This is a genomic window from Lachnoanaerobaculum sp. Marseille-Q4761 (genome assembly GCF_017565785.1).
Lineage (GTDB): Bacteria > Bacillota > Clostridia > Lachnospirales > Lachnospiraceae > Lachnoanaerobaculum.
Genome location: NZ_JAGEKB010000003.1, coordinates 634,385 through 749,727, shown reverse-complemented (window position 1 = coordinate 749,727; position 115,343 = coordinate 634,385). Strand labels below are relative to the sequence as shown.

The 115,343-nt window shown below is 34.0% G+C and carries 96 protein-coding genes and 3 pseudogenes (2 of these 99 running past the window's edge); 87 read left to right on the top strand and 12 right to left on the bottom strand.

Going from position 1 to position 115,343, the window contains the following annotated elements:
- From J4O15_RS16570 to J4O15_RS14585, 6 genes and pseudogenes are all read left to right on the top strand, one after another.
- Positions 1-24: pseudogene (locus J4O15_RS16570) on the top strand (transposase) (its annotated part extends 129 nt beyond the left edge of the window); the annotation flags it as partial.
- A 9-nt stretch (positions 25-33) separates the two neighbouring features.
- Positions 34-222, top strand: a complete 189-nt coding sequence (locus J4O15_RS16565) for a hypothetical protein (RefSeq protein WP_330638851.1) — start codon at positions 34-36, stop codon at positions 220-222.
- A gap of 120 nt (positions 223-342) precedes the next feature.
- Positions 343-1,611, top strand: coding sequence for an IS630 family transposase (locus tag J4O15_RS14600; protein ID WP_208101279.1), 1,269 nt, complete (start codon positions 343-345; stop codon positions 1,609-1,611).
- A 223-nt stretch (positions 1,612-1,834) separates the two neighbouring features.
- Entirely contained in the window at positions 1,835-3,526 is a 1,692-nt protein-coding gene (locus tag J4O15_RS14595; protein ID WP_208101278.1) for an ABC transporter ATP-binding protein, read from the top strand.
- 183 nt (positions 3,527-3,709) lie between these two features.
- On the top strand, positions 3,710-5,110 hold the full coding sequence (ccpM, locus tag J4O15_RS14590; protein ID WP_208101277.1) for a Cys-rich peptide radical SAM maturase CcpM: 1,401 nt from the start codon (positions 3,710-3,712) through the stop codon (positions 5,108-5,110).
- A complete protein-coding gene (locus J4O15_RS14585) occupies positions 5,111-6,187 on the top strand; it encodes a hypothetical protein (RefSeq protein WP_208101276.1) in 1,077 nt (358 codons plus the stop codon). It begins immediately after the preceding gene.
- Between the two features lie 613 nt (positions 6,188-6,800).
- Here J4O15_RS14585 and J4O15_RS16480 read toward each other — a convergent pair.
- A pseudogene (locus J4O15_RS16480) lies at positions 6,801-7,976 on the bottom strand (IS110 family transposase).
- Between the two features lie 267 nt (positions 7,977-8,243).
- Between J4O15_RS16480 and J4O15_RS14575 the strand changes: the two are divergent.
- The 19 genes and pseudogenes from J4O15_RS14575 (at position 8,244) to J4O15_RS14485 (ending at position 32,206) form a co-directional block, all read left to right on the top strand.
- Complete coding sequence (locus tag J4O15_RS14575; protein WP_208101275.1) at positions 8,244-8,525, top strand: hypothetical protein; 282 nt, start codon at positions 8,244-8,246, stop codon at positions 8,523-8,525.
- Between the two features lie 72 nt (positions 8,526-8,597).
- Positions 8,598-8,957, top strand: coding sequence for a BlaI/MecI/CopY family transcriptional regulator (locus J4O15_RS14570; RefSeq protein WP_208101274.1), 360 nt, complete (start codon positions 8,598-8,600; stop codon positions 8,955-8,957).
- 10 nt (positions 8,958-8,967) lie between these two features.
- The gene (locus J4O15_RS14565) at positions 8,968-10,371 is read left to right on the top strand and encodes a M56 family metallopeptidase (RefSeq protein ID WP_208101273.1); all 1,404 of its coding nucleotides are present in this window, start codon (positions 8,968-8,970) and stop codon (positions 10,369-10,371) included.
- Positions 10,372-10,561: 190 nt separating this feature from the next.
- The gene (locus J4O15_RS14560; protein WP_208101272.1) at positions 10,562-10,747 is read left to right on the top strand and encodes a CLI_3235 family bacteriocin precursor; all 186 of its coding nucleotides are present in this window, start codon (positions 10,562-10,564) and stop codon (positions 10,745-10,747) included.
- Positions 10,748-10,930: 183 nt separating this feature from the next.
- Positions 10,931-12,469: a S8 family serine peptidase gene (locus J4O15_RS14555; RefSeq protein ID WP_243762084.1), complete on the top strand. Its 1,539-nt coding sequence runs from the start codon at positions 10,931-10,933 to the stop codon at positions 12,467-12,469.
- Between the two features lie 388 nt (positions 12,470-12,857).
- Entirely contained in the window at positions 12,858-13,247 is a 390-nt protein-coding gene (locus J4O15_RS14550; RefSeq protein ID WP_208101271.1) for a sigma-70 family RNA polymerase sigma factor, read from the top strand.
- Positions 13,248-13,909: 662 nt separating this feature from the next.
- The gene (locus J4O15_RS14545) at positions 13,910-15,202 is read left to right on the top strand and encodes an IS110 family transposase (protein WP_208101270.1); all 1,293 of its coding nucleotides are present in this window, start codon (positions 13,910-13,912) and stop codon (positions 15,200-15,202) included.
- Between the two features lie 469 nt (positions 15,203-15,671).
- Positions 15,672-15,902 carry a DUF6870 family protein gene (locus tag J4O15_RS14540; RefSeq protein ID WP_208101269.1) on the top strand — a complete coding sequence of 77 codons (231 nt, stop codon included), beginning with the start codon at positions 15,672-15,674 and terminating at the stop codon, positions 15,900-15,902.
- Between the two features lie 141 nt (positions 15,903-16,043).
- Positions 16,044-17,714: a recombinase family protein gene (locus J4O15_RS14535; RefSeq protein WP_208101268.1), complete on the top strand. Its 1,671-nt coding sequence runs from the start codon at positions 16,044-16,046 to the stop codon at positions 17,712-17,714.
- Positions 17,715-19,397 (top strand): recombinase family protein, encoded by a 1,683-nt coding sequence (locus J4O15_RS14530; protein WP_208101267.1) that lies wholly within the window; start codon positions 17,715-17,717, stop codon positions 19,395-19,397.
- A 1-nt stretch (position 19,398) separates the two neighbouring features.
- Positions 19,399-20,928: a recombinase family protein gene (locus J4O15_RS14525; protein ID WP_208101266.1), complete on the top strand. Its 1,530-nt coding sequence runs from the start codon at positions 19,399-19,401 to the stop codon at positions 20,926-20,928.
- A gap of 305 nt (positions 20,929-21,233) precedes the next feature.
- Positions 21,234-21,707, top strand: coding sequence for a type III toxin-antitoxin system CptIN family toxin (gene cptIN / locus J4O15_RS14520; protein WP_208101265.1), 474 nt, complete (start codon positions 21,234-21,236; stop codon positions 21,705-21,707).
- A gap of 128 nt (positions 21,708-21,835) precedes the next feature.
- Positions 21,836-22,305, top strand: a pseudogene (gene tnpA / locus J4O15_RS14515) (IS200/IS605 family transposase).
- 149 nt (positions 22,306-22,454) lie between these two features.
- Positions 22,455-24,653 (top strand): sodium/glutamate symporter, encoded by a 2,199-nt coding sequence (gltS, locus tag J4O15_RS14510; protein WP_243762083.1) that lies wholly within the window; start codon positions 22,455-22,457, stop codon positions 24,651-24,653.
- 156 nt (positions 24,654-24,809) lie between these two features.
- A complete protein-coding gene (gnpA, locus tag J4O15_RS14505) occupies positions 24,810-26,963 on the top strand; it encodes a 1,3-beta-galactosyl-N-acetylhexosamine phosphorylase (RefSeq protein WP_208101264.1) in 2,154 nt (717 codons plus the stop codon).
- 2 nt (positions 26,964-26,965) lie between these two features.
- A complete protein-coding gene (locus J4O15_RS14500; protein ID WP_009219951.1) occupies positions 26,966-28,054 on the top strand; it encodes a phosphotransferase enzyme family protein in 1,089 nt (362 codons plus the stop codon).
- 63 nt (positions 28,055-28,117) lie between these two features.
- Positions 28,118-28,627 carry a shikimate kinase gene (locus J4O15_RS14495; RefSeq protein ID WP_009219952.1) on the top strand — a complete coding sequence of 170 codons (510 nt, stop codon included), beginning with the start codon at positions 28,118-28,120 and terminating at the stop codon, positions 28,625-28,627.
- A 63-nt stretch (positions 28,628-28,690) separates the two neighbouring features.
- Positions 28,691-31,510, top strand: coding sequence for an excinuclease ABC subunit UvrA (gene uvrA / locus J4O15_RS14490; RefSeq protein WP_208101263.1), 2,820 nt, complete (start codon positions 28,691-28,693; stop codon positions 31,508-31,510).
- A gap of 252 nt (positions 31,511-31,762) precedes the next feature.
- Complete coding sequence (locus J4O15_RS14485; RefSeq protein ID WP_208101262.1) at positions 31,763-32,206, top strand: Dps family protein; 444 nt, start codon at positions 31,763-31,765, stop codon at positions 32,204-32,206.
- An 81-nt stretch (positions 32,207-32,287) separates the two neighbouring features.
- Here J4O15_RS14485 and J4O15_RS14480 read toward each other — a convergent pair whose 3' ends face one another.
- Positions 32,288-33,154, bottom strand: a complete 867-nt coding sequence (locus J4O15_RS14480; RefSeq protein ID WP_208101261.1) for a nitroreductase family protein — start codon at positions 33,152-33,154, stop codon at positions 32,288-32,290.
- A 296-nt stretch (positions 33,155-33,450) separates the two neighbouring features.
- Here J4O15_RS14480 and J4O15_RS14475 point away from each other — a divergent pair, with 296 nt between their 5' ends.
- From J4O15_RS14475 to brnQ, 6 genes are all read left to right on the top strand, one after another.
- Positions 33,451-33,891, top strand: coding sequence for an RbsD/FucU family protein (locus J4O15_RS14475; protein ID WP_208101260.1), 441 nt, complete (start codon positions 33,451-33,453; stop codon positions 33,889-33,891).
- A gap of 213 nt (positions 33,892-34,104) precedes the next feature.
- Complete coding sequence (locus J4O15_RS14470) at positions 34,105-35,496, top strand: GntP family permease (protein ID WP_208101259.1); 1,392 nt, start codon at positions 34,105-34,107, stop codon at positions 35,494-35,496.
- Positions 35,497-35,817: 321 nt separating this feature from the next.
- Positions 35,818-37,329, top strand: a complete 1,512-nt coding sequence (locus J4O15_RS14465; protein ID WP_208101258.1) for a tetratricopeptide repeat protein — start codon at positions 35,818-35,820, stop codon at positions 37,327-37,329.
- On the top strand, positions 37,329-38,624 hold the full coding sequence (locus tag J4O15_RS14460; RefSeq protein WP_208101257.1) for a DUF4026 domain-containing protein: 1,296 nt from the start codon (positions 37,329-37,331) through the stop codon (positions 38,622-38,624). The genes J4O15_RS14465 and J4O15_RS14460 overlap by 1 nt, the downstream gene beginning before the upstream one ends.
- Before the next feature lie 12 nt (positions 38,625-38,636).
- Positions 38,637-39,089, top strand: a complete 453-nt coding sequence (locus J4O15_RS14455; RefSeq protein ID WP_208101256.1) for a YhcH/YjgK/YiaL family protein — start codon at positions 38,637-38,639, stop codon at positions 39,087-39,089.
- Positions 39,086-40,417: a branched-chain amino acid transport system II carrier protein gene (gene brnQ, locus J4O15_RS14450; protein WP_208101255.1), complete on the top strand. Its 1,332-nt coding sequence runs from the start codon at positions 39,086-39,088 to the stop codon at positions 40,415-40,417. Before J4O15_RS14455 ends, brnQ begins: the two co-directional genes overlap by 4 nt.
- 25 nt (positions 40,418-40,442) lie before the next feature.
- Here brnQ and J4O15_RS14445 read toward each other — a convergent pair whose 3' ends face one another.
- Entirely contained in the window at positions 40,443-41,273 is an 831-nt protein-coding gene (locus J4O15_RS14445) for an N-acyl homoserine lactonase family protein (protein WP_208101254.1), read from the bottom strand.
- A gap of 150 nt (positions 41,274-41,423) precedes the next feature.
- Here J4O15_RS14445 and J4O15_RS14440 point away from each other — a divergent pair, with 150 nt between their 5' ends.
- The 30 genes from J4O15_RS14440 (at position 41,424) to J4O15_RS14300 (ending at position 70,201) form a co-directional block, all read left to right on the top strand.
- Positions 41,424-42,104, top strand: a complete 681-nt coding sequence (locus J4O15_RS14440; protein WP_208101253.1) for a ribonuclease domain-containing protein — start codon at positions 41,424-41,426, stop codon at positions 42,102-42,104.
- 10 nt (positions 42,105-42,114) lie between these two features.
- Positions 42,115-42,387, top strand: coding sequence for a barstar family protein (locus tag J4O15_RS14435; protein WP_208101252.1), 273 nt, complete (start codon positions 42,115-42,117; stop codon positions 42,385-42,387).
- Between the two features lie 26 nt (positions 42,388-42,413).
- Positions 42,414-44,132: a single-stranded-DNA-specific exonuclease RecJ gene (gene recJ, locus J4O15_RS14430; protein ID WP_208101251.1), complete on the top strand. Its 1,719-nt coding sequence runs from the start codon at positions 42,414-42,416 to the stop codon at positions 44,130-44,132.
- Between the two features lie 75 nt (positions 44,133-44,207).
- Positions 44,208-45,455: a serine hydroxymethyltransferase gene (gene glyA, locus J4O15_RS14425; RefSeq protein WP_009219966.1), complete on the top strand. Its 1,248-nt coding sequence runs from the start codon at positions 44,208-44,210 to the stop codon at positions 45,453-45,455.
- Positions 45,456-45,510: 55 nt separating this feature from the next.
- Positions 45,511-46,035, top strand: a complete 525-nt coding sequence (locus tag J4O15_RS14420; protein WP_009219967.1) for an adenine phosphoribosyltransferase — start codon at positions 45,511-45,513, stop codon at positions 46,033-46,035.
- Between the two features lie 146 nt (positions 46,036-46,181).
- Positions 46,182-46,595, top strand: coding sequence for a BlaI/MecI/CopY family transcriptional regulator (locus J4O15_RS14415; protein WP_009219968.1), 414 nt, complete (start codon positions 46,182-46,184; stop codon positions 46,593-46,595).
- Positions 46,573-48,012, top strand: coding sequence for a M56 family metallopeptidase (locus J4O15_RS14410; RefSeq protein WP_208101250.1), 1,440 nt, complete (start codon positions 46,573-46,575; stop codon positions 48,010-48,012). The genes J4O15_RS14415 and J4O15_RS14410 overlap by 23 nt, the downstream gene beginning before the upstream one ends.
- Before the next feature lie 360 nt (positions 48,013-48,372).
- A complete protein-coding gene (locus J4O15_RS14405) occupies positions 48,373-48,744 on the top strand; it encodes a hypothetical protein (RefSeq protein WP_208101249.1) in 372 nt (123 codons plus the stop codon).
- 16 nt (positions 48,745-48,760) lie between these two features.
- On the top strand, positions 48,761-49,150 hold the full coding sequence (locus J4O15_RS14400; RefSeq protein WP_208101248.1) for a hypothetical protein: 390 nt from the start codon (positions 48,761-48,763) through the stop codon (positions 49,148-49,150).
- Positions 49,151-49,656: 506 nt separating this feature from the next.
- On the top strand, positions 49,657-50,676 hold the full coding sequence (locus tag J4O15_RS14395) for an ABC transporter ATP-binding protein (RefSeq protein ID WP_330638862.1): 1,020 nt from the start codon (positions 49,657-49,659) through the stop codon (positions 50,674-50,676).
- Between the two features lie 165 nt (positions 50,677-50,841).
- Positions 50,842-51,276 (top strand): 50S ribosomal protein L13, encoded by a 435-nt coding sequence (gene rplM / locus J4O15_RS14390; RefSeq protein WP_009219972.1) that lies wholly within the window; start codon positions 50,842-50,844, stop codon positions 51,274-51,276.
- A gap of 23 nt (positions 51,277-51,299) precedes the next feature.
- Positions 51,300-51,692, top strand: coding sequence for a 30S ribosomal protein S9 (gene rpsI, locus J4O15_RS14385; RefSeq protein WP_009219973.1), 393 nt, complete (start codon positions 51,300-51,302; stop codon positions 51,690-51,692).
- Between the two features lie 414 nt (positions 51,693-52,106).
- Positions 52,107-53,492: an extracellular solute-binding protein gene (locus tag J4O15_RS14380; protein WP_208101246.1), complete on the top strand. Its 1,386-nt coding sequence runs from the start codon at positions 52,107-52,109 to the stop codon at positions 53,490-53,492.
- 14 nt (positions 53,493-53,506) lie between these two features.
- Positions 53,507-55,126: a helix-turn-helix transcriptional regulator gene (locus J4O15_RS14375; protein WP_208101245.1), complete on the top strand. Its 1,620-nt coding sequence runs from the start codon at positions 53,507-53,509 to the stop codon at positions 55,124-55,126.
- Positions 55,127-55,452: 326 nt separating this feature from the next.
- Entirely contained in the window at positions 55,453-57,171 is a 1,719-nt protein-coding gene (locus J4O15_RS14370) for a hypothetical protein (RefSeq protein WP_208101244.1), read from the top strand.
- Positions 57,172-57,210: 39 nt separating this feature from the next.
- Complete coding sequence (locus J4O15_RS14365; protein ID WP_208101243.1) at positions 57,211-58,950, top strand: hypothetical protein; 1,740 nt, start codon at positions 57,211-57,213, stop codon at positions 58,948-58,950.
- A gap of 49 nt (positions 58,951-58,999) precedes the next feature.
- A complete protein-coding gene (locus J4O15_RS14360; RefSeq protein WP_208101242.1) occupies positions 59,000-59,680 on the top strand; it encodes a TIGR00266 family protein in 681 nt (226 codons plus the stop codon).
- A 23-nt stretch (positions 59,681-59,703) separates the two neighbouring features.
- Complete coding sequence (locus J4O15_RS14355; RefSeq protein ID WP_208101241.1) at positions 59,704-60,096, top strand: lipocalin family protein; 393 nt, start codon at positions 59,704-59,706, stop codon at positions 60,094-60,096.
- Between the two features lie 194 nt (positions 60,097-60,290).
- A complete protein-coding gene (locus J4O15_RS14350) occupies positions 60,291-60,860 on the top strand; it encodes a hypothetical protein (protein ID WP_208101240.1) in 570 nt (189 codons plus the stop codon).
- A gap of 104 nt (positions 60,861-60,964) precedes the next feature.
- Positions 60,965-62,518: a glutamine-hydrolyzing GMP synthase gene (gene guaA, locus J4O15_RS14345; RefSeq protein WP_208101239.1), complete on the top strand. Its 1,554-nt coding sequence runs from the start codon at positions 60,965-60,967 to the stop codon at positions 62,516-62,518.
- A 324-nt stretch (positions 62,519-62,842) separates the two neighbouring features.
- Positions 62,843-63,247 (top strand): hypothetical protein, encoded by a 405-nt coding sequence (locus tag J4O15_RS14340; RefSeq protein ID WP_208101238.1) that lies wholly within the window; start codon positions 62,843-62,845, stop codon positions 63,245-63,247.
- A gap of 25 nt (positions 63,248-63,272) precedes the next feature.
- The gene (locus J4O15_RS14335; protein WP_243762082.1) at positions 63,273-63,800 is read left to right on the top strand and encodes an ORF6N domain-containing protein; all 528 of its coding nucleotides are present in this window, start codon (positions 63,273-63,275) and stop codon (positions 63,798-63,800) included.
- Positions 63,797-63,946 carry a hypothetical protein gene (locus J4O15_RS16025; RefSeq protein ID WP_243762081.1) on the top strand — a complete coding sequence of 50 codons (150 nt, stop codon included), beginning with the start codon at positions 63,797-63,799 and terminating at the stop codon, positions 63,944-63,946. The genes J4O15_RS14335 and J4O15_RS16025 overlap by 4 nt, the downstream gene beginning before the upstream one ends.
- A gap of 86 nt (positions 63,947-64,032) precedes the next feature.
- Positions 64,033-64,323: a hypothetical protein gene (locus J4O15_RS14330; RefSeq protein WP_208101237.1), complete on the top strand. Its 291-nt coding sequence runs from the start codon at positions 64,033-64,035 to the stop codon at positions 64,321-64,323.
- Between the two features lie 95 nt (positions 64,324-64,418).
- Positions 64,419-64,835 (top strand): DUF523 domain-containing protein, encoded by a 417-nt coding sequence (locus J4O15_RS14325; protein ID WP_009219987.1) that lies wholly within the window; start codon positions 64,419-64,421, stop codon positions 64,833-64,835.
- Between the two features lie 238 nt (positions 64,836-65,073).
- Positions 65,074-65,592, top strand: coding sequence for an AAA family ATPase (locus J4O15_RS14320; RefSeq protein ID WP_208101236.1), 519 nt, complete (start codon positions 65,074-65,076; stop codon positions 65,590-65,592).
- A 304-nt stretch (positions 65,593-65,896) separates the two neighbouring features.
- Positions 65,897-66,649 (top strand): DNA alkylation repair protein, encoded by a 753-nt coding sequence (locus tag J4O15_RS14315; protein ID WP_208101235.1) that lies wholly within the window; start codon positions 65,897-65,899, stop codon positions 66,647-66,649.
- A gap of 81 nt (positions 66,650-66,730) precedes the next feature.
- Positions 66,731-67,234 carry a DNA-binding protein gene (locus J4O15_RS14310; protein WP_208101234.1) on the top strand — a complete coding sequence of 168 codons (504 nt, stop codon included), beginning with the start codon at positions 66,731-66,733 and terminating at the stop codon, positions 67,232-67,234.
- A gap of 416 nt (positions 67,235-67,650) precedes the next feature.
- The gene (locus tag J4O15_RS14305; protein ID WP_208101233.1) at positions 67,651-69,768 is read left to right on the top strand and encodes a hypothetical protein; all 2,118 of its coding nucleotides are present in this window, start codon (positions 67,651-67,653) and stop codon (positions 69,766-69,768) included.
- 73 nt (positions 69,769-69,841) lie between these two features.
- Entirely contained in the window at positions 69,842-70,201 is a 360-nt protein-coding gene (locus tag J4O15_RS14300) for a hypothetical protein (protein WP_208101232.1), read from the top strand.
- 59 nt (positions 70,202-70,260) lie between these two features.
- Here J4O15_RS14300 and J4O15_RS14295 read toward each other — a convergent pair whose 3' ends face one another.
- Positions 70,261-71,964 (bottom strand): amino acid ABC transporter ATP-binding/permease protein, encoded by a 1,704-nt coding sequence (locus tag J4O15_RS14295; protein WP_208101231.1) that lies wholly within the window; start codon positions 71,962-71,964, stop codon positions 70,261-70,263.
- The gene (locus J4O15_RS14290) at positions 71,964-73,706 is read right to left on the bottom strand and encodes an ABC transporter ATP-binding protein/permease (protein ID WP_208101230.1); all 1,743 of its coding nucleotides are present in this window, start codon (positions 73,704-73,706) and stop codon (positions 71,964-71,966) included. Before J4O15_RS14290 ends, J4O15_RS14295 begins: the two co-directional genes overlap by 1 nt.
- 310 nt (positions 73,707-74,016) lie before the next feature.
- Between J4O15_RS14290 and J4O15_RS14285 the strand changes: the two genes are divergently transcribed.
- Positions 74,017-74,793: a suppressor of fused domain protein gene (locus J4O15_RS14285; RefSeq protein WP_208101229.1), complete on the top strand. Its 777-nt coding sequence runs from the start codon at positions 74,017-74,019 to the stop codon at positions 74,791-74,793.
- Positions 74,794-74,803: 10 nt separating this feature from the next.
- Positions 74,804-75,178 (top strand): DUF2500 domain-containing protein, encoded by a 375-nt coding sequence (locus tag J4O15_RS14280; RefSeq protein WP_208101228.1) that lies wholly within the window; start codon positions 74,804-74,806, stop codon positions 75,176-75,178.
- An 11-nt stretch (positions 75,179-75,189) separates the two neighbouring features.
- Here the strand turns inward: J4O15_RS14280 and J4O15_RS14275 are convergent, their stop codons facing one another.
- The 5 genes from J4O15_RS14275 to J4O15_RS14255 form a co-directional block, all read right to left on the bottom strand.
- Positions 75,190-75,528, bottom strand: coding sequence for a nitrous oxide-stimulated promoter family protein (locus J4O15_RS14275; protein ID WP_208101227.1), 339 nt, complete (start codon positions 75,526-75,528; stop codon positions 75,190-75,192).
- A 143-nt stretch (positions 75,529-75,671) separates the two neighbouring features.
- Positions 75,672-77,552, bottom strand: a complete 1,881-nt coding sequence (locus J4O15_RS14270) for an FtsX-like permease family protein (RefSeq protein ID WP_243762080.1) — start codon at positions 77,550-77,552, stop codon at positions 75,672-75,674.
- Positions 77,533-78,288, bottom strand: coding sequence for an ABC transporter ATP-binding protein (locus J4O15_RS14265; RefSeq protein ID WP_208101226.1), 756 nt, complete (start codon positions 78,286-78,288; stop codon positions 77,533-77,535). Before J4O15_RS14265 ends, J4O15_RS14270 begins: the two co-directional genes overlap by 20 nt.
- Before the next feature lie 167 nt (positions 78,289-78,455).
- The gene (locus J4O15_RS14260) at positions 78,456-79,445 is read right to left on the bottom strand and encodes a sensor histidine kinase (RefSeq protein ID WP_208101225.1); all 990 of its coding nucleotides are present in this window, start codon (positions 79,443-79,445) and stop codon (positions 78,456-78,458) included.
- Positions 79,435-80,121 (bottom strand): response regulator transcription factor, encoded by a 687-nt coding sequence (locus tag J4O15_RS14255; RefSeq protein WP_208101224.1) that lies wholly within the window; start codon positions 80,119-80,121, stop codon positions 79,435-79,437. The genes J4O15_RS14260 and J4O15_RS14255 overlap by 11 nt, the downstream gene beginning before the upstream one ends.
- Positions 80,122-80,315: 194 nt before the next feature.
- Between J4O15_RS14255 and pfkB the strand changes: the two genes are divergently transcribed.
- The 7 genes from pfkB to J4O15_RS14220 all read left to right on the top strand — a co-directional run bounded on the left by pfkB (position 80,316) and on the right by J4O15_RS14220 (position 88,400).
- Positions 80,316-81,230: a 1-phosphofructokinase gene (pfkB, locus tag J4O15_RS14250; RefSeq protein WP_208101223.1), complete on the top strand. Its 915-nt coding sequence runs from the start codon at positions 80,316-80,318 to the stop codon at positions 81,228-81,230.
- A 104-nt stretch (positions 81,231-81,334) separates the two neighbouring features.
- A complete protein-coding gene (locus J4O15_RS14245) occupies positions 81,335-82,435 on the top strand; it encodes a macro domain-containing protein (protein WP_208101222.1) in 1,101 nt (366 codons plus the stop codon).
- Positions 82,436-82,561: 126 nt separating this feature from the next.
- Complete coding sequence (locus tag J4O15_RS14240) at positions 82,562-83,239, top strand: vWA domain-containing protein (RefSeq protein WP_208101221.1); 678 nt, start codon at positions 82,562-82,564, stop codon at positions 83,237-83,239.
- 193 nt (positions 83,240-83,432) lie between these two features.
- Positions 83,433-83,912, top strand: coding sequence for a rhodanese-like domain-containing protein (locus J4O15_RS14235; protein WP_208101220.1), 480 nt, complete (start codon positions 83,433-83,435; stop codon positions 83,910-83,912).
- Between the two features lie 128 nt (positions 83,913-84,040).
- On the top strand, positions 84,041-84,646 hold the full coding sequence (locus J4O15_RS14230) for a ClpP family protease (RefSeq protein ID WP_208101219.1): 606 nt from the start codon (positions 84,041-84,043) through the stop codon (positions 84,644-84,646).
- Positions 84,646-86,121 (top strand): type IV secretory system conjugative DNA transfer family protein, encoded by a 1,476-nt coding sequence (locus J4O15_RS14225; RefSeq protein ID WP_208101218.1) that lies wholly within the window; start codon positions 84,646-84,648, stop codon positions 86,119-86,121. The genes J4O15_RS14230 and J4O15_RS14225 overlap by 1 nt, the downstream gene beginning before the upstream one ends.
- A 65-nt stretch (positions 86,122-86,186) precedes the next feature.
- On the top strand, positions 86,187-88,400 hold the full coding sequence (locus tag J4O15_RS14220; protein ID WP_208101217.1) for a beta-carotene 15,15'-monooxygenase: 2,214 nt from the start codon (positions 86,187-86,189) through the stop codon (positions 88,398-88,400).
- Between the two features lie 126 nt (positions 88,401-88,526).
- Here the strand turns inward: J4O15_RS14220 and J4O15_RS14215 are convergent, their stop codons facing one another.
- Entirely contained in the window at positions 88,527-89,567 is a 1,041-nt protein-coding gene (locus J4O15_RS14215) for a YeiH family protein (protein WP_208101216.1), read from the bottom strand.
- Positions 89,568-89,734: 167 nt separating this feature from the next.
- On the opposite strand from J4O15_RS14215, the gene J4O15_RS14210 reads away from it, so the two are divergent.
- The gene (locus J4O15_RS14210) at positions 89,735-90,697 is read left to right on the top strand and encodes an ORF6N domain-containing protein (RefSeq protein WP_330638845.1); all 963 of its coding nucleotides are present in this window, start codon (positions 89,735-89,737) and stop codon (positions 90,695-90,697) included.
- 377 nt (positions 90,698-91,074) lie between these two features.
- Entirely contained in the window at positions 91,075-91,242 is a 168-nt protein-coding gene (locus J4O15_RS16020) for a hypothetical protein (RefSeq protein ID WP_243762079.1), read from the top strand.
- Positions 91,243-91,865: 623 nt separating this feature from the next.
- On the opposite strand, the gene J4O15_RS16015 is transcribed toward J4O15_RS16020, so the two are convergent.
- Positions 91,866-92,222 (bottom strand): hypothetical protein, encoded by a 357-nt coding sequence (locus J4O15_RS16015; protein WP_243762078.1) that lies wholly within the window; start codon positions 92,220-92,222, stop codon positions 91,866-91,868.
- Between the two features lie 319 nt (positions 92,223-92,541).
- Between J4O15_RS16015 and J4O15_RS14195 the strand changes: the two genes are divergently transcribed.
- From J4O15_RS14195 to J4O15_RS14125, 15 genes are all read left to right on the top strand, one after another.
- Positions 92,542-94,266, top strand: coding sequence for an N-6 DNA methylase (locus J4O15_RS14195; RefSeq protein ID WP_208101215.1), 1,725 nt, complete (start codon positions 92,542-92,544; stop codon positions 94,264-94,266).
- Positions 94,267-94,303: 37 nt separating this feature from the next.
- On the top strand, positions 94,304-95,812 hold the full coding sequence (locus J4O15_RS14190) for a class I SAM-dependent DNA methyltransferase (RefSeq protein WP_243762077.1): 1,509 nt from the start codon (positions 94,304-94,306) through the stop codon (positions 95,810-95,812).
- A 19-nt stretch (positions 95,813-95,831) separates the two neighbouring features.
- Entirely contained in the window at positions 95,832-96,917 is a 1,086-nt protein-coding gene (locus J4O15_RS14185; RefSeq protein WP_208101214.1) for a restriction endonuclease subunit S, read from the top strand.
- A gap of 125 nt (positions 96,918-97,042) precedes the next feature.
- Complete coding sequence (xerA, locus tag J4O15_RS14180; RefSeq protein ID WP_208101213.1) at positions 97,043-98,011, top strand: site-specific tyrosine recombinase/integron integrase; 969 nt, start codon at positions 97,043-97,045, stop codon at positions 98,009-98,011.
- A 34-nt stretch (positions 98,012-98,045) separates the two neighbouring features.
- Positions 98,046-99,122, top strand: coding sequence for a restriction endonuclease subunit S (locus tag J4O15_RS14175; protein ID WP_208101212.1), 1,077 nt, complete (start codon positions 98,046-98,048; stop codon positions 99,120-99,122).
- Positions 99,123-99,237: 115 nt separating this feature from the next.
- Positions 99,238-102,525 carry a DEAD/DEAH box helicase family protein gene (locus J4O15_RS14170; protein ID WP_208101211.1) on the top strand — a complete coding sequence of 1,096 codons (3,288 nt, stop codon included), beginning with the start codon at positions 99,238-99,240 and terminating at the stop codon, positions 102,523-102,525.
- 105 nt (positions 102,526-102,630) lie between these two features.
- Positions 102,631-106,344, top strand: coding sequence for a hypothetical protein (locus tag J4O15_RS14165; RefSeq protein ID WP_208101210.1), 3,714 nt, complete (start codon positions 102,631-102,633; stop codon positions 106,342-106,344).
- Entirely contained in the window at positions 106,344-107,357 is a 1,014-nt protein-coding gene (locus tag J4O15_RS14160; RefSeq protein ID WP_208101209.1) for a hypothetical protein, read from the top strand. The genes J4O15_RS14165 and J4O15_RS14160 overlap by 1 nt, the downstream gene beginning before the upstream one ends.
- A 34-nt stretch (positions 107,358-107,391) precedes the next feature.
- Positions 107,392-107,781, top strand: coding sequence for an immunity 22 family protein (locus J4O15_RS14155; protein ID WP_208101208.1), 390 nt, complete (start codon positions 107,392-107,394; stop codon positions 107,779-107,781).
- Positions 107,782-107,810: 29 nt separating this feature from the next.
- Positions 107,811-109,208, top strand: coding sequence for a macrolide family glycosyltransferase (locus J4O15_RS14150; RefSeq protein WP_208101207.1), 1,398 nt, complete (start codon positions 107,811-107,813; stop codon positions 109,206-109,208).
- A 309-nt stretch (positions 109,209-109,517) separates the two neighbouring features.
- Entirely contained in the window at positions 109,518-110,540 is a 1,023-nt protein-coding gene (locus J4O15_RS14145; protein ID WP_208101206.1) for a gamma-glutamylcyclotransferase family protein, read from the top strand.
- A 33-nt stretch (positions 110,541-110,573) separates the two neighbouring features.
- Positions 110,574-110,963: a thioesterase family protein gene (locus J4O15_RS14140; RefSeq protein ID WP_208101205.1), complete on the top strand. Its 390-nt coding sequence runs from the start codon at positions 110,574-110,576 to the stop codon at positions 110,961-110,963.
- Positions 110,964-111,061: 98 nt separating this feature from the next.
- On the top strand, positions 111,062-112,522 hold the full coding sequence (locus J4O15_RS14135; protein ID WP_208101204.1) for a hypothetical protein: 1,461 nt from the start codon (positions 111,062-111,064) through the stop codon (positions 112,520-112,522).
- 5 nt (positions 112,523-112,527) lie between these two features.
- Positions 112,528-113,772 carry a DNA polymerase IV gene (dinB, locus tag J4O15_RS14130; RefSeq protein WP_208101203.1) on the top strand — a complete coding sequence of 415 codons (1,245 nt, stop codon included), beginning with the start codon at positions 112,528-112,530 and terminating at the stop codon, positions 113,770-113,772.
- 58 nt (positions 113,773-113,830) lie between these two features.
- A protein-coding gene (locus J4O15_RS14125) for an SWIM zinc finger family protein (protein ID WP_208101202.1) crosses the window boundary here: on the top strand, positions 113,831-115,343 show its 5' portion. 11 nt of this gene lie beyond the right edge of the window; only the first 1,513 of its 1,524 coding nucleotides appear in the window; its start codon is at positions 113,831-113,833; its stop codon lies beyond the right edge, outside the window.

The window sequence follows — 115,343 nt, the reverse complement described above, 5'->3', positions numbered from 1 at the left end:
TGGCTTAACATGATAGAAAGCTTCTTTAGCAAGATGACGAAACAGATGCTCAAAGGTATCAGGGTAGAATCAAAGGAAGAGTTGGAGCGTCGCATCTACCTTTACTTCGATGAAGTCAATCGAGAACCGGTCGTTTATCGTTGGTTATACAAAATAGATGAAATCAGCGTTGTCGAAGCAACTGAAGCAGGAGCTAAAGGCAATGAGGTTTGTAACAGTTAATAATTATTCAATATACTAGAGCAGTAGATATTGCAATACTACTATAATTCACTTTAAATAACAAAGTATTTGAGTGTATTTCGTCACCATGGTATAATTAACCTATCGGAGGTGCTAATAATGCCTAATACAATCAAAACTATTTTCTTAACAGACGACGATAAGACTTATTTAAATAAATTACTGGCTCAAAGTACATTGGAAATTCGCATTTATCAACGTGCCAAGATACTATTACTCAAATCAGCGGGTATATCTAACATGGATATTGCAGGAAAATTGGATATTGGAATTGGTGTAGTTCAACGCTGCCTTAACAAATTTAAAGACCATGGTGTTGAATCCGCCTTGCATGATAGCAAAGGTCGTGGAAGAAAAGCGGAAATCACGGATGACGATATCACTTGGGTTATAAATAAAGCTTGTCAGAAACCAAAGGAATATGGCTACTCTGCTGAATTCTGGTATCCTATGAGTTTCAGGAAATTCATTAACTCAATAGCAGAAGAACAAGGACATCCACGTATGGCAACGGTAGCAGAGACCACACTTCGAAAAATTTTAAGTAATGCAAGAATTAAACAGTTTCGTGTGTCGTATTATTGCGAAAAGCGAGATCCGGAGTTTGACACTAAGATGCATGATGTTCTTGTTGTCTATAAACAGGTTCAAATGCAGTTTGATGAGGAAGGGAAACTTATTCCTTTTGAGAATGATACAATGCATACTCTGTCTTATGATGAAAAACCCGGAATACAGGCAATAGCCGGAACAAGTGAAGACCGTTCTCCAATCCCCAATTCAGATAAAAACAACAGTTATCAACGGGATTATGAATATGTAAGGTTAGGCACACTTTCTCTACTTGCAGCAATTGATTTAGTTTCAGGTGAAGCGATTCCACTGATAAGTGATACACATAAAAGTTCAGACTTTATACTTTTTTTACAGAAGCTTGATGAAAAGTATCCAAAAGGTGACACTATTCGTATTATATTAGATAATCACTCTGCTCACACTTCAAAAGAGACACAAGAATATTTGAATACAATACCTAAACGATTTGAGTTTGTATTTACGCCTAAACATGGTTCGTGGTTGAATATGATTGAAGGATTCTTTAGCAAAATGACAAAACAGATGTTATGTGGAATTCGTGTTGAAACGAAGAAAGAACTCAAAGAGAGAATATATAGATACTTTGATGAAATTAACAAAGAACCGGTGCCTTACAAATGGACATACAAAATGGATAGCATTGATCTTGCCAAAGAAGATATTGATAGCATAGTTTATGAAGTAGTAAATGCGAAAGCTGCTTCAGCAGAAAACAAAAACAAAAAAGCATCAAAACCATTTTCACGAAAGAGAAGAACTATTTCCAATTAGGCTTCTTATGCAGATTTGAAATAGGCTTCTAATTTGCGTGAGTTATACTACATAAAAAGTCTGAAAAATTTATAAAATAACATTGTTGCTATTGTTAGAGTATGCTATAATACACTACAAGAGTAGTTTGTTATATATAATTAAGAGAGAATATAGGGTTGTCCTATGTTTATGTAGGAATATATAACGATAATATGTTATATTTTTGAATTAGGTGTGATTTATGAAAAATAGATATGTAAGTAAGTGTAATGAAGATTTTTACATGTTGATGCTAAAAATTATCAGGAAATCAAAGAAACGAATATCCTTGTTTTTTATACTATCATTTTGTGTATTACTTTTATGTATAGCTATCCCACAGATTATTAGCAAAATTATTGATTTTGGAATACTGAAGGCAAATACATTTAGTATTATCAAGTATTCCAGTTATTTAATTGTAATAGAAATATCTGTTGGTATTTTGCAATTTGTGGTAGAGCTGATAGAATTTAATATGATTGCAGAGTTTAGAAATGATTCGGAAATTGAAGTTTTCGAGAGACTTTTATGTTTAAAAATGGACTATATAAATACGAATGGTACAAATAAAATTGTAGGGGATATGTTATTATACATTGAGGAATTGGCTGAATTATTAACGGGAGGAATAATAGAATTTTTACTAGAGATGGCAAAGATTATAGGATATTTTATAGGAATTTATAATATTAATCCCCAATTAGCCATATATGTTTTTTGCTTCGTTCCATTTAAATTATTATTAGTGCTTATTTTGCGTAAAAGGATAAGTAAGATGTCAGAGAAAATGATTAAATCACAATCTGAGTTCTCAAAATGGAAGCAAGATAATTTTGAGATAAATAGTATATTTGAAATAAAAATGTGGGATTTAAATGAAATTAAAATTCAAGAATACAAAGAGAGCCTGGCTGATGTAAAAGGGGCTTCAAGAAATTTATTTATAAATAAGTCATTACTGTATGATGGTGTGAGATTGTGCCAAACTATATTTATTGATTTATTTTATTTTGTTGGAGGAGTAATGATAATTAACAAAAATCTTGAAGTTGGTCAATTAATAGCTTTTATTACATATATGAGCCTATTTTTATCTCCGATCGATTCTTTCATGGCACTGATTATTCAAGTAAATGAAGCAATCCCTGCTATTAGGAAATATTTAGATTTTTTTGACTTGGATTTTGAAAATGATATATATGCTGATGATATAAGTATTAAAAGTATAGACACTATTGAGTTTAAAAATATTTCATATGATGTAGAAAATAATAGAATAATTGATGATGTAAGTTTTCTGCTGAAAAAAGGAGATAGAGTTGCCATTTGGGGGTTAAATGGAAGTGGAAAGACTTCCATATTGAAGTTGATGACTAAAATAATAGAACCAACAAAAGGAGAAATTCTTATTAATGGTGTGTCATACAGGAAAATATCATATAAGGAAATTCGAAGGGTAATAGCTTATATGAGCCAAAATCCTTTTTTGTACAATGATACTATAAAAAACAATATATATATGCATGGTAAATCTAATATAAACGAAAAATATAAAGACTTGGTTTTATTTGTTGATAAATTTAAAAATGGTATAAATCATAAAGTAGGTGCTATAGGGAATAAAGTTTCTGGAGGAGAAAGACAAAAAATTTCACTTTTGCGAACTCTTGGCAAAAAAAGCAGGATGCTTATACTAGATGAGCCGGATTCTGAACTGGATTTGGATTCAAAAAAGAACTTAGAGTTAATTATTAAAGATGAGTCTTATGATATTATTATAAGTATAGTTCATGATTATGAAAGATTATCTCTTTTCAATAAAATTATACATTTGGAAGGAGGGAAAATTCAAGGGGATGCATTAAGGATACAAAATAAAAAGCTAGAATAATGATATTTCTAAAAAACATACAAAGAACAAGGGACTTTCAGCTCAGCTAGTTCTAAAAAATTACAAAAATGTGAAAAAATAATTTCAAAAGTTTCATTATTTGTATCAGATAGTGTTTGTTTTATTTTGTTGAATCATGCAACATTGATATTAGGTATGTCTAATGATTTAAGAGGAGGAAGTATGATAGTATTTAAAACTTTTAGTTTAGGGAATAAGAAATATTTGTATGATAGAAGCACAAATAAGATTATTTGTATTGATGATAAATCATATAAAGAATTTGAAAAAATAGAGAAAGAAGGAGGCTGTATAGAAAATTTTGTGGATATAGAGCCTTATAAAGATAAGGGTTTATTATTAGATAATACAATTAGAGAAATAAACCATCCAGCAATAAATTTACTTGATAATTATTTAGATAGTAAAATGGAGCAACTTATACTTCAAGTTACTCAGCAATGTAACTTAAGATGCAGTTATTGTGTGTATTCTGGCAATTATTTTAATAGAGAGCATACAAATCAGATTATGAGTGAGGAAGTTGCTTTCAAGGCTATAGACTATTTTATTCAACATTCTCAAGATTCTGATGAAATTGTTATAGGTTTTTATGGTGGCGAGCCATTATTAAATTTTTCATTGATAAAGAAGTCGGTAGGATATGTAAAAAATAAAGTTGGAGATAGAAGGATTAGATTTTCTATGACAACAAATGGTACGTTATTTAACGATGAGGTAAATAAATTTTTAGAGAAAAATAACTTTAGTATTTTAGTTAGCTTAGATGGAACACGAGATGAACATAATAAAAACAGGTGTTTTTCTGATGGAAAGGGTTCTTTTGATATTTTAATTAAAAATTTAACGTATATTTTTGACAAATACCCTGATTTATATAAGAAGATTAGTTTCAATACTGTTTTAAACACTAACCATAATTATACGAAAGTTAAAAGTTTCTTTGAAAAAACAGATATTTTAAAAAATTCAATTATGCACACCAATATAGTAGAAAGTAAAAATTCTAAAATAGATGTATTATTTAGTGAAGATTTTCATATAGCAAGAAGGTATGATTATTTGTTGTTTATTTTGTTTTTAATGGGGAAAGTGCATTCAGATGTTGTTTCAAAGTTAATAAGGGAAAATAAAGCAGAAATTGACAGCACTTATAAATCAATGTGTTTATTTAGAGGGTTTTCGGAAACATATCATCATGGTGGTCCATGCATACCTGGGGTAAGAAGGTTGTTTGTCTCAGTGGATGGAAAATTTTATCCATGCGAGAGAGTTTCTGAAACATCAGAAATTATGAATATAGGAGATTTGAAAAATGGAATTAACATTCAAAAGTGTAAAACAATTATGAATATTGGGAAAATTACAGAAGAAGAATGTAAAGTATGTTGGGCATTATTCTTTTGCAAGATGTGTATTGCTGAAATAGAAAAAAATGGAGAGACGTCAAAGAAAACAAAGTGTCAAAATTGTACTATCAATAAGCGAGTTGCTTTGGAAACGCTGAAAGAGATAACTCTTTTAAAAGAATATGGGTATACTTTTGGAATGGAGGAAAATTAAATGAAAAAGATTGCGATATATCCACTAGATATAGAAAATATATTTTGTCTTGTTAACTCCAGTGTAGTGATGGGGGCTGAGAAGATTATTTCACTAATCCATTTGAAAGGTTTTGTGTTGAACAAAAGGTATGAAGAATACAAGAGAAACTTTGCAGGATATTTTGGAGATGATATTAATGAAGGATTAAAAGATATAGATGCATTGTACCTGAGAGAGTCTCCACTTGTAACACAGGGAGTTTATAGTGAAATATTTAGTATGGCTGCTCAAAGAAGAATTGAAGTTATTATTGACAAAATTTTTTATACAAGATTGAAAAATAGTGATTGTATTAAAAATGAGAAAGAAATAAAAGTGGTATTTTTAAATGATGACATCAATGAAAATATTGTTTTTCCTAAGAAAACTCAAGTATCTAGCATTCCAGTCATAACAATAACTTCGGCCTCTGAGTTAACTGAAAATATGGAAGCAGGCTTTTCTATAAGTAAGTACTTTTGTGCTAACGGATATAAGGTATTGCATTTATGTACACATATGGAAGGCAATATTTGGGGATGCAAATTGCTTCCAGATTTTTTATTTAAAAATAATATATGTCTTCGAGATAAAATTTTAATGTTTAACTCATATGTAATGAAAAAACTTAAAAATGATAATTATGACTTAATTTTAATCAATCTTGAAGAGCCCATTTTGGGATTAAATAAATTTAAGATGTATAATTATGCCGAAGGCATGCAGGTTGTTTCTGCTGCTTTAGATATAGATGAAAACATTCTTTGCTTAAACTTTATGGATGATATAAATGAAGAATTTATAGAAGAATTGTCAAAAAACTGTAAATATAGATTTAATGCAGAAACAAACTATTTTTGGATGTCTGGTAATATGGTATATTATGATGAAGAAAAAGAAAATGAAATAGATAAGATATATCTGTCCAAGCAATTTATTGAGGATAACTTTCCAAAACACTTTGATAAAATATTTAATATGGTATATGGGATGGGGAATGTGAAAATTCCAGAAGAGATTATGCAGAGTATGCAAGCTAATTTTTCAATTTTGTAATGGAAAAACAAAAAGTCAAATAAAGGATAAGTTTAATAAAAATGTTTCTTTAATATCTAAGAGAGGCTATTAACTGGTGTTTACTAAATAAACTAAGTTTGTTTTAAATATGAAATGTTGTTTTAGTGGATTTTTCACCATTTAAACTTTAAAAAATTGCAATCAAAAAAGAGCAAAAACGAGTTGGTATCAAATGGGTTAAATTAATTATAAAGATAGAAAAATACAATAGAACTATTATTATATTCGATGCCTCTTTTTTGATAGTAGACAGTAGGAACAGAAGAACAATAGTAAATTAATATACAAAAATTATTCTGGATATTGCTTGGCTTGTGATAATTTTTGATGATTTACGATGGTTATATTTTCAAATTATAGATATTCTTTTGTGAGTATTTATCATACTTATTTGATAGTACTACTTCTAAAAAGATTATTTGAGATATATTGAGAAAAAAAGAGAAAGACTAACTATTAAAAGTCAAGTCTAAAATGAAAGTTTTTTAAATGAATTGGAGAAATGCGCTTCAGAGATAGTTGTACCTTGAAAACTGCATGACAATAAGAGCATCTTTGCAGGTGCTCTAAAAGGAGATATTTGTAGAAAAAGTTAAATAGCCGGCAAGTACGCCTGACCGGATTTTTTCATTGCATAAATGATTCTTACAAGCTTCTTTGTAGCATGCGATAAAGCAACGTTATAATGCTTGCCCTCCGCTCGCTTCTTAGCAAGATATGTTCTAAAGGATTTATCCCAATGGCAGACATATTTAGTCGCATTATAAAGAGCATATCGAAGATAACGAGAACCACGTTTTTCCATATGGGAGTAACAGTTATCTAATTGTCCTGACTGATAAGTTGATGGAGACATTCCCGCATAAGCAAGTATCTTGTCAGGAGAATCAAAGCGTCTGAAGTTCCCGATTTCTGCAAGAATCATTGCCCCCATACGATAGCTGATACCGGGAATTGTAAGGAGCAGAGAATTGATTGTGTCCATAATGGCTTTGATTTCAGTTTCGATTTCATCAATATCAGAAGTCAATTACTGAATGAGCTTAATTGTGTGTTTCAGCTCCAAGGATTTTACAGGCATATTTGAACCAATTGAGTTTTTTGCAGCTTCACGAAGCATGACAGCAGTGTCTTTTCGATATCTGTTCCTTGAACTTTCAGAGAGCAGGTTGGTAAGTCTGGTAAGATGTGCAGATGCAATAGAGTGAGCGGATGGGAATTCCGACAACAAAGCATAAACAGATACCATATGAAGTGTTGGAACAAGCTTTTCTAATTCTGGAAAAAGGATACAAATAAGTCGGGAGACGGACGTTTTGAGTCTTGCACGTTCCTTTACTTTATCAAAACGATAGCGAGTGAGTGACTTTAATTCATTATTGTGATAAGATGTGTCTGAGTAGGACTTTAAGTTCACATCAGACATGATCATAGACGCAATTGTGCGGGCATCTACTTTATCTGTTTTTGTCCTTCTAAGGCTAAGACTTTTTCTGTAAAGATTGGTATGTAACGGGTTGATAACATAGGTTGGAAGACCTTTATCTAAGAGATATCCCAGAAGATTGTAGCTATAGTGTCCAGTGGCTTCAAGCCCTACTTTTACTTTGTTTAAATCATCTGATAGGGACTGTACCTTCTGAAATAAGGTTTCAAAACCTTTACGATTATTAGAGATGGTGAAAGATTTGAATAACACTTCACCATCTGAGTTAGTAATAAAACAATCGTGTTTGTCTTTGGCAACATCAATTCCGACGTATATCATAAAAAATCTCCTTTGAGTAAAATTTTGATACTGTTTATAGAACCACCGGTACTCCTTGCGATTGTAACCTCGTTCTAAATAAACCGTCATGCGTTATCTAACTGATTAACAAATATACAAAGAGACTGTGGCTGTAGCCTTTCTGAAACCATCAAGTGGTAGGAGAGAAAAAACAATCCACAGTATCTTCAACAGTATAGCATACAGACCTTGGAGAGGGTCTATAAACACTACTACTTTATAATACGAGGGAAAATATTATACAAGATGGATAAATTACATGTTGAAATAAACGAAAAAAATAAAGGATATTTATTAGAGCTTATATATGATTTATTCAATATTAAGATTAATGAAGTTGATTTCAAACAAAACTTATTGGAAGATAAATGTCCTATTAACATAACAGAAATAGTAATACTATTAGATAGGATAGAACAAGATAAAGAGTGTGCTATGTATGAATTTTTACAAGAAAATGACTATTCTGTTTTGACATTAGAAAATATATTAACAAGATTAAATGAAAAAACATTTAAAACAGATTGACAATTTCATAAGACTGCGGTAGTATATAAATACAAACTACTTCCGTCTTAAGTTTTAAAAGAAAGGTGAACGATGGATATCAAATTATTTGATTCTGAGCTTAAAGTAATGAATGTGCTTTGGAGAGAGGGGAATGTTACGGCAAAATATGTTTCTGAAGTTTTAAAGGATGAATTTGGTTGGAATATGAATACAACGTATACTTTGATTAAAAGATGCATCAAGAAAGGGGTTATTGAGCGTTCAGAACCCAATTTTATGTGCCGTGCTATTATCCCAAAAGAAGAAGTACAGATTGCGGAGACCGATGAATTGATTAATAAAATTTTTGATGGTTCAGTTGATAAGTTGTTTGCAACACTTATTGATAACAGACATATTTCTAAAGAACAGATAAAAAAATTAAAAAAAATGGTGGAAAACTTAGAATAGGAGAGAAGATATGAGTTTCTTGTACTTTAATCTTTCTGCAGCTTTTTTGATTATGATTATAGTTATGTTACGAGCAATATTGATGTACAGAGTTCCTAAAAAAGTGTTTAAATTTATGTGGGGAGTAGCTTTGTTTCGTTTGTTGTTTCCTATTTCTATTATAGGATATTTAAAAAAGATAACATGGATACAAAGTGAAAATATAGCACCTGCTGTTACACAGATGCAAGAATTCTATATGTCGAATATTCGTGGAGTTTTTGAGAACATAAGTTTTGTTGCTATAGATAATCAGGATGTTTCTTTTGTATCGTTTTTTGAATATTATGAATATTTGTTCTTAGGGATTTGGATATTGGGCCTTTTGTTATGTTTGTTTTTTTTTATATTTATATATTTGAGAGGTATAAGGTGTTTCAAGGATTCTATTTCAATTGATACTGATTTCATTAGAAATTGGAAAGACCAGCATTCTTTGAAAAGAACAATTGCGGTAAGAATTTCAGATAAGGTGCATACGCCTATAAGTTATGGAATATTAACTCCAGTAATTTTATTGCCAAGTAGTTTTGATATAACGGATATAAAATCCTTAGAATATGTTTTGACACATGAATATATGCATATTAAAGGATTTGATATTTTATTTAAAGAATTGATGGTGTTGGTAGCTGGCATTTATTGGTTTAACCCTATTGTTTGGTTAATGTTTTTACTTCTAAACAGAGATCTTGAACTGGCATGTGATGAAGCTGTTTTAATGAAATTAGGGCAAGAGAATAGAAAGTTTTATGCTTGTTTGCTGATTGATATGGAAGAACAAAAGGCTAATAGAATACAGTTCTGCAATGGATTTGGAAAAAATGCAATAGAAGAAAGGATAAGAGCGATTATGAAGATGAAAAAAATTACAAAGTTGTCAGTCATAGCGTTAATGTTCATCATAGGGACTACTATGGTAGCTTTTGCCGCTAATGATTTTAGTATGTCTAAAATAACTAATAGTAAAGTTTTGACTGATATTACAGAAACTAGCTTTCTAAGCAATATGTTTGGGGAGGGATCATATTCAAATGATGGTCATATCTGGTTTAGTGAAGATGAGTTTAAAAAAAGTTTATCAACGGTGGAGTATTGGACCTATGATGAATACAAAGATTATATAGTTGAAGAAAAAGCAAAATTAATGTTGTTAGTAAATTCGAAAGATATGTATTTAAAGGATGGGAGATGGGTAAAATGGACAGTTGAGGATGTTGAAAAAATAATCAAGGTGTATGAGGACAACTTGGAAGAAATAAAAAATGGAGCAAAGCTTTCAAAAAGTATTAATGGTGATGATTCTGAACAAAGTTATCAAACCTCTATTAATCAGGATGATGTGAGTGTAGATGACTCTTATTCTACTGAGTAGTAAAAGTAAAATGTGTAAGTGCTTTATATATTTTAGAAAAAATATAAAAAAACTAAAAACTATTGACAAGTTTTGAGGAAACTAGTATAGTAGTATGTAAGACGGAAGTAGTTTACAATGCATAAGGAAGACTTATGCTATATATTATTACACATATTATATGAATTTATTGATTAAAGGAGGTAAAACAATGAAAAAATTGTTAAAGAAAGCAGGTAGATTCGAAAATACAATTGAGGCTTATGAGCTTCTTGCTGTGTGTAGGTGTAGATGTATTTGTAAGTGCGCTTGTCAGCAGGGAAGCAACGCATCAACTAGGAGTGCGGGAAGAGACGAAGATAAGTCATCCTATTTGTCTAATGCAAAATATGCATAGTAGGCTGTTTTTGAAAGGTGCAAAACCTTGGTTTTTGTGGGAGCCACATGGCTCCCCTTTTTTTATAAATTAAAGAAAAATACTTTTGTTTTATAATAAATATCAGTTTGATAGTTGAGAAATAGAAAAATAGTGACGTATTATTTTTTTCAGATTGAATGTATTTCAAAATCTGACGATTATATGAATGGAGAAATTTTAATGATAAATCAAAGAGTTCATATTGCAATTATAGATGATGGAGTAAATGTCGATGATTCAGACATGCATTTGTATAAAAATTTTGAAATTTTGGATGATTTGACAATATCAAATTCTCCATCAAGTGGTTCAGGACATGCACTGAAAGCTTTTTTGATTATGCAAAAAAAAATAGATAACGAATGTTATATTTCATCAATTAAAATATTGAATGAAAAATGTATTTCGTCTATTGATAAGTTATGCAAAGGACTGGAAATATGTAAGAAAATGAAAGTTGATATAATAAACTTGAGCTTAGGATCAACAATGTTTTATGATAGGGATATTATTTTAAGAATAGTCAATGAACTGTATAATCTAGGAATAATAATTATTGCAGCTGTTAACAATAACTTGAAATTAACCTATCCAGCTTCATTTTCTAATGTTATTTGTGTTAAGGCGAATAAATTATTAGAAAAAAATCAGATAGAAAAAGTATCAAGTAATTTTCTTGGAGTAGACTTTGAAGTATTTTCTAACTATAGAATGGAGTCTAGCCACCTAGGAAAATTTTGGATTGGAAATCATAATAGCTATTCTGCTCCGATCGTGACAGCACTAGTTGCCAATATATATAGAGCAGTAGGTGGTATTAAAGGTGATAAGATTGAGATTATAAAAAAGAAAATTTATGACGAAATTAAAATAAGTAAAGAAGAAATAAATATCTATTATGAGTTGGATTGGTTGATGGAAGGTTGCTTAATAATTGTAAAAAATAAAGATTTATATAATGAACTTTTAGAAGTGAATAGATTTGGTGTTTATAATAGAATTGCAGATATACTTTATGTAGAGAGTGTTGAAGAGTTAAAACAAGTAAGTTCAAAAATGTGCAAAAAATATAGAACAATTGTTATAAGTGAAATAGAAGGTGAATGTGAAGAACTGCTGAAACGGGATATTAATGATTATTTTAGTTTTCAATATGTATTTTTAGGAAAAGGTGCATATTTGAACTATTATAACACCTATCATAATAATAAGGTATTTAATTATTATGATATTTTTGCAAAAGAGTCTCTAAGAAAAAAATGTGTTTTTGAAGGAAAGTTACCAATAATTTTTATTTCTAAAATTTCAAGATTATTTTTTTTAAAGCTATTATATAAGTTCATGGATGAAGGCTTCAATACACTTATAATCTCAGATGATCCCTATATGATACTTTTTTTGTCAAACTGTATATATGTTGGCAATATTAGTGATGGAAGAAGTATTCTTGATAATATAGAAATTGAAAAAATAATTTTAAATAGAAATATTGATGCAATATGTTTTTTTAGTATAAAAAAACATATTGCAGAGAATGCGTTACAATTTGTAGATTTATTTATTGAATCAAATACTAAAAAGGTTTTTTTAAGGAGTGAAAAAAATAAAAAACTTTTTTTAGATGAACTTGATATTAGAGTAGAAACATTATATGATAATATTTTAACCTATTTTGGATATAAAGATACCACTCCTAGATAAGGAGAAGGTATTTGTACTTTTCTTATGGGAATATAAGTCTTTCAGAGTAAATTTTCGCTTGATGAAGTAAAATAGATGAGTTGCAAAAGATTCCCCGTTAATATTAATTCCAAAATATCACAATACTATTAGGATATTTTATAGAAATAAAATGATAATTATCCATAATTAATTATAAAATGTAAATAGAAAATTATTACAATAGAACATTAGGGCGTTTCATAGAAATGAATTAGGTGTAGGGCTCATGTTAAGAAAAATTATATACTAGAAAAAAAAGAATATATATACTACTCATTGGAGAACTTTGCATGTCAAAATGCAGAAGTCCTCCTTTTTTGTTTTCAAAACTTTTAACAGTTAGAAAATATTAAAGGAGGACTGCACTATGGCAGAGAAATATATTTATGTAGAGGGAAAGAAAATCTATGTATCTGATGAAGTATATAGAGAATATAAAAAGCACAAGAACCATGAATCATATCTACAAAGACTGGATAGAAAGAATAGGGTATACAGTCTTGAGGAATATGCCGATTCAGGAGATATTGCTGACGAAAGTATAGATATTGAAAAGATTGTTGAGATGAAGATGCGAATGGAAGATTTATACAAAGCATTGGATAAACTCAATGACAAAGAAAAAGAGGTAATATACTCTATATACTTTGAAGAAAAAACATTAAAAGATGTTGCAAAAGAGCAGGATACCAACTTAATGAAGATAAGTAGGATTAGGGATAGGATCCTGAAGAAACTAAGAGAGATGCTCTCATAATTTCTTAGCAAGTAATAATGGAAGGCGGGAAGTAAATTTTTCTCGCCTTCTTTGTTGTTTAAAAGAGAGAAAAAATAAAAAAATAAAAATTTTTTCAAAAAAAGTGTTAAAAGTAGTCCGAAAAGTAAGGTTTATATATAGAGGGAGAATTTTACCTTGGAAAAATTAAATATATTTTTTGAAATATAAGAGTATTGTTCTTTGACAACTTCATAGACCAAAACAGGACGTTAACCATTTATGGAGCAGCCTATCTTAAAACGCCAAGACCTTTCTGCTGAGAAAAAATATTAAGAGGGAAATTTTTATCTTAAAAAATCTCGGTTTAAATGAATACTTGTAAAGCAAAGGATAGAAGAAAGTGAGCGACAAATTGCAAGGTAGAACATAGGCGTGGCAGCCTATGTGCGAAGATATAAATGGGGATAATGATACATCTACAGTTGACGCCGGCTCATCTTGAAAAGGGGCGGAGGTGAAATTCCTATGTTGTCAGCCAAGACACCTGTTAATGTCAAAAAACTTACTTAAAGAAAACAACAATGAAAGGAGCTTCCTGTATAATTTAAATGGTGGACGTTGAAAATTGAAAATACCTCAGAGTAAAATAAGACTACTGACTGGCAGGTTGGTAAATCTTATCAAACAGAGAGGTATCTACAATGAAGTCTAACACACAAAATGCAAAAATTAAAGCAATTACAGAAACTACTTTGGTGCTCGGAATCGATGTCGGAAGTGAAACGCATTATGCCAGAGCTTTTGATTACCGAGGAATCGAGTATTCTAAGAAACCATTCAAGTTTAGTAATGATAAGGCCGGATTCGTGACGTTTAAGGCATGGGTTCTGGACATCAAAGAAAAGCATGGTAAGGACAAGGTGGTTCCCGGAATGGAGCCTACCGGCCACTACTGGTTTAATCTTGGTAAGTTCCTTCAGGACAATGAGATGAAGCCGGTTCTTGTGAATCCTCATCATGTAAAGAAATCAAAAGAACTCGACGATAACAATCCGACAAAGAATGATCGTAAGGATCCGAAAGTCATAGCAGGACTAGTTAGAGAGGGACGTTACATGATCCCATACCTACCAGACGGTGTTTATGCAGATCTTAGAACTGCATCTAACATGAGATTTCAGTTACAAGCGGAGCTTACAAGAATTCAGAACAGGATCAGTCGTTGGTTCAATATATATTTTCCTGAATACAAAACAGTGTACGGGCATCCGAATGCTAAAAGCGGAATGCTGATTCTTAAGGTGGCGCCACTTCCGGAAGATATCCTGACGTTGGGTATCGATGGTGTGAACCAAATCTGGCGAGATGCGAAGGTGAGAGCAGTTGGGAAAGCGAGGGCAAAGACCCTGATAGAAGCTGCTGAGCACAGTGTTGGAAGCAAAGAAGGTGAAATATCTGCAAGGATGGAAATCCGTATGCTGCTGGAGGATTATGAGTCCAGAAATACTCGTCTTCAGGAAGTAGTAGCTCTGATTGAAGAGCTGGTAAAAAAGATTCCAATGGCTGAAAAGCTGTTGGAAATTAAGGGAGTAGGAATCAAGACGGTGTCGGGATTCCTGGCTGAAGTGGGCGATATAAGCCGCTTCAATAACCCCAAAGAACTGCAGAAACTTGCAGGTTTAGCATTGGTTGAGAATAGTTCGGGTAAACATAAGGGTGAGACAACAATAAGCAGACGAGGTCGAAAGAGACTAAGATATCTGCTCTTCGAGGTTGCAATGTCTCTTGTGTCAAAGAATCCGGAATTCAGGGAACTCCACTCATACTATACAACCAGAAAGCTGAATCCATTAAAGAAGATGCAGTCGCTGATGGCTGTGGCGGCAAAGCTGCTCCGTGTCTTCTTTGCAATGCTGACCAAGGGTGTGGACTATGATCCCAAAAAGCTGGTTGGTGATATAAAGAGACCGGCAGTATATCTGCAGGTAGCATAAGCGTACAATGTAATCAATACAGCGGCCGTCCTATGGGAGGTCACTAAACAAAGCAGAATGTAGCAGATAACGTCCACTGATCAAAGTGCTGGTACAGGAAGCGAGTCAGTAATCAACAATACAAAGAATGAGCCGGTAGTCGGCAGGAATTGTAACCATGGGGCATGACCCCGTAAAGGAGCATAGCTGACATCCTGGTTATGGGCAGGCAGGACGAAGGAAGTTAGGACCTCTGGAGACAGAGATGATCCTGGTGGATATAGGAGGTTAGCTGCCATAGAGGGATGGGTATACACAAGGCCAGTAAAGCGAAAAACAATGACGTTTTATTTCGTGTACCCTTTTACCGCTATTTCAGTACCAGATACACCGAAATGTTCATAACTCTGGCTTATTTACTGAGACAGACAAGGTCAAAAAACCTTGAATTTTCAACAAAAAATACTTGATTATATGAGGAGTTTTCTAAATGAACATAGAAGAATTAATAAGATATAAGAATATGTCAGTGGAAGATATAGATAGAAAAATCGTACCTGATATTGAAGATATAAAGAATAATAAAAGAATAGATCCTATTTCCATGTATTTTATGAATATAGGAAATGTGCTTGTAAAATGCACTTATGCAGAAAATGGAAGATCCTTAGAGGATTGTTTTCTGTCATATCTAAAAAAGAAAGCAATGCTATTAGATTAAAAATATGATAAAAGGGGCAGACTTTTTTATATGAATGTGGTATAATGCTTAATAAATAGGGATACAACTAAATATGTGCTGAAATGACTCCAAGTTATCATATTTCTCTTAAAAAGAATATGAAAGTTTGGAGGTTTTATTATGTCTAAAAATATTTTAGATACAAATAAGTTTAAAGTGGCGATGTACCTTAGATTGTCCCAAGATGATGAAAAATATGATAAGGATTTTAAAACAGAAAGTAACAGTATTTCAAATCAAAGACTTCAAATAAAAGAATATATTGATAAAAATGAAGATATGGAGCTTGCAGGTGAATACGTGGATGACGGATACTCAGGCATAAATTTTGAAAGACCGGCTTTTAAAGAGATGATGGAAGATGTCATTACAGGAAATATTAACTGCATTGTCGTAAAAGACTTATCAAGATTTGGAAGAGATTATATTGACAGCGGAAGGTATTTGCAAAGAGTATTCCCATCTCTTGATATAAGATTTATAGCTTTGAACGATAATTATGATAGCTTTACAGCCAGCGAGACAGAAAAAAACTTAGTTATTCCTTTCAAGAATTTCATCAACGACAACTATTGCAGGGATACCTCCGCAAAGGTCAGAAGTGTTTGTAAAGTAAAGAGAAAACAAGGACAATTTATATCAAACTATGCTCCTTACGGCTATGAAAAGGATAAAGGAGATAAGCACAAAATTGTAATAGATAAAGAAGTAGAGTATGTAGTGCAAAAAATCTTTACTATGAAACTTGAGGGGTATAGCTCATATTCTATTGCAAAACACTTAAATGATAATGGAATATTATCTCCTATGGAATACAAGAAATCAAAGGGGATTAGGTATAAGACAGGCTTTAATACAAATGCTGTTGCAAAGTGGGATACGCCGGCAATCAATCGTATTTTAACCAATGAAATCTATATTGGAACGCTTCAACAAGGGAAAAGAGAGAAGATAAACTATAAACTTGATAAAGTTGTTTCTAAAGATAGAAGCGATTGGATTGAAATTGAATATAATCATGAAGCTATTATTGATATAAATGACTTTGAGATTGTTCAAAAACTTTTAAAATGTGATATAAAAGCAAAAAATTGTGGAGAAAAAGCTGATTTATTTTCGGGGTTATTATTTTGTAAGGACTGTAATGCTCAGATGACAAAGAAAGTCGATAAGAGAGGGAAAACTCCCACTATTTACTATATCTGCTCCCAGTACAACAAAGGAAAAGAGTGCAGCAGGCATTCAATAAAACAGGAAGATTTAAAGGCGGCCATTCTTGAAATGATACGCCACTATATTAAATCTCTTGGAAAGTATGAAGCCTTTTCTGAAAAGATAAGAGAAATGGAAGTGTCTTATGAACTCTTCAAAAAAATTGATAAAAGACAAGAGCAGACCAAGAAAAGTAAGGCAAAATTTGAACTTCTAAAATCTTCTCTTTATCAGGACTTAAAGGAAGGATTGATATCTGAAGAAGAGTTTTATGATATGAGAGAGTTTTATACAAACCGTATTGTAGAAAGTGAATTGGTTTTAGAAAAGCAAAATAAAGAAATTACAAGGCTATATAAAAAGAGCTTAGGAAATAAGAACTTTTTTTCTGAGATTAAAAAGTATAAAAATATCAATACCTTAGAAAGAGGACTTCTTGTAAGGTTAATAGATAAAATATATGTCTTGGAAGATAAAAGGATAGAGATTCATTTTAACTATGATGAAACCATAGATGTGTTTGAAAAGATAAATCACTATACCAATCAATCCCCGGAGAAAATTAGGGAGGTGGTATAGATGGCAAGGACATCAAATAGACGAATAAAAGCGGAAAAAAGCATAACAGATAAAGTAGAAAAAAATAGTTTTCAGACCGCCATTTATACAAGAATTTCAAGAAATAAAAAAGAAAAGCCAAGTGATTCTATTGAAAATCAGATTGCTCTTTGTGAAAGGTATATAAAGAAAAATGATGGTCATAATTTGGTTGGAATATATAAAGATATCGCAAAGACAGGGACAGAGTTTGAAAGACCTGACTTTGAAAAACTTATGGGAGAAGTAAGGACGGGAAAAGTCAACTGCATTATTGTAAAAGACCTATCTCGTTTTGGAAGAAATTATACGGAGCTTGGAAACTTCATTGAAAAGATATTTCCGTTTCTTGGAGTAAGATTTATTGCGGTTAATGACAATCTGGATACTTTTCACATGGAAGATCCTAATAAATCACTTGAGATTATTTTAAAGAATATTGTAAACGAAACTTATGCAAAAGATATTTCAAAGAAAATATCAACTTCACATCAGATTAGAATTAAGCAGGGTGGATTTATTTGTGGTACAGCTCCTTATGGGTATATCGCAAGAAAAGATGAAGATGGGATAAGAAGATTATATGTTGATGAAAATACAGCTCCGGTCGTAAAAGAAATTTTCAAGTCATATTTGAATGGACTTAGTACACTGGATATTTCAAAATTACTACTTGAGAAGAAAGTATATGTAGCAACGGATTATAGGAAGTTTGGAAAAGCTAAAGCTGATGAGAATGAACTTATAAGAGCTTGGATTCCGACAACAATATTACAAGTGCTTAAAAATCGTGTATATACAGGAACACTCATTCAAGGTAGGAATCAAAAACATCTATATGAAGGTAAAAAAAGAGAAAGGCTTGACGAAAAATACTGGATAATAACAGAAAATGCCCACGAAGCGATTATCTTACCTGATATATTTGAAAAGGTAAAGGAGAAAATTTCCTCAAAATCAAAGCTAATTAAAAACAGCAGAAAAGAAAATAAGAATGCTAAGGATGATACAGTATTTAGAGGAAAACTCTATTGTGGGATTTGCAAGAGAAAAATGAGTGTACACAGGCAAAAAAGCGGTAAGAAGACTGTATTTTATTTTAGCTGTAATCGCTTCAGAGAATTTACAACAGAAAAATGTGGAATCTCTGTTACAGAAGCTACTCTTGAAAAAACTGTTAAAGCAGCCTTTGACACTATTCTTTCAAATAACAGTAAAAGTTATAAGGTTTATCTGAATGCTTATGACAATCTTAAAATAGAAACGGATAAGAAAAAGGAAAAAGAAATAACTGAAATTGAAAGAAAAATTTTAGGCTTTAGCAGACTTCAAAGTGAGTATTATGAAAAATATGTTTTGGGCAAGTGTAGTAAAGAAGATTTTGAAAGGGAAAAAGGACTTCTCAGCGAAAAGAAAGCAGAGCTTGAAAGTTTAAAAGAAAGACAAGTTGCTATCTTTGAAAAAGAGGCATTTGAACTTGAAAAAAGACATAAGTACCTTACAGCACTTTTTAAAGGTAAAACAAAGAAATGGGACAAAGACTTTGTGGATAGCATCATTGATAAGATCTTTATAGGAGAAGATAATACAATAGAAATCAAATTTAATTTTGAAGAAACACCTGTTTTTGCTGAAAAAGTTAGCAGAAGGAAGAAGAGGTGCTGATATGAATATAGTGGATTTTTACTTAAGACTTTCCTTAGAAGATGGAGACTATAAAGATGAAAGCAACAGTATAACTTCTCAAAGAGAAATATTAAAAGACTATATCGGTTCAAGAGAAGAATTTACCGGAGTTAAGATTAGAGAGCATATTGATGATGGATACACCGGAACAAACTTTAATCGTCCGGCATTTCAAAAGATGATAGGTCTTGTCAAGAAAAATGAAGTAAAGACAATACTTGTAAAGGATTTATCACGATTTGCAAGAGATTATATTGAAGCAGGTGCATATATCGAGCAGATATTTCCTTTTATGCAAGTTCGATTTATTTCTGTAAATGACAATTATGACAGTAATAACAATGAGAATGGAATCAGCAGTTTGGAAGTGCCATTTAAAAATCTTGTCTATGATTATTACTCAAAAGACATCTCACAAAAAATGCATTCATCAGTCAGAGTAAGACAAGATAAAGGATATTACTTTGGTTCAAAGGCACCTTATGGCTATGTAAAAGATGAAAAGGATCATCATCAGTTACTTGTAGATGATAGAGTAAAACACATAATACAAGAAATTTTTGAAAGATATCTTAGTGGTGAAAGTATGCTTTCTATTTCTAAAGACTTAAACAATAGAGGTGTTTTAACTCCGGCTAAACACATTGGACTAAAAAGAGGTAGTGGTATATGGACCGGTCAGATTGTAAGATATCTATTAACACAAAGAGTTTATACAGGAGCAGTTGTTGGCGGAAAGACAAGGGTGCAAGAGGTTGGTTCAGATAATCGAAAATGGGTTGATAGTAAAGACTGGATAATTAGAGAAGATATGCATGAAGCTATTATTTCTAAAGAAGATTTTGATAAGGTTCAGGATATGCTAAACAGCAACGCAAAGCATATTAGTAGGGAACGTAAAAATTTTCACATACTTCAGGATAAAGTTTATTGCGGGAAATGCCATCATAAGATGAGCTACACTGTTAATTACGGAAAAAGTGATGGATACTGCTGCCCTTATAGATACAAAGCGAAAGATTGCGGTTGTATGAGAGGAAAGATACAAGCTCCGGTACTGGAAGAAATCGTGTCAAAGGAAACTCAGCTTTATACCGAGCGTTTTCTTGAGGAAGAACAGACGAGAATGATTGAGCAAAGAGTCAGAGAAAGTATTTGTGATAGCCTGCTTGAGAGAAAGAAAAAGCTGGAAGCGGAACAACAAAAGAATCAAATTTCCAAAATGCAGTGTTATGAAACTCATAAACAAGGTATCATAAAAAAAGAAGAATACCTCTCAAAACGAGAATTCCTGACACAAAGAGCAAAGAACATTGAGCAGGAAATATCGGTCATAGAGGACAAGATACAAGAAAATACAGTTTCAAGACATCATTTGAATGTCGATAAGCTAAGAGAAGCAGTAGCGAAAGGAGAACTTGTTTTAGACTGGATCAACGAAGTGATAGACAGAATCTATGTTTATGACAAGAAAACAGTTGAGATAGTTTGGAAATTTAGAGGAAGGTGATCGACTTGAGGTGCAATAATTTCACCCCAAACTCCAGAAAATACTTTTTGTGCCGGTCTTATTTTAATAACTTGGGTGTTGTAAAAAAACGAATAATATGCTATAATTTAGGCAAGCAAATGTTAGCCGTTTCTCATAGTACGGGATATAAAATTATGAGGTGTAATTCAGCCACTTGCCGATGGTGTGGGATATAAATAATTCGGTGTGTAAATGTGGCCACTTACTATATGGGTGGGGTATAAATAATATAGTGCGTAAATCCCTCTAATCGAAATGATAGAGGGATTTTTTTGGAGGTTTGTATGGAGGTAAAACAAGGATATTCTTATCATATAAAGGATCGTTTCTTTTCTGATGTGTCAGATTCCTCTCTAATGAGCAACAAGGAAAATGGCAATTATCGACCGCATTACTATGCAATTGAGGATTCAAAGAATAAAGATATTTTTTGGATGATACCGATTAGCTCAAAAGTAGAAAAATACAAAAAGATAGTTGCTTCTAAAATAAAGAGAAACGGTAAGTGTAGCACGATTGTAATTGGGATATTTGCAGGGGAAGAAAATGCGTTTTTGATACAAAATGCCTTTCCGGTCAAAGAGGTTTATTTGGACCATGTGCATACGATTCAGGGAAATCCGATTACAGTACACAAAAAATTGGATAAAGAACTTCGGACAAAGCTGAAGGAAGTCATCGCTATGAAGAAAAGAGGAATCAATCTGTTTTTTACAGATGTAGATATAATTTTAGAGGTTATGAACAGGTTGGAGTAAGTAGAAATATTAGTTTTGATTGCTATGCTAAGTTTCAAGGTGCAAAAATTTCACCATGAATAAGTGTAAAGCGAGTGCGTTCAAAAATCTTGACCTTAAAAAAAGCAATTTCTTAGAGAAAAAAATGTATCCAATACTTGACACAAGGGTGGAATTGTAAGTATCATATAGTATTTGCACCAAAATATAGGAGAAAGATAATATATGGAGAGCTAAAGCAGGATATAGCAAATATATTGAGCATGTTATGTAAAAGAAAAGAAGTACATATAGTGGAAGCAGAAGTATGTCCGAATCACATATATATGCTGGTAGAGATTCCACCCAAAATGAGTGTATCAGATTTTGTAGGATATTTAAAAGGTAAGAGTACACTAATGATATTTGAAAGACATGCAAATCTAAAATACAAGTATGGGAATAGACATTTTTGGTGTAGGGGATATTATGTAGATACGGTAGGAAAAATGCAAAAAAGATAGAAGAATACATAAGAAACCAGCTAAATGAAGATATGTTATATGACCAAATGAGTATGAAAGAATATATAGACCCGTTTACGGGTGAGCCGGTAATAAAAAGCAATAAGAAAAAATAAGCCCAAGGGGCTAAGCAAGTAAATGATGTGCGGTTGGCGAACTTTCGATGAGTCTTTAGACTCAAGCGCAGGTAAAGAGCCCTTATAGGGCGAAACAACAAACCACCGGCTTAGCCGGTGGTACTGATTATCAGAGCAAAAAGGAGGAATTGCGTATTAAAGGAATAAAAAGAATTTTAGGTTTTATAATTATCATATTTATGTTTGTGTTGCTGCTTTCCGGTTGTGCTAAGAAAGCTGAAAGCAAGAACATTCATCTTGGAACAGGTGGAACGGGCGGTACATATTTTGCCTATGGCAATGCCCTAAAGAATGTGGCGGAGCAGGAGAGCGATATTGATATGAGTATCCAGATTACGGCAGGTTCGGCGGCAAATTTGAGATTGATTGAAAACAATATCGTTGATATGGCAATAGTACAAAATGATACACTCTCAGATGCTTATAAGGGGAATGGAGAGTTTGAGGGCAATCCGTTAAAAATAACCAAGGCTGTAGCAGGTCTGTATACCGAAAGTTATCAGATAGTGGTAAATAAGAAGTTAAGGTTGACTTCTGTGGAGGATTTGGCGGGGCTTAGAGTTTCTGTAGGTGAAGAGGGCTCCGGTGTTTTAAAGAATGCAAAAAATATTTTAAAAGCTTATGGAATGGGAATAGATGATATTGATGTAAGATATCTCTCATTTGAGGATGCGGCAAATGCCTTAAAAAACGGTGAGATAGATGCATTCTTTGTAACCGCATCGGCACCTACCAAGGCGATATCCGAATTGGCGGACAGCAATGTAGCAATTGATATTATATCATTGGATGAGAGAGCGATAAGATTCCTTCAGGACAGTTATAGCGGCTATAGCATTACCACAATAAAAAAAGGTACATATAAGGGAATAAACAGGGATATCACCACTGTAGGAGTTATGGCAGTTCTGGTGGCAAATGAGAATATGAGCTCAAGTAATATTGAAACCGTACTAAACTTATTGAAAAATCATCAGGAGAGTTTCAATAAAATTTTGGGAAATACCATAAATATTTTTGATGAAAGCACTTTAAACAGTATAGAGGTAAATTTTCATAAGGGGGCTAATACTTGGTACAGTGAAAACGGAATAACCGGAGTAAAGGCTGATGTGAAAGCTGATACAGCGCCCGGAAAAACTTTAAATCTTGATATGTATCAGACTGTTGCGGTGGCGGTACTTGCATTGTTTATAGGAGTACTTTTAAAGGAGAGAATAAAGTTTTTAACTACCTTTTGTATTCCTGCACCTGTAGTAGGCGGTATGGTGTTTGCAGTGATATTTTGTGTATTGTATGCACTGGATATTATAGAGATTAACTTTGATGAAACTCTTAGAAATGTCTGCATGGTAATGTTTTTCACATCTGTAGGATTTCAGGCAAATATGAAGGTGCTAAAGAGCGGTGGGAAGGGCACATTTATCTTCCTTGCACTTGTATTGGTTTTGATTATATCTCAAAACTTTGTAGCCGTAGGACTTTCAAAACTGCTTGGTATAAATCCGCTTATAGGTATGTGTACAGGCTCCATACCTATGATTGGAGGGCATGGCACTGCGGGAGCTTTCGGACCGCTTCTTGAAGATATGAATGTTGACGGTGCGACAACTCTTGCTACAGCAGCGGCTACTTTCGGACTTGTAGCAGGTTCATTGATGGGTGGACCTTTGGCAAACAGCCTTATAAAAAAGAAAAACCTCATGGATACTGCTGTATATGAAGATGACAGTATGCTTGTGGAAGAGGAGATAAAGCATAGGAGAGAGGTCTCCATGTATGCACCTGCAGTGTATCAACTGACACTTGCCATGGGCATAGGAACTGTTATATCTTTTATACTTTCAAAGACAGGTATGACTTTTCCTATATATATAGGCTCTATGATTGTTGCAGCCATAATGAGAAATATCAGTGAATATACCGATAAGTTCAGAATACATATGGGAGAAATAAATGATCTCGGAAGTATCTGCCTTTCGCTTTTCCTTGGTGTTGCAATGATTACACTTAAGCTTTGGCAATTGGCTGCACTTGCTCTTCCGTTATTTATACTCCTGGCAGGTCAGGTGGCACTGATGTACATCTTTGCAAGATTTATAGTCTTCAAATGTATGGGAAGTGATTATGATGCGGCTGTACTTGCAGCCGGAACCTGCGGTTTCGGTATGGGTGCCACACCGAATGCTATGGCAAATATGCAGGCTGTAACGGAAAAGTATTTGCCTTCCGTAAAGGCATTTTTACTTGTGCCGATAGTTGGAAGTATGTTTGCGGATTTTTTAAACAGTTTGACTATTACATTTTTTATAAACTTCCTTGGTTAATACCTATAATTTTTACTATCATATTTTAAAGCTCTTCTTAAAGGAGAGCTTTTTATTGTAATAGTATATCAAAGATTATAGTTGAATTTTTTGTGTTAAAATATTATATTTGATATGAAGATTTAATACGAAAAATACCTAGGATAAGGGGGCAAAATGCTAAAAGGGAGAGTAACGATACCTACAGATATTGATATCATTGAAGAAACAAAGCAGATAATGGAACTTTGGGGCGCAGATGCCGTCAGAGACTGTGACGGTACCGATATGCCAAAGGAATTAGAGGAGCTGGATGCGAAGATTTATGCCACTTATTATACTACCAGAAAGGATAATGAGTGGGCAAAGGCAAATCCTGATGAAGTTCAGCAAATGTATATAATGACCGACTTTTATACGGCTACAGAGGATATTATAAGAATAAATCTTATGAAGGGTTTACATCCTGATTTACTTAAGGTAAATGATCGTGATGATATAAAGAGATGGTGGGAGGTAATGGATCGGACAACCGGTGAACCCGTGTCCACGGCAGATTGGCATTATGAAGACGGTGAAGTATTTATAAATGCAAAGAAATACCACGAGTATACAGTCAGTTTCCTGGCGTATATAATCTGGGATCCGGTGCATATGTACAATGCGGTAACTAATGGCTGGACAGATTTTGAAAAGCAGATAACCTTTGATGTGCGTCAACCAAAAACAAGAAAATATTCAATGAAAAGGCTCAGAAAATTTTTGGAGGAGCATCCAAAAGTGGATGTAATAAGATTTACTACATTTTTCCATCAATTTACCTTGATATTTGATGAGCTTGCAAGACAAAAATATGTGGATTGGTATGGTTACAGTGCTTCAGTAAGCCCGTATATTTTGGAGCAATTTGAAAAAGAGGTAGGGTATAAATTCAGACCTGAATATATAATAGACCAGGGATATATGAATAATACCTACAGAGTTCCGACTGATAAATATTTTGATTTTATAGATTTCCAAAGAAGAGAAGTGGCAAAGCTTGCCAAGGAGATGGTGGATATCGTACATGAGTATGACAGGGAAGCCATGATGTTTTTGGGAGACCATTGGATAGGCATGGAACCATATATGGAAGAGTTTAAAAGTATAGGTCTTGATGCCGTGGTTGGAAGTGTCGGAAACGGGCAGACTTTGAGACTAATAAGTGATATTGAGGGGGTAAAATATACCGAGGGCAGACTTTTACCGTATTTTTTTCCGGACACCTTCTATAAGGGAGGAAGTCCTTTAAGAGAAGCTAAGATAAACTGGATAACTGCCAGAAGAGCAATACTTAGAAAACCTGTGGACAGAATAGGATATGGCGGATATTTAAAGCTTACTTTGGATTTCCCTGATTTTATTGACTACACAAAAAAGGTTTGTGATGAATTCAGAGAACTGTATGAGAATGCCAAGGACTGCAAAGCACATTGTATTAAGAAGATTGCCATACTTAGCGTATGGGGAAGATATAAGTCATGGGGCAATCATATGGTTCATCATGCAATATATTATAAAAAGAACTATTCCTATGCCGGAGTGATAGAGGCATTGAGCGGTGCTCCGGTTGATGTATCCTTTATAAGCTTTGACGATATTATAAAAGACAGGGTAAAGCTCGAGGATTTTGATATTGTAATGAATATCGGTGATGTAAATACAGGTCAAGCCGGTGGTGAATATTGGAGCGATGAAAGAATTTTAAGAGCAGTAAGAGATTTTATATACAATGGCGGAGGCTTTATAGGTGTAGGTGAGCCAAGCGGACATATTTATCAGGGTAGAGTTTTACAGCTTGCAAGTCAGCTTGGAGTGGAGATAGAAAACGGATTTACTTTAGGCAAGGGAAAATACAATAAAAATATCAAATCACATTTTATTACAGCTCAGATTGACGAAGAGATAAACTTCGGTGAAGGCAAGGATTTTGTATATGCTCTTGAAGGAACTGATGTTTTGGCTGTAAGAAATGACTCTGTACAGCTATCAAGCAAAGAGTTCGGCAAGGGAAGATGTGTATATATAAGCGGATTGCCTTACAGCCTTGTAAATACAAGATTGCTGTACAGGTCAATACTTTGGGCATCACATGATGAAGAGGGCATTTACAGATGGTGCAGCGACAATCTGAATGTAGAGGTAAATGCCTATGTTGAAAATAATAAATTTTGTGTTGTAAACAATACTTATGAGACTCAGGAAACTACCATTTATAAAGGAGATGGAAGTTCTTTCGAGGTTATATTAAAACCTACTGAGATAAAATGGTTTACAATAAAGGGGGTTTAATTATGGAATCAAATGTACTGGATGTATTAAAGCATTATAAGGACTTTGACAAGCTTAAAAGTTTCGGTGAATATGGCAACGGACATATAAATGATACCTATCTTATTGAATATGAGGGTAATAATAAGATTATTTTACAGAAAGTAAATAAAAATATTTTTAAAGAGCCTAAAAAGCTTATGGAAAATATTTCACTTGTGACATCATATCTAAGAGAAAAAATTATTGAAAAGGGTGGAAATCCGGATCGTGAGACTCTAAACCTTATAAATACGGAAGAGGGAAATTACTTCTATGAGGATAGTAACTCAGATATTTGGAGAATGTATGAATTTATAGATAATGCTATATGCTATGAGCAGGTAACAAATACGAATGAATTTTATGAGTCAGGATATGCCTTTGGAAATTTTCAAAATCTTTTGGAGGGATTTCCTGTAAATAAGCTCAGTGAGGTTATTAAAAATTTCCACAACACAGAGGACAGATTTAAAACCTTTAAGGCTATTTTAGATGAGGATTTGCTTGGAAGAGCAAAGTCTGTACAGGATGAGATAGACTTTTTTATAAAGAGGGAAGAATACAGCCATATCTTTAATGAAGCATTAAAAAATAATGAAATCTCTTTAAAGGTTACACATAATGACACCAAGCTGAATAATATTTTATTTGATAATGCCACTAAAAAGGCATTATGTGTAATTGATTTGGATACTATAATGCCGGGCTTTGCAGCCTTTGACTTTGGAGATGCCATAAGATTCGGAGCCAATAAGGGGCTGGAGGATGAAGTGGATTTGTCAAAGGTAGGGCTTGATATAGAGCTGTTTGAGGCTTTTACAAAAGGATTTTTGGAGGCATGTGGTAAGAGTCTGAGCAAAAGGGAAATAGAGCTTTTACCTATGGCGGCTATGGTTATGACTTTTGAATGCGGTATGAGATTTTTGGGAGATTATATTGCAGGAGATAAGTATTTTAAGATAAGCAGAGAAAAACATAATCTTGATAGAGCCAGAACTCAAATAAAGTTGATTTCAGATATGGAAGCAAATATAGAAGAGATGAAAAAGATTGTAGCTAAATATGTGTAGATTTTAAAATGCCACAAATGTTGCAATAAAGTGATTCTGTTTTATAGAAATGGATACTTAGATATGTTGGATAAAAAAATTATACTATGCGGTTTTATGGCAAGCGGAAAGACTACAATAGGCAGGGCTTTGGCAGAAAAAATAAATATCGAATATGTAGATACAGATGAATTGCTTGTAAAGACTTATGGCATGGATATTCCGACCATATTTGAAAAGTATGGTGAGGAGTATTTTAGAGATTTGGAGCATAATATAGCCAAAAAAGTCGTAGAAATGCCTGTTGCAGTTATTTCTACCGGTGGTGGAATGCTTACCTTTGAGAGAAATGGTGAGCTTTTGAAAAAAAACGGTATTATTATCTGCCTTGTTAGAGATTTTGATAAAATATATGAAGATTTGCTTGCAGATAAAAACAGACCTCTGGCAAAATCAAAGTCAAAGGATGAGCTTGCAAGCCTTTATGATATGAGAATATCCAAATATCAAAAGTATGCCGATTATACTGTAGAAAACAATGGCAGTCCGGAGGATTGTATAAAAAAAATAATATCCATTATTGACGAGAGTTAAAATACATTATATACTGTTACGAAAGTATGTTCGAATTTATCGAACATGTAATGGAGATGTTTAATGGATACAAAATATATAAAGATAAGAGGTGCCAATGAGCACAATCTAAAAAATATATCAGTGGACATACCAAGAGGAGAATTGGTTGTTTTAACAGGGCTTTCCGGTTCAGGAAAGTCCTCTTTGGCGTTTGATACCATATATGCGGAAGGACAAAGAAGATATATGGAGTCTATGTCATCATATGCAAGGATGTTTCTCGGACAGATGGAAAAACCGGATGTTGAAAGCATTGAAGGGCTTTCACCTGCGATTTCCATAGACCAAAAGTCAACGAACAGAAATCCGAGATCCACAGTGGGTACTGTGACGGAAATATATGATTATCTAAGGCTTTTGTATGCAAGAATCGGAATACCGCATTGTCCATGTTGCGGTAAGGAGATTCACAGGCAGAGTATTGATCAGATGGTTGACAGAGTAAAGACATTGCCTGAAAAGACAAAGTTTATGATACTATCACCTGTAGTAAAGGGTAAAAAGGGCAGACATGAGAAGGTACTTGAAAGTGCCAAGAGATCAGGCTATGTCCGTGCCATGATTGACGGAAATATGTATGAACTCAGTGAGGAAATCGTACTTGAAAAGAATATAAAACATAGTATCGATATTGTAATAGACAGACTTTCCGTAAAGGAAAATATAGAAAAGAGACTTACAGATTCGCTGGAGGCTGCATTAACCCTTGGTGGCGGTTATGCCACTATTGATATAATAGACGGAGAACCTATAAAGTTTTCACAAAACTTTGCCTGTCCGGACTGTGGTATTTCCATTGATGAGGTGGAGCCGAGGACTTTTTCATTTAATAATCCTTTCGGGGCATGTCCTGATTGTGCAGGGCTTGGGTATACCATGGAATTTGATGAGGATTTGATGATTCCTGATAAATCTCTTTCCATAAATCAGGGTGCCATAATAGTGCTTGGCTGGCAGAGCAGCAATGATAAAAAGAGCTTCAGCAATGCAATGCTGAGAGCGATTGCAGAGAAGTTTAACTTCAGTTTGGATACACCTTTTGAGGACTATCCTAAAGAAATACATGATATATTGATTTACGGTACTACTGAGCAAGTGGATGTGGCATATACAGGTCAGAGAGGAAGCGGTGTATATCCTGTTATCTTTGAAGGGCTTATAAAAAATATGGAAAAGCGTTATAGAGAAACCTTTTCACAGAGTGCCAAGGAAGAATATGAACAGTATATGAGGATTGCTCCCTGCAAGTCCTGTGGCGGAAGAAGATTAAAAAAAGAAGCTTTGGCTGTAACTCTTGGCGGAAAGAATATATATGATGCCACAGATGCGTCCATTACCGATTTTAGAAATTTTATAGACAGCTTGGAGCTTACAAAAATGCAGGAAGCCATCGGTGCATTGATTTTAAAGGAAATCAGAGCAAGAGTTACCTTCCTTATAGATGTAGGCCTTGATTATCTAAGTCTTACCAGAGCTACAGGTACACTCAGCGGCGGTGAAGCACAAAGAATAAGGTTGGCAACTCAGATAGGCTCAGGGCTTGTAGGAGTGGCATATATACTGGATGAGCCAAGTATCGGACTTCATCAAAGAGATAATGATAAACTGCTTGCAACATTAAAGCATCTAAGAGATATCGGAAACTCCGTTTTGGTGGTGGAGCATGATGAGGATACCATGATGGAGGCCGATTATATTGTGGATATAGGACCCGGAGCCGGCAGTCATGGCGGTGAGGTGGTAGCCACAGGCAGTGCAAAGGAAATAATGGCAAATCCAAACTCCATCACTGGTAAATATCTCTCGGGTGAGATAAAAATTCCTGTGCCTGATAGCAGGAGAACACCTACAGGATGGCTGAGTGTAAAAGGTGCGGCACAGAACAATCTGAAAAATATAAATGTAAAGATTCCTACAGGAGTAATGACCTGTGTAACAGGTGTTTCAGGCTCCGGTAAGTCATCCCTTGTAAATGAGATAGTATATAAGGCATTGGCTAAGAAACTGAACCGTGCCCATACTATTCCAGGAAAGTATAAGTCAATAGAGGGAGCGGAGCAGCTTGATAAGGTAATAGCTATAGACCAGTCACCGATAGGAAGAACCCCAAGATCAAATCCTGCTACATATACGGGCGTATTTGATATGATCAGAGATCTCTTTGCGGCAACACAGGATGCAAAGATGAGAGGTTACAAAAAAGGAAGATTCAGCTTTAATGTAAAGGGTGGAAGATGTGAGAGCTGCTCAGGTGACGGTATTATAAAGATAGAGATGCATTTCCTGCCTGATGTATATGTACCATGTGAAGTCTGTGGCGGAAAAAGATATAACAGAGAGACATTGGAAGTAAAATATAAGGGCAAATCCATATATGATGTACTTAATATGACTGTGGAAGAGGCTCTAAGCTTTTTTGAAAATGTGCCTACCATAGCAAGAAAGATACAGACCTTATATGATGTAGGACTTTCATATATAAAGCTTGGTCAGCCGTCTACAGAACTCAGCGGTGGAGAAGCACAGAGAATAAAGCTTGCAACCGAACTTTCAAAGAGGGCTACGGGAAAGACTATTTATATCTTAGATGAGCCTACTACAGGACTTCATTTTGCGGATGTACATAAGCTTGTTGAGATACTTAGAAGACTTTCAGACAGCGGAAATACGGTACTTGTAATAGAGCATAATCTTGATGTTATAAAATGTGCCGATTATATAATTGATATAGGTCCCGAAGGCGGTGCCGGAGGTGGCGAGGTAGTAGCTACCGGTACACCGGAGGAGATAGCAAAAATAGAAAAATCATATACCGGAAAGTATGTGAAGAGGTATTTGTAGTTACAATGCGGTTGGAGAAGCAGCGGTAAGAGATGTGGGCGAATATAAAAATAATATATAAGAATACTGCATACATTTGTAGGAAGTGTTGATTTGATAAGATAAAATGATAAAATATACTTGCCTCTTGATAGAGACTATCATTTCAAAGTTAACTGCGTCAAATAGACTGTTGTAAGTTATCTTATGAAAAGTTGGAGGTGATAGAAACGGATTGCATAAATAGTATTGTTTTGCGGAAAGGAATATTTTATGAAACAGGAATTACTTGCAAAAATGAATGCTTATTTGGCAAATCAGGAGATTATGTATATCAAACTACATAATATGCACTGGAATCTGAAGGGACATGGATTTTTTACCCTTCATTCTAAATTAGAGGAATATTATGATTATACAGCCGAGATTATTGATGAGGTAGCTGAGAGAATACTTGCTATGGATGCTCTGCCAATAGCTAACTTAAGGGAAGCATTGGAAATCAGCAAGGTAAAGGAACTTCCGGATAAAGCCATTAACATTGATGAGGCTATTCGTATACTTACAATTGATGTTGAGTATTGGGTAAAGGATTCAAAGGAAATTGTGGAATTGGCTGACAAGGAAGGTGATGTGGTAACTGCCGATATCTTTACAGGCTATGTAAAAGAATATGAAAAGACTCTGTGGATGCTTAAGGCATTTGCACAAAACTAAACACTAAAAAGCTCAAGGCACAGCCATATAAACGGCTGTGCCTTTTAAAGTTGTCTTTATTTATATACCTAAAAATAAATTTTATATATCTAAAACCGCCACCAATGTATAATCACTTGGATTCTTAAAATTAGTCTTGATATTTGAAACATCAAGGCTCCAGTTTCCGATTCCTGAATATTTTGATGACAATATCATATGGAAATTAAGCATTGCGGCACCAAGCCCTAGCAAATTATCGGTCTTTGTAACCATTTCATCAAAATGATTAAATAAATATATATGAGTTCCGTTTATAACAAAGCGATAGTTTTGATGATTTAAAAAGCTTGGTGAAAGACTGGCTGCATAAAGCGCGTCGGCTATAACCGGATCTGCATACTCATCATCAAAATTATAAGGAGTATCAAAATCAGAATCAAATGACAGGGTGGTAACTGCTATCTTTGGAGCGATATGTCCTGATTTACTGCTGATACTTATATTTGAAGGTGAATGTATATCAAGCTTTGTGGTATCTTTTTCTTTTTTACCATATCCGAATGCTACCATAGCGGCTATATCCATGTCAGATTCGATAAGTAAGACTTTCTTTACCATATCACTGTCATCACAAGTTAAAAAGCATGAAGACAAGCCCATTTTTTCAAGTTTTAAAATAACATTTTCCGCCATAAATCCTGCATTGATAAGATAATTATCCTTTTCTTCGGATAAAATAACAAGGTAAGCGGGAGCATTAAAGGCATTGCCACGATAGCCTGCCACACCTGAAAGTCTTTGAGCGGTATCTTCATTAGCGGCTATAAGCACTTTTGTATTTACATCAAAAAGCTTTTGAACTGAGTTAAAAAATCCTACTATCTCATCTAATTTACTTTTCTCAACCGGCTTTTTGTGAAAATCCCTTATAGAATTTCTTTTTTCAATAAGTTCTAAATAATTCATACATTTATTCCCTCCACAGTACAAATTTCAAACGATTAAATTATATATATTATACAAAAAATAGCCCTAAAGGTCAATTTTAAGTGTAGTTTTGTTTTAAAAAATATACCGGATAAGAGCTGTTTATAGACGAGCAATGTATTGAAGATTGAAGGGGTAAAATTTTTTTTGAAGCACAAAAATACTATACATCATGCATAATTTTTTGATAAAAGACAGGTAAATTTATCTATATACAAAAAAGCATAAAGTGCTATTATAATGTTATAATATTTATTATTTTAAGGAGAGAGTGTATGTTAAAAGGAATTCCGGAAAGAATAGGTTCGGATTTATTGAAAGCCATGGCGGATATGGGACATGGAGATTTGCTGGTTATTGCTGATGATTTTTATCCTGCATTCAGTAAAAGTCCGGATGCCAGAGTAGTACAGGCAAAGGGTAACACCGCAGCGCAAATGCTTGATGCTATACTCACATTGCTTCCTATTGATACGGAGTATTCAGATTATCCGGTGGAATATATGGTTCCTGATATAGATTCAGGTGATGAGATGGAAACCAATCCGGTATGGGATGAAATAAGAGATGTTATGATAAAGTACGACTATGAGTATTCACTTGGAAGTCTGGAAAGATCCGAATTTTACGGAAAGGCTAGGAATGCATTTGTAGTTGTATCTACAAGTGAAAGAGAGCCTTTTGGTTGCATAATAATTCAAAAGGGAGTAAAGTAAATATATTATAAATATTTAATAAGAATGTCAAGTCAATAGACTTGGCATTTTTTATTAGAAAACAGAAGCTATAAAGTATTTCTTTATATAAATTTCTTTGTTTTAATTGCATTTATTAGATATTATGATATAATAATTTTACAATATTATTAAGTGGAATAGGGTATATATATTAAGAATGATATACCTATATATCTGGGTAAGGAGGTTTATATGACAGGTTTACCACTTATATTCGTGTTTATTTTGGCAGTTATTGTGATGATAATTGCTATCTCAAAGTTTGGTGTACATCCCTTTATATCAATTATGTGTATATCACTGATTTTGGGACTTGTAGCAGGAATACCTTTGGTGGATAAGACTTTGGAAGACGGAACAAAGATTTCCGGTCTTGCAAGTGTAATCGGTGCAGGATTTGCAGGTACATTTTCAAGCATAGGTATAGTTATCATACTAGGTGCATTGATAGGTACTATTTTAGAGAAAACAGGTGCGGCTTTTAAGCTTGCGGATATGGTTATAAAGCTGGTAGGTAAAAACAATCCTGTTTTGGCAGTGGAACTTATGGGTTGGGTAGTATCAATCCCGGTATTTTGCGATTCCGGATTTGTTATCTTAAACCCTATCAGAAAGGCGCTTGTAAAGAGAACGGCACAGTCATCAGTGGCTATGACTGTAGGTCTTTCAGCAGGTCTTTATATTTCTCATGTATTTATACCGCCTACACCGGGACCTATTGCGGCAGCTTCAACACTTGGTATAGGTGATAATCTTTTGCTTGTAATGGGAATGGGTGTGGTATGTTCGATACTTCCTTTGATAGCGGGACTTTTCTATGCTAAATTTATCGGAAAGACCGTAAAGTCTGATGATGAGGCTGATTCAGATGAGGTTACAAAGACATATGAAGAACTTGTAGCAGAATATGGCAAGCTTCCAAACGGTATGATTTCTTTAGCACCTATTGTTGTTCCTGTACTGTTTATGGCTATTGCATCAATAGTTTCAATGATGAAGATGGACGGGATGCCGGCCGATATATTAAAGTTCCTTGGAACTCCTATTATAGCTCTTGCCGTAGGAGCTGTTTTTGGTGTATTACAGCTTCAGGGAGCAGGCAAAATGAAGGAATTTTATGCCATAACCAATGATACATTAAAGACGGTAGGACCTATATTATTTGTTACTGCGGCAGGTGGAGTACTCGGTAAGGTTATTGCATCATCAGATATGGTTAATTTTATAAAGGACCATGCGGCGGTTTTAAGTTCAATGGGTATGCTTTTCCCGTTCTTATTATCCGCAATTTTAAAGAGTGCACAGGGTTCATCTACAGTAGCACTTACGACTACAGCAGGTATTGTGGCACCGCTTTTGCCGGCACTGGGACTTGCGAGCCCTATGAGCGCTACTTTGGTAACTATGGCTATAGGTGCAGGTGCAATGACAGTTTCACATGCGAATGATTCATATTTCTGGGTGGTTACAAACTTCGGTGCAATGACACCTGAAAAGGGCTATAAGACACAGACTGTGTGTACATTGTTGCTTGGTATTGCAGGTATTATAGAAATAATGATTTTAAGCCTGTTTTTACATTAATTGAATAGACATTTTATAGGAGGCACAGATTTTACGAATTTTTGTTTTGTAAGATTTGTGTCTCATTTTCATTATAAAAGATTGTAATGATTTGAGAGTTTTTATGGCTCTGTAACTTATATTAGTGAAATAGGAGAAAATTTCTGATATTATAATGCGATATATCATTAAATTTGCTGACACCGGTTTTTATATATGGTATATTTATAATGTTTGCGCTTTGTATTTAAGAGATTTTATTTATCGAATTTAGACTTCTGTTTAAAACCATAATACATGGCGGATAATACAAAGATTACCGGATTTTTATAAGGAAAGAAGATGGAATTACTGGAACAATGTAAAAATTGGAATGAGGACGGCGAGTATGAGAAGGTGGTGGATGCCCTTGAGATACTTCCTGATAATGCAAGGACTCCAGAGATGGATTCGGAATTGGCAAGAGCCTATAATAATCTCGGTGAGCCGGGGGAATATGAATTATTTTCACAGGCACTTGAGTTATTAAAACCACATGAGGAATATTTTAGAGGGAATCATAAATTTTACTTCAGAATGGCTTATTCATATTATTACTTGGATGAAGACGGACTTGCACTGCATTATTTTAAGAAAGCTCTTGATGCAAAACCGGGGGATAAGGATACCATAGATATGATGTCCTCATGCGTGGATTTACTTACGGATTCAAATTTTGAAGTAAAGATGTCTGATAGAGTTTGTTTGATGTGGGAAGAGGCTGGAAAAGATATAAGAAAATACAATAAAAATGATGCCCTGTATTACACAAAAATAACAGAGATAATTGCAAATGGTATAAAGAGTGTTAATTACAGGATAAATGTACATATTTCAGAGGAAAAAAAGCTTATTGAAGTGGAAGCCGGAGATGATAAGTCGGATGTTTTTATGCTGAAATATATAAAGGATATGATGCCCGAAAGTCTTAAATCTCTTTGTGATATAAAAATAGGTCTTTTGCCGAAGAAATATGTAAATAATATAATTCATTATAATGATGAGGAGTATAATATAGAGGAACTGAGGTTTTTTATAAGTGATGACAGGCATATTGTAATATATTCAGATAAATTTGATATGCCGATAGAGGTTATACAAAGGCTTTTTATAGATATATTCGGTGAAATAGATTTGATGGCAAATGATTTTTCATTTGATATTGCCGACAGAGAAGATTTTGAAGCTCCTGATGAGAACACCTGTGAAGCTGTAAATTCTTTTAAAGATATAGACGAGTTTTTAAAATCATGTGTGGATTATAAGGGGCTTAGAGAAAAGGCGGAGAGTAAGGGTTTTAGGATTGGGATTGATGCGGGAGACTATTTAAAAATGTATTCGGGCTATCAATTGCAGCATATAGATGAGGATGAGATAAGAGAGGATATATATACAGGAACTACCTGTTTACCATCCCTTATAAGTGAATATATGTATTCGGGACTTTTTGATAAAATGCCGATAGTGGACGAGCTTTACAGAAATGGTGTAGCTGCCGGTTTCTTTTGCTTTTCTATAGTAAGTGATAATCAGTCAAATGATCCTTTAGAATATGAGTTTGAAATAATGAGTCTTAGAAACAGGCTTGTTGAATATATTAAAAAAAGACTGAAAGAAAAAGGCAGAGCAAGTGATATTGCTTTTTTGGACGGGGCAACCGGGAAAAAATACGGATATCTGGATTTTCTGATATTCGGAAGCTTTGCTTATATTATGAACTGTGCCTGCGACTTTTTTAAAGACAGCGGAATAAAATTTGCAGGATATAAGACTTTTAGAAAAATATCAAAAATAGTAGTTTTTGTGGAGGAATAATGTTTAATTTTTTTAAGAAAAAGCAAAATGAGGTGGAAATACCACAGGTGCAGCCTATGGCTACATGGGAGGAAAACTCCTATATGCATGTTTTATCAGATAATGTGGAAGCTGAGAATATTGAAGGTGCAAAGGAAAGAATAGAAAGTATTGAAGGCTTAAAGCTGATAGAATTTAATATAAGAGATAATAATTCCGGGAATCTCACATTGGAATATCATGGAGATGAATATGGTGTAGGCTTTTATTTTGATGATTTCGTATTGGACAGTTTATATTCCTTGCAAAATCAGAAGATGCATGATGAAGATTTTGAAAAAATACAGCAAAAAACAAAGTCATTTGTTATTTATATGAAGTTTAATAAAAATTATATGGACTCATATCATTTACAGGTAAAACTTATAATGGCATTTTTTCCGGATACATTGGCTGTAGTAGATGAGAGTGCAGAGCGACTGCTAAGCGGAAGATGGGTGGAATTGGCTGCCAAATCCAAGGTTACACCTAATGCTGAAAGCTTGTTTACAGTACAGGCTGTTTTTGATGAAAAGACAAAAAAAGTATGGCTGCATACACATGGAATATGCAGAACCGGATTTTCCGAGTTTGAGCTTTTAGATGTAAGTCAGGAGAATGTAAATGATGTGTATTATTTGATAAATACTATGGCAAACAGAGTATTATATCAAAATGAGGCTGTGGAAGATTATATATTCCTTGGTGAGTTTGTAGACGGAAATATGATAGTGGCGGCAACCCTGCCATGGAATGAGGGTGTAGCAAAGTATCCGGCAAATATTCCGGGTGGAGCAAATGACAGAGAGGGAAGTCATAATACAAACAGTAAAATAATCTTTTTATTCCTTACAGAGGATGATGCAAATAACGGAAAGTATACAAAGCCGTCCGAAATAGAGGATAAGCTTATTGAGAATCCGCTGTACTATTATTCAAATGAGCAGACAGATCATATGAAATTTATGGCAAGAGACAGATTTGATTTATTAAAAAAATCAATAGAGGAGCATCCAAGCTATAAGGCACTTATTAAGGTCGGACTTCCTACAGATAATGAGGATGGAAGTGTTGATTATGAAAATCTGGAACATATATGGTTTGAACTTAAGGAATTTACAGATACAGGATTCAAGGCGGTACTTACCCAGGAACCATACAGAGTTTCATCTATAAAAGAAGGTGATGAGGGTGAATATACCATAAATGATGTAACAGACTGGATAATTTATACCGATGAAATGAGTATAGATCCAAATATCGCATATTTATTATAAAGGGGAGAGGGCATGTTTTTTACAAATATTGATTTGGCAAAGAAATATAATTATTTAAATGAAAAGTTTTTGGCAGCTTATGAATGGCTTAAGAACACTGATTTAAAGTCATTACCTGCAGGAAGATATGAGATTATCGGCAGTGATGTGGTTGCAAATGTACATGAGTATACCACATTAAAAATCGAAGAAAAATTATTTGAAGCTCATGATAAATTCTTTGATATTCAATGCCTTGTAGAGGGAGTTGAACTCTTTGGTATATGTAATAGAGACGGATTAAAGGTAAATGAGGCAAGACCTGAAAATGATATAATCCTTTATGAAAAACCTGAGGTATATGGTCATGTTATACTTTATCCGGGTGACTTTATAGTGGTGGCACCTGAGGATGCTCATATGCCGGGATGTTGTCTTGATGCTCCGGCAGAGGCTAAAAAGGTGGTTGTAAAAGTAAGAGTATGATAAAAAAAGGTTTTTTGATAGGACTTTTACTTTTCGGTATTTTTTTTGGGGCCGGGAATCTGATTTTTCCGGCAGAACTTGGATTTAGGGCAGGAGGGAATTTCTCTCCTGCCATGTTCGGGTTTGTATTATCAGGTGTAGGTATTGCTATAATTACACTGGTAGTAGGTACCATGGTAAATGGGGGATATAAAAGAGAATTGAGTATAAAGGTCAGTCCTATCTTTTCAAAAGCTTATTTGACCATACTATATCTTGCAATAGGTCCTTTCTTTGCAATACCGAGAACAGCCGGCACATCATTTTCCATAGGTCTTGCTCCGGTAACAGGAAACGGAAGGTTTCCTTTATTTATATTCAGTGCTGTATATTTTTTGTTTGCATATATTATTGCTATCAATCCTTCAAAACTTATGGACAGGGTGGGCAAGGTGCTTACCCCTATGTTTGCAATGCTTATAATCATACTTATCATAGTCGGAAATCTGAATTTTCATACTGTGAATGTCGGTGAGATGAGTGGAAGTATGGAGGCATTGAAAAAGGGATTTTTTGAGGGTTATAATACCTTGGATGCATTGGCATCTGTGAGTTTTTGTTTGATTGCGACTTCAAGTATAAAAACTTTCGGGTTTTCTTCAAAGAAAGAGTATATAAAGATAATGGCGATAGTAGGTATAGTGACTGCCATATTCTTTAGCAGTCTTTATATAGGGCTTGGTGCTTTGGGAAATAAGTTCAGTATTCCTGCTGATGTGTTAAAAGATTCAAATACTAATATAGGAACATATATATTATCAAAAAGTTCTTATGAGCTTTTTGGAAACTTCGGACAGATTTTTTTAGGCGCAATGACCATACTTACATGCTTTACTACTACTGCAGGTCTTATAGTTGCAGTTTCGGAGTTTTTTGCTGAGACATTCCCGAAATTCGGCTATAAAGTGTATGTAAATGTGTTTACGATTATAGGTTTTGCAATGTCCAACTTCGGTCTTAATAATATTATTAAGATATCCATACCTGTTTTGATGATTTTATATCCTATTACGATAGTAGTTGTTGCAATAGTGATTTTAAATAAACTTATAAAGCTTTCAAAAAAAGGTATGAGACTTACAATTATCATGACTACTGCAGCTTCAACAATAGAGGTACTTGTGAGTACTTTAAATTTAAAAACTGTAAAATCTCTGATTTCTGTATTTATAGGAGGTAATTCAGGTTTTTTATGGGTAAACTTTGTTGTCTTAGGGATAGTTTTATCACTATTATTGAGAGATAAGATAAAGGGCGAGAGTTTTGAAATAAAAAATCAGCCGTTATAAGGAGTAACTTATAACGGCTGATTTTTTAGAATCTTAAAACCTTTAAAGGAGTAGTTTCATGTGATGCAAGGCTGTATGCACAGTTTTTATCAAGGGATTCCATTCTAACCCATTCCAATGAACGCATGGAAGCTTCCTTATCGACTGAGACAGCCGGAGGTGTAAGCTCTTTCCAGGCAAGCTCGCCATAACCGGCATCTGCATAGAGCAGAGTAAACTTTTTGTTTTCTGAGGTTGCCCTTACTCCGAACATACCTGATGAATGTCCGAAAAGCTTTATAAGTGTTATTGAACCGTCTCCCAAAAGGTCTAAGGACTTTTCAAAAGGACCTTCCTTGCCGTTCCAGTCAAAAATCGATATATTGGCATCCTTCCACCAACTTCTGGAATATCTGAGAGGATTTTTAACGGCTGATTTTGCTTCATCTCTTGATACTAAAATCTTTGTATTCGGGGAAAAATCAGCAACACCGCTTACATTCTCAAAGTCCAAATGTGTTAAAAGTATATAGTCTATATCCTTTGGAGAAAGGTTGATTTCTTCAAGTCTTGAAATAAGTGAAGAATCCTTCGGCAGAAAAAAGCGGGTGGATGCAAATGTGTGAGGAGCCTTTATAGCCTTGAATTGCTTGTCAAAGCTAAGAGGAATTTCAGACTCCAATTCCTTTTTTATACCTGTATCTACCAAAATATTTTTGTTTCCGGTCTGTATAAGAAATGAAAGAACGGGAATATTTATTCTGTCTTCATTTTTTAAAAGCAAACCATGTGTTTGTGGTTTAAAACCTGTATTTCCATTATAGGCAAGAGAAGGAGCCACCATCACTTCTCCGGTTTGTAATATATGTATTTTCATAAATAACCATACCTTATTGATTTTTAGTTGTTTGAAATACTATTATACAAAATTTAATACTGAAGGTCAAACTTAATATATTCTTATTATATTCTTATATTGTTAATGCGAATACCATTATGTATAATCATAAGGATGTGAGGAGGCAAGATGATAAACAAGAAAAAAGAAGATGGGAATATCCTGAAAAAACTGCTTTGGTGGATTCCCATAATTATTTTGGGCTTGATGTTCGCCCTTGGCGCTTGTACGAAGCAGGAAGCCAAAAAAGAAAGTTTAAAAGCTGAAAGTACTCAAGCTGAAAGTGCTCAAAAAGAAAGCGGCGAAAAGGAATCCAAAGAAGAAACTACTTATAACAGTAAAAAAAGCCGGAAAGAAAAGAAGAAAAAAAATCATACCAAAGAGTCAAATGAAGAAACGACTGAATCTGCACAGGAAACAACGGCGGAAACCGAGCAGGGAAGTACATATGAAAGCAGAAGCTTAAATGTAGAAGAAAACGGAAATTATACTTCAAAAGAAGAAGTGGCATTATATATCCATACTTATGGAAAACTTCCTGTAAATTACATTACAAAAAAGCAGGCCGAGGAGCTTGGCTGGGATCCTGAAAAGGGTAATCTTTCAGATATATTGCCGGGAATGAGTATTGGAGGTAATGTTTTCGGAAACTATGAAGGGGCATTGCCGAGGGCAGGCGGAAGAAGATATTTTGAATGTGATATTGACTATGAGGGCGGATACAGAGGTGCCAAAAGAATAGTTTATTCAAATGACGGACTGGTATTTTATACGGAAGATCATTATAATACTTTTGAACAAATATATTAGGTAAAAGCAAATGAATAATATAACTTTGAAATTGGATAAATTTAGCACAAAAAACGAGATTCATAATTATTTAAAAAAGAAAATGAAATTTCCTGATTATTATGGTGGAAATTTGGATGCGCTGTTTGATTGTCTGACAGATATAAGCGCTGATACGGCTATTGATATAAGATATGATATAAACAGCGATATACAAAGGGCAGTACTTGAAGTATTCAGTGATGCTGTAGCCCAAAATACACATTTAGCCATAATAAAGACAAAGGTAAGTAAAAAAAATTAAATTTGTGGTCTTGGAACGGAGAATAGATGGAGTCAAAGTGGATGCTTTATACAAAGCGGGCTGAATTTGAGAAAATATCAGCCCGTTTTAATATTTCACCTGTATTGGCAAGGATTATAATAAACAGAGATATAAAGGAAGAGGATTTCTCGATATTTCTTCAAAATGATTTAAAACTTATGCATAATGCAGGAGAGCTTACAGGTATAGAAAAAGCTTATGAAATTATTATGGAGGAGATAGAATCCGGAAGAAAAGTAAGGGTTGTGGGAGATTATGATATTGACGGAGTATGCTCATCATATATTCTTGTAAAGGCATTAAAATATTTCGGAGCAAATGTAGATGTAAAAATACCCGACAGGATAAAAGACGGCTACGGAATCAATGATAATATTATAAATGATGCGGCAAATGACGGTGTTTCAATGATTATCACCTGTGATAACGGCATCGCGGCACATAGTCAAATGGAGCTTGCAAAAAGACTTGGAATAAAGGTAATTATTACAGACCATCATGAGGTATATCAGGAGGATGGCAAAGACCTTCTGCCTGTTGCAAATGTGGTGATTAATCCGAAAAGAAGTGACTGTGATTACCCTTTTAAAAGTATTTGCGGAGGTTTGGTTGCATATAAGCTGATGGAATATGTATATGAGAGATTGTATTCCAAAAAGATTTATGATGATGAGAAACTTACAGACCTTTTTGAGGTGGCGGCAATAGCTACAATAGGTGATGTTATGCCGCTTGTGGATGAAAACAGGATATTGGTAAAAAACGGGCTGAAAAGCCTAATGCATACAAAGAACCTCGGACTGCAGGCGCTTATAAAGGTGACAGGTATGGAGGGCAAAAAACTGACCGCCTATAGCATCGGCTTTGTACTGGGACCTTGCCTTAATGCAGGAGGAAGGCTTGAGAATGCTCTGATTGCGCTTAATATGTTTATGGCGGAAAGTGAAGAAGAGGCTATGAAATATGCTTCTCATCTAAAGGAGCTTAATGATGAGAGAAAGGATTTGACATTAAAAAATGTAAAAAGGGCAATTGAAACAGCTGAAAATGATTATTCAGATAATGATATTTTGGTTATATATCTGGATGATTGTCATGAGTCCATTGCCGGAATAATAGCGGGAAGAGTAAGGGAGGCGATAGGAAAGCCGACCATTATACTTACGGAGGCTTTCGGTGAAGAGGATATGATAAAGGGCTCCGGAAGGTCAATAGAAAGTTATAATATGTTTGAGGCATTGTATGAGGTCAAGGATATATTTGTGAAATTCGGAGGACATCATATGGCGGCAGGAATGAGTTTAAAAAAGGAAAGGCTTGACGAATTCAGGGAGAGATTAAATGAAAACTCTAAGCTATGTGATGAAGACTTTGTACAAAAGATATGGATTGATATAGCATTGCCTTTTTCATATCTGAGCCTTGATTTTGTAAGGGAACTTGATAAGCTTGAGCCTTTCGGAAATAAAAATGAAAAACCGAAGTTTGCAAGAAAGGATATAAAAATCATTTCAAAAACCATATTGGGAAAGAATAAAAATGTGGTGAAAATGGTATTGGAGGATGTGGACAAAACTGCTGTAGAAGCGATATATTTTGGTGACGGAGAGGAGTTTTTTAAAAGCATTCAGGATAAAAAAACAATAGATATAATATATTATCCCGATATCAATGAATATGGTGGCAGAGAAAGTTTGCAAATAGTTATAAGTAATTATAGGTAAAAAATATATAGCAAAGCAATTTGATTTATTGTATACTTTCATAAGCAATAGTATGCAGGTAGGAGAAAAACAAATATGGTTAATGAAGTGATGAACTTTTTAAAGGAGATTGACCCCGAGGTAGGAAATGCAGTAGAAAAAGAGGCAAACAGACAGAGAAGAAATCTTGAGCTTATTGCATCTGAAAATATTGTATCGGAAGCCGTAATGATGGCAATGGGGACAGTGCTCACAAATAAATATGCTGAAGGGTATCCGGGAAAAAGATATTATGGCGGTTGTGAAGATGTAGATATTGTAGAAAGTATTGCAATCGAAAGAGCAAAGAAATTATTCGGTTGTGATTATGCAAATGTTCAGCCTCATTCAGGTGCACAGGCAAATATGGCTGTATTCCTTGCAATGCTTGAGGCAGGAGATACGGTTCTTGGAATGAATCTAAACCATGGAGGACATTTAACACATGGTTCAGCAGTAAATTTCTCAGGAAAATACTTTAATATAGTTCCGTACGGTGTAAATGATGAAGGCTTTATAGATTATGATGAGCTTGAGAAGATAGCGATAGAGCATAAGCCCAAAATGATTATTGCAGGTGCAAGTGCCTATGCAAGAACAATTGATTTTAAGAGATTCAGAGAAGTTGCGGATAAGGTAGGAGCATATCTGATGGTGGATATGGCACATATTGCAGGGCTTGTAGCGGCAGGAATTCATCCTTCACCGATAGGAATAGCTGATGTTGTAACTACTACAACACATAAAACACTTAGAGGTCCAAGAGGAGGTCTTATTCTTGCCAATAAGGAAGCGGCTGAGAAATTTAACTTTAATAAGGCTGTATTCCCGGGAATACAGGGCGGACCGTTGGAGCATGTGATAGCATCAAAGGCGGTTTGTTTTGGTGAAGCTCTAAAGCCTGAGTTTAAAAAGTATCAGGAACAGATAGTAAAAAATGCAAAGGCATTGGCGGATGCATTGATATCTGAGGGCTTTAATATTCTTACAGGAGGAACCGACAATCATTTGATGTTACTTGACCTTAGAGGAACGGGCATTACAGGTAAGGAACTTCAAAACAAATGTGATGAAGTATATATTACTTTGAATAAGAATACAGTACCAAACGATCCGCAGAGTCCTTTTACTACAAGCGGTGTCAGAATAGGAACTCCTGCTGTTACAAGCAGAGGTCTTGTGGAAGAAGATATGAAGCAGATAGCAAGACTTATAAAGATGACAGCTTATGAGTTTGATACAAAGGCGGATGAGATAAGAGCCGAAGTAATAAAGCTTATGGACAAATATCCTATTTACAAATAAGAATAATTTGGAAAGGACAGCCCAAGAATAATTTTGGGCTGCTTTGGTGTGTTCAATGAAAGAATTAAAGGATTATGTAAGGAGTATACCTGATTTTCCGGAGCCGGGAATAATATTCAGGGATGTAACCACTATATTGCAGGATGCCGACGGTCTTGCTCTAAGTATTGACGGTTTGAGAAATGAAATAAAAGATTTGGACTATAATCTCATTGTAGGTCCTGAATCAAGAGGATTTATATTCGGTGTACCTGTAGCCTATGCAGAGCATAAGGCATTTATACCTGTAAGAAAAAAAGGTAAATTACCTTGTGAGACCGTGAGCATGGATTATGATTTGGAGTATGGCAAGGCTACAATTGAAATCCATAAGGATGCTATAAAGCCGGGTGATAAGGTGGTTATAATAGATGACCTTATTGCAACAGGAGGAACAATAGAGGCTATTACAAAGCTTGTAGAGAGTCTTGGCGGAGAGATTGTAAAGATTGTATTTGTTATGGAGTTGGAAGGATTGAAAGGCAAAGAAAAGCTCTCAAAATATGATATCGCAAGTTTAATAAAATATGAGGGCAAATAGAATTAAAGAGGCATAATTTCTGTATTGGAGTTATGTCTTTTTTATTTGATTTTCTATTATATTATTTTTTTTAACTTTTATAGCATTATAATATATAATATATTTGTACAAACAAAAATATCATCAAAAGTAAAAGGATAGGTTTTATGGGGAGCGGTTTCTTGGAATACTTAGGCGGAATGAAGAATTTAACGCCCAAAGAATATGATTTTATGAAGAAATTTATATGGACACATTCAGGCGAGATATCAAGCAGTGAGATTTATGAGGAAGCAGGAATGCCGAGAGGAAGTGTAAGCGGAATTTTATTCAGCGTTTCCGAAAAGGGATATTTGAAAAAGAAACAAGTCGGCTGGCACCATATATACACTGTTTTAATATCCGAGCTTGAATATGAAAGGGCATTGTTAAGACAGCAGATAAAAGAGGCGACAGGCAAAGGCTCCTTTGAATATCTGATAGCCGCCTTTTATGGAAAAGATACATTAAGTGAGGAGCAGCTTGGTAAAATCAACAATTTATTAAAGGACTTTGAAAATGCTTTGGGCGATGACAAATGACATAGGGGCGGCAAGTGATTTTCTATTTATACTGTTTGTGCCTATAATAGTTACGAACATAGTTATTGTTTTAATAGTATTTATTAAAGACTACCTTGAAAAGATATTAAGTATGTGTCAGCTTAACAAACTGCTTAAGGGTTTTATGCTGTATATTTCATCTTCACTCCTGGTAATTACAGGATATATTGTAGGCAGGTTTTTGATTACTGAAAAACTCAATGTTATAAGCAATGATGTATCCGAATTGTCTTTTGTCAGAGATAAGACCATTGCTAATGCCACTTCTTTTGGCGGAAACCTTATATTCTTAATTCTGCTTGCAGTCTGGTTTATAGGGATATTTGCTTTAGGAATAAACCAGTTAATTAAGGAAAGAGCTTTCTTAAAGAAACTTGATAGACTAAGTGAACTCATAACTGACGGTACAAGTATTGAAACAAAAGATAGGCTTATTGAAGAAATGGGCATAAAAAAGGATTTCAGGGTGTTTATAAACTCCATAATACCTTCCCCGTTTATAATAGGGTTTGTTAAGCCGAAGATATTTTTATCAGAAAATAGTCTCTCGGATTTGGAAACGGAGATTATATTAAGACATGAAATGACGCACTTAAAAGCTAAGGATTATTTTTATCGCAGGCTTATGTTTATGCTTTGTGTGATGTATTGGTTTAATCCTGCCGTACATATTTTTCTGAATAAATTCATTGAAATAAATGAAATGGCGTGTGATGAAGCCACATTAAAAAATTATTCAGACAGAGAAAAATTAATTTATGCAAAGCTTCTGCATGATATGGCGTGCAGTAAGCCTGATATAGAAAATATTATATGTTTAACAGGAAAAACAACGATAAGTCTCCAAAGGAGGATAATTAACATTATGAATAGTAAAAAAATGATGAAAAGGATACCCTATATTGCTTTATCAACACTGATACTTGGAATATGCCCTGTAATATCTTATGCGGCAACCAACAGCTCTATAGATATGCAGACTTATGTAATTGACATGCTGGATAAAGATATAGAAGAAACTGCTGATACTGAACTTATAGAACAGCAGGAAATGGATAATACGGATATTACAGCAGTTATGTTAGAGGAAGCAGTGCCTATGAGCGGAAGCGTTGACATAGACATAAATGTGGACGGTAAAATCAGGGTTATTACAAACACAGTATATATGAGAAAAGGTTCAAAAGTAACTTTTACATTATATGCTGACAATTCCGACAATAAGTTCAGAATCGGATTATTGGACAGTAAAAATAAAAAGGTTTTTGTAAATTCAAAAAGTGGAGAGGCTAGACATACATTTACGGTCAATACTTCCGGAGAATATAGACTTTTTATAGAGGGACTTGAGAATAAAAACATTCATATAACAGAAAGCATATATATAAAAAATTAAAATCATGCAAGCTTGTGTAGCAGATGTAATCTTGTAACATTAGGTGATTGCAAGAGCTGACTAAATCAATTTATTTATAAATAGTGAATGTATAATTTACTATAGGCACATAAGCAAAAATATTAATTTGATTTTAGTATTTTGCAAGTACCTGTAGCGATAAAAAATCTAAAGAAAGGAAAGGAGTACAATTTTTATGAAAAAGATAAATCCTATGAGGTACAAGAATGGAGATTATTATTTTGTTTAGTTTTGGAATGTTGCTATAATCAAGTATTTTTCGATATTTTAATACTGGCAATATAAAAGAATAGAAAAATATATATTTGAAGATTTTTATTAAGCAAGGAGGAATGCAAGATGAAAAAATATTTAAAAATAATGTCTCTGGTATTAAGTATATGTTTATTATCATTGAATGTTGGATTTAATACTTATGCCTCAGAGAATGATACGTTGTATTATCAGGGTGTTGCTATTGAACAAAAAGAACTATCAGAAGACACATTAGAGTGGTTAGATTGGTATAATTCTTTATCTCTGGATGAACAAGATAGCATTAATTATGAGCCAGTAGACTTACAAAAGCTGATTGTCAATTCTGAAGATATTATAGTATCCGAACCAGAACTAGGTGAATTAGGCATAGATGACATAGTGCCTTTTGCATTAGGAGCACCAGTATATAATCCAAGTTGGTGGAATAATAGAAATTCGTATAAAGAGAGCTAATTGTTATGCCTATTCAATGGACATAATTCAAAATTTTGTAGGAAAATTACAGCCTGGTCAACTGTCAGGACGAACTTTTGAGGTATTATCTGAATCAAGTATCTTTAGTGCTGTTGTGCGTGATGGTTCTCGTTTAGGTGGAGGACGCTATATTAGAAGGTCAAGCTTAAGTGAACGTCCAGGTTCAGGAGAGTATAAAGTTGCTTTAGTCATTGCACCAGATAGGGATTACCATTGGTATGTACTTAACACTAATGGGTATTGGTCACACAAAAGAGGATATTTAAAAGTTACAAATGTAGATGCTAGTGGGAAAAGGATTACAAACCCTCAAACCTGCAACCGAAATTATGGAAATTTAAACTATTCAGTTTTCTGTGGCTTTTACATTGTAAAGAGAGGATAGAAATAGACAATTCAATTTTAACTAGAGAATATATTGATAGGTTAATACTTCTAAAAGGAAAAGAGAATATAAGTTGGAACGATTTTACAAAATTCACATACAAAGATATTGGAAGTGGGGGCTATGTATATGAATACCCAATGAAAAATAATGAATATTTATATATCATAGGTTATGACTTAAATATTAGTCCCAAATCCATTTATATTATTAGTGAAATAAAAGAGAAAATATCTATCAAATAATTACTTCTCAAAAGAGCTATATATAATCTCATATAGAGACAGGGTAGTTTTCTACCTTGTCTCTTATTTATAAAGGCATAGTAAAACTATATGATATTAATGCCTTTTGCTAAAGTTCTACTATGCAAAATGTAGAACTTTTTTTATTTTTCAAATTTATCTCAAAAACTTTGGCATTTTTGAAATTTCGTTGTTGTAGGTAGTGAAAGGGGAAACAGGAAATGTTCATAGTAAGAAAGTCATAAATCAAAGGGAGAAGAGCTGAATAAGGATTTTGAAATAGTAAAGGGCGGAAATATTGTAAAAGAAGTCAGAAAGCTTACTGATGAGGAGATGGATTCAAGGCTTAGACAGGTGGCAAGAATTGTAAAAATCGGTATGTTTATGGACAGATATCCGGCGGAGCTTTCCGGAGGGCAGCAACAAAGAGTTGCCATTGCCAGAACACTTGCCACAAGACCTCAAGTATTGTTTATGGATGAGCCGTTATCAAACCTGGATGCCAAGCTGAGACTTGAAATGCGTTATGAGTTACAAAGGCTTCATGTGGAGACCGGAAGTACATTTGTTTATGTTACACATGACCAGATGGAGGCAATGACTCTTGCGACTCAGATATGTCTGGTAGAAAACGGTGTATTGCAGCAGTATGCACCGCCGCTGGAAGTTTACACAAGACCTGAAAATCTTTTTGTTGCGGACTTTGTAGGCAATCCTTCCATCAACTTTGTTGAGGCAAAGGGAACTCAGCAAAATGACGGAAGTATTTCTTTGAATATTTTGGACGGAGTAAATGTAAAATTTATCCCGAATGAGAAAATAAAGCTGGATGAGTGGTTTGATAAAAGAGATGATGATATCACAAAAAAACAGGAACATCATAAGGAACTTTTAAAAAGCAAAAACTTTGTTGAAAAGTCAAATAAGGATGAGGTATTTAAATATCATATCGCAAAGGTTATGGAGGAAGACAGCAGTATACAAACAGATCCGGTACTTAGCAATGAGGATTTTGTGCTGGGTATAAGACCTGAAGCCATCGGTATTACATCCGGCGACGGACTTAAGACCACAATTTACGGAGCGATGCCCACAGGTATGGAAAGTACTCTAAAGCTTAGATTTGGTGATTATCTTCTTACCGGTGTAATATTTGGAAATACGGCATATAAAATAGGTGAAAATGTCAATATAAATATAAACGGAGATGAAATACTGCTATTTGACAGAAATTCGGGCAGAAGAATTGCTGCAGGCAGATTGGTTTTGGAAAATGCTTAAATATTGCTTCATAAGTTTTAAAAATGCTTAAATATTGGTATTGACAAATAAAGGTAAGTTAAATATAATTATTAATTGTGACATTAGAGATTGATGCTTATTCCAATGCCCCGGAGAGCATTTATCCATATAAAGCGAAGTTAAAAGATTAATGGAGGTCAGTCAATGAAAACTTTTATGGCTAATCCGGATAAGATCGACAGAAAATGGTATGTTGTCGATGCAAAGGGAGCTACATTGGGACGACTTGCTTCAGAAGTTGCAAGTGTATTAAGAGGAAAGAACAAGCCGGAATTTACACCACACGCTGATTGTGGAGATTATGTTATTGTAATCAATGCTGCAGAGGTAAAGGTTACAGGTAAAAAGTTAGATCAGAAGATTTATTACAACCATTCAGAGTATGTTGGTGGTATGAGAGAGACAACACTTCGTGAGCTTCTTGCTAAGAAGCCTGAGAGAGTTGTAGAGCTTGCCATCAAGGGCATGCTTCCAAAGGGACCACTTGGTAGAGATATGTATAGAAAGCTTCATGTTTATGCAGGCGAGACTCATGGACATCAGGCACAGAAACCGGTAGTAATGGAAATTAAAGGCTAATAATCTTTAAGAAGGAGAATGGTATGGCTAACGATAAGTTTTACGGAACAGGTAGAAGAAAAAGTTCTATCGCTAGAGTGTATCTTGTGCCGGGAACAGGCAAGATAACAATAAATAAAAGAGATATTGATGAGTATTTTGGTCTTGAGACATTAAAGGTTGTTGTTCGTCAGCCTTTAGTAGCTACAGACAATGTAAATAAATTTGATGTACTTGTAAATGTTTGCGGTGGCGGTTTCACAGGACAGGCAGGCGCTATCAGACATGGTATATCAAGAGCACTTCTTCATGCAGATGAGGAATACAGACCGACTTTAAAGAAGGCAGGATTCCTCACAAGAGATCCAAGAATGAAAGAGCGCAAGAAATACGGTCTTAAATCAGCAAGAAGAGCACCACAGTTCTCAAAGAGATAATAAAGACACAAAATTATACCCGGTATATGCGAGGAAAACCTTGTATATACCGGGTTTTTCTTTGTTTGAAATTCTACCTGATTTTGCGTACCGATAGTAAGATAGTAACTTACCGGTAACACTGTATTATGATCTTCCGTAAGACTTTTACAATCTTTTGTAAGATTGTCATATAAATGTTTAAGACATCCTTATATCCCAAATATTACTTTAATCTTAAAAAAACATAAAAATGCTATGGACAGATATAAAAAGGCAAGGTAAAATAATAATTAACAAAACAGTGTATATATAGTGTAAATTCATCAAGTATATTCATAAATTTTTATATAAAACACAAAATTTATAAATGACTGATAAAAATATCTTAATTTGTATAGTAAAAACACTGGTTGCTTTAAGTGGGAGGACAAGATGAATAAGAGGTTGGGTATTATTTTTGCAGTGATTCTGATTACTGCGATTATTGTAGGATGTACGGGATTTGGAAGAAAAAATGATAAGCCTGTAGTTCTTACACTTTGGCATGTGTATGGCGGTCAGACAGATTCTCCTCTAAATCAGACAATTGACAGATTTAATGAGACCACAGGTAAAGAAAAGGGTATAAGGATACAGGTTACAAGTGTGTCAAATACCAATACTATACATGAAGCGGTAATTGCGGCTGCAAATAAAGAGCCGGGAGCCGCAGAACTTCCTGATATGTTTGTATCATATCCAAAGACTGTATTGTCTTTACCGGATAAGGATATATTGGTGGACTATAAGGATTATTTCAATGAGGAAGAGTTAAAGGCATTTATACCGGAGTTTATTCAGGAGGGAATGATTGATGATAAGCTTATGGTATTCCCTGTAGCAAAATCAACTGAGATTCTTTTTGTCAACAGAACATTGTTTGACAGGTTTTCAAAAGAAACCGGAGCCAAGGAAGAGGAACTTGCGACCTGGGACGGAGTGTTTAATATGGCAAAGCTTTATCAGAAATGGTCAGATGATAAAACACCTGATATTGCAAATGACGGAGGGAACTTTTTTGTTCATGACTATCATTTTAATTATTTCCAGGTGGGATGTGAGTCTTTAGGCGAGGATTTCTTTTCGGATATAGCTGATGGAGGAAAGCTTGCATTCGGTGAGAAGTTTAAACAGATTTGGCAGCCGTATGCAAATGCCGCAATATCAGGCGGTGTATGGCTTCGTGACGGATATGCAACAGAGCCGCTGCGAACAGGAAAGGCTATAGTTAGTGTGGCTTCATCTGCAAGTGTTTTATACTATGAAGATGTGGTGACATATGAGAATAATATATCTGAACCTATAGAAGTCATATCATACCCTGTGCCTATCTTTGAAAACGGAAAAAAGATGGTTATGCAAAGAGGTGCCGGATTTTGTACCGTAAAATCCACTAAAGAGCGTGAGAAGGCTGCGGCTGAATTTTTAAAATGGCTTACAGAGCCTGAGAATAATATTGAATTTGTAGTTAAAGCCGGCTATATGCCTGTGACGGAGAAGGCATTTGAAGAATTGCCAAATGCGTCTGAAAAGCTTGAAAATCTTAAGTATAGGAGCTTATATGAGGCTTTAGCAAAAACCAAGAAAGATTATACTTTCTATGTTGCACCACAACTGCCGAATTATCTTGATTTGGAGATGCATTTTGAAAAAAATGTCAGACTTGAACTTTCAAGAGTAGAGCAAGAGTATAAGGATGCTTTGCAAAATAATACTCAAACCGATATAAATACTTATATTGAGGAGGCATACGAAAATCTGGTGCAGGCTATGAAATAACCCGGAGATAAAATATGGACCTGAAAAATGAAATAAATAAGCCTGTAAATACGAAAAAAACATCCATTCTTGATATATTTAAGGGAACAAGCAAACAGAGCCGGTCAATGCGAAGCAAGCTTATGTTATATTTGTTTTGCCTGGTGTTGGCAGGTACAGGTATACTGCTGTTGTTATTGGTGGCAGGCGGTGTTTTTTCAGAGAGTGGAACCAGACTGGAACAGTACTTACAAGTACATTTGCAAAATCAAAAAAAGGATATAAAGGAGAGGGTGGATCTTTTTACGACCAATGGTATAGATCTGTCAAAGCGGCTTTCAGGATTTTTGGAAAGAGAAGTGCTATCCTATCCCTATGATATAAAATCACTTGATAATAATGAGGAGGCTCTTAGAAAGATGCAGGAGAATATGTATCTCTTGCTGGAGAGTAAGCTTCATGTTACAAGGGCAAGCGGAGTGTTTGCGGTATTGGATACTACAGTCAATACCTCTGCTCCCGGAGCTGAACATTCACGCAGCGGTGTATATTTAAGAATTGCAAATATAAGCGGAAATGTTTTGGAAGATGATGTTTTTTTGTTTCGAGGAAATCCCAATGTAGCAATGCAGAATAAAATACAGATTCATAATCGCTGGAATATGGAATTTGATATACAAAACATGGATTGGTATAATGAGCAGATTTCAGCTGATAATAAAAAGTCGCTTTCAGAAAACTATTTATGGATCAACAGACAGCATTTGGAGGATACATGGGAAAATTGTATATTCCTAACTATACCTATTATCGGAAGTGAGTCCGGTAGATATGGAATATGCGGACTTGAAATAAGCAGCCTGTTATTTAGATTAAGCTATCCCAAATATGAAAGTAAATATGGTGATATGGTGACTATAATTGCCCCGACAGATCAGGGTAAACTATTGGTATCTGACGGATTATGCGGTTCTCAGGGCAGCAGTTATATAAATGAAAATGAAGATCTCTTTATCGATCCCGGTAAAACATATAATACTTATTTTAATGCACAGGGAAAATATATAGGAATACAGCAGCCTATAGACGGAGTATTTGACTTACAGGGAAGACAGTGGTCTGTTGCGGTGCTTGTTTCATATAACAGCTTTAAGGAACAGGAAAGATATGAAAAACTGGTTCTGGTAATTATTTTAATGATGTTCAGCCTTGTTATGCTTTTGATATCATTTATAATATCCCGTAGATTTGTTAAACCTATTGAGAGAGGAATTGAAAATTTAAAAACAGAAGATTTTTATAAAACCCAAAATCACTCAGGTATCAAAGAAATAGATATACTTGCCGAATTCTTAAAAACAAAAGAGGAGCAATATAAGAACAAGGGAGGGGCATTGCCTAAGGAGGTAGAAGAACTTTTTGATCGTTTTATAGAAAATTCAAAGGAGCTGACCTCATCTGAGAGAAATATTCTCGGATACTATGCCAAGGGGCATGAGATTTCCGAACTTCCGGATTTGCTTTGTATCAGTTTAAATACGGTTAGAAAACATAATAGAAATATCTATATGAAACTGGAAGTAAATTCAAAAGACGAGCTACAGATATATCTTGATCTGTTGATAAGATGCGGAAGAATAAATGAAATAATATAGAGGTAAATACACTGCATATATGCATAATTAATGTGATATGTGGTGTATTTTTTTATGCAAAACATTGGTATTCAATAGATAGTATTTGAAAAACGAACTTAAAAGTATCCGTCGGATAATATATTTTAAAATAAAAAAGTGATATGAATAGTATAAGCGGTAATTGAGTTTATGCCGGATATAAAATCAGGCAAAAGATTTTATTTTAGGCAGGAGAGCTATGATAGGTTGAGGCCTTTATAAGAGTAGAGGAGATTTCAAAGTCTGAGCTCTTTTTATTTATAATAAGTGGATTTTAAGTAAATTTACACGAGTGGAGGGGTAAAATGAAGATTAAAAAGAAAATAAAAAAGAACCTGCCGGTAACACTACTACTTATATTTATTATACTTATATCGACATCCTGTATAATAACAGATAAAAACGAAACAAAGTCTGCAAAAGAAACTACCGAAAAAGAAAGTAAAAAAAAGGATGAACAAAAGACTAAGGATAAAAAGAAAGATAAAGAGAATAAAAATTCAGTATCCGAGTTGCCCTATATCCTTTTAGAAAGAACAGGTGAAGGACATTTTGATGAGGACTTTAATTATTTGTATATTATTCATAATGTACATCTTAAATTAGAGCAGACAACAAAAGAGTTTGAGCCGCTTATCAAGGCATTTGATAAGTATAATAAGGAGGCGGATGAAGTATATAAATATGAGCTTATGGAATTGGCATCCCCTCCACAATATACAGAGGAAGAAGAGTCGGAATATGGACAAATAACCCAAAGTGTGGGAACATCCACATATATTATAAGAGCGGATAAGGCTGTAGTAAGCATAGTAAATTATAAAAATGCCTATTATGGAGGCGGAAGTATTGAATATCTAAGATACTCCACCAATTTTGATACAGCCTCAGGTAAGGAACTTGCATTTTCTGATGTGGTCAAGGATGAAAATAAATTCTTAGAACTGGCAGATGCAAGAGCAAAAGAATATTATGATGATTTAAAACCTTCTGAGAGAATAAAAGAGGATGGAAAAGAGCTTACTTGGACTATAGGCTCTGAGGGAGTATCATTATATTTTGATATATATGAGCAGCAAGCATATGAAGAGCTGCCAAGGATTGTAACAGTTTATTTTGATGAAGATAAAAGTATATTTAATTCAAAATATACAAAGGCAGAGGATGAATATGTGACTCCTCTTGTAAAAGGAATGAAGCTGGAACTTGATATTGACGGTGACGGCAAAAGGGAGTCTGTATATGCCGATAAAATACTAAGTGAAGGTCCGGAAGTTTATGACAGTATGTATTCGGGAATAAAAATTGTAGCCGGAGATAAAGAGAGCCAAAGAATCGACGGCTATGACTATGAGGCATATATAATTAAAAAATCAGGTAAATACTATATGTATGCATTTATGAGTGAATTGGATGATGCAAAATTACTGTATATAGTAGATCTTTCAAATATTGATCAAATTGAAGATGAAAACCTGTATGTAAGTATCGGAAGCAGAGAGAATGATTGGAAAAGAAGTGATGGTGTGGAAAAATTTTACAGCCTGAATGAAACTTTTACCAACCCCGATTTTTTTATGGGATCATTCAGATATGATGTATTGGGTACAAATACCTGTATGACAAAGTGGACTATAAAAGATGATGCCTATCCTGAGGCGGGACAAAGATATAAACTTACAGATAACAGTGTATTGCATACAAAGACAGATATATCCTGTACCGAGGTTGACGGAAAAGGAAATGAAAAGAATGAAGCGACCATACCAAGTGATTCCTATATATTATTGCTATACACAGACAAAGAGTATGTGGATGTAAGAATTATAGATGAAAAATATGTAGATGAACTCGAGTGGGGAGGAGTTGAAGAGAGGTATTTTGAACTTAATGACAAAAGCCTTTCAGATTATGAAGGCAGCTGTTATAGATTCAGGCTTGAAAGTGATGAGTATGGCCGGGATAAAAAGGTGAATGGAATAAACATAAATGAGCTTTTTGAAGGTTTATCATACTCTTCATAGCTTTAGATTATGTGTTGTATATCATATAGGAGAAATATAATGAGATATAGAAAACTATGGTTTTTTGCTATATTAGTTATGTTGATTATTGCATTTTCAACATCATGTAAAAAGCCGGATAATGACGGTGTGAGGGATGAAAAATTATCTGTTGAAAAGGAAAGTGAAATTGAAGAAGAAACTAAAAAGGATGAACAAAAAGATTTCGTATTAGAAAAAGAGGGTAAAAAGAAAAAAACATCAAACATACCTCATATAATTTTGAAGGAAATAATAGAGGAATGTAACGATGATGAGATTGGCAGCTCGTTGTACAGAATAAGAAACAATATGCTCCAACTAAAGGATGAAGGAAAAGATTTTGAAGCGCTTAACAATGCCTTTAAAGAATATAATAAAGAAGTAAGCGAAAAAATGGCATATACAAAGGAGTCTATGGATGAGCTGGCAGAGAGTGAAAAATCCAACAGACTCTCAGGATTTGGAGAAAATACAAGATTATATGAGACTGATACATATATAATGAGGGCGGATAATGTTGTAGTAAGCATACTTAATTATACAGAGTATGATTATACAGGTGGGAATCCGGGGTATATAAGAAGTTCAGCCAATTTTGATACTCTTAGCGGAGAAAATATAAAATTCACTGATGTGGTAAAGGATGATGAAAAATTCTTTGAAATGGTGGATAAGAGGGCAAAAGAAGATTATGAAGAAAGTAATATCACAAAGCCTTCAAAGTATGCTAAGGAGATTAAAGAAGACGGCTATAAGGATCTTGTATGGACAATAAGTCCCATGGGAGTTACCTTATATTTTGATACGGAGATACTTGGGAAAAATACTGACGGTCCACAGGTTATTACGATTTCTTTTGAGGAAGCGAAGGATATATTTGAGCCGAAATATATATATAAAGATAAAGACTATGTATTCCCTGTAGTTGCGGGAAATATGAATCTCCATTTTGATATTGACGGTGACGGCAAACAGGAAAATGTGTCCGTAGATCCGGTTTATAATCAGAATGCAGAGACTCTTGATATATATGAAACAGGATTAATGGTATATGGAGGGAAATCCGGAGAAAAGGAAATATCGGGTTATGATGGAAGAGCCTATCTGGTAAGAAAAAATGATAATTACTATATGTATGTATTTATTGTAGATGAAATAAGTGCTCTTTACAGTCTGGACCTTAAAGGTGTAGAGACGGAAAATGATTATGATATGCTAAGCCTGAGCATAAGAGACAACTCATGGGAGCAGGACGGGAATATCGAAAGGTATGAAGCATTAAAAGAAACATTTACAGATACAAAATCTTTTATGGTGGAAACAATGGGTTATCTACTCGGTACTGTGATAGCAGAAAAGCAGTGCTGTGTAGGAGATGAAGGTAAGCCTGAGATAAGCAGCGAGCGTGGAAAAGCTTCATCAGAGATTGCTTTGTATACTTTAAAGGATATTGAATGTATGTTGGTAGATGAAAAAGGTAATATAAAAAGTGAAGATGTTGTGTTATCGGCTGATTCATATATTTTGCCAATCTATACCGATAATGAGAAATTTGTTGATGTAATAACTATAGATGAAAAATACCTGGATGCCTTTGGAGAAGAAGGGGATAGATACTTTATATTAAACAAGAATATTTTTTCGGATTATGAGGGGTATTGCTACAGAATAATGGTTGAAACAGATGAAGAAGGATTTAATAAGGTCAACGGAGAAGATTTGGAGAAAATCTTTGAAGGGATAATGTATGCAGGATAAAATGATGATTAAAGGCAAATATATTTTAAAATAAAAGAGGAGGGATGGTATGCGTTATCAGATTGAGGGTGGAAACCTTCCGGCAGTGGTTATAGAGCTTGAACCCGGCGAGGTTATCATTAGCGAAGTAGGTGGAAGAACATGGGCAAAAGGACCTATAGACACAGACACCAAAGCAACGGGAGGAATAGGAAAGGCTATTGGAAGAATGTTTAGTGGTGAAAGCTTTTTTATGAGTCATTATACTGCGAAGGGGCATGCTGAAATAGGTTTTTCTTCATCCTTTGCCGGAAGTATCATTGCAAAAGAACTTAAGGCGGGAGAAAGTATAATCTGTCAAAAATCAGCATTTCTTTGTGCAACATCTGAAGTCAGTCTTTCCATTCACTTCCAAAAAAAGATAGGTGCAGGGTTCTTTGGAGGAGAAGGCTTTATAATGCAAAAGGTAACAGGACCGGGAACTGTATTTTTAGAACTTGACGGATATGTAAAAGAGTACGATCTTAATCCGGGAGAACAGGTAGTATGTGATACAGGATTGATCGCACTGATGGATGAGAGCTGTACTATGGATGTAGTAGTTGTAAAGGGAATTAAAAATAAATTCTTTGGAGGTGAAGGACTGATAGATACAGTAGTAACAGGACCGGGGAAGGTGTATATTCAGACAATGTCATTGCCAAGGCTTGGAGAGATGTTGACTCCGTTTATAAAAATCAGTAAACAATAAATATTATAAAGAAGGGTAAAAAGATGAAGAAATTATTTGGAATGAAATTATCAGGTTTTGTATGGTTGCTTTGTGGAATGATACTATTATCTATGATGCTTGCAGGTTGCACAGGTAAGGCGGCAAAATCCTCAGATGCAGGATATTATGTACTGGATTCTGCAAGCATGGAAGGTGCGGAGCTGAAAAAAGAAGAACTTGAAGCAATCGGTATGGCATACTATATAGTATTTAACGATGACGGCAAAGGTATAGCCAACTTTGACGAACCGACAGAAATAGAATGGGGAGACGGCAAATTCAGTGCTGACGGCGAAACTATCGAATATACCATCAAAGGTGATATTTTGACGATAGAAATCGAAGAATATACTATAAAATTTAAGCGAAGCAATGAAACACCACCGTCAGCATAATAAAAAAAGAATTCAATGGCATGAATCTTTAAAAATAGGGAGACTCTAAGTGAGTCTCTCTATTTTTGTATTATTAGTGAAATATATGTCTTATTTTTGCTTTTTTAGGATTTGCTTATATACTGATAGGTATACCTGTAAAGCCACCTGTATTCACAATAGACGGTACAAAAATCATCGTAAGCAAAACAAAAGTGTCTGAGCTGTTGGATAGCGGATTTGATATTTATATAAAGGAAGATAATTCTTCATACAAATATGAGGAATTATTGACAGACAATTCGTTTATTAAGTATGAAAAAGGTCAAAATATAACCATAGAAAAAGGCTATCGACGGAATGGTGAATCAATGGGAAATATGCCCTATTTACTGGTGAAAGACGGAACTGTTATTGCAGGTATGGACTTTTATGGAAGTATGAAAGAAGATATGGATATAGAAGACTCTAAAGTTATTCATATTTGTATGGATGAGAATTGTGTAGCATCATCAAAGGAAAAATTTATTGATATAAAATTTGAAAGTATGAATTTACTTGATAAATTGGAACTTGAGGCAGTAAAAGAGGTATTTGGCAAAAAGTTATGGCTAAGACCAAGCGGATATAATGATGATACAACAGATTTTGTATATGGAATAGCATGGCGTACCAATAGTGAAAGTTTATTTTGGAACGAGTATTATTGCTATATTCGTTTTGATGAAAACAAGAAAATGAGGGAATTTACGCTATCAACAAGTATAGCAAGAGATAAAAAGTAAAGCGGTAATTTTATGATTGAGAGTGATAGAATAATTGCGTTTTTTTTGTATTTAGGATATATTATTGTAAGTATAAATTATTTTATCAAGCATAGGAGATTCATATGGAATTAAAGCAGGAACTTATAATAGTCTTGGACTTTGGAGGTCAGTATAATCAATTAGTTGCAAGACGAGTAAGAGAGAATAATGTATATTGTGAAATCTATTCATATAAAACACCTTTGGAAGAAATAAAGAAGAAAAATCCAAAAGGTATAATACTTACAGGAGGACCGGACAGCTGTTATCTGCCTGATTCAGCCACATATTCAAAAGAACTTTTTGCACTCGGAATTCCTGTGCTTGGGCTCTGCTACGGAGCACAGCTTATGCAGCATCTCCTTGGCGGAAAGGTAGAAAGAGCCGATATAAGAGAGTATGGCAAAATACAGCTTACAGTGGACAAGTTAGAAAGTGAATTATTTGAAAATGTACCAAAGGAAAGCATAGTATGGATGAGTCATACCGATTATATAAGTAAGCTGGGTGAAGGGTTTGAGATTACATCACATAGCAAAGACTGTCCTGTGGCAACATATGAAAATACTGAAAAAAAATTATATGGAATTCAATTCCATCCTGAGGTACTGCATTCAGAGTACGGCTCAGTGATTCTTGGGAATTTTATAAAGAGTGTTTGTAAATGCGAATGTAACTGGAAGATGGATGCCTTTGTAGAGAGCAGCATAAAGGCAATCAAGGAAAAGGTAGGAAATGGCAAGGTTCTATGTGCCCTTTCAGGTGGAGTGGATTCATCAGTTGCGGCAGTAATGCTAAGTAAGGCAGTAGGAGAGAACCTCACCTGCGTATTTGTAGACCACGGACTTCTTAGAAAGAACGAGGGAGATGAGGTAGAGGCGGTATTTGGCCCTAACGGCAACTACAAGTTAAACTTCATCAGAGTAAATGCTGCAGAAAGATTCTATGCAAAGCTTGCAGGTGTAAGCGAGCCTGAAAAGAAGAGAAAGATAATAGGCGAGGAGTTTATCAGAGTATTTGAAGAGGAAGCAAAAAAAATCGGTAAAGTAGATTTCCTCGTACAGGGAACCATCTATCCGGATGTAGTAGAATCCGGTCTTGGCGGCGAGAGTGTAGTAATAAAATCTCATCACAATGTAGGAGGACTCCCTGACTATGTAGATTTCAAAGAAATCATAGAGCCGCTTAGAGATCTCTTCAAGGATGAAGTAAGAAAAGCCGGACTCGAACTTGGTATTCCAAAACATCTTGTATTCCGTCAACCATTCCCGGGACCGGGCCTTGGCATAAGAATTATCGGTGAAGTAACCGCCGAGAAGGTAAAGATAGTACAGGATGCAGATGCCATATACCGTGAGGAGATAGATAAGGCAGAGCTTTCAATGGAAATCAACCAGTACTTTGCAGCCCTCACCAATATGAGAAGTGTAGGAGTAATGGGTGACTACAGAACCTATGACTACGCCATAGCTCTCCGCGCCGTAAAAACAATAGACTTTATGACAGCCGAAGCCGCAAGACTTCCCTGGGAAGTACTTGAAAAGGTGACCAACAGAATTATCAATGAAGTAGACCATGTAAACAGGGTGCTTTATGATATAACAAGCAAGCCACCGGGGACGATTGAGTTGGAGTAACGGGAGTAAATATGTTACTGTTGTAAAACTGTTGAAAACAGTGACTTTTAGTGGTTTGAAAGGGTGGAAAACATATTGTTGATATTATTTGGATACTAAAGATAAGAAAAAGTAGCATCCAAAGAGAGTTGTTGAATTGAGTGAGTTTTACAAGCGATACTTATTCTTATTGCAAAAAGGACAATAAGGTAAGTAATTTGTTTAGAAAGCCTTTCATCATTTTGGTGAGAGGCTTTTCGTGAAAATAGTGGGTGACAAGTTTGAATTTACCGAAAAAAATAACTTTCAGTTTTACACAGAATGGTTTCTTTAGGAGGCTGAATTATGATTACTTCAAAGGTGACCAAGAATGATCTGAAAATTTGGAAAGCACTTTTTGAAAATAACAGAGAGCGTTTAGTTGAAAATAGAATAAGCGGAAATGATCTTAACGAATACTTTTGCTCCAATTATGTGTATAATCAAGTGGACATTCCTGAACTTACTGAGGCTGTAACCTGTAATGCTCGTGAAAATGGATCGAATACTCCTTTAATTCGAACTTATGTAGTTCATGGCAATGTATATGTGGGAATTGATCTTGAAACAGGTTTTTTCCATGTTGAATCTGAAGATGTGAAAGTAGTGGCACAAATATGGGATGATTTGTTCATTAGTAGAGGATTGAGTAAGAAAGACTTAGATAACTATGTTATTGTAGGTCAGTATTTATCATTGCTGAAATATTAAATCTTAGTTTGTGGAGGATCAGAACATGAAAGATAAGAATACTTTGATACCTATAGACGAAACAAATATACCGGATATGATTTATACTGTTCAAGGACGACAGGTCATGATAGATAGTGATTTGGCCGGTTTATACCAAGTTACAACAGGTAATTTGAATAAAGCAATGAAAAGAAATGCTGCAAGGTTTCCTGAGCAGTTTTGTTTTCAATTAACAGAGATGGAATATCAAAACTTGAGATTCCAAAATGGAACCTCAAGTACAAACAATGCACATGGCAGAAGACGATATATGCCCTATGTTTTCACAGAACAGGGGATTGCAAGGTTGTCTGCCGTACTTAAAAGTGATATTGCAGTGGATGTAAGCATAAAAATCATGGATACTTTTGTTAGAATGCGTAATTTCTTTATTTCAAACAAAGATATGTTTTCTCGTCTTGATAGAGTGGAATTAAAACAGCTGGAAACAGATAAGAAACTGGAAGAAGTATTCAACTACATTGCAAGCAATACAGAGGTAAGGCAGAAGACTTTCATGATAGGTTTTTGATTATTGATGATAAAGAGGGCTATTTAATAGGTGCATCCATAAAAGATGCAGGCAAGAAAAGCTTTGCAATAACAAAGATTGAAGGCGTAGATATAGTTCGGGATTTGATTAAAAAAGTGGGGAATAAAGATATAAACCTTAAGTAATAAAAATTTTTTTAAAAGAAGAATAGTGATAAAAATACCTTTAATCACTGTTTGTACTACCCTTTGGTGGAGGAAAGGAGCATAAAATGACAGATGAAAAATTAGTTCAAATGGGATTGAATGGTAATGATTCTCTAAAAATGATTTTATCGGGATATGTTGAAAATGATAAGAATGAGAATGATGGAGAAAAAGTAGGTGTAGTTTCTGTTATGTTTGTGTCTGAAAACAAGGAACTTGTAAGTAAAAAAATGGAAGAATTTGAAGCAAAATATCCTGAAAGATATTTTATGGTGTACAGTGTTCCACTGGATACTGAACTGGAAGAATTAAACCATTATCCATCAATTGCCATTTTTGAAAGTGATTTAAAGTAGAATTTTTGGTGATTTGGCAATTGTAATATAATAACTATATTAATATACAAAAATAGATTTATTTTACAGTAAAAACTGATATGAAAGGTTTAGTGATGAGAATAGCAGTGAGTGCTTGTTTACTTGGAGAGAACTGCAAATATAATGGCGGGAACAATTATAGTGAAAAGTTAGTTGATTATATTAAAGGTAATGATGTGTTGTCTGTCTGCCCTGAGGTCATGGGAGGACTACCGGTACCAAGAGAATCGGCGGAAATTGTGAATGGCGTGGTAAGTCATAAAGACGGTACCTCAGTTGATAAAGAATTTAGAAAAGGTGCAAAAAAAGCATTGGAAATAGTAAAAGAAGAAAATGTAGATCTTGTTATACTGCAATCAAGGAGTCCATCATGTGGAGTTAATTCAATATATGACGGTTCTTTTTCGGGTAAGCTTATTTCCGGTAAAGGAGTATTTGCAGATTTACTGCAAAAGAATGGGATAAAGGTGATGGACATTGCGGATTTATAGATACTTTGGCTTGTAAGTACAATATATATATATATTTTGCTTTGGAAGTACTGAACATTAAGTATGCATATACTAAGCATTGCATAGCCTGTAAATATTACGGAAAAGCTAGTTGCAAAGGAGATTTATGAGAAAAGAGTTTGAAATAAATAATTGAATGAAGGATACTTATAACTTTCTTTGCAATTAAGATGATAATTATGTATAAAGATAAATTTAGTATTTATGAGGTGTTAAGTTGGAGAATTGTGTTTATATTATTTCAGGACCGCCTGCTGTGGGGAAAAGTAGTGTAAGTAATGAGTTGGCTTATACTTATGATAAAAGTGCCGTTATAGAAGGAGATATGATTTATCTGATGATTAGAAGCGGTTTGGTGGCACCGTGGGAAGACAAGGGCTATTATATGGATTTGCTTTGGGATAATATAATAAGTATTACCGATAATTTAATTAAAAGAGATATTACAGTAATAATAGAATATGTAATATTTAAGGAGCAAATTAAAAAAATTGAAAGTTTTTTAAAAGCAAGGCAAATAAAATTAAAATACTGTGTTTTGTTGGCAGAAGAACAGACACTTAAAGAAAGAGATTTATCCAGAGCAGAAATAGAAAGAACCGGTGATTTATCAATTAGATCAAGAGAGGAGTTTTTATCTAAAAATATCAGTAGTGATAATTTACTTTATACGGATAATTTAGACATTAAAGAGATTGCTAATATAATAAAATCTTCAGATAGATTTTTTGTTTAAGAGTTATTATAAATTTTGAATTCATATCTAAAAGTATAGGATAAAGGAGATTTAATACTTGGGAGCATACAGAAAGTTTTGTATTTATACTTTGCAAAGATGGAGAAAATGTTATAGTCAAAACACATGGTTTTTTATGCATACATTATTGAATGCTTTTAAGGATGAGGATTTTAGGTATAATAATTTAAATGTATATTATAAAAATGGAAGTTATGTTATAGTAGAGGAATAATTATTAAAAGGTAAAATCTATAACACAGGATTTGCAAAAATATACTAAAAATAGAAGGATTTATAAATAATGGGTATAAAAGTAAAAGATTATTATAATGTTCCTTATCTGGAAGAACTTGCCGATAAGATTTCGGCAGAAACTAAGGATTTTAATAAAGAGAAATTTTTTGAATTAACTAAGAGCAGTATAGAGGAGCTTGAATTTAATCAAAGGCAGGAGCTTGTAGCAAAGGCGCTACATGAAGCTTTTGATGCAAAATATAGTGATATAATTGCTGTTTTTACCAAGATTTTAGGTGATGAGTTAAGGGGTAATAGCGGTGCATTTACTGAAGGCTGGTGGTTGTGGCCAATCGGTAAATATGTTGAACTTTATGGAGATGAGTATTTTGATGTGAGCATAGCTTTCAGCAAGGAACTTACAAAAAGATTCACCTCAGAATATTGTATGAGACCTTTGATTAAGAAGGAGCCTGATAAAGCGTTGAAGATATTAAAGGATTGGAGTAAGGATGAGCATGAGAGAGTTAGAAGGCTCTCAAGTGAATGTTTAAGGATAAGACTGCCATGGGCAAAAAAGCTCTTCACCGCACTGGAATACTTTGATGAGTATTTTGAGATTTTAAGTAATTTAAAGGATGATAGGGACAAATATATACAAAAAAGTGTGGCAAACAATTTAAATGATTTGTATAAGGAAGATTCGAATAAATTTTACCTTATAATAGATACATGGAAGAAGGAAAATATCAGTAAAGAGTGTGAGTGGGTTATAAAACATGGTTCAAGGAATGTAAAAAGTACCTGTTATAACAGCTGAACTCAAGATTATCAACTTGAATTTATAAGAAATATTTAATATATTAAATGAAAGTTTATATATGGTAATCATGGAGGAGATATGTACTTAGGTAATAGAAAATTTTTAAAGGATTCTTTAGAGGTGGCAAATCAATATATAATTATTGCAAATTCAGATGAAAAAGCCGCCAATGCATTGGAAGGGTTAGGACTATATAATCAGGCATCATATTTTTATATCCAGGCAATGGAAAAGCAAATAAAGGCAAATATTGCTCAGATTGTAGATGTTACAAATACTTATTATAGGGATTTGATTAGAAATACTATGGGACATTCATTAGACAAGTCACTTGATCTTTTAATTAAAATCTATGCTAAAGGAGATGCTGTAGTTGCTGAACAATTAAAAAATCAATTGCTTACATTAGTACTCAAGGGCGTGAGATTTACAGCATTACATAATAATATAAGATATCCAAATTTTTATGAGATTAAGAAAAAGTATAGTATGATTGAAATCAACAAGTCAGATTGTGATGAACTTTCAAAGATGCTGTCAAACCTAAAGAATTACTTGAATGAAATGAAAAATAGATTTTAATATAGGAATTTAAAGGATATTAAAATTAAGATAGTATAAGGCATTTATTATTTGTATATTACGCACAAATAATAAATGCTTTTTTGTTGTATTTGTTGGTATCCATCAGATAATATTTGAGTATTTGCCCGTAAACTATCCGCCGGATAATATACTTCAGATAAAAAAGGTGTTATGAATAACCTAAGAGTTTATTGGAGGTCCTGCTTTACAAGTTAAGTAAGAGGATTTGATTGAACGATATGCAGTGGATTTAATATCTCAATGGACTTATTAGAGATTACAGCTCATATCAGTTATGGAGGTGGTACTAAAAATAAAATAATAATATGTAACTAAAATCAAAGAGGAATTTAGAGGCTGTATTTAGAAATTATTTTACGGAATCTAAAAATAAAAAGGAAAGGATCAAATGTATGGAACAGATAAATAAAACTTATATAAATATTCTAAAGGTAATATTTTTTATATTTTTAGTATTAGCCTTTCTGAGTGTATTCACAAAAATATCATATGCCATGATGGGAGGAGTAATAGGTGTTTTTGAATATAAGGATGAGAATAATGCTTTGATAAAGACCGATCAAAAAGGTATGAACAGTGTAGGTGGTATAACTGAGTATGAAGTATTGCTTGATGATGAATTTAGAGTAAATGGAAAAGTGTATAGAACAGATATAGTTCAAAGTGATATTGATCCTTCAAGAGGCACTTATAATCCTATAGATAATAAATTCAGAGCTAATGACGGACCGCATTGGCCGGTTTTCGGGCCTGATGTGACTATTGCACCACCATATACAGTGAGATGCACCACACAAGGATTTTCTTATAGTATCAGATATGTGGATGAAGCGGGTAATGAGCTTATACCATCAAGTTACGGAGTGGCTTACACTAATGAATGGAAGGATCTGACTATGGAATTTAGTGCGACTCTGTATGATCCGGGAACGGAGTATATAGTAAAGCAGCAGCAGGCATATCCTCCTGCAAATTATGTATATAATTCAGCTACTGATGCTAAGGTAATGGTAGGTCCGGACGCACCTGTCCAAACATATTATCTTATAAAATGTGTAAAAAAACCTGTACCGTTAAACTATACAATACATTATGTGGATGAATCAGGTAATACTTTGATACCGGATATAGCAGGAAGTATTCCTAATCAGGATATTATGACATGGATACCTTTAAATACTGAATTTAGTGCAACAGTATATGATGCAGGAAATGTATACAAGATAAAACAAACACAAGCATATCCGGCATCAATATACAACTATATTTCAGCTTCTGATGCTAAGGTGTTGGTAGGAAGGGATACAGGCACAGGTAGTATCTATGATGATTTCAGAATAGTTTGTGAAAGGAAAGTTTCACCGGGAACAACGCCAACACCGGGAACAACACCAACACCTGGAACAACGCCGACACCGGGAACAACGCCAACACCTGGAACAACGCCAACACCGGGAACAACGCCAACACCGGGAAAGACGCCAACACCGGGAACAACGCCGACACCGGGAACAACGCCGACACCGGGAACAACGCCTACACCGGGAACAACACCAACACCGGGAACGACGCCGACACCGGGAACGACACCGACACCCGGAACAACACTAACACCCGGAACGACACCGACACCGGGAACAACACTGACCACAGGACCTTTAGCATATACAATCAGATATGTGGATGAATCGGGAAATGCCTTGACACCTGATGTAACCGGAAGTATAGCTGACGGCAACACAATGAGATGGATACCTTTAAGTATGGAGTTTGTTGTAATCCCTGCCTCAGGAGATATTTCTATGAAAACTGTATATAAAGTAAAACAGTCACAAGTATACAGTAATTCAGTATATCAGTATAATTCATCAAATGATGCTAAAGTTTTGATTGGTAAGGATTTTTCCGGAACAATTCATAATAATTATACAATTGTTTGTGTAAAGGAAGACTCTACTAAAATAACGAATAAAATTAGTGATATAATTGAAACCGAGAAAAAGCCTTTGGCGACACCAAGTGATATAGTCACTATCAGACCGAACAGCAGAGGTGCAGACGGTGATGATGACTCAGGCGGCAGCGGCAGTTCAGGAAGAAGTGGAAATTCAGGAAGTGGTGGCAGTACTTCCGGAATCAGAAAGAATCCGAATGACAGCTCTACATCTACAAAGGTAAAACAGGGCTGGATTTTAGAGAATGATACATGGTATTACTATTCCGGAACTTCAAGAAGTACATTGAAAAAGGGATGGCATCATGATCCTCAGGATGGTCGTTGGTATTATCTGGATCTAAATACCGGAGCAATGCTTATGAATTGGCAGTTGATAAATAATAATTGGTATTATTTTAATCCATATACACCTAAATGGACCTGGGAACTTAGAAATGACGGTGAATGGTATTATAAGAATCTTGAAAACTCAAGACCTCTTGGCTCAATGTATTCAAATGAGAAAACACCTGACGGATACAATGTGGATGGAAACGGTTACTATGTTCATTAAATGAAGTTTATTTATTAAAGTGACTTAATATTCCCATTTAAGAAGCGGTTTAGATATACAGGAGGGAGGGGTAGTGGATAGAAAATTGCAGGATGGCTTGATTGACTGTTCAACAGATAATGAAATAGTTTTTAAGGTATGCTGTGAAGAATGCAATAAAACACAGCTTGAAATCAGGAAAAGATTTTCCAAGGCAGGCATTACTCCTGAAAAAAAAGAAAAAATAATGTTTTATCATATTTTATATAAAAGAGAATGGGAAAAATTAAGGGATGATGCGATAAATAAATTAAATGAGCAGTTCAATATTTGCCCGATTTGTAAAAGAATGGTATGTGATAATTGCTTTCTTATATGTGATGAAGTTGATATGTGTAAGAGCTGCGCAAAGATTCTGGAAGAAAAGGGCAAAAGCGTTTCAGAATTGGAATGATAAAATGGCATGATTTTACAGAGCTACCACATCAGAATGTGGAAGCTCTGTTTTTACTATTATGAAAATCTTCCATTGGACATTTTATAGACCTCATCTGCCAAAGACATGGTGGATTTTCTATGTGAAACCAATACAATAGTTTTTCCGCTGCTTTCTTTTGAAAGCGATTTTAAGATAATACCCTCATTTAAAACATCCAGATTGCTTGTAGGTTCATCTAAAAGCAGGAAATCACCATCATGCAAAAATGCTCTGGCAAGTCCGATTCGTTGCTTTTCACCATCAGATAAAGAATCACCAAGTTCACCAACATTTGTTTCATAACCTTTTGGAAGGCTTGTAATAAAGTCATGAATACTTGCCTTTCTTGCGGCATTTTGAATTTCTTCCATACCGGCATTTTGCTTTGCAACTCGTATATTATCTGCAATACTGCCCTTAAACATAACTGTATCTTGAGTCACATAGCCTGTCATTTCACGAAGATTATCTGTATTTATATTCTTTATATTTTTCTCTGAGATAAAAATTTTTCCTGTATTAACATCCCAGAATCTCATTAAAAGCTTTAAAAGTGTAGATTTTCCCGAACCGCTTACGCCATGAATTCCAAGTACTTTACCCTTTTTTATATCAAGTGATAAATTATCAAGTATAATTTCACTGTCATAGGAGAATTTCACATCTTCCAACTTTGCACCGTTAAACTGTATGCTCTCTTCTCCGGATACCTCATAAACGGCAGGCTCTTCTTCAAGAAGTGAAAGTACACGCTCTCCACATGCCAATGTTTGGTTTAAATTATTTGAAAGGGAGGATAATGCTACAGTAGGTCCAAAGGAGCTCATCATCGCAAGGGTTGCAATAAGTATTTGTGAAAAGTTTATACTTCCTGACCTGTATAAAACCAGCATACTAAAAAACATCACCCATGAAAATAACTGAATAACAAGATTGGTTGCAGACCTTTGAGAGCCCTCAAATATACTAAGTTTTTTCTGATTATCGGAGAGTTTAAGTGATCTGTCATTCATTTCATTTAAACGCATGCTGCCTTGATTATACTGTAAAATTTCATCCACACCATACATACTGTTTATAACAAAGTTATTTAACTCACCGACATTATTTCTAAAGTTCATTCCTGCATCTGCAATTTTGCTTCCGTTCCAAAGTGAAAGAGCAATTCCTACAGTCAGATAGCCAAAAAGTGAGATAAGACCTGCAATAGGGTGTTGCATACCTATAAATATTACCATTATAAGTGAGGTAATAAAGGCAATGGCTATAGGCGATATGGTATGTGCAAAAAATACCTCTAAAAGTTCAATATCTCCTGTAATAATTGCAATAAGATTTCCCTTTTCCTTTCCTTCAAGCTTTGCCGGGCAGAGTTTTCTAAGCACTGCAAAAACCTTATGTCTTATAATGGCAAGAATGCGAAAGGCAATATAATGATTACAATACTGCTCACCATAATGCAAAATACCTCTTGCAACAGCCATCAATATAAGAGCGGCAAATAAATTCCCGGAAAAGAGTGAGTCTAAAATTGCTATATTACCGGATATTGAAATATTTCCTATTGTATAAAGACCTTTTATTATGCCATATCCCCCTGTAATTGTAAGGAAGATGGCACATAAAAATCCCAAAACACCCAGTAAAATACCAAGTATCATAACAAATGTCAGGGGCTTTACAAGTACAATCAAACTTCTCATAATTGTAAAACCGGATCTTCTTGTACTTACTTTCATTATCCCATTGCCTCCCTTCTTTTAGAGAAATTTTCAAGATTCATCTGCTCTGTAAACAGATTTTCATAAGCGGATTTATTAGCCATAAGTTCGCTATGAACACCTGATTCAACTATATTTCCGTCCTTTAGCATAAAGATATTATCACTCTTTACCACATTTGCCAGTCTATGTGAGATAAGTATTATGGTCTTTTCTTTTGCGAGTTCATGAATTACATTCATAATAATTTCTTCACTGCCGGCATCCACATTTGATGTTGCTTCATCAAAGATATAGACAGGAGTGTTGTGAAGCAATGCTCTTGCCAGTGATAATCTTTGCTTTTGACCTCCGGAGAGATTGCCGGCATTTGAAGTCAGCTTAGTATCAAGACCTTCTTGAGAATTGATAAAATCAAGAAGATTAACCTTTTGTAGTGCATCATTCATTTCCGAAACGCTTGCATTCGGATTTCCCATAAATAGATTTTCTCTGACAGTACCTGCAAAAATCCAACTGCTATGACCGACCATGGTAAAATTCTTCATAATACTTTCACTTGTAAGCTCACTATGTTCATCATCATTTATTTTTAAGCTGCCGCTATAATGTGGATTTCTCCCCATTAGTATGCCGGCAATTGTGGATTTGCCGGAGCCTGAAACTCCGACAAGTGAAACAAAGGATTTTGGAGGGATATTCATATTGATTCCCTTTAAGATTTCCTTAGTAGGTTCATATGAGAAGGATAGGTTTTCAAGGGATATATTGATATTATTATCAACAATTTTTTTATCTCCTCTTTTTTGTTCAGGAAGGTCAATAAATGCAAAAATACGATCGCTTGCCTTCATACCGTTCATTCCTATATGGAAAAAGCTTCCAAGTATTCGCATGGGAAGGAAAAATTCGGCAGCAAGAAATAAAATCATAAGCATGCCAAAAAGTGATATTTCTCCTCTATAAAACTGTGTCAAAGCACTGATTATTCCGACGGCAGCACCACCATAGGCAACAATATCCATGACGGAAGTACTGTTTAGCTGCATCATTAAGACCTTCATTGTGATCTTTCTAAACTGCTCGGATTCCCTGTCCATATCATCTGCTGCCGCCTTATCAGCCCGATAAATCTTAAGCGTGGTCATACCATGAAGCTTTTCAAGGAAACTGTCTCCAAGTCCGTAATAAATATCAAAATAACTGCTAAGAAGTCTTTTGGCAACAAGCATTACAAGCATAATAACAATAGGAATAAGCGGAACTGCAATTAAAAGAATTACTGCCGATTTCATACTTATTCTCATTACAACTATAAATAATGTAAGAGGTGCCAGTAATGAATAAAAAAACTGACTCAAGTATCTGCTAAAGTATACTTCAAGCTGTTCCACACCTTCACCTGCCATCTGAACAATTTCGGATGTATGCACCTGTTCTCTATATGCCGGACCAAGTCGAAGCACCTTTTCATATATTTGATTGCGCAATATCCTTTTTACATTTGCACCTGCATGAAAGCTTGCATCGGTGTAAAAGCGGTCGCATAAGACTCGTATAAAAACACCTGTAATCACGGTGATAATAACTTTTATAATATTACTATCTGAAATTTTGTTATAAAAGGCATTATCAATAAGCTGCGTTATATTGATTGCAATTATGATTTGTGCAATCAGGGATATCCATTGCCAAAGTACCTGGTAAAGAATATATTTTCCGGAGCCTTTCAAAAGCCTGATAAGTCTCATTTTGATCATAAATACCTCCTTTGCTTCTGTTATATAATATAATAAAAATGCTGAAAAAGTGATCGGATCGGATAAAACCGCATATATTATTTTGCAGGAATATTTAAGTTAGTTTATACTAATAATAGCATGTTTAATGATATTTTGGAAATAGAATGGATATATTATATGCAGAATATATTTATCGAATATATAGGTGTTTAATGGTATAATATCAGTAAATCATTGCAAATGTATAGATCCTTTTACATGAGAATAGGCTTTGTACGGATATATTTATTTGCATCAGTATAAAAAATAGAAAGATAAAGGTGAAGATATGAGTTTAAAAAATGATGAAAACAATATAAGTGAATTAAATTCCGACAATAAGGGTGAAGAGTTGGAAATGACTCCTGAAAGAAAAGCCTATATAGAAAAATATGGTTCTGAGGATGGAGCAGCGCCGGGATGGGATGCTATTGATGTGGCATTAAAAAAAGTATATCCTGATACAGTAGAAAGGCATTACGGTACGATTATAAAATATTTTTTGGGTGGTAAGGATCCTTTGGACGGAATAAGTATTTATGATAACCCGTCACAAGAGTTTCATCGCCATGTAGTCAGCTTTGGAATGTCTGAGCTTTATTATGCACCGGAAAGTGTAGGTAATGATTTCAGTCGCTGGGGATGTGAATTTACTATGAGACTTGTGCCATTTGAGGGTGATAAAGATGCGGAGAATCCGGATAGAAGTATTGCAAAACATGAGCCTTATTGGGCAATGAATCTTATGCAAAATATTGCAAGATATGTATATGAAACAGGGGAATACTTTGAAGCATATCATTTTATGCCTGCCAATTCACCGATTAGAACTGAAACCGATACAAAGCTTGTAGGGATTATCTTTGCTCCTGATCCACAGCTTGGAAGCATAGAAACAGAGCATGGCATAGTTGAGTTTTTACAAATGATTGGTATTACTCAAAGAGAGCTTGACTGGCTTTTTGAAAACCCTACTACAAAAAGAGGTAAAGAGTTGGTGGATAAGATCAGAGAGGATAATCCACTGCTGATTACAGACCTGAAAAGAAGTAAGGAATATGTATAAAGGAGAACATATGGACTTTGCATTTGATTATAATATGTTTAGGCTAATGTTTAATATGGTGTTCTTTATAATAATTGGAATGTTTGTCTTTATAATTGTAAAAAATATTAAGACATGGAATCAAAATAATCATTCTCCAAGGCTTGATGTTGAAGCGGAGGTTGTTTCAAAAAGAACTGATGTTTCTTTTAATAATCATATGGGTGGAAACGCCTCAATGCTTTTACCGGGACCTACTATCTATTATGCTGCGTTTCAGGTGGAAAGCGGTGATCGTATGGAATTTAAAATAAGCGGCACTGAATACGAACAATTAGCAATAAAAGATAGAGGTAAGCTTTCATTTCAGGGAAGTAGATTTTTGAGTTTTAGCAGATATTTTTAAATATAATTTAATTATTTTTGTTTTTGAGACAGAGTAGAAAAAGCATGGCGGATACATACAATAGGATGAGAAAATATCATACGAGGACCTGAGTATCGCATAACTTCTTTTATTTTCTGTCTCATTTTGGCTGCATAGCAATGTACTTTACAGGTATTGCAAAAAGTTTTACTTTCCATAAAAGGGCAATGCTCGATTCGTAAACGGGCATAATCCATAAGCTTTTGACACTCGGGGCATAAATTTTCATTATAAAGTCCCTGATGCTTTCCACAACAATATAGTTCTATCATTTGGCTAATCAGCTGAATTTCTCCCTGCCTTTTCTTTTGTATTTTTTTTGAATTCATATCTTTATCCTTTCGATATAGGAGCGATGATTACCGCTTTACACTTCATATCTTTAATATACTTATAGAATAGATATAAATCAATAGAAACAAAAATTTTTACATTGATAAAGGCAGGGTAGTATATAATAACACGGTTTTAATTATGCTTCATAAATATTATCAAAAATTTTCTTTTGATATTTTCTTTTTATAATTATATATAAAATCAATTCTGTAAGCAGATATATAAAACTGCAAATTACAGCCAGACCTGTATAGGAGGTTAATGTCAATTGATTTATAATACCTATAATTATCCAAGATATAACAAGTGCCGTCATAAAGGGAAGAACGAAAAGCCATCTCAATGTACTTGCAAGTATATCTTTTAACTCGGCTTTGCTAAGTCCTATTTTTATCATAATACTGTATTTTTTGCTTTCTTCATCCACAAAGGAGTAAAGTCTTGAGTAGATAATACTTGCTATTCCTATTAAAAACGATATACATAGTATACTTCCTACATAGGAAACCAGCCTTCTTGTAAGGTTTTCAATATCATAATAAAGACTGTAAGACATCAGGCTTTCTTTCCCATCTTCAAATCCTATAAGATTTTTTATAGTCTCCAAATCTTTAATACTTCCATTTGTTAAATCGCTCTGTGTAAAAGCATATATTCTGTCTTTTACCAAAACCTGTGATAATGACTCATAGTTTTTATCGGATACAACGGTAACACTTGTAAAATAGCCGGATATTGAAATTATTTTTTTATCGAATCCTGCTTCCTTAGTGATGCCATAGACCGAAATCAAATCCTTTATCGTATCGGATAAAACAGGATTTTTTTTGCCATCCACTCCTATAAGAAAATATTCATTATCTGAGAGATTTATCTTTTCTCTGTTTAATAAATCAGCCACTTCATTATACATAGTATTGGATAAAATAATATGTCTTACTGTTCTTACCTTGTTTTTAAGCTTGGAATAGGATATTGTAAGTTCCTTAAAGCCACCTATAGATTTAAGTTCCTCTGATATCAGCTCAGCCTTTTTTGCACCCTTTTCCTCATCTTCCCAGTTTGCATACATATATGAATAGGGCATTATCTTTTGCGTATCTTTTGATATACTAAGCGGTGCACCCACTATATATACAAAGGAGGTCAGTATTATAGAGAATAATATCATAGAGGCTGCCATGGTCTTTATATTTGTATTTATTTTATACTTAAAATTACTTAACTTTATCAAATTATTTTTTATATAAATACGCCCGCTTTTTTCCATAAAAAAATTATAGATATTAAAAATCAGATTATAAATAAAGTATAAAAAACTTATACCGGCAAGTATTTCAAATATATAGATAAAGCCGGAAAAATTTCTTTGTATATGTAAATAAATTGTAATGGGCAATATAATAATAACCGCTATCAGTGAAAGCAGGAAATGATTTTTTTCAGCCAGTTCTTCTTTTTTTAAGAGGTCAATTATTTTTTTCTTTCTTAAAATCACAGGAGCAATCAATGATATAAGTAAAAATAGTCCGCCCATTAAAAAAACAGTGAGTATCAGCGGTGTAAGAGGGAAATAAAAGTATAAATTTAATCCGTCTATCAGTGATTGTGCAATCATTAAAAATACTTTTGAAAAAACCAATCCCATTATTATTCCGATAAGCAGTGCAAATATTGAAATTATTATATTTTCAAAAAAAATCAGTGTATTAAACTGCCCTTTACTTGCACCTATAATATTCAGTATGGCAAATTGTTTACTTCTGTTTTTCAAAAAATTGCCCACGGAATATAAAATCAGTACAAAGGAAAAGAGCATGGATATTATACTTGCCATAAATAATATAATGCCTATAGTGCTTCCCGAATCCACTATTTTTAATGCCGGATGCATGGCAAGGTTTGAAAAGAGAAAGAAGATAAAAACAGAGAATACACAGCTTAAAAAATGATATAAATAAGTCTTAAAATCTCTTTTTATATTATTGTATGCAAAATTAAATAATGTCAATTTCATCACCTCCAAGCAAACTCATAGTGTTGAGTATTTCTCTTTTATAGTTTTTATCATCATTTCTGTTAATGATTTCCTGATAAATATTGCCGTCTTTTATGATATAGGTTTTATCTGAATATGATGCAATATTAGGATCATGAGTTACCATAATGATAGTTACATGCATGGATTCATTCAGTTTTTTAAAAAGCTTCATCACATCCTTTGCCGACTTTGAGTCCAAATTACCGGTCGGTTCATCTGCAAGCAGTATTGAAGGTTCATTGATTACAGCCCTTGCTATAGCTACTCTTTGAGCCTGTCCTCCTGATATTTCATAGGTTCTTTTATGAAGTAAATGGGAGATACCGAGAAGTTCGCTGATTTCCTCCAGTTTTGTTTTCATTGTTTTAACATCCGCCTTATCAAGTGTAAGAGGAAGTATTATATTTTCTCCGACTGTCAAGGTATTTATTAAATTAAATTGCTGAAATACAAATCCCAGTTCTTTTCTCCTGAATGTTGAAAGCTGTTTGGAGTTCATTTCATAGGGATTTTTACCCGCAATTAAAACCGAACCTGAGGTGGGCTTATCAATAGTGGATATAGTATTTAAAAAGGTACTTTTTCCGCTTCCGCTGGGGCCCATTATAGCAACAAATTCACCCTCACAAATTTCCATATTTATATTCTCCAGGGCTTTTAATGATATCTTTCCCTTATATATTTTTTCAAGATTTGAAACTTTTAATATCATATTTTACTCCAAAAATTTTAGTAGTAGTTTTAATAACCCTCTCCAAGGTCTTTTTAAATTAAATATTTTAATCTATGTCATGATTTTAGCAGATGCAATATAAAATAAAAATCCGGTAACATTACAAAAGCTTACATTTTTGTAATATTACCGGTGTATGGATTTTATTAAAAAATAATGGTCATTGTCGTGCCGTCATTTATATTCGAGTTCACCTCTATTTTATGTCCCAGATATTCACTGACCTTTTTTACTATATAAAGTCCTATTCCGCTGGAATCGGCATTATTTCTTCCGTTTTTTCCTATATAGAACAGTTCAAAAATGTTTTTTAAATCAGCAGGCTCTATTCCTATACCATGGTCAATGATAGAGAGGTAAACTTTATCTTCAATTTTCCCTGCGCTCACATTTACTGTTTGACCGATATTACTGTATTTTACCGAATTGGTGAGGAGCTGGTGAATAACTAATTTTAACCATTTGGAGTCCGAATACACATAGATATCATCATTTATATCAAGCCTCGGATATATCTGAGATGTTATAAAATAATCCTTTAAGCTATTGATACATTCCTTGCAAATACTCTTAAGAGCTACTTTTTCGGATACAAAATCATTTTTAAATTCATCCAAACGGTAGATATCAAGGATTTGATTCAGATTGTATTCCAAAGTATTTATATTTCTGCCTATCTTTTTATAATCATCCTCATCACTGTGATTTTCACAAATAAGCTTAAGCACAGACAGAGGTGTTTTCATCTGATGCACAAATCTGTATATCATAACCTTTTGCATTCTTTTATCCTGCTTTTGTGCTATTTCCTTATCGCTGTTAATTTTTATTATTTCTTCAATCATCAGATTATAATTTTTTTCGAGTTCACTTCTTGGCTCTTCGATCAGATAATCATTTAAAAGAGGACTTTTTAGTAAGAACTTTTCGTATATCCTCCCTGTTTTATAAAGCCTGGTTAAAATAAATAAGCTCAGCATAAAAAACACTAAGAATCCGAAATAGAAAATCTCATCAAACCATATTCCCTTAATAAAAAATAAGATACCAAAGAAAAATAATTGTGTCAGGAATACAATCAAATAAAGTAAAATATTGTCTGAAAAAAATAATTTTAAACTATCTTTATTTTTCATATTCCACCTTATAGCCCATACCTCTTACGGTTATTACCTGTAGTCCGGATTCCAGATCCTTAAGCTTCTTTCTTACTCTGCTGACAGTTACATTCAAGGTGTTTTCTTCTACAAACATATCACTGTCCCAGATTTCAGAAAGTATTTTTTCACGACTTACCACATTAGGATAGCTCTCAAACAAGATACCTATTAATATTGCCTCATTTTTTGCAAGATCAATCTGATTATCTCTGCATTTTAGTGTAAAGCGCAGCTTATTAAAGGAGCAGTCTCCAAGTTCAAGCATCGATTCACCTCCGGAGTATTCGCCATAGGCTCTTCTGAGTTGAGAATTGATTTTTGCAAGTAAAAGTTCATAGGAGAACGGTTTTGTGACATAGTCATCACCTCCGCTCATAATTGCCCTGACCTGATCATAATCCTCGGTTCTTGCAGACATAAATATGATTGGAACCTTAGTCGCTTTTCTTATTTGACTACACCAGTAAAAACCGTCATAGTATGGGATATTGATATCAAGCAGGATTAAATTAGGACTGTGTTTTTCAATAAATTTATCAATACTTTTAAAATCTTCACAAATAAAAACTTCAAAATCATATCGTATAAGATGTTCCCTCACAATATTTGCAAGATCTGAATCATCTTCAATCATACATATTTTAAATGTCATATTTTTATCCTTTAAATTTATTCTGTAAAATATTTTATAGTATAACATTTATCTACCTGTCAAGTTAATAGATATATGTTGAAGATTTTATAAAGACTTCAAATTAAATAATATACACAAATGAAAGTAGTTTTAAATATGTTATAATATATCAAATAAAAAGATATTTTCTTTATACAAGTGGGGAGGTGTGTATGTATTATACGATTACATTAAATCCGGCTATAGATATGCTTACAAAGGTTGAAAATTTTGAGCTGGGCAAGCTTAACAGAACCGGAGAGTCTGATTATGTGATAGGTGGTAAGGGTATAAATATTTCTTTATTATTAAATAATATCGGTAAGGAGAGTAAGGCGCTTGGCTTTATTGCAGGCTTTACCGGAAATTTTATAAAAGAGGAATTAAAGAAAAAAGGCATAAAATCAAACTTTGTAGAAACAAGGGGCTTTACAAGAATAAATATCAAATTGACCACAGATACAGAGACTGAAATAAACTCACAAAGCAGTAAAGTCGCTAAAGAAAACATAAAGGAGTTTTTTGATACATTGGAGGAACTAAGTGATAATGACACAGTTTTTTTATCAGGCAATATTATACCGGGCATGGACAGTGATGACTTTGCCGCTATAGCAAAAAAGGTAAGAGAAAAAGGGGCGAAGCTTGTGGTGGACAGTAATAAAGATATGGTACTTGATACTCTTAAATATAAACCTTTCATTATAAAGCCCAATGAATTTGAGCTGGGTGAGATGTTCGGAGTAAAAATAAGTAATACCGAAGAAATAGCAAAGTATGCAAAAAAGCTGCAGGAGATGGGTGCAGAAAATGTACTTGTATCAAGGGGAAGTAAGGGTGCAATACTTTTTACAAATGAAGGAGATGTATTTACTGCAAATACCGCAACGGGAAAGGTGATTTCCACTATAGCGGCAGGAGACAGCATGCTTGCAATGTTTGTAGCAAAATATGATGAAACGGGAGATTATAGGTTAAGCCTCCAATATGCCTCGGCAGCAGGAGGTGCTACTTCATTTTCAGCCGGTGTAGGGAAAAAGAAACTGATAGATGAGCTTTTATCTCAAATAAATGTAGATAAAATGTAACTTTGACAATATTGGGGAAATAGATAACAGATATAAAAATCTGATATGGAATGGTAGGTTTCCTTGCGATATAATAGGAACAGAATAAAATTTGGGAGGTATAGATGCCATTTCAAATTATAAGAAATGATATAACAAGGGTGGAAGCCGATGCTATTGTAAATACCGTAAATCCCTATGTACAAATAGGTCGTGGAGTGGAACTTGCCATATATAATGCCGCAGGAAAAGAAAAGCTTTTTGCAGAGAGAAAAAAACTTGGAATTTTGTTACCGGGAGATGTAGGTATTACTCCCGCCTTTCAACTAAATGCAAAATATATTATACATGTAAGCGGCCCTTTTTGGCAGGATGGGAAATATAATGAAGAAGATATATTAAAACAGTGCTATTATAAGGCATTGGAGCTGGCAGTTAAAAATAATTGTCATTCCATTGCATTTCCGTTGCTTTCAACAGGAACATATAAGTTTCCGAAGGAATTGGGAATATCAATTGCAATAGAAGTATTTACAAACTTTTTGAAAGATCATGAAATTGAAATTTTACTGGTAGTATTTGGAAAAGATGCGGTAAGTATTTCAGGTAATATGGTAAAAAAGCTTGTCGAGTTTATAGATGATGATTATGTAGCTTCGGCAAGTGACAAAGATTATGACTCTGTAGAATATGAGGTTGAAGAAGATCTGTATGAAGAGGGATTCTTAGACCGGGATTATGAAAAATATATCTCTGATAAAAGTAAAGGTCGCCATAAGATTGAGGAACCCAAGTATGAATATAATACTGATATAGGGGTTTCAAATATCTTTTATCTGCCACGGTTAAAAGAGCCCGAGTCTTTGGAGAATGCATTAAAGAAAATATATACGGATTCTTTTGAGAAGCATTTGCAGCAGCTTATAAATAAGAAAGGTTTAAAAAACTCGGAGGTCTATGCTACAGCAAATATATCAAAACAATATTTTTCAAAGCTTCTAAAGGGAAAGGTAAAGCCCTCAAAGGAGAAAATGCTGGCTCTTGCAGTAGGACTGCGATTAAATATTGATGAAACCATAGATTTTTTAAGAATTGCCGGCTATGCGCTTTCACCTATTTCACAAACAGATAAGGTAGTGGAATATTTTATAAAAAATGAGGATTATAATGTTATAAAAATAGATATCGTATTGTTTGATTTTGGATTGGAGCCGCTTTCAAGTTAGAAAGATATTAAAAATGTTTTGATCAAACAATTTATAAAAGTTCTAAAAAGGTCGCCACAGGGTTGACCTTTTTTCTTTTGAATTAATATATCATAGGCTTACAAAATAAATTTTAAGGAGGCTGTTATGGGAAAGAATTTGACGGAAATTGTTTATATTTTGGACAGAAGCGGATCAATGAGCGGATTGGAGGCTGATACTATAGGCGGTTTTAACTCCATGATTAAAAAACAAAAGGAAACCGGTGAAAGTGCCTATGTATCTACAATATTATTTGACGGAGTCAGTGAAGTGCTGCATGACAGGGTAGAGATTGGAAAAATCGAAAAGATAACTGATAAGGAGTATTTTGTAAGAGGCAATACAGCACTTTTGGATGCAGTGGGAGGAGCCATTAAGCATATGGGTAATATACATAAGTATGCAAGGGAGGAGGATCGTCCTGCAAAGACTATATTTGTTATTACAACAGACGGTATGGAAAATGCCAGCATAAAGTTTGACTATTCAGAGGTAAAAAGGCTTATAGAAAAGCAAAAGAAAAAATATGGATGGGAATTTATATTTATAGGAGCAAATATTGATGCATGCGCTGAGGCACAAAAGTTCGGTATTAATGAGGGAAGGACTGTGAACTATACTTATGATAAAAAAGGAATGGGGCTTGTCTTTGAGGGTATATCAAAAGCGGTATGTTCTGTAATGAATGCAAAGACTTTATATGAGGCGGAGGAATGCCTGGATGAAGAAGAGTGGAAAGAGGAAATAGCCTCAGACTTTTTAAAACGAGGCAAAAAGAGATAAATTAAAAGGGAATGAGCAGTATATATTTGTACTGCAAAAGTTGACAAATATTATATAAAGTCTGAATTATATTTATGTTCTTCTATTGATGGCTACATAACAGGTTTTATGATATAATGCACACTGTACGATATTAGGAGAAGCTAATTATTGTATAAAAATAAATAAATTTATAGAAGTGAGGATATATCATATGAAAAGAATAGTAGGTTTAATATTAACAGGCGTTTTATTGACATCGGTAGGATGTGCAAATACAGCAAATAAGGCAGAGAGTACAAAGGCTGAGTCAGCTATATCAAGTGAGAGCCAAAAAGATACAGCTAAAGAAAGCGATGCAGCCAAGAAGGAAGGCGGATACACACATATTGACCAGGAAACCGCAAAGCAAATGATGGCAAATGAGGACGGACATGTTATTGTGGATGTAAGAAGTCAGGAAGAATATAATGAGGGACATATTCCGGGGGCTATAGTAATCCCAAATGAGAGTATAGGAACTGAGCAACCAAAGGAATTGCCGGATTTAAATCAGGTAATATTGGTATATTGCAGAAGCGGAAATCGTAGCAGACAGGCATCGCAAAAGCTTGCAGATATGGGATATACCAATGTCTATGAGTTCGGCGGTATTAAGGATTGGACAGGCGAAACTGAAAAATCCAATAATTAGTACGAAAAATCTCTGTTGTAAAAAGCGATTGTATCGAATAAAATACTTGAGTATAAGATTTTATAAGAAGTCGATTACTGCCGTTAAGGTATAAATATTTAAAAACACATTTGATTAGAGGAGATACTATGGGTTCAAGCACATTGATAAAGACGAATAACGGTATTACACAGGTTCCACTTGAAACCAAATTTTTCGGTAAAAGATGTATAAGTATCAGTGGAGAAATAAATGATGAATATGCCATTGATTTTACGGATAAAATATTGGAATTAAATATCGAATCCTGTGAGCCTATTACAATACTTATCAATAGCCCGGGCGGTGAGATAAACAGCGGACTTTTAATGTATGATGCCATAGTCGGCTCAAAGGCTCCTATAAGAATGATATGCAGAGGAAAGGCTTACAGCATGGGAGCAGTGCTTTTTGCCTGTGCAAGTAAAAGATACATGCTTCCAAACAGTGAACTGATGCTGCATCAGCCTATGCTTGGGGGCAGAGTATCGGGAAACGCATCAAGTATTAAAAGCATTTCAGACAGTATGCTTGAGAAAAAGAAAAAATTAAACAGTCTGTTGGCAAGGCATACGGGCAAAAGTGAAGAAGAGATTGATGAGGCTACAAACTTTGACCATTATTTTTCGCCAACTGAATCAATAGAATTTAATTTATGTGATGAGATAATCGAGTTTTCAAAAGTTATTGAGTTTGTAAAAGAAGCGGAGTGGTAATGAAAAAGAAAGCAAGAAAGCTGTCAGATAATATAAAAGAAGCAGACAGAGTAGTTCTAGGTGATGGAGAAGATTGTATATTCAGCACTGATACAAATATAAGCGGTATCAACAATAATATTTTGGTTGTAGGAGGTTCAGGTTCGGGAAAAACAGTTTCTATAGCGGAGTCTTTTTTACTGGAGTCGTATAATAGAAATATTATTACTACAGTGACCAAGAGAAGAATTGTTAATAAGTATATTCCTCTACTGGAAAAAAGAGGATATAATGTCTGGGATCTTGATTTTGTACATCCTGAAAACGGAAATGTCGGATATGATCCTTTGGACTTTATAAAGAGCTATCAGGATATTGTTTTTATAGCAAAGAGTATAGTTACGGCAAACAAGAAAAAGGAAAATACCGGTGGGGATCCTTACTGGGATGAGGCGGCAACCTCTCTTTTTTCCGCAATTATATCCTATGTTTTAATGAGAAAGGAAAATCCTAATTTTTCAGATGTATTGGAAATGCTTGATAAACTAAGCTTTGAAGAGGAGTATAGCGAGCTGAAAACCAATTATGACAGCAAGTTTGACAGACTTGAAAAAATCAATCCCTTCAATTTTGCCACGGTGAACTGGAGGTCTTTTAGAAGATTGCCTATAAGAACCGCAAGCTGTGTATTTTCTACTTTGAACACTTCTATATCATTTGTATTTACACCGGAACTTCGAAAAATGTTTAAAATGGAAAGTAAAATAAGCTTTGAGAAGATGGCAAGGGAAAAGAGGGCATTATTTGTGACTACAAGTCCTGTGAATCCAAGCTTAAACAGCTTTATAAATATGTTTTATGCACATATTTTCAAAGAACTTTTTGAGATAGGTGAAAGGGAGAGTACAGGAGTATTACCTGTTCCTATACATTTTTTGGCGGATGATTTTGCTACAGGCTGCCCCGTACCTTTATTTGACCAGTATATTTCTATTTTCAGAGAGAAAGGAATCTCGGTAACGATTTTGGTACAGTCGGAATCACAGCTTTCTGCAATCTATGGAAATGACAAATCCACTACTATTATCAATAACTGTGATACCTATGTATATATGGGCTCAAATGATTTGGAAACCGCAAAAAATATTGCAACGAGAGCGGGCATAATGACTGAGGACTGTCTGAATATGAAACTTGGAAATCAAATCATTTTCAGAAGAGGGGTAAAGCCGATATTTTGCAAAAGATATAATATATTTGAAAATGAAATATATAAAGGCTTGAAAGACAGCCCACAGGAAGTACCTGATACTACAGATTGTTTTGTACAGGAGAGAAAATCATTTATTTCGGAATTAAAAAACAGTATAAAGATGTGTAAATTAGATGATATACCCAGTATGGAGTATGAGAGGATAAGTTTTTTGAAGGAAGAGGACCTTGGGCTGGATTCGGTATACAAAAATCTGTTTGAAGAGGATACGGATGATTTTTAATCGGTAAAAAAATAGTGAGGGCATAAAAAGGATGGATATTATATCAATGCCTTTGAGGTTTGATTATGAAACTTAGGAAAATCGGATATTTTCTTTTGTTTATATTTGCAGCTGTCATAAGTATGTATAGCTTTTTACTATTATACGAAAATACTCATATATTAAAGTATATAGAAGATATTGCAACAAAAAAGCTTTTTATAGAGCATACATTACTTTTTGCAGGATTTTATTGGGTTCTGAAAATTGTTAAAAAGAGTAGGATAAGGATTATTTGCATAATCTTTATTAGTGCTGTTTATTTATATTTACATCAGGCAATAACAGCTCTGATTACAGACGGTATTTTTATTGCAGCTTTGATTGGGCTTGGAGAGATTTTACTTATAAGGGTAAGAAAAAAACATACAGAGGAAAGCAGTATATCACGCTATTTAAACAGCTTTATGATAGGTAGTCTTACCTATATTATTTCTGTTTGCATACTTTCAGCAATGCAAACAGCCTCGATAAGATTGGTAAGGTATTATACATTTTTTCTTGTTGTAGCTATTATACTGATATATACTTTGCTTAGAGTTTTTAAAATCATTGTACCTGTACAAAATCATTCTGATAATACTGATAAAGCAGAAAATAAAAATTATATTTGTTTAGGGTTTGCAATAATGCTTTCGGCTCTGCTTTTACAGCTTGGAAGAATCAATATAGCTCTTGATTATGATTCATTACGCTACGGTCTTAGAAGTCTCTCGGTATTGGTTGGTAATACAGGTATCTATGACAGACTTGGCACAGTAAATGATGTTTATGTATACCCAAAGGGACTTGAAATACTTACACTTGCATTAAATACTGAAAAAAGCTTCGGATTTGTGTTGAGTTTTAATTATCTTTGTGCGGTACTTGCATTATTTGCTATATATGAGACAGTTATAGTATGCAGTGAAAAAGTTGACAAAAACAGCATAAACAAGGGATGGCTGGCAGCGGTATTCGTATCGGTGACACCTGCTATAATGAATATGAGCATATCGGCAAAGACTGATATGATTACACTGCTTATGCAGCTGATTTCAGTGCTGAATATGTGTTTATATATAAGAAAAAGACAAAACTATTATATGATTTTTGCTCTGGCGGCATTGCTTGCAAGCCTTATATATAAGCCTACAAGTCTGTTGTTCAGCTTTGGAATAGGGATATCAAATATCATTTATTTGCTTTTGGATTATTTTAAGAGGAAAAATACCGTAAAAAACATATTTGATTTTTCATATTTGCTTATATATCCGGTGGTTGCGATAGTTGCGGTATATGCAAGGACATATATGCTCACAGGACATATTATTACTTCGGTATATTCTTCTATATGGTATAAGCTGGGAATAAAAACCAAGTATCCGTATACTATCGGAATATATAAAAGTGCCGGTATGAATATGTCATCCGGTGAAGGTGTGGATATAGTCTACAGATTGTTCCAGCTATTGGTAGCTCCCACAAAGGAAGTGCATATTTATATTGCATCTCCCACAGTTCTTATAATAGTATTGCTTGTGCCGGCAGTCATATTTGCAGTAAAATTTTGCTTTAAAAATAGAGAAAATAAGGATGTATTTTTATATCTTACGGCTTTACTGACAGTAGATGCTATGGTAAGCCTGCTTAGTTTATTTGTTTTAAATCAGGTAGATGGTAATTATTTTATATTGCTGTTCTCATTGATAATAATAATGCTATGCTTTTTGGTAGAATCTGATTCGGTGAGATATTTATTTAACGCAACATTGCCCGGTATAATCTTTGCTTTTATTATACTGGGGGTTACCAACTGGGCAGGTGTAAGCGGATTAAGCGAGAGTCCGAAAGATACTAAAGATTTTGGAATCTACAATCACCATGACAGATATCTTAATAAAGAAGCGGTGGAAAAGCATGAGTTTGTGGATGTATATAATGATTTAAAAGAATTGGGAAATCCAAGAACTCTTTTATTGTCGGATGACAATTCACTTTTAGCCTTGGGTTCGGATATAAGAACATATACGGATATTACAGGAAGTGGAGGGAATGCGGCGGTAGTAAAGACGCTTGAACATTTCAAGAAATATTTGGATTACTCAAAGGTAAAATATATCTGTGTAGAGGATGAGTTTTTAAAAGACAGGCAGAGGGCATCCGATGTTGTAAAGTATATGCTGGAAGAGGGAAGTACCGAGGTTTATAAAGATTATGGAAATATTGTTCTGTATAAAGTAACAGTTGGTACAGATTAAAAAATAGTGAATCTCTTTTTGTAAAAGAAAACTTTAAAAATAAAGTGTGCAAGTTTAGAATAAAAATCTGAGGCTTGCACACTTTTTGCATTAATTTTTATATTATATAAGTCCTAATTATATACTTTACCATATTTTAAGTATATGTTGCATGATAAGGCTTGCGGCAGTAATGCATATCCAACATATACCGCCAAGAATAATAGGTTTACCACCTGATTTTATCAGCTTTATTATATTGCTGTTTAACCCAATTGCACCCATTGCCATGATAATGCAGAATTTACTGAAGTCTTTTAAAGGAGCAAAGACATTTGAGGGTATGCCGATATTTAAGGCAACAGTGGTAATCAAGGATGCAATAATAAAATATATTATAAATACCGGAAATGATTTCTTCAAATCAAAATCCACCTCTTCCTCATATGAAGTGCGGGATTTTATTATTCCAAGTACTAAAGTTATAGGTATGATGGCAAGAGTTCTTGTGAGTTTTACCGTAACGGCTTTATCAAGTGTCTGCGTACCAAGATTCCACATACTGTCCCAGGTGGATGCGGCAGCCGTAACTGAGGATGTATCATTTATTGCAGTACCGGAAAATATTCCAAATGCCTCTCCTGTCAAAGTATCAAAACCTATCATTTTTCCAAATATCGGGAAAAGCAGTGCGGCCAGAACATTAAAAAAGAAAATAACGGATATTGCCTGTGCCACCTCATCATCATCCGCATCAATCACAGGAGCAGTAGCAGCTATGGCAGAACCGCCACATATTGAGGAGCCCACGCCTATAAGTGTGGAGATATTGCCTGATATCCTCATTATTTTGTGAAGAATAAAGGCAATAATCAATGATGTGGATATAGTGCATAAAATAATCGGCAAAGACTGCCTGCCGGTTTGAAGTATAACATTTAGATTAAGACCAAAGCCCAAGAAAACAACTGCAGTCTGTAAAATGTATTTTGAAGCAAATTTTATTCCTTTTTCCGCCTCACTCTTATCATTCCAAAAAAGAGTAATAATCATACCGGCAATAATAGCAATCATCGGACCACCTATTACCGAAAACTTCTTTCCAAGAGTCCATGACGGAAGAGCAATAATAAAACATATAAATAAACCGAGCCAGTTCTTTGATATAAATTTTTTAAACGAATTCATTATAAGATCAATCCTTTCAGGATATTTTAACAGTATGATTATAGTACAAGAAGGGGAGAAAATCTAATAGGAGATAAAAAAATAATAAAAATGTAAAGAGTAGATAAAGAATGTTTGAAGAATGATTCCTTGTAAAAAAGATTTATATTATTAGGGGATAGAAAGTTATGCTTGATTTTGAACTGGCAGAGATTTATGGGTATGAAACAAAAGCTTTTAATCAGCAAGTAAAAAGGAATATTGAAAAATTTGATGAAGATTTTATGTTCCGATTAACTGACGAGGAAGTATCTGAACTTTCAAGGTCACAAAATGTGACCTTGAACAAGAGTGCTGGGAGAGGTAGTAATATTAAGTACAATCCTCATGCCTTTACCGAACAGGGAATATATATGCTGATGACAGTTCTTAAAAGGGAGCTTGCGGTCAAGCAAAGTAAGGCGTTGATTCGTACTTTCAAGCAAATGAAAGACTACATCGTAGAAAATCAAGGGTTGATTGGGAAAAGAGAGTTTTTGCAGCTTTCGATGCAGATCACAAGTAATGTCGTGGAAATGCAGGATTTAAGACGAGATTTAAGAGATGTTGAAGATCAGGTAGCGGAAGTGATGGACACCTTAAATAATGTGGTACATAAATCTGAACTGTCTGACTTGATTCTCGACCTTAGCAATCCACAACTCAAATACGGATTTTTACTTTTGAATGGACAGCCGATCGAAGCAAATCTCGCATACAAGGACATTTACAGTATAGCGAAAAAGAGCATTTATATCGTAGACAACTATATCGGAGTGAAAACTTTGGTTTTATTAAAAGATGTTCCTTCATCAGTAGAGGTCATTATATTCAGCGATAACATCGGCAAAGGACTTCATACCCTTGAATATCAGGATTTTTGTGAGGAATACCCGTTTAGAAAGATAACATTCCAAAAATCCGGTGGAGAGTTTCATGACAGGTACATTATTATCGACTGGAATACCGAACATCAGCGAATCTATCATTGCGGAACGTCTTCTAAAGATGCAGGGCAAAAAATCACAAGCATAACGGAAGTGGTCGATCAGATGATTTATACAGGCCTTATCAATAACCTATTGAAAAATCCGGTATTGAAGTTAAAATAGAAGTAAAGCAGATTGGGAATTTTAAAAAATCTATCCAATACTTGACATAAGGGTGGAATATAAAGATGTTTAATACTTTCAAAAATCTATCTTCTACTTTATTAGAATATAACTAGAATGGAATGTAAAGTATAGTAACCCCCATATTCAATTAAATTATGCATGTCATTAGAATATAACCAGATCAAAATGCAAAGCTACCGCCTTGCCAAGCGAACAAATATTCTACACAACCTAAAAATAGCCGAATCGTAATAGAAAGATAGAACAGGTGCAAAATATAATTGGTCATTTATAACCAGAATTGGAATATAAAACTTAACACAGTGCTCAGGGTAGTAAATATACTACCTAACTTAATTATAGGAGGATAATTATTGAAGTGGATAAAGAACTTGAAATCTATTATTGACAAAAACATTCCGGGCAATTGCCCTGTTTGTAATAGTATAAATACAGATTATTCAATGAGTGTAATAGAATATAAGACATATATGGGATATGGTGTAATGATTGTAAAAATGCGTTTCATATATCTTGGATAAAAGTATCTTCCAATATGAAGAACAGTTTGATTCCGGAAGATCCAACTTTTTTTTATAAGTTTTTGTCAAGTATAAATGATTATGTACCAAAATAATTATTTTAAAAGCCCCCACAAATGAGCTTTTATCATGCATTTTTTAAGTCTTCTTCAATTTTGTGTGGCTGATAGTGTGAGAATCTATAAAAGGACTCTAATCTCCAAGTATATTTCATAAGCGGTATATAGGGCTTTCTATGTAGTCAGCGTCCAGGTCCTGAGATCTATGCTCATGAGTCGGTATTTCTTACAGGGTATAAATATCTTTAATATCTACGCACACAAACATAGACTTATCAAATGCCTTGATAAGCATAACCTTGGTACCTTTTCGATAATGGATCTGCACTCCTTTATACTCTATCATCTTATAAAATTTTTTATCGAATCGAATCGGATCACATGTGAGGAATCAACAGTTCTCTCAGTTAAAACTGCCAAAGTAATATTGATTTTTTCTTTATACGGTTGCGATTAAAGACAGATTTGATACCATAAAGTTGAAACGCAAACTTCTCATTGAATTCTTTTATGTAGCGGTAAAGGAATTCATTGGCATTATTGATGTCGGTTACACCTGTGAGTCTAAACTTTGGTAGGCAGGCGTGACTGTAAGGTTTGATTTAATCGTTCTATGCGTTCTTTAGCCTGTGACACGCTGCTTGATTTAAGCTGTGTGCCAAGTTGCTTGCAGGTGTAAGCGAACTGTGTATAGGTGTCTTTGTCCTCAGATAAGGCACCTTTTTTCTTGTAAGTAAATACAGTTCGTTTATAGGTAAGAAATTTATAGGAAATGCTATAATCAGTAAGAATCTGTTCAAATACATGGTAGCAGCCGTTAAGAGTCTCCTGAGTGTCAAACCATGCAATTGTGACAACTCCTGAGGCATCATAAATAGCTAAATGCAGATACCATATCCATTCATAAGGGGTTGCATACATCTACAGAAAATCACCAAAATAAGCACATCTTGGACGGCGACTGTGAACATCTTCAACTGCTATTAAGTTAGCTTGTATCTGTAATAATTCCTTTTTCGACTTTGCAGCTTTCTTCTTGGCTCTGAGTGTTTGTTTAATGCGTATACGCTTGGCTTTTGTAGCCTTTGGAGATAGAAAGTATTCGGACTCCGAAATATTACTTTAGTATTTATGACTAATAAGGTTATTAAAAACCTCAAACCGGAACTTGATTTTTATATTCTCTAGGTTTATAATAACCTCACAAAATAAAGGTTATTATAAACCTAGAAGGAGGGGTATGGATATATCATATCTTAAGAGATTGGAAAAGCTTGATACATCAAATATTTCAGAAGCTATAAACAGCGAGCTTCGTATAATATCAGGTGATAATAAATCAAGATATTCAACCATATTGGCATATATATTGTACAGGGCAGCTAAGGACAAAATTAAAAACCCTGGCAGTATTGAATTGTTTGAGAATATCTGTGATGTAGATGACAGTATAAAAAGGGAGTTGACTTATTATTTTCCTGAGATATTGCCCATATTGGATAGATTAAAGGTATATGGATTTGATGTGGAGAATCTCCTTTCATATCTGTTATTTAATAATGACTTAGAAGATGTTTTACAAGAGGCATCTACTCCAAGAGGAATACTAAAGCTGGTTGCTAAGATATTGGATATACAGGAAAATGATAGTGTATTGGAGCTTTGTTCAGGCAAGGGGAATTTCTTTGTTGAGCTTACATTGCTAAGAGAGAATCTAAAATATATCGGTATAGAGTGTAATATGGCGATTAACTTTATTGCAAATATAAGGGCATCACTATTGGACAGAGATATATCTTTAGTTTTGAATGATGCTATGACATACAAAGCAGAAAAGAAGGTAGATAAGCTTTTTGCCAATTATCCTTTTTTGATATCTATTCCGGATATTGAAGATATTGTAAAAGATTTTGTGGATTTACCGGATAATATAAAGAGAGTTTCTTCAGACTGGATATTTAACTTGAAATTAGTTGAGCAGATGAAATCCGGTGGAAGGGCTGTAGCCATTATGAAAAATGGAACAACATGGAATTCTACAGATAGAAAAATAAGAGAATACTTTGTTGAGAACGGTCTTATAGAAGCAATTGTTTTATTGCCGGCAAAACTATTGCCCGGAACATCTATTGCAACAACTCTTGTGATTTTCAGTCATGGCAACACTAATATTAAGATGATTGATGCCGGTGAGAATTTCACAAAAGAAGGAAGAAGAAATATATTATCGGACAATGACATATCTGATATTCTGGAGTTATTACAAAAGGACGGTAAGAATTCTATAACAATAAGTATAAATGAGATTGCAGAGAATGATTATATAATCAATGCAAGCAGATATTTAGAGAAAGCACCGGAGATTAAAGACGGAGTGGAGATTGCAAGTATTGTAAAGAGTATAACAAGGGGAGCACAGGTGAAAGCATCATATTTAGATGAAAATAGAGCAAGTGAACCCACACCTTATAAATATATTATGATTTCAAACATCAGTGATGGAGATGTTTTCTTTACAGATAATCAGTACTTAAAGGATATACAGTCTAATGTAAAAAAGTTTTGTATAAGAAACAATTCAATCGTTTTGACTAAGACAGGATCAACTGATTTCAAATCCGCGGTTATACAGGTAAAAGAAGGTACAGAAATATTGGCCACAGGAAATATGTTTATTCTCGAAATAGATGAGACAAAGGCTAATCCATATTATGTGCAGGCACTTTTTGACAGTGAGCTTGGAAGAGCCTTATTTAAAAGTATATATGTAGGCAGCGTAATCCCAACAATTTCCTTAGAAAAGCTGAGAAAGCTTGAGATTCCTTTGCCTTCACCGGAGGAACAGAATATAATAGGGGAGAAATACAAAGAGGAACTTGAGAGGATGGCTGACTTAAAAGAAAAGCTTTCAATTTCAAGAGAAAAACTGAAGCGAATTTACAATATAAAAAATAATATGGAATGAAATAAACATATTTTTTAAAAAAGTGGAAAGAGAGATTATGACAGGCGAATTAAAAAATAAGATTGACGGATTATGGGAGATATTCTGGACAGGAGGTATTACAAACCCTCTTGAAGTTGTGGAGCAGATGACATATCTGATGTTTATCAGAGATATTGACAGTGCAGACAATATAAGAGCAAAAGAAGCAGCAATGCTTGGTTTACCTTTTAAGAGTATTTTTGACGGTGAGGTAGTGATAGGTGATAGAAAAGTAGAAGGAGAACAACTGAAGTGGTCTGTTTTTCATGACTTTCCTGCACAAAGGATGTACAGTATAATGCAGGAATGGGTATTTCCTTTTATAAAGAACCTGCATGGTGATAAAAAAAGTGCATACAGTAAATATATGAATGATGCCATTTTTAAAGTAAATACTCCTCTAATGCTTTCAAAGATAGTAGATGCTATGGATGAAATATATGCAATAATGGACAAGGAGCAAAGTACAGATGTAAGAGGAGATGTATATGAGTATTTGCTTTCAAAACTTGAAAAATCAGGTGTTAACGGACAGTTCAGAACTCCAAGAAATATAATAAGAATGATAGTCGAGATGATGGATCCACAGCCAAATGAGACTATATGTGATCCGGCATGTGGTACATCAGGGTTTCTCGTAATCAGTGGTGAGTACTTAAAGGAAAAATATAAAAAAGAAGTACTTATGAATGGAAAGAATAAAGAACATTTTATGAATAGCATGTTCCACGGTTTTGATATGGACAGGACAATGCTACGTATAGGTGCTATGAATATGATGGCTCATGGTATAGAAAATCCTTGTATAGAATATAGGGATAGCTTGTCTGATCAAAATCCTGACAGGGATAAATATTCTCTTATACTTGCAAATCCACCATTTAAAGGCAGTTTGGATGCAGAAATAGTATCTGAGGATATCCAAAAAATATGTAAGACTAAAAAAACCGAGCTTCTGTTCTTGGCACTCTTTACAAGAATGCTGAAAATAGGAGGAAGGTGTGCCTGTATAGTACCTGACGGTGTACTTTTCGGTTCTTCAAATGCGCATAAAGCTATCAGAAAAGAAATAGTGGAAAACCAGAAACTTGAAGCAGTAATATCAATGCCTTCAGGAGTGTTTAAGCCATATGCAGGAGTATCTACAGGTATACTTATATTTACAAAGACTAATCATGGTGGAACTGATAATGTATGGTTTTATGATATGACAGCGGACGGTAAGAGTCTGGATGATAAGAGAACACCGGTAGCAGAAAATGATATACCGGATATCATAGCTCGCTTTAAGAATCTTGATGGAGAAAAGGATAGAAAACGTACAGATAAGTCATTTATGGTACCGAAGAGTGAAATTATTGAAAAAGATTATGACTTATCAATAAATAAATACAAGGAAGTGGAGTATGTTCCTGTAGAATATCCGCCAACATCAGAGATTTTGGATGAAATAGAGAAGCTGAATGAACAGATAATGGAAGAGACCAGAGTGTTGAGAGAATTATTGAAAGGGATCTCAACTTGAGATTTGTGTGGGATTTTGAATGAAATTAGATTTCTGTGAAGTATTTGATGATTACACAAGTAGATGTAGAAAAATACCTAAAGAGGAATATTTATCTAATGGAAAGTACATTGTAATAGATCAAGGACAAAATAATATTGCCGGATATACAAATATTGATGATGGTTTGTTTGAAGATGTACCTGCTATTGTGTTTGGTGATCATACTAGAATTATAAAATATGTTGATGAGCCGTTTTTCTTGGGGGCAGATGGAGTAAAACTTTTAAAGTCAAAGATTGAAGATGCAAATTATAAATATTTATATTATGTATTGAGGAATGCGAGAATACCTGACACTGGTTATAACAGACATTTCAAATGGCTTAAAGAGATTAATTTGGAATATAAGGATGCGGAGTCTCAGAAAAATATTGTAAAAACATTGGATACAGTTACAAACATAATTGAGCTATATAAAGTAGAATTAAGTAAGCTGGATAATTTAATTAGAGCCCGATTTGTAGAGATGTTTGGGGATGTAAAGGCAAATCCGTATGGTTTCGAAAAAATGGCGCTTAAGGATACGTGTACTGTAATAACGGGAAACACTCCTTCACGTTCTGTTCCAGAATACTATGGTGATAGCATTGAATGGATAAAAACGGACAATATCGTTTCTGGACAGTTGAGACCTTCACAGGCGTTAGAATACTTGTCTGATGAAGGCATGAAGGTAGGGAGAACTGTAGAAAAAGGTGCAATACTTATGGCTTGTATTGCAGGAAGTGTAGCGAGCATAGGAAGGGTTTGCATAACAGATAGAAAAGTTGCTTTCAACCAGCAGATAAATGCAATTGTGTCAGAAGATTATGACTCGTTATTCCTGCATACTATGCTTCAGCTATCAAAAGAGTATCTTGCCGAAGAAATCAACATGGCATTGAAAGGCATATTATCAAAATCAAAACTCGAAGGCAAAGAATTCATTGTTCCGTCTATAGAGCAACAAAAGCAGTTTGCAACCTTTGTAGCCCAAGTCAACAAATCAAAAGTTGAGGTGCAAAGGGCACTTGATGAAGCACAGTTATTATTTGATAGTCTTATGCAAAAGTACTTTGGGTAGAAAATAAATAATAAAAACTAGGATAAATGTATGAAAAAGCTTTTAGTAATGAGTATAAACAAATCAGGATATGTAATAAAGTATTAGTTGGTGTAGGATGATGGTATATAAGGGAGTATACTATCATGGAAGAAAAAATTGTAATCATACTAAATGAGATGTCAGAGTATTTATCTATTTCGCAGATGAAAAAGCTTCAGGAGGTTATCTTGAAAGCTTTTTCTAATAGTGGAGCTAGTAAGCAGGAAATATCGAATGAAGACTTTTTAAAACTCTTTTTAGATGCAAAGAAAGTGGAAGGATGTTCTGAAAGGACAATACAATATTATAAGGTAACTATAGAACATTTGCTAAAGAATAAGGAAACACCGGTAAGAAGAGTAACTACCGAGGAGATGAGGGAATACCTTTCAGACTATCAAAAGATAAATAATTGCAGCAATACTACTATTGACAATATAAGACGAAATATTTCCAGCTTCTTTTCGTGGCTTGAAGAGGAAGACTATATTCTAAAAAGTCCTATGAAGCGTATACATAAGATAAAGACTAAAACTGTGGTAAAGAGTGTTATTTCCGATGAGAGCATAGAAAGGCTTAGAGATAATTGTGCATCAAAAAGGGATAAGGCTATAATCGACTTACTGTATTCTACAGGCATAAGAGTAGGCGAGCTTGTAAATTTAAATATAAATGACATAGATTTGGAAGGACGTGAGTGCGTAGTCTATGGCAAGGGAAATAAGGAGAGAAAGGTTTACTTTGATGCTAAGGCAAAGGTACACCTTATTGATTATATTGAAAGTAGAGATGATGATAATGAGGCTCTCTTTGTAACTTTGGATGCGCCACATGATAGGCTAAAAATAAGTGGGGTAGAAATTCGGCTAAGAGAACTTGGCAGAAAGCTAAATCTTGAAAAAATCCATCCACATAAGTTCCGTAGAAGTATGGCAACCAGAGCAATAGATAAAGGAATGCCAATAGAACAGGTGCAAAAGATACTTGGACATTCTCAAATAGATACTACGATGCAATACGCCATGGTAAACCAAAATAATGTAAAGAATTCCCATCAAAGATATATTGCTTAAAATTTTGCAACTTGAGATTTGTGTGGGAGGATAGATGAAAGTGAAGCTTGAGGATGTTTGTGAGCGAGAGTCTTCAAATTTAAAGCAGTCGGATATTGTAGGTAGTTCCGGGAATTATCCTATTTATGGAGCATCGGGACACATCAGTAATGTGGATTTTTATCACCAGGCTAAGCCATATGTTGCAGTTGTTAAGGATGGAGCAGGTATAGGAAGGACAACTTTGCATCCGGCAAAATCTTCAGTAATAGGAACCATGCAATATTTAATACCTAAAAAAAACGTATTACCAGAATATCTTTACTATGTAGTGCGTTATATGCATTTAGAAAAGTATTTTACAGGTGCTACTATTCCACATATATATTTCAAGGATTATAAAAATGAGCAGTTTAATTTAGATTCTTTAGAGAAGCAGAAAGAAATTATAGATATTCTTGGGAAATGCGAGAATGTAATTAATGCAAGAGAAAAGGAACTGCGGAAATTGGATAAACTAATTAAAGCCCGATTTGTAGAGATGTTTGGAGATCCTGTATCTAATTCATATGGATTAGCAGAGTTCACATTATCTGAGGTAGGTGAGTTAGGTAGAGGGGTATCAAAGCATAGACCTAGAAATGATCCTAGACTATTGGGTGGAAAATATCCATTAATTCAAACAGGAGATGTTGCTAATTCTGAATTATATATTACATCTTATAACAGCACATATTCAGAACTTGGTTTAAAACAAAGTAAGATGTGGGATAAAGGAACTCTTTGTATAACTATAGCAGCTAATATTGCAAAAACAGCAATTTTAGAAATGGATGCTTGTTTTCCAGATAGTGTTGTTGGTTTTAATGCAAATGAGAAGACTAGTAATATATTTATTCACTTCTGGTTTTCATTCTTTCAAAAAATACTCGAATCACAAGCTCCAGAGTCAGCACAAAAGAATATTAACTTAAAGATTCTTAGCGAATTGAAGGTTATTGTACCAGAAAAGAACAAGCAAGATGAATTTGTTGAATTTATAAAACAAGTCAACAAATCAAAATTTGATTACTTACTCATCATCTCAAATCCATATATACAAAACCCTAACTTTGCTGTAAAATGGTCATAGTTAACGATTTCCTTAATACAAAGGGCTTTACATAAATAAAATTTTAAGAATATGCTTGCTAAGTAGAGATGTTCTCTATTAAATACTACTTACAAAAACTACGGGGAGGTTTGCCATGGGCAACTTTGACTATTTGAAAAAGGAAAAGAGATTTGATACCTTTTCAGATGTTGCTATTGCGGCAGAAAAAGTTTTATATATAGATCCGGGACTGTGTGTGATGAATTGCCGCAGAGCCATGGAGTTTGCTATTAAATGGATGTATTCGGTAGATGCTTCATTGACTAAGCCATATCAGGACAATCTGATAAGTTTGATGAATACTGAAGAATTCAAAGACATTATAGACGCAGACCTGTTTAGACGTATGGATTTTATACGTAAGATAGGTAATGACGGTACTCACAATGCGAGGAAGGTAACAGAGGAGAAGGCAATACTTTGTCTTGAGAATCTACATATATTCTTTGATTTTGTGAGCTATTGTTATGCGGATAATTATGTCGAACAAAGCTTTAATAAATCACTTCTGACAAAGGAAGTTGAGTCACCGAAGATACCTGAAATTTCAGATATAGATTTAGATAAGTTGATAGCAGATAATGCCTTACTTAAGGCACTGCTTACAGAGCAGAGAGAAGAAAAAATTCAAAGCTATGTTACAAAGCCATTGGAATTATCGGAATATTCAACAAGAAAAATATACATTGATGTTATGCTGGCAGATGCGGGATGGAGAGAAGGCTCTGACTGGTTAAATGAGGTAAAAATAGAGGGATTACCTACAGATTCAGGCAACGGATTTGTAGACTATGTGCTTTATGATACTGCTCACAGACCACTAGCAATAGTAGAGGCAAAGCGTACATGTGTGGATGTTGCAGTAGGAAGAAAACAGGCAAGCGACTATGCAGATGCTATTGAGAAAAAATTCGGTAGAAGACCTTGCATTTTCCTTACAAATGGATTTGAGACCAGAATAATAGATGGTGAATATCCTGAAAGAAAGGTAGCAAGCGTATATTCAAAAGAAGATTTGGAAAAGATGTTCAACTTAAGAAAAATGAGAACATCTCTTGAAAATGTTGTTATAGATAAGAATATTGCCGGTAGATATTATCAGGAGGCGGCAATCAAGGCGGTATGTAATGCTTTCGATAAAAAACATCGTAGGAAAGCATTACTTGTTATGGCTACAGGTTCAGGAAAGACAAGAACTGTAATAGAGCTGTGTCATGTACTTCTTGATGCCGGATGGATTAAAAATATTTTGTTCCTTGCGGATAGAACATCTTTGGTAATTCAGGCAAAAAGAGCATTTACACTTAACTATCCCAATCTTTCTGTAACAAATCTTTGTGATGACAAGGATAATTATAATGCTCATTGCGTTTTTTCTACATATCAGACTATGATGAACTGTATAGATTCAGCTAAGGAAGAGGATAGAAAAATATTTACATGCGGACATTTTGATCTTGTGATATGTGATGAAGCACATAGATCTATTTATAATAAATATAAGAATATTTTTACATATTTTGATTCTCCTTTGGTGGGACTTACAGCTACACCAAAAGACGACATTGATAAAAATACATATGAAAGATTTGATCTTGAGCAGGGAGTTCCGACATACGGATATGAACTCTCACAGGCTGTAAAGGACGGATATCTGGTTGATTTTTTATCAGTTGAAACGAAGCTTAAGTTTATTGAGGAAGGAATAGTGTATGCGGATCTTTCAGATGAAGATAAGAGCATATATGAGAATACTTTTGAGACAGAGGATGGCAACATACCTGATTCAATAAGCTCATCTGCACTCAATGAGTGGATATTTAATTCTGATACTATTCGCAAAGTGCTTGATACATTTATGAAGAACGGAATTAAAATAGATTATGGGCAAAAAATTGGAAAGAGCATTATTTTTGCAAAGAACCATGCACATGCTGAGAAGATTCTTGAAATCTTTAATAAAGAGTATCCGCATCTAACCTGCTATGCTCAGGTTATTGATAACAGGATTAAGTTTGCACAGAGTATAATAGATGATTTTTCGGAAGCGAATAAATTTCCACAAATAGCTATTTCTGTAGATATGCTGGATACCGGTATCGATGTACCTGAGGTTGTCAATCTTGTTTTCTTTAAGAAAGTAATGAGTTATGCGAAGTTCTGGCAGATGATAGGACGTGGTACAAGATTGTGTCCGGGTCTTATTGACGGAGTTGATAAGTCTAAATTTTATATTTTTGATTTTTGTGGTAATTTTAATTTCTTTAGAATAAGTAAGGGTAAGGCTACAGATAATTCTATTCCTATACAGAGTGCCATCTTTAATTTAAAATTTGAAATTGCATATAGATTGCAGGATTTGGATTATCAGAGTGATGAGCTTAGAGCATTTAGAAAAAGGCTTGTTGAAGAGATGGTAGCAAAGGTATCAGAGCTTTCAAAAGACAGTTTTGATGTAAGACAACACTTAAAGTTTGTAGAATTATATTCTACGGAAGAAGGTTATAAGGCACTTACATTTGAAGATACGGTGTTGATAAGAGAAGAACTTTCACCTCTTATATTGCCTGAAGATGATGAAATCAGTGCAGTGCGTTTCGATGCATTGATGTATGGCATAGAGCTTGCATGCCTTGCAGGCAAATCATATAAAAGGTTTGTTACTGATTTAAGGAAGAATGCGAAAAAACTTGCAAGTATTGCTAATATTACAGAAATAAATGAGCAATCAGACCTTATAGAGGATATATTGCATACTGACTATATAGAGGGCTGTGGAGTAAATGAGTTTGAGATAATAAGAGAAAAGCTCCGCGGACTGATGAAGTATATCCCAAAGGGATGTATTGTATATGATACTAACTTTACTGACGATATAATCTCAATAGAATGGAATGACTCGGATCTTGAAAGTGATTCGCTGAAAAACTATCGTGCAAAGGCTGAATATTATATTAAAGAGCATCAGGACAGTGAGGCTATAAAAAAGTTAAAATCAAATGTTCCATTAAGCAAAGATGATATAAAAGAACTTGAAAAAGTGCTTTGGTCAGAACTTGGAACAAAAGAGGAATATGAGAGGGAATACGGACAAAAGCCTCTCGGTGAGTTGGTAAGAGAAATAGTCGGTCTTGATATGAATGCGGCAAAGGAAGCGTTTTCAGAGTATCTTGAGAACAGTAATCTTGACAGCAGACAGATTTACTTTGTAAATCAGATTGTAGAGTATATAGTTCACAATGGAATGATGAAGGATTTATCTGTATTACAAGACGCTCCATTTACAGATCAAGGAAGTATAGTTGAGATATTTACAGACTTGGGTGTATGGGCAAATATAAGAGGTATTATTGATAGCATTAATGGGAATGCTGCTGCGTAGTTGGAATATTAATGTTATATTTAATTATGTATAAATTATATAAAATTAATATATAACTAGAATATATTTGATTTTTATTAAATAAAAATAATGGTGGAGAATTAAATGTATAATGATAAGTTTAATAAAATAGTTTCAGAAATTTTAGAAAGTATGGAATTAAATAATGTAGGTTTATATGTGGGCCAGGGAATAGAAATGGAGGAATTACCAAGTGTAGTCTTAGAACAGAAGTGGAGATTTGTTATTACTAGTCAGAAGAGAGAGGACTTTTCGGGATTTTTTGTGTCAGATGAAAGATTGCCAAAGTTCTATACAAAAATGGAAGATGTTCAAAAGATGTCTTTCAGTAGTATAAATTTACCTATAATACAGTTATTTGGGCTTGATTCAGATATGAATAAACTAGATACAGAAATAGATAAAATGATAATAGACACCACTGCGTCTGACATTATGGGCTATATTGCTAAGAAATTGGATACAAGAAGCAAATTAGTCGTTATAGGATATTGTCCTATAAACGTTGATGAACTGCAATATAGGGATTTTGTAACGAGATGGAGTCAGATAAAAGGGGCTAGGGTATTTATATTTAATGATGGTAGGGTTGACGATTTTACTGAAAGGATGAAGAAATTTGCAGATGAAAGAAATGATTACTGGTGTGAAACATCATTATCAGGAGTTTTATGTTCTGTGGATTTTATGTACGACGATTACAGTGAAGCTAGAACAGATAGTTTATCTAAACAGTTGTTCTATAAAGGGAGTAAAGCTACTTATATTGAAAATAAAATATTATTAAAATGTCAAAACTTTGCGCATTTATTGACAGATGAAGTTGTTAATAAAATAAGGCCAATAGGAAAAGTTGAGCAAGGAAGGTATTATGAGATTTTTTTAGATAATTCATCAGTAGAACCACAATGGTATGGATATTCAGAAGAATTAGATTATCATTTAGAAAGACCTTTTGAGAAAACTTTACTTAGATTGGTTCAAAAGTTATTAAATGGGAGAGGATTAGAGGATAAGCCTGAGAATAAAAGGTTACCTGTTATTTTAGAGGGAGATCCAGGAACATCGAAGAGTATTACTTTAGCAGCAATCGCATATAAAATATTTAAAAATAGAAATAACCCAATTGTATTTATAAAAAATGAAGAGATATCATTTAATAATGAATATGGAAGAGAATTTGAGTTACTTAATAGCTTATTAAGTGAAATAGAGAATGCTCCAGGTTCTGATGAGAGAGTGTTAATTGTTTGGGATACTGCAGCTTATAGAAATGTTGAAGATATTGCAAGGAATTTGATTAGACTATTAGATAATGTAGGGCGTAGGTTTGTTCTATTGTGCACGGCATATAGGGGTTCCAGTAAGGAAGATGTAAATCATAATCCAAATTCTGAACGAAAGACTAATATAAAAAAAGTGTGGAGAATGGATCGTAAGGATGAATTTATCCAAATAAAAGTTGAGGAAAAAGACGACTTTGGTAACTGTGTTTATAGTGATGGTAGAGCTTTTTTTATTGAGAGTAATAGAGATTTATCAGAGGAAGATAAGTTTGAATTGGATGAGAAAAATAAAAAGTATACAGATTTAAGTTTTTCTGAAAGAGAGATGGCAAATAAAGAAAATGATATATTTATGTATTATTTTCAATTGAGATATGAACTAAGAGAGCGGCTTGCAGAAGGTTTGAATATTGAACAAAGAATAATAGGGTATTATGTAAAAAAACAATTAGAGTTGATGTCTAATTATAAAAACAAAGAGGAGAGGACATTAAGCCCAATGGTAAAAGCATTGCTTGAAGCTGGGATTGACTTAAGTGATGATATTAGTAAGGAAATTGAAAATTACGAACTAAAGGAATGTAATGAGAATATGAAATTTGATTTAGATTCATTTAATTCAAGCATTGCATTGTTTAGTAGATATAAGTTGAATGTACCTTATAAATTGGCATTTTCAATGTTACTTAGAGGTTCTGCTAGTGGAACGGATTTTATATATAAATATCCAAAATTTTTTGATTTTGTAACTACGTCTATACCTTGGCTTTTTTATGGACTTGACACATATGATAGGTTTATCTTCAGATTTAGAAATTCTAAAGAGGCTGAGATTTTTATAAAAAGAAATGATATCGATGGAGAGAAACATATTGAGTATCTAATTGAAATGTTTGATTTATATATGAGTGAGTATCCAGATGATGATGAAATTAAGAACGCCTTGATTAATTTGGCAAGAATGATGGGGCCAAACTCAGAGTATTATAGTTTTGAAACGGATCCTAGCGAACACCGTATGATATTGAGAAATTTGGATAGTTTTATTTTTAAATTATCCAATATGAGGAGTACAATTAAAGATGATAAATTTGATATTAATTTAGCTCAACTAGAGATAACATTTACTAGAGAGTATTATGGTAAATTGTGGAAGAAACTACATGATAAGGAAGGTGAAGAAGATAGCGCTAAAAGGTTAAGAAAACTTAAAGATGTGCTGGAGTTATCTCAAATATGCATAGAAAGGTTGAATAAAGAACAATTTGAACTCGATCCGACACAGAAAAAGTATATTCAGGATCAAATCAATATATTTGCGTACGAAATGGCATATTGTAAAATTGCTATAGAAGATTTAGTTGTAAATGAGAGAGAAAGAAAAAATATAGATACTCAAACACCTGAGTATTTTCAAATATACCCATTATTGGCGAGAGCTGTAAATTCAAATCCAATAAATGGATATTCATACAATGCTATGTTTAAATTATTTGTTCATGAATATACAAAACTAAGTAATTACGAGCAGAAGTTGACTATTTTGAGTGAGGTTAGAGGTTATGCAGAAGAAGCAGGTACTTTAGACATTATTAATAGAGGAATGAACGGAAGAGATGAGGTTCAAGAAAATATTTTAAAAATTGAAGAAATGGCAGCAGACTACGCTATAGATATTGATACAATTGAAAGTAAAGATAAAAGCAAGAATTTTGTAAAAGTATTTGATGAGTGTTTATCTAAAAATAAAGCCTGTGCAATAGTTTTTGTGTGTCAACAAGAGCTTAATAAATATGGATTATTACATGTAAAAAAGGCTGAAAATGATAAGATAAAAAATGAGGAGTTGTCTACAGAAAAACTAAAAGTATGTAAAAAGGTATTTGATTTTTTATCTAAAGAAGAATATAAAATATGCATTGAAAAAGATGTATTTGCTTTATATCTAAAATTGCGTGTGGCTTGGCTATTGTTTAACAAAACACCTCTGAATATAGGAGACAAGGAGGCTCAACTTACTTTTATTAATAAGGATGGTTGGAAAATAATATATGATATATGTGAAATGTATATACATTGTAAGGCTGAAAATAAGAAGCCGATTGTTTATCTAATCTATGCATTGTCTATAATTCAACTCAGAGAGGATTATGTGACAGCATACAATGCAATTATAAGCATGGATAAAAAAGGAACTGCTTCTTTTGCATCTCAAGCAAGAATGAGGGTTCCATATATTATTTGTGAGAAGCCTGGAAAACCAAAAAAATACTTTGGTACAATTCATAATGTTGACAATTCGGACACACACAGAGTATCCGGATATCTAAACGTAAAGGGGATTGCAATTAAAATGGAAAAAAAAAGGGGAGTAAGGGTCTTTGCTAATAATATAGGGAAAAGATTTCTGCCTGATAATAATAGCCCAATAGTTGATTTAGAAGTTGGAGTTGGATATACCGGTTTTTCAGCATATACTGAAAAAGGTAGGAAAGATAGGGGGTATATTTGATGTGTGAAATTGAAAATATATCTTTTAAAGAAGACACTGTTTTAATTAATAATAAAGTAAAACAAGAAGTTGCATATCATTTATGGATATTTTGTGGATATGAAGATTCTGAGTATAATGTAGTAAGTACTGATGCAAAGTTTATAAAGTTGATAAATGATTTATATAAAGTATTTTTTGATTCAAGTTTTATAAAGGGGATATGTAATTGTAAAATTATTGAAGAAAATAACTGGGATTATATCAGCGATATTAAGCGTAAATTGTATGATATAAATATATTGCGTACAGCTATATCACATACAGTTAGTAAAGAGAATTGTAAGTATCATATTAGTATCCAATTTAAAGAATGGATAAATAGTAAGTGTGGAACCTATAATCCAACAAAGGATATAGAGTTTAAAAAATTAATATCGGAATTGTTATCACTAAAGAAGGAACTCTTTGAATTACTAGATAGGCTTTTAACAGACTTGAGCTCACTAAGTCCAGTAAATAAAAGTAAACTTATAGAGAATTGGGAGGAGATGACTGTTGAATTTTACTTAAAAGGTATTAATAGAGATATGTTTATAGGCAAGTTAATAGAGTGGTATAAAATTAATGAAAAAATAGATTTGAATAAAAAAATTCATATACCCAGATATAAAATTAATGAGTTTGTAATGAACTGCATTTGTCTTAAAGAACAGAAAAAAATAAGTTGTTATGAGCAACTTAAAGTAAAGAATTTTGACAAACTTACGAAAGAGAAAAAAGATAGATTTGATGATTTAATACGAGAATTAAATTCAAATATAGATAAAATAAAAAAAGATGTTGCGGATTTTGTTAATAAAAATATTGCGGATTTAGAAGCAATTCATTACATGATGTATTATTTGAGTGATGGAGTACTAAGAAAAAAAATTGAAGTCGCTGTTTCGGAGATAAAGAAAAATGGATTAACACTTATTCCTCAAGATTTGATAGGCTATATGATAAATGAGGATTTAAAAATTAATTTTTAGCTATATTTTCTCGGCCTCTGAATTAAAATTATTTATGAAAACTTATTATGTATGGATTGGAACATTTGAAGATAGTGATTTTGAACAATATTGGGATAATGAAATTTATGAAAATGAAATGGAAATATGGAGGAAAGGCGAGGGGGATAAACCGAGCGAGAGTTTAAAGTGCGGATTTTGCAGGGAAATGGGATTGGAAGAGTTGGACAAAAAAGATTTTTGGTTTTCTGATAGGCTTTCTTTATGCAGAGTCCGAGAGTTGGCAAAAGACTACATTGCAGATTTAGGTGGGTTTGAAAGAATATGTAAAGATAAAGGGATTTTAGAGGGTAATGTAATTTTTGGAGTCTTAGTAAAAGATTTTCTTGATTTAGAACCGAAATCTTGTAGAAGTATGTACTATATTGGGAAGATAGATGTATAAATTATTATGGAAAGAGATGGTAACACTGATTGAAAAGAATAGCTTTCTTCTGTATTCCTGCACATGGTCACACAAATCCGATGCTTCCTGTTGCAGCAAAGTTTGTTGATCGAGGAAATACAGTCAGGTTTTATTCATTTAATGAATTTAAAAGTAAGATAGAGGCAACAGGAGCTGAGTTTATATCCTGTGATTCTTATCTTCCAAAGCTTACAAAAAGAGAAGAGACAGAGCTTAAAAATGTCTCCATCACTGAAATGACAATACAGGGTATTCGTACTACGCTTGCAATGGATGAGTTTTTGCATAATGAATTTTTGTCATTTAATCCTGAGGTTATATATACGGACTCTATTTGCTTTTGGGGAAAGCTTAATGCATGGAAGCATGGTGTGCCTATGGTGGTGTCCACAAGTACATTTGCTTTTAATCAAATGTCTTCGCAGTATATGAAAAATTCGCTAAAAGAACTGGCGGATATGATTTTTGGACTGCCGAAAATATCTAAGGAACTAAAGAAATTAAAGCCTTACGGCTATCATGTGCGTAGTGCCTTATCTTTGGTCCAAAGCGATAATAATACAGATTCAATTGTTTATACTTCAAGACATTTCCAACCCTATGCAGAGAGCTTCTCCAAGCATTATGCCTTTGTAGGTCCATCAGTTTTTTCAAAAGACGAGCCTGAGAAGGAAAAGCCAAGACCACTTGTTTACATTTCTCTGGGAACAGTTATCAATAACAGACCGGATTTTTATAGTAGATGTATTGAGGCTCTAAAAGGTCAGGATATAGACATAGTCATATCATGTGGTAATGTTATGGATCGAGAGGCATTGGGAATACTGCCTGAAAATGTTAAAGTATACCCATATGTTGACCAGCTCAGTATTCTTTCAAAGGCAGATGTATTTATCACTCACTGCGGTATGAACAGCATTTCCGAGAGTCTGTATATGGCTACTCCGCCGGTTCTTTATCCACAGACAAGCGAACAAAGGGCTGTGGCAAGAAGAACCGCAGAAATAGGAGCAGGTATTATGCTTAATAATGATTCTGTGCAGGGTATTCGTTCTGCCGTACAGGAAGTGCTGAATAATACAGGTTATCGTATATCAGCGAAAGAATGTAGTGTTGATTTTCGTTCCTGTATAGGAACAACAGGAGCTGCGGAATTTATAGAAAACGCTCCCCATCCATCTGAGGGTGTTGATGTATTGAGTGAATTAAATAAAGAAAATGGAAAGTTTCAACTTATATTTTGGCTAAGTATTATAATACTGATTGTCTTTATTGGAGTATTTATAAGCCGGAAATATATGTGGATTGTTAGTATTGTTGGTGTTATGCTGTTTTTACCGATAGGTAGAATCGTACAGAAAAAACGGTACGACGCTGTTATCAAAAAAATTAATGAAAAGAAGTGATACTGTCAAAAAATATTTCATTGTAATTAAAATCAAGGTAGAGGTTAAAACTTATTAAATGTATTAAAACATTTAGAATCTTACATTATGGTCATGGGAAGCCTACTGACAGCAGCTTTTTATAGTTTTGCATTGATAAAAAACTTTGTTTGTATTCCGGAATATGCTAATATATCATAGAATAAATTTTATAAGAAATAAATATACTAAGATTTTTATAATATATCGGCATTATAAAAATATGGCTTGAGCCAAATATTTGCTAAATTAAATTAAGGTTATAAACTATCTTGGTATATGGGAGATATTATGTACAAAATATTTGTATACGGAACATTAAAATCTAAATACCTTCAAAACAAGCTTTTGGGGCATACTTTGGAGTCTTATGATGCCAAACTTGTAGGGTATTCTATAAATACGGCAGAGGAGTTTTATAATGTAGTGCCTAATGAGGGTGGATGTGTCAATGGAAAGGTATTGCTTGTAAGTAAAGAAGACTTTGCATATATAGACCAGTGGGAAGTTATTCCTATGTATTTGAAAACCGAAGTCAGTGTGGAATCGGAGTATGGAACAGAGAATGTTTATATCTATATAAAGAAAGAAAAAGATAAAAAAATAAAATTACAGGATAATACCGAGGGTATGTCCAATATCGAAAATCTGGAAGCAAGGGTAGATGATTTTGCAAGGCATAGGGATACAGAGTTTCCTGTTTGTGATATATATTTAAATTATCTTGTTGAAGCAGATTCGGATGCTTTAAGAAAATATGCAAATAATCAAGATTTTTTTACTGAGGAGTTTAAAAATCTTATTAAAGATAAGGGTGGGGCAAAAATAGATTGCGGTTTTATCGGATATGAGTATTTAGGATATGGTGATATATCAATAAGAGTATCATTGTACTACAGTATTAATAAGGATAAGAGTTATACTTTGACAGTAATGCTGCCTGTATGTACCTGTAATCCTTTGGATTTATGGAAGGATGCACTTGAAAATAAGCTTGTGATTGGGGATTGTGAGTTTTCGGAGTATTTATATGAAAAATATGGAATCAAGATACTGCAAAGCCCAAAGCTTTTTATGTTTTCCTCCGGTGAAATCAGCGAAGATAAAAGATTTGAAATTTTTAAAACCGGAGAAATTAAGGATTCGCAAAACAGTGGTATAGATTCTGCAAAAACAGTTAATACGGATATATCAAAAAATACCGATAAAAAGTTATATTCTTCAAAGAATGCAGTAATTGAAATACCTAAAGAATTTAAATTTTGTTATGAGGAGAGGGTTAAAGCGCATATAATAACCATGTTTACTATGTAAAATTACAATTTATTTAATATAAAGGAGAATTCTATGTTGGAAGTAGGAATAAGGGGACAAAAAGAGACCATTGTAACAAAGCAAAATACTGCGGCAGGTATAGGAAGTGGAAGTTTAGAGGTATTTTCCACTCCTATAATGATACTTTTGATGGAGGAGTCCTGCTTTAGGAGTGTATCGGATAAGCTGGATGAGGGCTTTACCACTGTAGGTATTTCTGTGGATGTAAGGCATTTATCGGCTACACCGCTTGGAATGAAGGTGGAGATAAAGTCGGAGCTTATTAAAATAGATGGAAGAGCTCTTACTTTTAAGGTTGAAGCATATGATGAAAAGGGGCTTATAGGTGAGGGAATTCATGAAAGATTTATTGTAAATAATGAAAAGTTTCAGGCAAAGACTGACAGTAAGTCAGACAAATAATAATTAGTGCAGGAGGGAGACCGAATGCACTTTTTTTAATACTATATTTATTGGTAGAGTCGTTATTTTGTGATAGTATAGTCTAAAAGGAGGATTATATGAAAAAGAGATTTATATATTTGATGTTGGTGGCTTTTTTGTTGGCTGGATGTGGAAGGAGTACTTCAATAACAGTAAGTACAAATGAAAGTGCCGATAAGGAGAGCGTGGCACTAGAAAGTAAGGCTGAGGAAGTTGAAAAAGGAATTATAAAAAATGATGTGCAAATGATGGATGTTCATATTTTTTATAAGGTCAGGGAAGGATTTTCCTTACTTGAGGGAATGATGCCGCAGGTGGAAGTTAAAGGAAATGATAATCTGAAAAGTATTATTGAAAAAATCAATAATCAATGGACGGATGAACATTCAAGTATTGAATTGACTCGTGCCGATTCGAATATTTTCAGTCTTTTTATAAAGACAATGGCATACAGTGATTATGATAAAACCGGTGAGGAAATCAGAGGTATAAATATAGACTCAAATACAGGTAAGGAATTGAAAATATCGGATGTTTTAAAAAATCCTGTCGGATTATATGATAAGCTCACAGAGAGTGAAGAATTTATGGAAGAATATGGTGCTGATATAGCTTATTTTAGCGAAAAGTTAGAAAGTGTTTTGACTAAACCTCAGGAATTTTCAGACGGCACCAATAATGACTCTGATATTGCATGGGCATTAAATAATGGCGGAATGATGATTTATATGATTAAGGAAAATGATTATGGTAAAGAGATTGTAAGTATTCCGCTTGAATACGCAAGATACAGTGAGTTTTTTAAGGATGATGTATTAAAACTGCCTGATGATTATGCTTTTAAAATTTTGCCGGACAGGGAGATAAGGTTTAATATTGACGGAAAAGAAAGGGCTTTGGAGCTAACACAGGAAATCAATGAATATGATATTGCACAGGAAATAAGAGTAAAAATAGACGGGGAGAAGAGGACTTATCAGGACGGCTCAAGCTATGGTATTTCAAAGAGCTATGTTTTGAAAAAGGGAGATCATGCCTATCTTTATGTAGAATTAACATATGATAATGATTATAAAAGTATGATGATCATTGATTTAAATAAGAAGTCTGAAACAATAAGTATCGGAGACAGTTTTGCACATACGGCTTTGTTAAATCCGAATGATTTTTATCTTGGGGATAATATATTCACTATCAGCTCTGTTTGGGTGGAGAGAAAATATGAGTTGGCAGATGATGGCAGACCGAAGGCTTTAACGGATTATTTCACTATTACAACGCCTGTTCAACTTGCAGCTAAGATAGAGCTGAATGGAGAGATGCTTGATGGTGTGAACGGAAATTCATTAGGAAGTATAAATCTCCCTGTGGGAATTTTACTTACACCTGTAGGCACTGATAAGGAAAGTTTTACAGATTATACAATGTCTGACGGAAGTGTTGTCCGTATACCTATGGAAAAGATATCGGATTATGAGATAAAGATAGATGGCAAGCCTGTTGATGAGGTCTTTGACGGTACATTTTTTGCAGGATAGAGTATATGTTTGAAAATCAAATAATTATTCATGTAGATATGGATGCCTTTTATGCTTCAGTGGAGATGAGGGATGATAAAACTCCGGTAGGAAAGCCGCTTATTATCGGTTCTATGCCAAATGAAAGAGGTGTTGTGTCTACCTGCAATTATGAAGCCAGAAAATACGGCATTCGTTCAGGAATGAATATAAAAGAGGCTTTTAATCTTTGCCCAAAGGGGATATTTATGCATCCGAATTTTGATAAATACAGAAAAGTATCAAATCAATTGCATAAGATACTGGAAAGCTATACCGATGTTACAGAATACATAGCTTTGGATGAGGGGTATCTTGACCTTACAAAAAAGGTAAATTCATGGGAAGATGCAGGCAGGATTGGTCTTGAAATCAAAAAGAGGGTAAGGGAAGAACTTTCTCTTACCTGCTCTGTAGGTTTGGCGTATTCAAAGACTGCGGCAAAGATGGCGAGTGAGGAGAAAAAGCCTGACGGATATTTTGAAATACCAAATAGAGATGAATTTATAAAGCTGGTGCTTGACAGAAATGTGCGTGCTCTTTATACAGTGGGAGAAAAGACCGCAAAAAAACTTCATTTATATGGTGTTGATACTGTAAGAGATTTACAGGATAAAAAGAATGAAGTAAAAAGATTCATGGGAAAACAGGGGGAATATCTTGTAGATTTGGCATTCGGATTTGATGACAGGAAGGTGATACCTTATAAGGAAGAGGAGACAAAGTCAATCAGTAAGGAGTTTACATTTCAAAAGGATGTATCAAGTTTCAGACTTTTAGATGATGTACTTTTTATACTGGCTTTTCGCATAGAGCAGAGGGCAAAAAGGCTGGGGCTTTATGGAGAGGGGGTATCTCTGAAGATAACATATTCCAATATGAAGACTATTACAAGGTCAACACTTATAAGTGCAAATACAAATGATGCCTATACCATTTATGAAAATACAAGTAAACTTTTAAAAAATGTGCCAAAAGCCGAGGTAAGACTTGTAGGAACAGGTATTTACCATTTGAGAGAAGAAGATGGCAGACAACTGAGCTTTTTTGATGTGTTTTCTAAGGAAAGCGATATTGTAAAAGAAAAAGCGGAGGCTAAATGGCAGGAGATGAAGGCTTATTATAAGATTGATTTTGATAAAATAAAAAATATTTCAAATGGGATGAATATATATGGGTATATTGAGAGAATGAGAGAAGTGATGGAGTCAATGCAAAAATATAATATTTAAAAATAACGATATTATTTTATGGTATAATACTACAAAAATATATCGGAAAGGATCAAATATGAGAACTTTTGATGAGCAGGCTATAGTTTCTATAGCACCGAATGCGAATGCAGTTACAAATGGCAGAAAGCTGGGAAACAGTTTTGTAAAAAGGATGAAATCCGAAGATGACAGCCTTTACTTTGGAGAGTGCAAGGGAAGCGGAAAGAGTAATTATATCGTTTCCATAGACTTTGAAAAAGAGGGAGAGCCTGTATTTAGATGTACCTGTCCAAGCAGACAATTTCCATGTAAACATGCAATTGGATTGATGTTTGAGATGAAGGAGGGAAAGGACTTTGAAACAGCTGATATTCCACAGGATATTATAGATAAAAGAAATAAGATAGAGGCTAAGGAGAAGAAAAAGGCAGAGAAAGAAAAAAATACGGAAAAACCGAAAAAGACAAGCACAGTTTCAAAGGCTGCAAAAACAAAGAAAGTAAAAAAGCAAATCGAAGGTCTGGATTTATTAAAGGATTTGATGAATCAGATAACAAATGCGGGTGTGGCAGCTTGTGTGGATGCGGCATTTGATAAAAAATATGATGAGCTTGCAAAGCAACTTGGAGATTTTTATCTACCGGGAGTACAGATTTATTTTAAAAGGTTTTTGAAGTATCTGAGAACAATAAAAAATTCGCAATTTATAGAAGATATAAAAAATAATTATCCTAAGAGTTATATAGACGAGATAAGAAAAGATTATCCAAATGATCATATTGAGGAACATTTATTTGACTTGGCTGTAAAAGAACTTACAAAACTTAGATATATTGAAAAAAGGGCAAGGGATTATCTTCTAAAAAAGCTTGAAAGCGATGATACAAATCCTGATGACAATATACTTTATGAGGCGCTTGGAGGAGTATGGAAGCTTGAAGAACTTGGTGAGATCGGGCTTAAAAAGGATAATGCAGTGCTTGTAGAATTAAGCTTCTTATCGGAGTTTGACAGTGTAAAGGAAGAGTATACGGATAAGGGGTATTGGATTGATATTGACAGCGGTGAAATAAATTATACCGCTAATTACTGCCCGGTAAAGGCAAAAAAATATATTCAAAGAGATGACAGCTTTTTTGGTAAAAAATGTATTGATAAGCTTTATTTTTATCCTGCAAATGACGGAGAAAATACCCGAATTCGTTTTGAAAGTTCTAAAGATGAAGATTTGGATATTTCAGATATTAAAAAGATAAAGAGTTTTGCTAAGAAGAGTATATCTGAATTTATAAAGCCTGCTAAAAATATATTAAAGGCGACTTTGTCTGATAATGCCTATGCTGTATTGTTTGAGTTTAAAAAGATAGGACAGTATGAAGAGGATATAGTTGTAGAAGATACTGAGGGCAAGCAGATTTTATTAAAACCGAACAGCCATGACAGTACGGTAATTGATTCTTTATTATCACTTCCAGGTAAAAATTACCTTAGTAATCAGGTATTATTCGGTCTGGCATATTATGATGGAAGACTTCGTCAAATCTGTATAGAGCCAAGAAGCATCATTACAGATGATGAAATACTTAGGC

Excerpts from the sequence above, each read along its gene's own strand:
- J4O15_RS16565 (WP_330638851.1), top strand. The coding sequence starts at position 34 with ATGACGAAACAGATGCTCAAAGGTATCAGGGTAGAATCAAAGGAAGAG.
- J4O15_RS14600 (WP_208101279.1), top strand. The coding sequence starts at position 343 with ATGCCTAATACAATCAAAACTATTTTCTTAACAGACGACGATAAGACT.
- J4O15_RS14595 (WP_208101278.1), top strand. The coding sequence starts at position 1,835 with ATGAAAAATAGATATGTAAGTAAGTGTAATGAAGATTTTTACATGTTG.
- ccpM (WP_208101277.1), top strand. The coding sequence starts at position 3,710 with ATGATAGTATTTAAAACTTTTAGTTTAGGGAATAAGAAATATTTGTAT.
- J4O15_RS14585 (WP_208101276.1), top strand. The coding sequence starts at position 5,111 with ATGAAAAAGATTGCGATATATCCACTAGATATAGAAAATATATTTTGT.
- J4O15_RS14575 (WP_208101275.1), top strand. The coding sequence starts at position 8,244 with ATGGATAAATTACATGTTGAAATAAACGAAAAAAATAAAGGATATTTA.
- J4O15_RS14570 (WP_208101274.1), top strand. The coding sequence starts at position 8,598 with ATGGATATCAAATTATTTGATTCTGAGCTTAAAGTAATGAATGTGCTT.
- J4O15_RS14565 (WP_208101273.1), top strand. The coding sequence starts at position 8,968 with ATGAGTTTCTTGTACTTTAATCTTTCTGCAGCTTTTTTGATTATGATT.
- J4O15_RS14560 (WP_208101272.1), top strand. The coding sequence starts at position 10,562 with ATGAAAAAATTGTTAAAGAAAGCAGGTAGATTCGAAAATACAATTGAG.
- J4O15_RS14555 (WP_243762084.1), top strand. The coding sequence starts at position 10,931 with ATGAATGGAGAAATTTTAATGATAAATCAAAGAGTTCATATTGCAATT.
- J4O15_RS14550 (WP_208101271.1), top strand. The coding sequence starts at position 12,858 with ATGGCAGAGAAATATATTTATGTAGAGGGAAAGAAAATCTATGTATCT.
- J4O15_RS14545 (WP_208101270.1), top strand. The coding sequence starts at position 13,910 with ATGAAGTCTAACACACAAAATGCAAAAATTAAAGCAATTACAGAAACT.
- J4O15_RS14540 (WP_208101269.1), top strand. The coding sequence starts at position 15,672 with ATGAACATAGAAGAATTAATAAGATATAAGAATATGTCAGTGGAAGAT.
- J4O15_RS14535 (WP_208101268.1), top strand. The coding sequence starts at position 16,044 with ATGTCTAAAAATATTTTAGATACAAATAAGTTTAAAGTGGCGATGTAC.
- J4O15_RS14530 (WP_208101267.1), top strand. The coding sequence starts at position 17,715 with ATGGCAAGGACATCAAATAGACGAATAAAAGCGGAAAAAAGCATAACA.
- J4O15_RS14525 (WP_208101266.1), top strand. The coding sequence starts at position 19,399 with ATGAATATAGTGGATTTTTACTTAAGACTTTCCTTAGAAGATGGAGAC.
- cptIN (WP_208101265.1), top strand. The coding sequence starts at position 21,234 with ATGGAGGTAAAACAAGGATATTCTTATCATATAAAGGATCGTTTCTTT.
- gnpA (WP_208101264.1), top strand. The coding sequence starts at position 24,810 with ATGCTAAAAGGGAGAGTAACGATACCTACAGATATTGATATCATTGAA.
- J4O15_RS14500 (WP_009219951.1), top strand. The coding sequence starts at position 26,966 with ATGGAATCAAATGTACTGGATGTATTAAAGCATTATAAGGACTTTGAC.
- J4O15_RS14495 (WP_009219952.1), top strand. The coding sequence starts at position 28,118 with ATGTTGGATAAAAAAATTATACTATGCGGTTTTATGGCAAGCGGAAAG.
- uvrA (WP_208101263.1), top strand. The coding sequence starts at position 28,691 with ATGGATACAAAATATATAAAGATAAGAGGTGCCAATGAGCACAATCTA.
- J4O15_RS14485 (WP_208101262.1), top strand. The coding sequence starts at position 31,763 with ATGAAACAGGAATTACTTGCAAAAATGAATGCTTATTTGGCAAATCAG.
- J4O15_RS14480 (WP_208101261.1), bottom strand. The coding sequence starts at position 33,154 with ATGAATTATTTAGAACTTATTGAAAAAAGAAATTCTATAAGGGATTTT.
- J4O15_RS14475 (WP_208101260.1), top strand. The coding sequence starts at position 33,451 with ATGTTAAAAGGAATTCCGGAAAGAATAGGTTCGGATTTATTGAAAGCC.
- J4O15_RS14470 (WP_208101259.1), top strand. The coding sequence starts at position 34,105 with ATGACAGGTTTACCACTTATATTCGTGTTTATTTTGGCAGTTATTGTG.
- J4O15_RS14465 (WP_208101258.1), top strand. The coding sequence starts at position 35,818 with ATGGAATTACTGGAACAATGTAAAAATTGGAATGAGGACGGCGAGTAT.
- J4O15_RS14460 (WP_208101257.1), top strand. The coding sequence starts at position 37,329 with ATGTTTAATTTTTTTAAGAAAAAGCAAAATGAGGTGGAAATACCACAG.
- J4O15_RS14455 (WP_208101256.1), top strand. The coding sequence starts at position 38,637 with ATGTTTTTTACAAATATTGATTTGGCAAAGAAATATAATTATTTAAAT.
- brnQ (WP_208101255.1), top strand. The coding sequence starts at position 39,086 with ATGATAAAAAAAGGTTTTTTGATAGGACTTTTACTTTTCGGTATTTTT.
- J4O15_RS14445 (WP_208101254.1), bottom strand. The coding sequence starts at position 41,273 with ATGAAAATACATATATTACAAACCGGAGAAGTGATGGTGGCTCCTTCT.
- J4O15_RS14440 (WP_208101253.1), top strand. The coding sequence starts at position 41,424 with ATGATAAACAAGAAAAAAGAAGATGGGAATATCCTGAAAAAACTGCTT.
- J4O15_RS14435 (WP_208101252.1), top strand. The coding sequence starts at position 42,115 with ATGAATAATATAACTTTGAAATTGGATAAATTTAGCACAAAAAACGAG.
- recJ (WP_208101251.1), top strand. The coding sequence starts at position 42,414 with ATGGAGTCAAAGTGGATGCTTTATACAAAGCGGGCTGAATTTGAGAAA.
- glyA (WP_009219966.1), top strand. The coding sequence starts at position 44,208 with ATGGTTAATGAAGTGATGAACTTTTTAAAGGAGATTGACCCCGAGGTA.
- J4O15_RS14420 (WP_009219967.1), top strand. The coding sequence starts at position 45,511 with ATGAAAGAATTAAAGGATTATGTAAGGAGTATACCTGATTTTCCGGAG.
- J4O15_RS14415 (WP_009219968.1), top strand. The coding sequence starts at position 46,182 with ATGGGGAGCGGTTTCTTGGAATACTTAGGCGGAATGAAGAATTTAACG.
- J4O15_RS14410 (WP_208101250.1), top strand. The coding sequence starts at position 46,573 with ATGCTTTGGGCGATGACAAATGACATAGGGGCGGCAAGTGATTTTCTA.
- J4O15_RS14405 (WP_208101249.1), top strand. The coding sequence starts at position 48,373 with ATGAAAAAATATTTAAAAATAATGTCTCTGGTATTAAGTATATGTTTA.
- J4O15_RS14400 (WP_208101248.1), top strand. The coding sequence starts at position 48,761 with ATGGACATAATTCAAAATTTTGTAGGAAAATTACAGCCTGGTCAACTG.
- rplM (WP_009219972.1), top strand. The coding sequence starts at position 50,842 with ATGAAAACTTTTATGGCTAATCCGGATAAGATCGACAGAAAATGGTAT.
- rpsI (WP_009219973.1), top strand. The coding sequence starts at position 51,300 with ATGGCTAACGATAAGTTTTACGGAACAGGTAGAAGAAAAAGTTCTATC.
- J4O15_RS14380 (WP_208101246.1), top strand. The coding sequence starts at position 52,107 with ATGAATAAGAGGTTGGGTATTATTTTTGCAGTGATTCTGATTACTGCG.
- J4O15_RS14375 (WP_208101245.1), top strand. The coding sequence starts at position 53,507 with ATGGACCTGAAAAATGAAATAAATAAGCCTGTAAATACGAAAAAAACA.
- J4O15_RS14370 (WP_208101244.1), top strand. The coding sequence starts at position 55,453 with ATGAAGATTAAAAAGAAAATAAAAAAGAACCTGCCGGTAACACTACTA.
- J4O15_RS14365 (WP_208101243.1), top strand. The coding sequence starts at position 57,211 with ATGAGATATAGAAAACTATGGTTTTTTGCTATATTAGTTATGTTGATT.
- J4O15_RS14360 (WP_208101242.1), top strand. The coding sequence starts at position 59,000 with ATGCGTTATCAGATTGAGGGTGGAAACCTTCCGGCAGTGGTTATAGAG.
- J4O15_RS14355 (WP_208101241.1), top strand. The coding sequence starts at position 59,704 with ATGAAGAAATTATTTGGAATGAAATTATCAGGTTTTGTATGGTTGCTT.
- guaA (WP_208101239.1), top strand. The coding sequence starts at position 60,965 with ATGGAATTAAAGCAGGAACTTATAATAGTCTTGGACTTTGGAGGTCAG.
- J4O15_RS14340 (WP_208101238.1), top strand. The coding sequence starts at position 62,843 with ATGATTACTTCAAAGGTGACCAAGAATGATCTGAAAATTTGGAAAGCA.
- J4O15_RS14335 (WP_243762082.1), top strand. The coding sequence starts at position 63,273 with ATGAAAGATAAGAATACTTTGATACCTATAGACGAAACAAATATACCG.
- J4O15_RS14330 (WP_208101237.1), top strand. The coding sequence starts at position 64,033 with ATGACAGATGAAAAATTAGTTCAAATGGGATTGAATGGTAATGATTCT.
- J4O15_RS14325 (WP_009219987.1), top strand. The coding sequence starts at position 64,419 with ATGAGAATAGCAGTGAGTGCTTGTTTACTTGGAGAGAACTGCAAATAT.
- J4O15_RS14315 (WP_208101235.1), top strand. The coding sequence starts at position 65,897 with ATGGGTATAAAAGTAAAAGATTATTATAATGTTCCTTATCTGGAAGAA.
- J4O15_RS14310 (WP_208101234.1), top strand. The coding sequence starts at position 66,731 with ATGTACTTAGGTAATAGAAAATTTTTAAAGGATTCTTTAGAGGTGGCA.
- J4O15_RS14305 (WP_208101233.1), top strand. The coding sequence starts at position 67,651 with ATGGAACAGATAAATAAAACTTATATAAATATTCTAAAGGTAATATTT.
- J4O15_RS14295 (WP_208101231.1), bottom strand. The coding sequence starts at position 71,964 with ATGAAAGTAAGTACAAGAAGATCCGGTTTTACAATTATGAGAAGTTTG.
- J4O15_RS14290 (WP_208101230.1), bottom strand. The coding sequence starts at position 73,706 with ATGATCAAAATGAGACTTATCAGGCTTTTGAAAGGCTCCGGAAAATAT.
- J4O15_RS14285 (WP_208101229.1), top strand. The coding sequence starts at position 74,017 with ATGAGTTTAAAAAATGATGAAAACAATATAAGTGAATTAAATTCCGAC.
- J4O15_RS14280 (WP_208101228.1), top strand. The coding sequence starts at position 74,804 with ATGGACTTTGCATTTGATTATAATATGTTTAGGCTAATGTTTAATATG.
- J4O15_RS14275 (WP_208101227.1), bottom strand. The coding sequence starts at position 75,528 with ATGAATTCAAAAAAAATACAAAAGAAAAGGCAGGGAGAAATTCAGCTG.
- J4O15_RS14270 (WP_243762080.1), bottom strand. The coding sequence starts at position 77,552 with ATGAAATTGACATTATTTAATTTTGCATACAATAATATAAAAAGAGAT.
- J4O15_RS14265 (WP_208101226.1), bottom strand. The coding sequence starts at position 78,288 with ATGATATTAAAAGTTTCAAATCTTGAAAAAATATATAAGGGAAAGATA.
- J4O15_RS14260 (WP_208101225.1), bottom strand. The coding sequence starts at position 79,445 with ATGAAAAATAAAGATAGTTTAAAATTATTTTTTTCAGACAATATTTTA.
- J4O15_RS14255 (WP_208101224.1), bottom strand. The coding sequence starts at position 80,121 with ATGACATTTAAAATATGTATGATTGAAGATGATTCAGATCTTGCAAAT.
- pfkB (WP_208101223.1), top strand. The coding sequence starts at position 80,316 with ATGTATTATACGATTACATTAAATCCGGCTATAGATATGCTTACAAAG.
- J4O15_RS14245 (WP_208101222.1), top strand. The coding sequence starts at position 81,335 with ATGCCATTTCAAATTATAAGAAATGATATAACAAGGGTGGAAGCCGAT.
- J4O15_RS14240 (WP_208101221.1), top strand. The coding sequence starts at position 82,562 with ATGGGAAAGAATTTGACGGAAATTGTTTATATTTTGGACAGAAGCGGA.
- J4O15_RS14235 (WP_208101220.1), top strand. The coding sequence starts at position 83,433 with ATGAAAAGAATAGTAGGTTTAATATTAACAGGCGTTTTATTGACATCG.
- J4O15_RS14230 (WP_208101219.1), top strand. The coding sequence starts at position 84,041 with ATGGGTTCAAGCACATTGATAAAGACGAATAACGGTATTACACAGGTT.
- J4O15_RS14225 (WP_208101218.1), top strand. The coding sequence starts at position 84,646 with ATGAAAAAGAAAGCAAGAAAGCTGTCAGATAATATAAAAGAAGCAGAC.
- J4O15_RS14220 (WP_208101217.1), top strand. The coding sequence starts at position 86,187 with ATGAAACTTAGGAAAATCGGATATTTTCTTTTGTTTATATTTGCAGCT.
- J4O15_RS14215 (WP_208101216.1), bottom strand. The coding sequence starts at position 89,567 with ATGAATTCGTTTAAAAAATTTATATCAAAGAACTGGCTCGGTTTATTT.
- J4O15_RS14210 (WP_330638845.1), top strand. The coding sequence starts at position 89,735 with ATGCTTGATTTTGAACTGGCAGAGATTTATGGGTATGAAACAAAAGCT.
- J4O15_RS16015 (WP_243762078.1), bottom strand. The coding sequence starts at position 92,222 with ATGTATGCAACCCCTTATGAATGGATATGGTATCTGCATTTAGCTATT.
- J4O15_RS14195 (WP_208101215.1), top strand. The coding sequence starts at position 92,542 with ATGGATATATCATATCTTAAGAGATTGGAAAAGCTTGATACATCAAAT.
- J4O15_RS14190 (WP_243762077.1), top strand. The coding sequence starts at position 94,304 with ATGACAGGCGAATTAAAAAATAAGATTGACGGATTATGGGAGATATTC.
- J4O15_RS14185 (WP_208101214.1), top strand. The coding sequence starts at position 95,832 with ATGAAATTAGATTTCTGTGAAGTATTTGATGATTACACAAGTAGATGT.
- xerA (WP_208101213.1), top strand. The coding sequence starts at position 97,043 with ATGGAAGAAAAAATTGTAATCATACTAAATGAGATGTCAGAGTATTTA.
- J4O15_RS14175 (WP_208101212.1), top strand. The coding sequence starts at position 98,046 with ATGAAAGTGAAGCTTGAGGATGTTTGTGAGCGAGAGTCTTCAAATTTA.
- J4O15_RS14170 (WP_208101211.1), top strand. The coding sequence starts at position 99,238 with ATGGGCAACTTTGACTATTTGAAAAAGGAAAAGAGATTTGATACCTTT.
- J4O15_RS14165 (WP_208101210.1), top strand. The coding sequence starts at position 102,631 with ATGTATAATGATAAGTTTAATAAAATAGTTTCAGAAATTTTAGAAAGT.
- J4O15_RS14160 (WP_208101209.1), top strand. The coding sequence starts at position 106,344 with ATGTGTGAAATTGAAAATATATCTTTTAAAGAAGACACTGTTTTAATT.
- J4O15_RS14155 (WP_208101208.1), top strand. The coding sequence starts at position 107,392 with ATGAAAACTTATTATGTATGGATTGGAACATTTGAAGATAGTGATTTT.
- J4O15_RS14145 (WP_208101206.1), top strand. The coding sequence starts at position 109,518 with ATGTACAAAATATTTGTATACGGAACATTAAAATCTAAATACCTTCAA.
- J4O15_RS14140 (WP_208101205.1), top strand. The coding sequence starts at position 110,574 with ATGTTGGAAGTAGGAATAAGGGGACAAAAAGAGACCATTGTAACAAAG.
- J4O15_RS14135 (WP_208101204.1), top strand. The coding sequence starts at position 111,062 with ATGAAAAAGAGATTTATATATTTGATGTTGGTGGCTTTTTTGTTGGCT.
- dinB (WP_208101203.1), top strand. The coding sequence starts at position 112,528 with ATGTTTGAAAATCAAATAATTATTCATGTAGATATGGATGCCTTTTAT.